Origin of the sequence: Streptomyces griseus subsp. griseus, from assembly GCF_003610995.1 — a bacterium.
Classification (GTDB): Bacteria; Actinomycetota; Actinomycetes; order Streptomycetales; family Streptomycetaceae; genus Streptomyces.
The window spans coordinates 345,190-459,834 of the sequence record NZ_CP032543.1 but is presented as its reverse complement, the minus strand read 5'-3'; the positions used below and the strand labels follow the sequence as shown (position 1 = coordinate 459,834).

Sequence of the window (114,645 nt, the reverse complement as noted above, 5' to 3'; positions counted from 1 at the left end):
GCACCACGCTCACCTCACCGCCGCACCCAGGTCCCTCACCTCAGCCGACGACGGCCGACCGGGCAGGGGCCGCCGCGACGGCCTCGGGGGTGATGGGGACGGACCCGAACGGGCCGTCCGTAGTCGACCCGTAGACCGCGAGCGGCGGCAGGGTCGAGGTCTCGCAGGTCGCCGGCAAGGTGAACCAGACGGCCTTTCCGGCCGCGCCGCTCGGCCGTACGCCCCAGCTCTCGCTGACCGCGGCGATCAGGGCCAGACCCCGGCCCGAGGTGGCGAAGGAGTCCGCCTCGTTCACCGTGGGGACACGGGGGTCGTGGTCGTGGACGGAGACCGTCAACCGGTCGAGCAGCAACTCGATGTCGACGGTGCATGACTTGTCCGGCTGCGCGTGCCGGTGCACATTGGTCAGGAGTTCGGTGACGCCCAGGGCTGCCTGGTCGATCAGAGGATCGAGATGCCAGTAGCGCAGTTGCGCCGAGATGATTCTGCGGACCTGACCGATCCGCGACGGCAGGGCTTGGAGCTCCACCGTGCAGTGCCTGCTTGGCTCGCTGATCACGGCTGCGACTCCCCGAAATAGGTCCGGAAGAAGAAGACGGACGAGCGGAGCCGGCGGACGACTGACTGCCGGATCCGCTCTGCTCTTGTCGTGTCTGCTCGTGTCGCACGATCCGGTCCCACGGTGTCCCGCAGGGGCGGATCGCTCTGTCACCGATGATGCACCTTCAGTGACGTGGGTCCAGCGTGGCCCAGCCCGTGCGGCTCCGCAACTCGCGCAGCCACGCGCGGTGCCCGGGGGAGCGGCCCCGGGCGCTCAGTCCCGACGGCCTCCCGCGCTCCGCAGCGCCTCCAGGAAGCGGCGCAGCGGAGCCGCCCCGTCGCGTCTGCGGTTGCGCTGCCCCATCGTCAACCGGTAGCGCACGCCGTTCACCCGGGCGATGGCCGAATCCGCCGCGAAGAACCACCGTTTGCCCGCGCTTACGGTGGTCACCGGGGCGCTGTCGATCTCCCGCCCGTTACTCATCAGCAGGGACAGCCGGCCGTCCTTGACGACCACCTGACCGGCCCTGGTCAGCGACCGGGTGAACCTCTCGATCCTGACCCCCGACGCACTGAACTCGGCGTCCGCCATCGCGGCTTCGCCCCCCTTCGTCACCACTTCTCCTGTTGCAGTGTGCCCGGCCGCGCCGCCGACCGCCAGAGGGCACGGGAGTCCGCCCCGCGCTGCTCGCACCGCGCGCCCCAACTGCCCCCGGCAGCCCTGCTCAAAGGCAGGGCTATGGACCATCAAAGTCAACGTTTGTGCAGGTCGGGGGCATATCGTGGAGGCAGGAGCACCGGGCGGACGAGCGCCGCGGAACAGCGGACGAACAAGGAGCACGCCGATGGACACCGAAGAGCTGGGACGTGACCGCGGGGCCACCGGGGCGGACATGGGGACGGTGGACGTCGACCGCAGCGACCCGGAGTACCGGGCCTGGCTGAAGGAGGCCGTCCGCAAGGTCCAGGCCGACGCCAACCGCTCGGCCGACACCCACCTGCTGCGCTTCCCGCTGCCCGAGGAGTGGGGCATCGACCTCTACCTCAAGGACGAGTCGACGCACCCCACCGGCAGCCTCAAGCACCGGCTCGCCCGCTCGCTCTTCCTCTACGGGCTCTGCAACGGCTGGATCCGGCCGGGCAAGCCGGTCATCGAGGCGTCCAGCGGGTCGACCGCCGTCTCGGAGGCGTACTTCGCCAAGCTGATCGGCGTGCCGTTCATCGCCGTGATGCCCCGCACCACCAGCCCGGAGAAGTGCCGGCTCATCGAATTCCACGGCGGGCAGTGCCACTTCGTCGACGACTCCCGCAAGATGTACGAGGAGTCCGCGTCCCTGGCCGCCGCGACCGGCGGCCACTACATGGACCAGTTCACCTACGCCGAGCGGGCCACCGACTGGCGCGGCAACAACAACATCGCCGAGTCGATCTACCAGCAGCTCAAGCTGGAGCGGTACCCCGAACCCACCTGGATCGTCGCCACCGCGGGCACCGGCGGCACCTCGGCCACCATCGCCCGCTATGTGCACTACCTCCAGCACGACACCCGGGTCTGTGTACCCGACCCGGAGAACTCCTGTTTCTTCGACGGCTGGACCCGGAACGACCCGCACGCGAGCAGCGACTGCGGCTCCCGGATCGAGGGCATCGGCCGCCCCCGTATGGAGCCCAGCTTCGTGCCCGGTGCCATCGACCGGATGATGAAGGTGCCCGACGCGGCGAGCGTCGCCGCCGTACGGGCGCTGGAGCGGGCCATCGGCCGCAAGGCGGGCGGCTCCACGGGCACCGGCCTGTGGAGCGCCCTCAAACTGATCGCCGAGATGGTGGAGCAGGGGGAGAGGGGCAGCGTCGTCACGCTGCTGTGCGACCCGGGCGACCGCTACCTGGACAAGTACTACTCCGACTCCTGGCTGGAGGAGCAGGGGCTGGACATCGCCCCGTACACCGCGGCGATCGAGAACTTCCTCGCCACCGGGACCCTGACCGGCTGAGACCCGGGGGCGCTCAGGTCGCCGGTGCGGTGAGCCGTCCGTCGAGCCGGCGCACCGCGTCCCGGAAGGACCGGCCCATCCCGAGGCGCGCCACCCCCAGCACCGAGCGGAACGGGCCCGTCCCGTCGGCGGCGAAGGTCCACTGCACCCGGGTCCCGGGCCCGTCCGCGGTGAGCCGCCACTCCTCCACCAGGGCCCGCAGCCCCGGCGCGTTGGTCTCGTCGACCCGGTAGGCGTACCGCTCGCCCGGCTCGGCGGCCACGATCGTCTCGCGGAACCGGACCCCGCCGCGCAGCCGCACCTCCCGGCCCGCGCCCCCGTCGGTGGGCGTGGCCCGGGTGACGGCGGTGAACCAGGAGGGCCAGGAGGCGACGTCCTCGGCGAGCGCCCGGTAGACCACGTCCGGGGGCGCGGACACCTCGGCGGCGAACACCAGACGTATCGGCGCCGAGTCGGTGAACTCCAGTCCTACGGTACGGAGTCGGCGTGCCATCCTGTGCACCTCCCGGCGGTCTGCGCTCATGGGGAGGCACACCATAGCGGCCGGCGGGTCAGTTGTCTGTACCATTGCCGGCCACCGGTTCCCGGCCCTCCTTCCGCGCCGTGGCGGCGGTCCTGGCGGCCTCGGCGATGTTGCGGGCCATCCCGCCGAACACCACCGCGTGGAAGGGCGACACGCCCCACCAGTACGCATGGCCGAGCAGCCCTTGGGGGTGGTACAGGGCGCGCTGGCGGTAGAGCGTGCGCCCCTGGTCGTCGGTGGTCACCGACAGTTCCAGCCAGGCCGCGCCCGGCAGCCGCATCTCCGCCCGCAGCCGCAGCAGCTCACCCGGCACGATCTCCTCCACCCGCCAGAAGTCCAGCGAGTCCCCGACCCGCAGCCGGTGCGCGTCCCGCCGCCCCCGCCGCAGCCCGACCCCGCCGACGATCCGGTCGATCCAGCCGCGCACCGCCCACGCGAGCGGGAAGGAGTACCAGCCGTTCTCGCCGCCGATGCCCTCGATCACCCGCCACAGGTCCGCCCGGTCCACCGGCACCGCCAGTTCCCGCTCGTCCCGGTAGAGGCTGCCGCCCGACCAGTCCGGGTCGGTGGGCAGCGGGTCGCTCGGCGCACCCGGCAGCGAGGCGGAGGACCAGCGGGTCACCACCTGGGCGTCCTTGATCCGCTGGAGGGCGAGCCCGAGGGCCCGGTCGAAGCCGATCGGCCCCTCCGGCGGATCGGGGACGTACCGCACGATGTCGTGCTCCCGGCAGACCACCTCGTGGCGCAGCGACTCCGCGAGCGGCCGGGCGATCGACCGGGGGACCGGGGTGACCAGCCCGATCCAGTGGCTGGAGAGCGTCGGGGTGAGGACCGGGACCGGCACGATCACCCGCCGCGGCAGCCCCGCCACCCGGGCGTAGCCCTGCATCATCTCCCGGTACGTCATGATGTCCGGGCCGCCGATGTCGAAGCTCCGGTTCACCTCGGACGGCAGGGTGGCGCTGCCCACCAGATACCGGATCACATCCCGAACGGCGATGGGCTGGATCCGGGTGGAGACCCAGCTCGGCGTCACCATCACCGGCAGCCGCTCGGTCAGATAGCGCAGCATCTCGAACGAGGCCGACCCCGAACCGATCACGATCGCCGCCCGCAGCACCGCCGCCGGCACCCCGGAGTCCAGCAGGATCCGCCCCACCTCGGCCCGCGACCGCAGATGCGGCGACAGCTCCTTCTCCGGCACCCCCTCGGGCGTCAGCCCGCCCAGGTAGACGATCCGCCGCACCCCGGCAGCGCGCGCCTTCTCGCCGAAGTTCCGGGCGGCCAGGCGGTCGGTCTCCTCGAATTCCTTGCCGGAGCCGAGCGCGTGCACGAGGTAGTACGCCACGTCGACGTCCCGCATCGCCTCCGTCAGCGAGTCGGCGTCGGTGACATCGCCGCGCACCACCTCCACCCGGTCCGCCCAGGGGTAGTCGCGCAGCTTCTGCGGCGTCCGGGCCAGCGCGCGGACCCGGTGGCCGGCGTCGAGGAGGGCGGGCACCAGTCTGCCGCCGATGTAGCCGGTGGCGCCGGTGACCAGGCAGCGCAGCCGGGTCTCGTCGGGGACTTCACGTACGCCGGGTTCTTCAGGATGATCCGTCACCTGTCCGAGTCTCGCACCCGATCGCGTACGAGGCCGGGACGAGGACTCCGTACGGCGGAGCGCGCGTTGCCGGCGGTCAGCGCACCGCCGCCAGCGTCCCGCCCCCGCGCAGCCCGGCCGTCAGCCGCACGGAGGCGTCGCGCGGCGCCCGTACCGCCAGCGTCGGGCCGCCCGCCGTGCTCTTCACCTGCCCGGCGGCCTCGATCCGGTTGACGGCCCGGCTGCCCGCCGCCAGGACGTACCACCGGCCGGAGGCGGCCTTCCAGTGCGTGCCCGCCAGGATGTGCTGGCCGAACCTGCTGCACAGGGCGGTGTCGTCCCGGTCGGCGACGACCGCGGCCGGGGCGGTGGGGGAGGCGGCGGGCTGGAGGAACTGCACCAGCACCCGGCCGGGCCCGCGCCAGGTGTCGGCGCGGGTGCAGAGCCACTCGGCCGACGCCTCGCCCTCGGGCAGCTGCTGCTCGGCGAACGCCCAGTTGTTGACCGCCCGCACCCCCGAGCCCGACAGGGCCCGCAGGGAACACGCCGTACGCGCCCAGGCGAGCAGCGCCTCCGGGCCCGTCGCCTCGCGCGGCTGCCGGGCGGGTGCGCCACCGCCCGGCTTCGGGGTGTACGTCAGATGGGCCGGGGCCAGGTCACCCAGGTCGGTCACCAGGAACGCGTGTTTCTCCACGATGCGCTCGGAGGACCGCAGCTGGAGCACCGGCCAGGCGTCACAGGCACCGCCCGCCGCCGGGCGTCCCACCGGGGCGGTGATCCCGTCCGGGCCCACCTCCAGCGGCCGTCCGGGCGTGTCCGGCGCGAGCAGGTCACGGGTGGTGGTCTCGGAGATCCAGGGGGCGAGCAGGAACCGCGCCCTCTCGCCCGTGCGGCTCACGACCACGGCCGCCGCCGTGGTCACATCCGCGTCGTCGGTCCGGGCGAAGTCCAGCGCCGCCCCGCCACCGCCCGCCAGTGGCTCGGCGTACCGCACGATCCGGACCCCGCCGTCCTGGAACAGCACCACGGCCGCCCCGTCCACCTCACCCGCGAACAGCAGCCGGGGCGGCTGCGCGGGCGGCACGTCGACCGTGCCGGGCGTGGTCGACACCTGCACGTTCTCCGACGGCTCGGACCAGGCCCGCAGCGCGCGCCCCAGCAGCTCGGCGTCGTCCCTCCGGTCACCGCGTACGGGCCAGGCGGTGAAGTCGATCCGTGAGGTGTCCGCCCACTGCTCCGCCGCCGTGCGCAGCAGGGCCGACGGATCGAGGACCGGGACCGTCACACCCGCCCCCGGGGCCTCGTCCCGTACCCCTTCTCGGCGGCGACCGCGAGCGTGCCCGCCACCACGCAGAGCGCCGCCGCGAGGGCCGCCGCCCGCATCCGGTTCCGGCGCCGCAGCAGGTCGCTCGGCCGGGTCTGCACGGTGCACGGGTCGAACTCCCCGGACCGCAGCAGCACTTGGGACCCCGCCCGGTCCGGCCTCCCCAGCCGGGCCGCCCGGCGCACCGCCCCCGCCGGATCGTCCGCCCCCGCCTCGGCCAGCAGCTCCCGCACCCCGGAGTCCGCCATCCCGTCCAGCAACTGGAGCGCGAACGCGGCCCGTACGGTGCCAGGCACCCCCGAAAGGGCCCGGTCCAGGGCCAGTTCGTCGACGCCGCCGGCCCGGGGGAAGAGCCGCAGCCCCCACACCACCGGCAGCACCGGCCGCAGCGCGGCCGGTGCCGGGAGCCGCCCGGGCCACCAGCGGGGCCTGCGCTCGTACGCCAGGGCCGTCCGCAGCACCCGCAGCCGCATCCACGCGTACGGAGCGTTCGCAGGAGCCCCCGCCGCCTCCGGGGAGCGGCGGGACTGGGCGGGTACGCGCATCCGGTCCGGGGCGGTCCCGGCCCCGGGCAGCGCCCGCTGCACGGCGCCGTGCGCGGCCAGGACCCGGCGGTGCCGGCCCAGCGCGGGCGGCAGCACGACATAGGCGAGCCGGACCAGGCGCGGGTAGTGCTCCACGAGCGCGGCCTCGGCCTGCTGTACGCCCAGGGTCTCGCCCGGTGCGGCGTCGGAGCGTTGCTGCGGTTGATGGATCGGCATGAGTTCGGTGCCTTCCGGGGCCGTGGCGAGCGAGTGTCATACCGACAAACGAGTCAATCGTGTGACGGTCACATCACCCGCTCCGGACCGGCCTCCCGGGCGCCGCCGACCTCCTGGCCCCAGCCGTCCTTCAGCCGTTCGCCCGGCCGCCCGGCGAGGCCAGCAAATGGTCCAGCACCCCGCCGAACAGCCGCCGCCCGGCGGAGGCCAGCAGGGGGTCGCCCCACCGGGGCACCAGCCGCACCCGCAGCTCCTCCACCCACACCACATGCGAACCGGAGTGCGTCGGCACCACGTCGATCGAGGCCCGGCCCAGCACCACGGCCCCGCGCTTCTCCAGCAGGCAGATCCCGGCCCGGCCACCGGCGGGCGGCGTCCAGCGGACCACTTCCATCGGGTCGTCGAAGGCCAGCGGCCCGACCCCGGTCCGCGCGGTGAACACCGTGCCGACCCGGGTGGGCGCCCCGCCCGCCACCGTGATGGCGGTCAACGGGACATGCCCGGCGTGCCGTTCCCAGTCGGTCACCCGCCGCCAGGCCTCGGCTGCGGGGAGAGGGGAGAAGCGCTCGATCCGGAAGACGGCCATTCCCCGATCCTAGGACGTCACGGCCGTACGGCGACTCGAACGGAATCCGGACAGCCGGACCCCGGAGAGCCACGGCCCGGTCAGCCCGGTGCGACGGTCTCCTCGGGCGGTCCGCCCGCCACCACCAGCCCCGGCAGATGCTCGCCGATCTCCTCGCGCGCCGCCGAGGTCAGCCCCGCGTCCGTCACGAAGGTGTCCACCTCGTCCAGCGTGGCGAAGGAACTCAGACCCACCGTCCCCCACTTGGTGTGGTCGGCCACCACCACGACCCGGCGTGCCGACCGGACGAAGCGCCGATTGGTCTCGGCCTCCGCGAGGTTGGGCGTGGAGAGCCCGGCCTCGGCGGAGATCCCGTGCACACCGAGGAAGAGCAGGTCGAAGTGGAGGGAGTCGATGGCCCGGTCCGCGACCGGCCCCACCAGCGAGTCCGAAGGGGTCCGCACCCCGCCCGTCAGCACCACCGTCGCCGTCCCCGGCCCCGCCCCCCGGCCCGGTGCGGGACGCTGCGCGTCGTGGAACACATCGGCCACCCGCACCGAGTTGGTCACCACCGTCAGATCCGGTACGTCCAGCAGATGCCGGGCCAGCGCATACGTCGTCGTACCGCCCGAGAGGGCGATCGCGCTGCCGGGCTGGGCCATCGCCGCCGCCGTCCGTGCGATGTCCTCCTTGGCGCTCAGCTCCAGCGCCGACTTCGCCTCGAAGCCCGGCTCATGGGTGGACGCCTCGACCACCGGGACGGCACCCCCGTGGACCTTCTCGATGACCCCCTGCCGGGCCAGCGCGTCCAGGTCCCGACGGATCGTCATGTCGGAGACGTTCAGCCTCCGGGTCAGCTCGTTGACCCGGACGCCACCGCGCCTGCGGACCTCGTCGAGGATCAGGGCACGTCGCTGCTCCGCGAGCAGATTCTGATTCTCGCTCAACGCGGTCGCCCGATCCTTCCCTCTGCCGTACGGGTCCGTCCGCAGCGGCCTGCGGGACACGTTCATCCTGCCACGCAGGCATGTCCGGCGTACCACCTGGGGAGATTCCGTGAGACCGCTCACGCACCCGCCCCGGGAATTCTGGGGCCGGGCCGCGGGCCGGAGCCCACGGCTCCCCTCATCCCTCCCGCCCGACCCCTGCCCTGTCTCCGTCGGCCCGTGCGGCCGGCGCGTCCGAGAGAGAGTTCCGCCTTGGCTCCTGCCGTCCCGCCCCCGCCGCCACCCCCGCAGAACACCGGGGCGGCGCTGGAACTGCTGGTCCACGGCGTGGGAGGCGCCACCCCGCAGGAGATGCTCGGCGACCCCCGTACCGTCCGGGTCACCGGGGATGCGACCGCCGCCGTGTACCGGCGCACCGAGGACGTCCACGGCGAGAAGCACCCCGAGCGCTACCGGGACGAGCCCGTCGCCGAGGCGTACTGCTGGTCCGGGCTCACCTCCGGCAACGGCTCCCGCGCCCTGTGGCTGCTGCTCCTGCCGTTCATGGTGGTCAACCTCGCCCACTGGATGCGCCCCACCGCCTCCGGCCGCACCCGTGCGGTCCGGCTGTACGGCGTGGTGGTGCGGCTGGTCGCGCTCAGCCTCACCGTGCTGCTCACCGCCGCCGCCTGCGAGGTCGCGCTGGACCTGGTGGCCTGGCAGTGCGCGGGCACCCCCGACTGCTCCGAGCGGCGTTCCTGGCTGGGCTTCCTGTCGAGTCATCAGGGCGGCTGGTGGTCCCAGCCCGGGCGGCGGCTCGCGCTCGCCGCCGTCCTGCCCGCCGCCCTGGTGGGGCTCCTGTGGTACCTCTCCAACCGGACCTGGAGCGCCTACGAGTCCCAGAGCCCCCTGGACGCCGCGGACGCCTGCGTCGGCGACCCGGACGGGGCGGAGGAGGCCCACGGGCCGGGTGCCCCGGACAACGCCGACGACCCGGAGTCCGCGCACCCGGTGCCGCCCGCTCTCAGCAGGCCCGGCTTCTGGTACGGCCGCCGGCTCGTCGCCCGGCTCCGGGCCGCGCACACCGCCGCGGGCTTCCTCACCGTCGCGGCCTTCGTCATGGGGGCCGCGAGCCGCCACGACCGGACCGTCGGCAGCGCGGTACCGCCGGTGTTCGGCCTCGTCATCGAAGGGGCGCTGGTCCTGTGCGCCCTCGTCGTCGTCTGGGTCATCTGCCGCCGGGGCCGCAGCGAGAGCGTCCGGGACAACCGGGTCGACGGCGCCCTCATCACGTATCTTCCCGGCTCCGCGCTCACCCTCCTCGGCCTCGCCGTCGTGCACGCCGCCTGGTCACGCCCGGAGTGGGTCTCCTCCGGCAGCCTGTCCGGTGAGACCACCTTCCGGCTCCTCGCGCTCGGCCAGAGCCTCCTCGTGGTGGTCATGGCGCTGGTCGCCCGCAGCCTCTACCGGCGCACCCCCGAACCCCGCACCACGCTGTACGGGCTCGGCGGCCCGTCCGTCGCCCTGCTCGCCTGCGCGCTGGGCGGGGTGATGACCGGCGGCGTGGCCCAGCGCGTCGCCGACTGGCTGGACGGCCCCGGCACCCCCGGCATGGGGCGCGGCTCCATCATCGAGGGCCCGCCCGTCCTGCTCAGCTGGCAGGCCTCCGTCATCCCGGTGCTCCTGCTCCTGCTGCTCGTCCCGCTCCTCCACCTGGTCGTCCGCACCGCCCGCCGGGCCCGCCGCATGGGACCGGACATCGAGGCCGAGTACGCCCCCGAGCCGCCCGACACCGCCCGCACCCGGCGCATCGCCCGCATCCGCGCCACCGCCGCCCTCACCGACTCCGCCCCCTGGATCGTCGGCGTGGTCTCCGCCGCCACCCTGTTCCTCGGCGCGGCGGCCATCGCGGGCTCCTGGGCCAGCGGCGAAGTGCCCGGCCTCGCCTCGGACGGGGCCGCCGCCCCGGTCGAATCGATCGCCCAGGCCGCCCAGTCGACCGGCTCCTGGCTGACCGGCTTCGGCTTCATACTGTTCGTCGCGAGCGGGCGCCGCGCCTACCGGGACGCCTCCGCCCGGCGCACCATCGGCATCCTCTGGGACGTGGGCACCTTCTGGCCGCGCGCCGCCCACCCCTTCGCGCCCCCCTGCTACGCCGAACGCGCCGTCCCCGACCTGGCGTCCCGGATGGGCTCCTGGACCGCCACCACCAAGGGCCGGCTCATCATCTCGGGCCACTCGCAGGGCAGCGTCCTCGCGGCCGCCGCCGTCTGGCAGCTCCCCGACACCGCCCGCCGCCGGGTCGGACTGCTCACCTACGGCTCCCCGATCGAGAGGCTCTACGGTCGCTGGTTCCCGGCCTACTTCGGGGCCGTACCCCTGCTCGGGCTGCACCGCTCGGTGCACTGCTGGCGCAACCTCTACCGGGCCACCGACCCGATCGGCGGGCCCGTCCGGCTCAGCGCCGCCCCCGACGCCGGCGTCGACCGGGGTCCGCTGAAGGACCCGCAGGCGTACGGACGCACCACCGCGCTCCCGCTGCCCGAACCGATCCTCGGCCACTCCGACTACCAGGCCGACCCGGTCTTCGCGAAGGAGCGCGGCGCCCTCCTCGAAGAGCTCGGCCCCCGGCTGCCCCGGCAGGCGGAAGGCGGCGGCATGGTCGAGAAGGGTCAGAAGAGTTCGGGGAGGTCCTCCGGGTAGAGCAGGGTCAGGTCGTCCGTACTCGTCTCGGCGAGCTGGGCGACCCGGCCCGCGTGCCGCTCCACCATCGACTCGAAGGTCTGCCGGGCGGTGCGGCCGTTGCCGAAGGCGGGCCCCTTGGGGAGCGCGGTGAAATACTTCAGCAGCGCCTCCCCGGTCCCCTCCGCCAGGCTGTACTCGTGCTCCTCGGCCTGCTGCTCCACGATCCGCAGCAGCTCCTCGGGCAGGTAGTCGCTGAAGGTGATGGTCCGCGAGAAGCGGGAGGCCACCCCGGGGTTGACGGTGAGGAACCGCTCCATCTCGTGGGTGTACCCGGCGACGATCACCACCACCGCGTCCCGGTGGTCCTCCATCAGCTTCACCAGCGTGTCGATGGCCTCCCGCCCGAAGTCCCGCCCGGAGTCCTCGGGGGAGAGCGCGTACGCCTCGTCCACGAAGAGCACCCCGCCGCGCGCCCGGTCGAACGCCTCCTGGGTGCGGATCGCCGTCGACCCGATGTGCTCCCCGACCAGATCCACCCGGGACACCTCCACCAGGTGGCCGCGCTCCAGCACCCCGAGCGAGGCCAGGATCTCCCCGTACAGCCGGGCGACCGTGGTCTTGCCGGTGCCGGGGGAGCCGGTGAAGACGAGGTGGCGGCGGACGGAGGCGGCCTTGAGCCCGGCCTCGGCGCGGCGGCGGCCCACCTCGATCATGTCGGTGAGCGCCCGCACCTCGCGCTTGACGCTCTCCAGCCCCACCAGCGCGTCCAGTTCACCGAGGACCGCCGCCGAGTCCCGGGCGGGCTCGGCCGCCGGGGCCACCGGCTCGGGCTCCACGGCCCGCTGCCCGGGCATGGCGGAGAGCAGGCCGGGCGTCGACTGGGTGGCCGTCAGCACGGCCGGGGCCGGGGCCGTACGCAGACCGCTCTCGTCGCTCGTGCAGTCCGTGACCGCCGGACCGGACGCCCCCGACCCGTCACCGCCCTCGGCGAACTCGTAACCACCGCGCGCGCACCGTTCGGTCCGGCAGCGGTTCAGCGTGGTGCGGCAGCCGTCCATCACATGGAAGCCGTACCCCTCGCTGCCCGTCACCCGGCAGCTGTCGAAGGTGCCACGCCCCTCGGCGGAGACGTAGAACCCGGCCTCGGCGGGGTTGGTGACCGTGCACCTCTCGATCACCGGGTCGGCGCCCTTGGTCACGATGACCCCGGTCTGGGCCGTGTCGATGGTGCAGTTGTTCAGCGTGCCGCCGCTGCCGTGGTCGCGGAACCAGGCGCCGGTGGAGGCCTCCCGGATCCGGCAGTCGTCCAGCTGGGCGGTGGCGCCGTCGCTCACGGAGACGGCGGTGTTGCGGATCTGGGAGAGGTCGCTGTCCACCACATCGGCGCGCGAGCCCCGGTCCAGGACGAAGAGGGCGTCCGGCACGTCGTGGACCCGGCAGGCGTCCAGTATCACCGTCGCCCCGTCGCTGACCCAGACCGCCGGGTAGTCGCCCGTACTGTCGTGGATCTCGCACTGGTTGGCGTCCACGCGGGTGCCCGGGTCCCAGACCGAGAGGCCGTTGCGGCCGAAGCGGCGGACCGTGGAACGCGTCAGCGTCAGTACCGAACGCGACCGCAGATCGATGGCGTTCTCCGGGATGTCGTGGATGTCGCAGTCGGCGAGCGTCAGCACCGCGTCGGTGTCCAGCGTGACCCCGTCGCCCGAGGTGCGGTGCACGGTGCAGTCGGTGAGGTGCGCGGTGGCGCGGGCGGTCACCTGGACACCGCTGCCCTTGATCTCGTACACCTCGCAGCCGATCGCCTCCAGACCGCTGCCCTCGCCGGTGACGCCGATGCCCGCGCCGGAGGCGTGGTGGATGCGGCAGCGGTCCAGGCGGGGGTGGCCGCCGTCGCGGACCGAGACGCCGGACTGCCCGGCCGAGACGATCTCGCACTCCTCGAACACCCCGCCCGCCCCGTCCAGGACGGCGATGCCGACCCCGGCCGGATTGTCGACGGTGCAGCGCCGCACGGTGGGCCGGGCCGCTCCTCGTACCTCGATGCCGGCGGCGGACCGCGTCACGATCCGCAGATCCGTGAACTCGGGGGTGCCGTCCTCGACCAGCACGGCCGGGGCGGCGGAGTCCTGGCCCTCGATGTGCAGATCCTGGACGATCGCGGAGGCGCGCACCGTCAGCGGGACGCCGTCGACCGGCGCGATCCGCACGGAGCCGACCGAGCCTTCGGGACCGCGCAGCGTCACCGTGCGGTGGAGGACGAGGTTCTCCCGGTAGGTCCCGGGCGCGACGGTGAGGACATCCCCGTCGGCCGCCGCTTCCAGGGCCGCGGAGAGGGAGGCGTACTCGCCCGTGCGGCGGCGCCATCGCGAAGTTCCGGTGTGCGTCACCTGGACCGTGCCCTGTGCCATGGAGTTGCTCTGCCCCCACCTCGTGCTGTGATGCCTCGGGTCGTGCTGCGAAGCCCCTGGGCCTGTGGTGCCCCGGGTCCGTCCGTCCGCCCGTCTGTCGAGGAGGCGGACGCGGTCGGACCACCGTAGCGCGCGGGAGGGGCGGGAGTTGACGACTCGGGCCGCCGGGGTGCTGTCGCGGCCCGTCGTAGGTCGTCGAGGTGGCCGCCCGCTGTCAGCTGCCCGTTCCGGCCCGGCCCCAGTCGGGGCCCGCCTCGGCCCACTCCTGGTCCCAGAGCGCGTACCGCCGTCGCACCATCCGCCCCACGAGCAGCCGCCTGCCCGCCTCGACACACCCGGCGGCGAGCAGGAACGCGCCCACCCCGCCGAGCACCGCGTGCGTACGGGCCGCGCCCGGGTCCATCGGCGCCGGCACGGGCACGCCCGCACCGTCCGTCCAGATCCGCACCCGCGCACCGGGCTCCCGGACCGCCCCCGGCGCCGTGGTGACCTCTCCGGTGCGCGGGGTGCCGTCCGGTGCCCGCCAGGTGGCCACCACCGGGCTCCGCCCCGACCCGGCGTCCGGGTCACCGGCCGGCCGCCGCGCCCCGGGCGTCCGGCCCACCACGACCGCCGTGACGGCCCGCCGCTCCTCGTGCTGGACCCGTATCTCCTGCCGGAGCGAGGCCTCGGCCAGCGAGCCGCCCGCCCAGCCGGCCGCCGGTGCCCCCACGGCCAGCAGCACCAGCGCGCCGAGCGTCACCCACGCCTCGCGGCGGTCGGTGGCGCGCCACAGCGGACTGCGCCGCCACCTGAGGACTCCCACTCCCATGCCTCCCCCCGGGTCCCGCGTTCTCAGTCGAGGATCTTGACGGGGTCCCCGACCCGGATCACCCCGGTCCCGTCCGGAACCAGATTCTGGCCGAAGAGCAGCTGATTGCCGACCCTGCGGTGGCGGGCCAGCGTCAGCAGCGGCTCCTTGCCGCGTTCGGCTGTCCGCTGGTCGGTGGTGGTGATCACGCACCGGCCGCAGGGCTTCACCACGGAGAAGGGCACATCGCCGACGGCGATCCGCCGCCAGCCGTCCTCGGCCCAGGCCTCGGTGGCGTCGACGACGACGTTCGGCCGGAAGCGGTCCATCGGCAGCGGCCCCTCGTGCGGCCGGTCGCCCGCCGCGACCAGGGAGTTGAGGGCGTCGAGGGAGGCGGTGGTGGTCAGCAGCAGCGGATAGCCGTCGGCGAAGGAGACCATGTCGCCGGGGCGCGCGTACGCGGGGTCGACGGGTCTGCGGTGCGCGGGATCGTCGAGATGCACGAGCCGGGCCTCCGTGCCGAGGGTCTCGCCGAACCACTCGTGCGCCTCGTCCGCGGCCTCGGCGACCGTGACGGTGTCCCGGTGCAGCGCCACATCGACCAGGCGCTCCGGCCCCGGCACCGCCACCCGCAGGGGCGGACGGCCCGGGGCGGAGAGGGCGATCCCGCCATCGGACAGCAGCACCGCGGAGATCCGCGCCAGAAACGGCTGCTGTCGCTGGGTGATCACCCGCGGCGCCTTGTCGACCAGCATCCAGCGGCGGTCGCCGCCGAGTCCCCATGGCTCGACGGCAGCCTCATCGGATGCCTGGGCGGCCAGCGATTTGACCGGATACACGTGGATGGACCGGAGCACAGGAAAGGCCATGCGGCCATCCTGCCAGTCACCTATCCGCGCGTACGCACGGTTTGTTCGCGGAGCCCGCGCGGCTGCGGACCGGTCAGTACCCCCGGCCCTGGTACGGCCGGTTGTACGGGTCCTCGTACGGCGACGGGGCCGACGCGGGGCGCGGCGAGGCCGGGCGCATCGACTCGTACCCGGTGCCGGGCGCGGGGCGCTGCGGCTGGGCCTGCTGCGGATAGCCGCGGACCGCCGAGGGCTGCTGCGGGATGTAGGGCGCCGGGGCGCTCTGCAGCCCGGCCGGGTACGCGGGCACCTGCTGCGCGGGAGCCTGCTGGTACTGCGGCATCGGCTGCTGCTGCGGGTAGCCGTAGGAGCCGACGGGCTGGGAGGGGGCCGCGGGAAGGGCCGGCAGCGCGGACGGCAGGGCCGGCAGATAGCTGCTGGACGTGTCGTACGCGGCGGGGACGCGGATCGGGGCGATCTGCGGGGTGCCCCGCTCCGCGACCAGGGAGTCGTAGATCGGAGTGTCGGGGAACGACGCGGCGTAGTAGCCGCCGCCGAAGGCGGAGCGAGGGGAGGTCATGGCACCCAAGTTAAGCCCACGATGCGCTGGTTGGGGAGCCCCCATCTTAGGGTCATCAGTTTTTACGCCGGTTCTGTCGGCCCGGACCGTCAGGACATCGCTAAGCCGTCCCCTATCAGGGGCATTCCTTGCCGGGCCCGTATTGTTAACGAGAAGTGGCGAGCGGGCTACAAACGGCCACCCCCGTGCGCCAGGCGCCAGGACGCGGAGCTGCGGCGGCGGGGGCCGGGCGCCGTGCCCGGAATCTGCTGCGGACGGCATTTCCCGCGGTAACGCGGGACTTGGACGGCGGGGGTCACACGGCGTCGTACCAGGGCTTGCGCGCCGCCCGATGGCGGGCCTGCCGGTGAAGAGGGGAGCCTCTCCCACGCGCTGCCGGGACGCCTTTGCCTTTGTCTCCGTCCCCGACTCCGTTGTCCTCCCAACCGGTTGAATGCCCGTGCGGTGAACCTGCCGCCGCGGTAATGCTGTTGGGGGGTGGCCCGGGAGCGCGCGATCATCACCGGATGAACACGTTTCCTCTCCATACCCGAACTGTCCGAAGTCCTGTCCGTGGCCGTCGTGGCCGATGTCATGCGTGCTTACACCGTGGCCTTTGCCCGGGGAGCGGAGGAGATTGTTCCCGCCGGTTCGCCGGACGAGGCCCTGGCGCTCAAGGCCCGCCACGCCCCGTTGGTCACCGGCGAGGACGGGCGCGCCGACGAAGACCTGGCGCGCGCCCGGACGACGTCGCCCTCTGTCGCGAACTCGACCGGTTCCCCTTCGCCGTGGTGGCGGCCGCGTAGGACCCCCTCGTGGTCCTGCGTCCCCACACGGGCGAGCGGTAGCCGTCGGACCCCTTCCGGTGACGGCTCGGTGGAGGGATTAGGTTGTGGGGCAAGGCCTGCGGGCAGCCGGAATCGTGATGGGGCGAGCATGACCATGCAAAAGGGAACCAACGTTCCGGTGCCTGCGGGCACCGTGCGCGTCGAGCTGGGCTGGCGGGCCGCCCCGGGCACCCCCGATGTCGACGGCTCCGCACTCCTGCTGGTGGCGGGCAAGGTCCGCAGCGACGCCGACTTCGTCTTCTACAACCAGCCGGCCCATGCCTCCGGCGCCGTCCGCCACGAGGGCAAGCGGCCCGTCGGCGACGGGGTCACGGACACCCTCCTCGTCGACCTCGGCCGGGTGGAGCCCGCGATCGACCGCATCGTGGTCGCGGCCTCGGCGGACGGTGGCAGCTTCGGCCGGGTCGGCGGCCTGTACGTGCGGGTCGTGGACGCGGCGGGCGGCGCCGAGCTGGCCCGCTTCGACTCCACGGACGCCACGGTCGAGACCGCGTTCATCCTCGGTGAGCTCTACCGGCGCCAGGGCGCCTGGAAGTTCCGCGCGGTCGGGCAGGGTTACAGCACCGGTCTCGAAGGTCTGGCGACGGACTTCGGCATCTCCGTCGACGAACCGCAGCAGGCAGCCCCCGCCCCCGCGCCGTCGTGGCCGGCCACCCCGGCGCCCGCGCCCGCACCGCAGGCCCCCACGCCTCCTCCGGCGCCCGCCCCGGTCGTCCACGCCGCCCCGCCCGCCCCGATGGCACCTCCCGTACCGCCCGCCCCGCATCCCCGCAGCCGGTACGGCTCTCCAAGGTCACGCTGACGAAGGAGGCCCCGTCCGTCTCCCTCGCCAAGCAGGGCGGCTCCTCCGGCGCGCTGCGCGTCAACCTCAACTGGGAGGTACGCAAGCAGTTCAAGGGCTGGGGAGCCAAGCTCGGCCGGGCCGTCGCGATGCACGGGACCTCGACCTCGACCTCTGCGCGCTGTACGAGCTCACCGACGGGCGCAAGGGGTCGTGCAGGCCCTCGGCAACGCCTTCGGCTCACTGGCCCAGCCGCCCTTCATCCACCTCGACGGCGACGACCGCACCGGTGCGCTCTCCACCGGCGAGAACATGACCGTCAACCTCGACCGCAAGGACCTGCTCCGCCGCGTACTGATCTTCGTCACCATCTACGAGGGCGCCCGCAGCTTCGCCGACCTGCACGCCACGGTCACCCTCCAGCCGCAGAACGGCGCGGCGATCGACTTCTCCCTCGACGAGTGCACCGTGCCCTCCACGGTCTGCGCGCTCGCACTGATCACCAACAACGGCGGCGACCTCACCGTGCAGCGCGAGGCCCGCTACCTCGTGCCCGAGCGCGGGGTCAGCCCGCAGCGCACCATCGACGCCGCCTACGGCTGGGGCATGAACTGGACCCCCGGCCGCAAGTGAACCGCGCGTGATCCGCCCGGCCGGACCCGGCGCCCCGTGGCGTCACCGGCCGGGCGCGGCGTCGGGCGTCCCGTCCCGATCGGGCCGCGCGTAGGTGCGGCCCTTCCAGGCGGCCCCCCGCCCCCGGTAGTGCTGCACCGCCGAGTCCACCGTCATCAGCAGGTACAGCACCGCCGTGACCGGCAGCAGCGGCCCGAGCCAGGGCGACTGCCGGTAGTACGCCAGCATCGGCAGGTACGTCGCCGTCATCACCGCCCACGCCGCGCCACCCGCCCAGGCCGCCGCCGCGTCACCCGTGAGCACCCCGGCCACGAGGGCCGCGGGCGGTGCCACGTACACGAGCAGCAGCCCCGGCACCGTCCCCGCCAGCAGCAGCGGACTGTGCCGCAGCTGCGCGTACGCGCTCCGCGCCACCATCCGCCACAGGTCCCTCAGCCGCGGATACGGCCGCACGCTGTCCACCCGCTCCGCGAGCCCCAGCCAGATCCGGCCGCCCACCCGCCGCACCTCCCGCGCCAGCGACACGTCGTCGATCACCGCCTGCCGGATCGACTCCGGGATCCGCGCCCGCTCGGCCGCCTCCGTCCGCAGCAGCACACAGCCGCCCGCCGCCGCGGCCGTACGTGAGCGGGCCCGGTTCACCCGGCGGAACGGGTAGAGCTGCCCGAAGAAGTAGACGAACGCGGGCACCACCAGACGCTCCCAGAAGCTCTCCACCCGCAGCCGCGCCATCTGGGACACCAGATCGAAGCCGTCCGGACCCTCGCTCCCGGCCGCCGCCACCAGGTCCCGCAGGCTGTCCGGCTCGTGGGCGATGTCGGCGTCGGTCAGCAGCAGGAAGTCCGGCTTCTGGAGCCGGGCCACCGCGATGCCGTGCCGCAGCGCCCAGAGCTTGCCCGTCCAGCCGGGCTCCGGCTCCCCGGGCTCCACCACGGTCAGCGGCAGGCCGCCGAAACGGGCGGCCAGCTCCCGGGCCAGCTGCCCGGTGCCGTCGCCGGAGCAGTCGTCCACCAGGACGATCCAGGCGTCCCCCGGATAGTCCTGGACCAGCAGCGAGGGCAGGCTCACCGGCAGCATCTCCGCCTCGTCGCGGGCCGGTACGACCACCGCCACCGACGGCCAGCGAGCGGGATCGGTGCGCCGGGGGAGCCGCTGGTCGGTCCGCCAGTAGAGGCCCTGCCCCAGCAGCAGCCACACCCAGGCGGTCAGCGAACCCACGGCGATCCAGGCAACGGCGCTCATTGGCCGCAGTCTGCCCCACAACGCCCGGTCCGCAAGGGGTGTCGGCTAGGGTGACCGGGTGAAGATCGCGCTCATGGACTCCGGAATCGGCCTGCTGGCGGCAGCGGCCGCCGTTCGCCGACTGCGGCCCGACGCCGAGCTGGTGGTCTCCTCCGACCCCGGCTCCGTGCCCTGGGGCCCGCGCACCCCCGAGGACGTCACCGCCCGGGCGCTGGCCGTGGCCCGCGCCGCCGCCGCCCACCGGCCGGACGCCCTGATCGTCGCCTGCAACACCGCTTCCGTCCACGCCCTGCCCGCGCTCCGCGCCGCGCTGGAGCCCGCGCTGCCGGTCATCGGCACGGTCCCCGCCATCAAGCCCGCGGCGGCGGGCGGCGGCCCGGTCGCCATCTGGGCCACCCCGGCCACCACCGGCAGCCCCTACCAGCGAGGGCTGATCGCCGAGTTCGCCGGCTCCACCGACGTCACCGAGGTCCCGTGCCCGGGCCTCGCCGACGCCGTCGAACACGGCGACGAGGCCGGGATCGACCGCGCCGTCGCCACTGCCGCCGCCCTCACTCCGCCGGGCGTACGGGCCGTGGTCCTCGGCTGCACCCACTACGAGCTGGTCGCCGACCGCATCCGCACCGCCGTCCAGCGGCCCGGCCACCCACCGCTCGTCCTGCACGGCTCCGCCGGGGCCGTCGCCGCCCAGGCGCTGCGCCGGATCGGCGCCGAGGCCGCTCCGACGGCCGAACCGTCCGGCACGCTCACCGTCCTGCTCGCCGGCCGCCCCGGCACCCTGCCGGAGCCCGCTCTGGCCTACGCGGAGGGCCGCGCCCTCCAGGCCGCAGCACCCGCCCGCTGAGCTGACGGCCCCGGGCCGGGCGGCCCGAACGTGGGTACGCTGCGCATATGACGGACCACCCCGAGTGCGCGCACCACGGCTCGTCGCAGGCCCCGTCCACCGTCTGGACCGGCCGCGCGACCAACCGCATCCAGTGGTTCCTGGCCCTGGCGGGCGCGGGGTGCATGGCTCTGGGCATCGAGCTGGCCGTCGACTCGCCCTGGTCCTCCGGGTTCACCCCGCTGCTGATGTCCGTCATCGGCTGCCTCGCCGCCGGGCTGCTCATCCTCTTCGGCACGCTCGCCTTCGTCCATGTGGCCGTCAAGGTCGACGGGGACTCCCTGGAGGTCCGCTGCGGCCACGCCGGGCTGCCGCGCCGCAGGATCCTGCTCACCCACGTGGTCGGCGCGGAGTACGTCGCCAAGGTCAATCCGCGCGACTGGGGCGGCTGGGGCTACCGCTGGCGCCCCGAACAGGGCACCGCCGTCGTCGTACGCAAGGGCGAGGGGATGGCCCTCCTGCTCGGCGACGGCCGCACCTTCACGGTCACGGTGGACGACGCGGAGTCCGCCGTACGGTTCATCCGCCGACGCATGCATCTGCCCGCCCGCGCGGAACGGGACCGGGGCCGGGACTGAACCTACGCAGGCAGGGGATGCCCACGACGGCCCTGGACCGTCGCCCCGGGACGGACGTCCGCCCGGCCGGCCCCGGCAGTACCGCCCGGACCGCGCAGGCCCGGCGCCGAGCTTCGGACCGTCGCCCCCGTCCCGGACAGCACCCCGCCCGGCACAGCGCACCCGGCGCGACCGCCCCGCCCCCGCAGGCCAGCGCCCCCCTGCACAGCCGCCCACCGTAGACTCCGCCAGGTGAGCGCCACTATGACCCCCGTCGACGACCCGCCGCCCGCGCCGACGCCCCCCGCCGCCGGACTCCTCCAGCGGCTCCTGCGTCCGGCCGCCGCCGCTCTCTCCGGGGTGCTGCTCTACGCGAGCTTCCCGCCCCGGCCGCTCTGGTGGCTCGTCCTGCCCGGGTTCGCCCTGCTCGGCTGGGTGCTGTACGGGCGCCGGCTGCGCGCCGCCTTCGGTCTCGGGCTGCTGTCCGGGCTCGGGTTCATGCTCCCGCTGCTGCACTGGACCGGCGAGGACGTCGGGCCGGTGCCGTGGCTCGCCCTCGCCACCGCCGAGGCGCTCTTCATCGCGGTGGGCTGCCTGGGGATCGCCGCCGTGACCCGGCTCGCGTACTGGCCGTTCTGGGCCGCCGCCGTCTGGACCCTGGACGAGGCGGTCCGCGCCCGGATCCCGTTCGGCGGCTTCCCCTGGGGCAAGATCGCCTTCGGCCAGGCGGAGAGCGCGTTCCTGCCGCTCGCCGCGCTCGGCGGCACCCCGTTGCTCTCCTTCGCCGTCGTGCTCTGCGGCTTCGGGCTCTACGAGGCCGTGCGCCGCTTCCGTGCGTACCGCTCCACCGGGAAGGTGCCCCGCGCCGCCGCCGCCTCAGCCGCCGCCTGCGTCCTCGTACCCGTCGTGGCCGCGCTCGCCGCCCTGCCGCTGGTCGACGACTCCGCCGAGGACGGCACCGCCACCGTCGCCGCGATCCAGGGCAACGTGCCCCGCCTCGGCCTCGACTTCAACGCCCAGCGCCGCGCCGTCCTCGACAACCACGCCAAGCGGACCACCCAGCTCGCCGACGAGGTCAGGGCCGGAAAGGCGAAGCAGCCCGACTTCGTCCTCTGGCCGGAGAACTCCTCCGACCTCGACCCCTACCTCAACGCCGATGCCCGCCAGGTCATCGACGACGCGGTGAAGGCGATCGGTGTCCCCACCGTCGTCGGCTCCGTGGTCGAGAAGGGCTCCGACAGCCTGCGCAACACCCTGATCGAGTGGGACCCGGACAAGGGCCCCGTCGACACCTACGACAAGCGGCACATCCAGCCGTTCGGCGAGTACATGCCGATGCGCAAGGTCGCCCGCTTCTTCAGCGAGGACGTCGACCGGGTGCAGCGCGAGTTCGTCCCCGGCACGAAGGTCGGTGTCTTCGACCTCGCCGGTACGAAGGTGGGCCTGGTGACCTGCTACGAGGCCGCCTTCGACGACGCCGTACGCGACACCGTGACCCACGGCGGCCAGATGATCGCCGTGCCGAGCAACAACGCGACCTTCGGCCGCAGCGAGATGACCTACCAGCAGCTCGCCATGTCCCAGGTCCGGGCCGTCGAACACGGGCGGGCCGTCGTCGTCCCCGTCACCAGCGGGGTCAGCGCGGTGATCCGGCCGGACGGCACCATCGTCGAGAAGAGCGGGATGTTCACCCCCGACGCGCTCGTCGACGAGGTCCCGCTGCGCTCCTCGCTCACCCCGGCCACCCGGATGGGCCCGCTGCCGGAGGGCATCATCGCCCTGCTGGCCCTGGCGGGCCTGGGCTGGGCGGGCGTGTCGGCGGTACGTGCCCGGCGGGAGCGGGGCACCGCGTAGCGGCCCGGGAGCGGCCACGTAGGCTCGGATCCATGGCGACTCCCGACTTCATCCGCACCATCCGCGCCACCGCCGGACACCAGCTCCTCCTGCTGCCCGGGGTGACCGCCATCGTCTTCGACGACGAGGGCCGGGTGCTGCTGGGGCGGCGCGCGGACACCGGTGGGTGGTCGGTGATCGGCGGCATCTCGGAGCCGGGGGAGGAGCCCGCGCTGACGGCGGAGCGCGAGGTGCTGGAGGAGACCGGGGTGCACTGCGTGGCCGAGCGGCTGGTCCTCACCCAGGCGCTCCAGCCCGTGCAGTACGCCAACGGCGACCGCTGCCAGTACCTCGACATCACCTTCCGCTGCCGGGCGACCGGCGGCGAGGCCCGGGTCAACGACGACGAGTCGCTTGAGGTGGGCTGGTTCCCGCTTGACGGGCTGCCGCAGCTCCCCGAGTTCGCCCTCTTCCGGATCAAGCAGGCGCTCACGGAGGGCCCGGCCTGGTTCCAGCCGACGTCGGCCGGGGCCTGACCCGACGCGCGGACCCCCGCCCGGGGAGTCAGGCCCTACTTGTCCGGCCCCCGCCACAGGTGGCGCACCCGCAGCCAGACGTCCCGCGCCTGCCTCCCCGCCGTCGTACGGCTCCGGGCCACCAGCTGCCGGGCCTGCTCGGGCGTCTCCACCATCGGACCCGAGCCGCGCAGCGGGCGCCCGGCCGTCTCGTGGAGGAAGAACGTGGCCACCAGGCCGATCACCCCGGCCACCATGAGGTAGTACGCGGGCACCATCTCGTTGCCGGTGGCCTCCACCAGCCCGGAGGCGAACAGGGGAGTGGTGCCGCCGAAGAGCGAGACGGAGATGTTGAAGGCGATCGACAGCGCCCCGTACCGCAGCCGGGTCGGGAACAGGGCGGGCAGCGTCGAGGCCGCCGTACCCGCGAAGCAGACCAGGAGCAGCCCCAGCATCGCGCAGCCGAGGGCGGGCAGCAGGATGCCGCCCTGCCGGATCAGCAGGAACGCGGGCGAGGCCAGCACGATCAGGGCCACGCTGCCCGCCATGAACACCGGTCTGCGGCCCCAGCGGTCCGAGGTGCGGCCGACCGTCGTGATCGTCAGCACCACCAGCAGCATCGTGCCGAGAACGAGCAGCTGGGACGTGGTCTCCGGTTCGCCGAGGGTCTCGGACATATAGGTCGGCAGATAGGACGTGACCATGTAGTTGGTGACGTTGTAGAGCAGCACCAGCCCCATGCAGATGAGGACGGCCTGCCAGTGGCGGGTGAAGATCTCCTTGAGCCGCCCCTTCCCGGACTGGCGCGCCTCCTCCACCGGATCGTTCTCCGTGCGCGCCTGCGCCTGGGCCTCCTCCTCGCGCTGGAACGCCGGGGTCTCCTCCAGCTTGAGCCGCATGTAGAGCCCGATGAGACCCATCGGGCCCGCGACGAAGAACGGGATGCGCCAGCCCCAGTCGATCATGCCGTCGGTGCCGAGGACGGCGGTGAGCACGGTGACCAGGCCGGAGCCGAGCGAGTAGCCGACGAACGTGCCGAAATCCAGCCAGCTGCCGAGGAAGCCGCGCCGCTTGTCGGGGGCGTACTCGGCGATGTACGTCGTGGCGCCCGCGTACTCCCCGCCGGTCGAGAAGCCCTGGACCAGGCGGCAGACCAGCAGCAGGAGCGGGGCGGCGAAGCCGACCGCGGCGTACGTGGGGAGGAAGCCGACGGCGAACGTGCTGGCCGCCATCATGATCATGGTGAGCGCCAGCACCTTCTGGCGTCCCACACGGTCGCCCAGCGGCCCGAAGACCAGTCCGCCGAGCGGGCGCACCAGGAAGGCCGCGGCGAAGGTCGCGAAGGTGGAGACGACCTGGGCGCCCGGCGAACTGGAGGGGAAGAACACCTTGCCGAGCGTTCCGGCGAGGTAGGCGTAGACGCCGAAGTCGAACCACTCCATGGTGTTGCCGAGGGCGGCGGCCGTGACGGCCCGGCGCACCTTCGGCGGGTCGGTGACGGTGACGTCCTGCTCGCGCAGGGACCTCTTCCGTCGGCGGATGACCGTACGGACCATCCGTTCCACTGCGGCGTTGTCGTTCCCTCGGCGCGGCACCTTCCGATTCTTGAGCCGCCGTCCCCGCGCGGCCTCCCGGACGGCCCGCACGGGTGACGCGGCACCCGTGTCACATCCAGGCGGGCCGGGCGGTCTCGGAGACAGGGCTGTCCGCCACGACGCGGGAGCTGGTGAAGATCCGGGCCGGTCAGATCAACGGCCGCGGGTTCCGCACCGACCTGCACACCGAGGAGGCCGAGGCCGCCGGTGAGACGTCCCTGCGCCTCGACCTGGTCGCGGTGTGGCGGGAGGCGACGGTCTTCACCGACGCCGGGCGCCCCGCCCCGGAGCTGACGGAGCAGGGCGCCCGCATCGCGGACGCGGCCGGAGGGGCCCCGGACGAGGTCCGGGCCCGGGCCGCCGAGCACTACGACGACGACCAGTGGGTCGCGCTGGTCTCCCTGATCGTCCTCATCAACGCCTTCGACCGGCTGCACGTGATCGTCCAGCAGCCGGCGGGCGACTACCAGGTGGGCCAGTTCGGCCGAGCGGTGTGTGACGCGGCCCCCGCCGGGGAGGTGTGCGGCATGCACTCCTGGAATCTGCACGACATGCCCGACCTCTCCGGCAGGACCGCCGTGGTCACCGGTGCCAACAGCGGCATCGGGGCCGTCACCGCGCTCGCCCTCGCCCGGTCCGGCGCCCGTACGGTCCTCGCCTGCCGCGACGCCGAGCGGGGCCGGCGCGCCCTGGAGGCCGTCCGCCGCGCCGCACCCCGCTCCGACACCCGCCTCGTCCGCCTCGACCTGGCGGACCTGGCCTCCGTCACCGAAGCGGCGGACACCATCGCGAAGGAGGCCGACGGCCGCCTCGACCTCCTGGTGAACAACGCCGGGGTGATGGCCCTGCCGCTCCTGCGCACGGCGGACGGCTTCGAGATGCAGTTCGGCACCAACCACCTCGGCCACTTCGCCCTGACCCTCCAGCTGCTGCCGCTGCTGGGCGTGGCGGGACCGGCCCGGGTGGTCACGCTCTCCTCGCTCGGCCACCGCATCGGCCGCGTCGACCTCGACGATCTGAACGCCGAGCGCGGCTACAGCAAATGGGGCGCCTACGCGCAGTCCAAGCTGGCCAACCTGCTCTTCACCGCGGAGCTCGACCGGCGCGCCCGCGCCTCCGGCCGCGACCTGCTCGCCCTGGCCGCGCACCCGGGCCTCGCCGCGACGGAGCTGGGGCAGGCGGGCCCGAAACTGTCCGGCCGGAACTGGGCGGCCAAGCTGGAGAGGGCATCACGCGTCTACACCCAGCCCGCCTCCGCCGGCGCCCTGCCCACGCTGTACGCGGCGACGCTTCCGGACGCGCCCGGCGCCTCGTACTACGGCCCCCGCCACCTGGGCGAGACCCGGGGCGCCCCGGGACCGGCCCGCAGGTCCGCCCGGGCACGGGACATGGAGATGGCACGGGCGCTGTGGGAGGAGTCGGCGCGTCTGACCCGGCTGGACGCCAACCTGGTATGAGCATGCGGAATATGCCGACGCGCCGCTGCGTGCGCGGAGAGGGCGAGGTACCGTCAGCTCAAGGCTCCCACCGGCGGTGATGCGGTCAACAGCCTTGCACGGACAGTGAGTAGAGGAGAGACATGAGCGCCGACGACGTTGAGTTCCGCCGCAGGATCCGCTCCGACGTGCCGCACTCGGCGAGGGTGTGGAACGCCTGGCTGGGTGGCAAGGACAACTACCCCGTGGACCGCGAACTGGCCGACGCGGTGAGCGCGGCCTACCCGCAGATGGTCGATATCGCGCGCGCCTCCCGCGCGTTCCAGGCCCGGGCGATCCGGCACCTCGCCTCGCTGGGTATCCGTCAGTTCCTGGACGTGGGCACCGGCCTGCCGGTGGCGAACAGCACCCACGAGGTGGCGCAGACCATCGCACCGGACGCCCGGATCGTCTACGTGGACAACGACCCCATCGTCCTGGCCCACGCCCACGCCCTGCTGACCAGCACCCCTGAGGGCCGGACGGACTACGTGGACGCCGACCTGTCCGACACGGACACGGTGGTGGACGAGGCGGCGAAGACCCTCGACCTCTCCCAGCCCGTCGCCGTCCTGCTGCTCTCGACGCTGGGGCACCTCACCCCGGCCGACGGCATCGACGTCGTCCAGCGGTACCTGGCCCGGATGCCGTCCGGCAGCTACCTGGTGCTCTGCGACACGGTGAAGACCCCGCAGACGCTGGCCGCGCAGGAGGCGTACGACTCCGGCGAGAACCCGCCGTACCTGGTGCGGGAGCCGGAGGAGATCACCGGCTGCGCCGAAGGTCTGGAGATCATCGAGCCGGGCTTCCTGTCGATCGCGCTCTGGCGTCCCGAGGAGGACGACCCGGTGCTGGTCGACCAGTGGGGGCTGGTGGCCCGCAAGCCGTAGGCGGTGAGGTGCAGAGCGCGCTGAGCGGCGGAGGGCTCCGGAGCCCTCCGCCGCTCAGTTGTTCCGCCGCCCGGCCGCGGTGTCCTCGCGCGGCTCGCCGGTGCGGCGGGTGAGCGAATCGATCCGGCCGGCCGACTGGCGCTGCCCCGAGGGCAGATGAGACCGGACCGCCGCGGGCGGGGCGACGAGAGGCGCGGCGCCGTCGGCGGCCGGGGCCCGGCGCAGGTGGTCCGGCGGGGAGTCGGCGGGGGAGGGGAGGCCGGTGACCTGGCCGACGCGGAGCTGCTGCGCCGCGTCCTGCTCCAGCTGCCGACGGGGTACGACCTCCTTTTCGGCCATCCGCAGCCACGGTGATCCGCCGAATACCCCCCAGGGGGTGTAGGACGGCACTTTCGGAGAAGAAGCCAGAGAGAACCCGACACCGCACGACGACGAGAAGGGCCTCCGCCGCCATGATTGCTGAGCCTCGGACCATCGCCGCCCCGAAGGCCATGACGTTCGACCGGCTGCTGGAGAAGATCAGATACGAGGGCGCCTACCCCACCCGGGTGCGGGCCGAGGAAGCCCTCCGTGCCGTCCTGGGCGGACTCGGTGCCCAGATCACCGGTGAGGAGCGGGTCGCCTTCGCCGCCGCGCTCCCCAGGGAGGCCGCCCTGGTGTTCACCTCCGAGGCCCCCGGCATCACCCCGTCCCCGGCCGCCTGCTTCGTGGACGACCTGGCCGCGCGGACCGGCGGCACCGCGGCGACCGCCCGCTGGGACGCGGGCACCGTCCTGGCCGCTGTCGGCGCGCTGATGGACCCGGCCCTCGTCACCCGCGTCATCGAGGCCCTGCCGACCGGCTACGCCCTCCTCTTCGGCCGCGCACAGCTCACCACGGCGGCGTGAGCGCCCCGGCCAGGTCCGCGGCTGTCGCGCCCTGAGCGGCGTCAGCCCCGCCGGCCGTCAGACGACCTCGTCGAGGCGGCCGGTGGCGACGTCGAAGACGCGGACCTGGCCGGTGTGCGGGATGAACGGACCGCCCGTCACCCGCCGCAGGGACTGCCGTACGTCGTCGGCGGCGTCCGGGATCGCCTCGGCGGACCACGGCGGCCGGATACCGGTCTCCTTCTCGATGTCCTGGCGGAAGGTGTCGTCGGAGAAGGTCACCATGCCGCAGTGGGTGTGGTGGATCAGCACGATCTCCCGGGTGCCCAGCAGCCGCTGACTGATCGCCAGGGACCGCGCCACATCCTCGGTCACCACGCCTGCCGCGTTCCTGATGACATGCGCGTCACCCTCGGCGAGGCCGCGGATGCCGTACAGGTTCAGCCGCGCGTCCATGCAGGGGACGACGGCGCTCCGGCGGGCGGAAGCGGGAGGGGACCGTCGAACGTCGACACGTACACCTCGTTGTGGGCGAGGAACTCTTCGGTCACGCTCATGGCCGCTCCAGGTGCCCGGCGCGGAGGGAGCCCCGAACCCACGCAGCCCCGCGACCGGGGCGGAGGCCTGTCGCCGGGCCCGCCACGCGACCGCAGTACGCCTGCGTCACTCTCTTTCGTACGCACGTTCCGGTCCTGCTCCTGGTGGGGTGCGTGCGGTCCACCAGGAGCAGGATCCCCGGCTACCGGCGGATCGTGACCGGGTCGGTCTCCGCGTCGTTGTGCCGGCGTGCCCAGTTCTCCAGTGCCACCCGGCAGGCGTGGTCGAGATGACGCAGGCCGCTGAGGTCCAGCTCTATGGGCTGATCCTGCGGCAACTTCTCCAACTGCTCCAGGATGCGCGGCAGTCGGAGGAAGGTCGCGTTGCCCGTGAGGGTCACCACGACCCGGCCGCCGGTGAGTTCGCGGGTGGAGAGCTGTACGTGGGAGGTCTCCCAGGCCGACTTGACCACGGCCAGCAGCAGACCCAGCACCACCCCCTCGAAGAGGTTGGTCACCACGATGGCCAGCGCGGTGACCGCCAACAGCACGGCCTCCCCGCGGTGTTCGCGCCAGAGTGGGCCGAACTCCTTGACCGGCACCAGCTTGCACCCGGCGTGCACCAGGATCCCGGCGAGCGAGGCGAGCGGGATGATGCCGATGGCGGCGGGCAGCAGGGCGGCGAAGAGCAGCAGCCACAGCCCGTGGGCGACCCGGGAGAGCGCGGTGGTGGCCCCGGCCTGGACGTTGGCCGCGCTGCGGACGATGACGGCGGTCATCGGGAGTGCGCCGAGCGCCCCGCAGATCGTGTTGCCCACGCCCTGCGCGACGAGTTCCTTGTCGTAGTCCGTACGGGGGCCGTCGTGCATCCGGTCGATGGCCGCCGCGCTGAACAGGCTCTCGGCCGAGGCGATGAGGGCGAAGGCGAGGACCGTGCCGATCACGGCCACGTTGGCCAGGTTGCCGAACTCCGCCGCGCCCGGGAGATCGATAGCGTGCAGCAGCCCGTTCACATCGGCCACCAGCGGCCGCAGCCCGGCCAGGGCGGCGACGGCGGTGGCCAGGCCGACCGCGGCGAGCGGCGCGGGCACGATCCGTACGGCGGCGGGCAGCTTCGGCCAGATCAGCAGGACGGCGACGGTCCCGGCGCCGAGGCCGAAGGCGGTCATGGCCTCGTTGTTGGTGACGATCTCGACGGCGAGGCCGGGAAGCCCGGCCAGTTTGGCGAGGGCGGTGCCCGGCTGTTCGGTGTCGGCCATGGCGTACAGCTGGCCGAGCACGATGACCAGGCCGATGCCCGCGAGCATGCCCTGCACCACGGAGACGGAGATGGCGCGGAACCAGCGGCCGAAGCGCGCCACGCCCAGCACCACCTGGAGCAGGCCGGCGGCCAGGACGATCGGCCGAGGGTGGCGAGGCCGAACTCCGTGACCGCCTCGTAGACCAGGACGGTGAGGCCGGCGGCGGGTCCGCTGACCTGGAGCTTGCTGCCCGGCAGCATGCCGACGACCAGGCCGCCGACGATGCCGGTGACCAGGCCGAGTTCGGCGGGTACGCCGGAGGCGACGGCGACGCCGACGCAGAGGGGGAGGGCGACCAGGAAGACGACGAGTGACGCCAGCAGGTCGCGCCGTACGACGTGGGGGTTCTTGAGTTCCTTCACGGAGATCACGGGTGACGATTCCCTTGAGGGTGAGGTCCGCGCCCCGGCGGGGCCGGGGCGCGGACGGGTGGGGCGGGAAGCCGTCAGAGGCGGCCGCACGACGGGCCGTTCTCCGGCCGGTGAACGCTGATGGAGCCGGGGTGCACTACGCCGGGGCTCACGCGGAAAGGTCTCGGGGGCCGGGCGTAGGTGGGGAGCCCGGTCTCCTTTGCGTTCGCGGTGTCGTGCCCGGTGAAAGTCCGGGTGGTTACGGCAAGGGACTTCATGGGTGGCCTGCCTCCTGCATCCGGCGGGGCCGGGGAGCGGTGTGGTCGGGTCAATTGACGAATGCGCTGTCTCTATCCGTATGAATGTTCGGAGGTGGGGGTGTGCTCCACCTCGTGTTCTTCCGAACATCCGGCCCGTCCGGACGCACGGTCGGCGTTCGGACGGATACGACTACAGCTCAGCATATAGAGCGGAACTTTGCTATCGCATTACCTTCTTGTGAAGGAACGCGAATGCGCCATTCTTGTCATTCATTCGGCTTGTTCTTTGTGATTGCGAAAGGATTTGGGGCAGGGGTGTCAGCTGCGACGGCCGTGCAGGAAGAGGTGCGGCTCGGGTGCGCCCGCCGGGTGATCCGGGGTGAACAGGACGCTGTGCCGCTCCTCCACCGCGAACCCCGCTCCGGCCACCACGGAGGCGAACTCGTCCTCGCCGAAACTCGACACCACCACCGGCTGCCCCATGAAGACGGCGCTCGCGTCCGCCACGTCCACCGGGACGGTGGCCACCACCAGCCGGCCGCCCGGCTTCACCGCCCGGGCCAGCCGGCCCAGCAGCTCCCGCTGCTCGCCGCGTGACAGCTGCAGCAGCGAGAAGTAGACACAGACGGCGTCGAACTCCCCGTCCGCCCACGCCGCCTCCCGGATGTCGGCGCACCGGAACTCGCCCTCCGGCACCTGCCGCGCCGCCAGGGCGGTCATCACCGGGGAGACGTCGACGCCCACCACCCGGTGTCCGGCCCCGGCCAGCCGCCGCGCGGTCGGAACGCCCGTACCGCTGCCCACGTCCAGGACCCGGCTGCCCGGCGCGAGGTGCTCCAGCAGCCGGTCCAGCGAGGCGCCGTAGGCGGCGGAACCCGCGAACGCCCGCTCGTACTCGGTGCCCAGCGCGTCGAACACCGTCGCGGCCGGGAGCCCGGAGGTCCCGCCCGGGCGTTCCGCGGGCTGTCCCTGGTGCTCGCTCATCGGCGTGGCCCTTCCGTGGTCCGGCGGCCGTCCCGCGGCCGTGGCCCCGCGGTCCGGGGCCGCGCCCCCAGCGTCCCCGTACGCGCGTCTGAGTATGCGCGGCCGCCACCGCTGAGTACCTGCCCCGATGTTCCGCCGTCCGGGCTCTGTTCGAATGAGGCCATGGACACCGCAGCGCAGCACCGCCCCCGCATCCAGCACGTCACCACCGCAGGCACCGCCCTGGCGGTCACGCTGCTGCCGCTGGTGGTCGGCGTGCTGCTCGCCAAGTCCATGGCGGCGGACCCGATGACCTCGGTGAACGCGCTCGTCACCAACGGCACCAACCGCCCCCGGGTCTCGCCGAAGCAATGGCGCAGCTGCGGCGGGGACGCCCTGCGGCGCCTGCGCACCACCGAGCGTCCCCGCCTCGTCCGCCGCTGACGGACGCCCGGCTCAGCCGACCGGCTGGGCCTCGTCCGCCGACGGCCGGTCGAACTGGGTGCGGTACAGCTCCTCGTAACGCCCCCCGGCCGCGAGCAGTTCGCTGTGGGTGCCGCGCTCCACGATCCGGCCCGCCTCGACGACCAGGATCTGGTCGGCCGCCCGTACGGTGGAGAGCCGGTGGGCGATCACCACGGCGGTCCGCCCCTCCAGTGCCTCGGCCAGGGCCTCCTGGACGGCGGCCTCGGAGGTGGAGTCGAGGTGCGCGGTCGCCTCGTCGAGGATGACGACCCGCTGACGGGCCAGCAGCAGCCGGGCGATGGTGAGCCGCTGGCGCTCACCGCCGGAGAGCCGGTAACCGCGCTCGCCGACCACCGTGTCCAGCCCCTCCGGCAGCGAGGCGATCAGCCCCTCCAGCCGGGAGCGGCGCAGCGCGTCGCGGATGTCGTCCTCGGAGGCGTCGGGCCGGGCGAGCAGCAGATTGGCGCGTACGGACTCGTGGAAGAGGTGCCCGTCCTGGGTGACCATCCCCAGCGTGTCGCGGATGGAGTCGGCGCTCAGATCCCGTACGTCGATCCCGTTGAGCCGTACGGCACCGGCGTCCGCGTCGTACAGCCTCGGCAGCAGCTGGGCGATGGTCGACTTGCCCGCGCCCGACGAGCCCACCAGGGCGATCATCTGCCCGGGTTCGGCCCGGAAGGAGACCTCGTGCAGGACCGGGGTGCCGCCCCGGTTGTCCAGCGTCGCGACCTCCTCCAGCGAGGCGAGGGAGACCTTCTCCGCGGACGGGTAGCCGAAGGAGACCTTCTCGAACTCGACCGAGACCTGACCCTCCGGCACCTGACGGGCGTCCGGCTTCTGGGCGATCAGCGGCTTGAGATCCAGCACCTCGAAGACCCGCTCGAAGCTGACGAGCGCGCTCATCACCTCGACCCGGGCCCCGGCCAGCGCGGTCAGCGGGGCGTACAGCCGGGTCAGCAGCAGGGCGAGGGAGACCACGGCGCCTGGCTCCAGTGTGCCGCGCAGCGCGTAGTGGCCGCCGAGCCCGTAGACCAGGGCGAGCGCGAGGGCGGAGACCAGGGTGAGCGCGGTGATGAACGCGGACTGGGCCATGGCGGAGCGGACCCCGATGTCCCGCACCCGGCGGGCCCGCTCGGCGAACTCCGCGGACTCCAGCGACGGGCGGCCGAAGAGCTTGACGAGAGTGGCGCCGGGGGCGGAGAACCGCTCGGTCATCTGGGTGCCCATCGAGGCGTTGTGGTTGGCCGCCTCCCGCTGGAGCCCGGCCATCCTGGCCCCCATCCGGCGGGCCGGTACGACGAACACCGGCAGCAGGACCAGAGAGAGCAGCGTGATCTGCCAGGAGATCGTGAGCATCACGGCGAGCGTCAGCAGCAGGGTGACGAGGTTGGAGACGACACCGGAGAGCGTGTTGCTGAATGCCCGCTGGGCGCCGATCACGTCGTTGTTGAGCCGGCTGACCAGGGCGCCGGTCCGGGTGCGGGTGAAGAAGGCGACCGGCATCCGCTGCACATGGTCGAAGACCGCCGTCCGCAGATCGAGGATCAGTCCCTCGCCGAGGTTGGCCGACAGCCACCGGGTGAGCAGGCCGAGCCCGGCCTCGGCGACCGCGATCAGGGCGATCAGCAGGGCGAGCCGGGTGACCGTCCCGGAGTCCGCGCCCCGCACGATGGCGTCCACGACGCGCCCGGCGAGGACGGGGGTGGCCACCGCGAGCAGCGCGGTGACGGTGCTGAGCAGGAGGAACCGGTTGATCCGGCTCCTGTGGGGCCGGGCGAAGACCAGGATGCGGCGCAGCGTCGCCTTGGAGAAGGGCCGCCGGTCCTGCTCGGCGTTCATCGCGCTGTGCAGCGATGTCCATGCGGTGACTTCCATGTCCATGGGGCGCTCCGAAATCTGCCGGCCTGGATGTGCGGACTGCTGAGCAAGCTAGAACCTGAACTTTGGTTGAGGTCAATGCGGCGCGCCGCACTCCGCCGGGCGCCGGCCGTGGACCGGTGCCAATCTGAGGGTGAGTACGGCGGTTCCGGGGCGCCTGCCCGACAGGCAGAGGGAAGCGACCGGAGCGAGCAAGGGGAGAAGCGGCGTGCGCATCGAACTGACGGGCAAGAACGCGGTGGTGACCGGATCCTCGCAGGGCATCGGCCTCGCCATCGCCACCGGGCTGGCCGCCGCGGGCGCCGAGGTCGTCCTGACCGGGCGCGGCCGGGAACGGCTGGACGCGGCGGCGCGCTCGCTGCGCGCCGAGGTGGCGGGCGGGCGTCACGACGGTGGCCTGCGACCTGACCACGGAGGAGGGTGCCGCCGAGCTGTACGAGGCCGTCCCGGAGACCGACATCCTCGTCAACAACCTCGGCATCTTCGGCTCCCGCCCGCCCCTGGAGATCACCGACGAGGAGTGGCGTACGTACTTCGACACCAATGTGCTCAGCGCGGTGCGCCTCATCCGCCACTACCTGCCGTCGATGACCGGTCAGGGGTGGGGGCGGGTGCTGAACATCGCCAGCGACTCCGCGATCGTCATCCCCGCCGAGATGATCCACTACGGCATGTCCAAGACCGCGCTCCTCGCCGTCTCCCGGGGCTTCGCCAAGGAGGCGGCCGGTACCGGCGTGACGGTGAACTCCGTGATCGCCGGCCCCACCCACACCGGCGGGGTCGAGGACTTCGTCCGCGAACTCGTCGACAAGGACCTCCCCTGGGAGGAGGCGCAGCGCGAGTTCATGCGGCTGCACCGGCCGCAGTCGCTGCTCCAGCGGCTCATCGAGCCCGAGGAGATCGCCGGCCTGGTCGTCTACCTCAGCTCCGCTCAGGCGTCGGCGACGACCGGGGCGGCGGTACGGGTCGACGGCGGATACATCGACTCGATCGTGCCCTGAGGCCGGATCACGCCCTGAGCGGGTCGCGGCCGGCGGCCCGGACGATCATGCGGGGCTGGCATGATCGAGGGATGAACGAGAGCATCATCGCCGCGTGTGACGGGGCGTCCAAGGGAAATCCCGGACCGGCCGCCTGGGCCTGGGTCGTCGCCGACGCGCAGGGCACCCCCGAGCGCTGGGAGGCGGGCCCGCTGGGCACCGCGACGAACAACGTCGCCGAGCTCACCGCCCTGGCCGAACTGCTGGAATCCACCGACCCGGCGGTCCGCGTCGAGGTGCGGATGGACTCGCAGTACGCGATGAACGCCGTGACCAAGTGGCTGCCGGGCTGGAAGCGCAACGGCTGGAAGACCTCGTCGGGCAAGCCGGTCGCCAACCGCGAACTGGTCACCCGTATCGACGCGCTGCTCACCGCCCGTACGGTGACGTTCCGCTATGTGCCCGCCCACCAGGTGGACGGCGACCCGCTCAACGCGCTCGCCGACCAGGCCGCCAGCGAGGCGGCGGTGGCGCAGCGACCGGCCGGTACGGCGCACGGGGCGACCGCCCTGCCCGTACCCGCCCAGGCGCGCTCCACGAAGGGGCGTACGGAGGCGGGCGGCGGCGCGGGTGAGGCGAAGGCGAAGAGCGCGGGGCGGTCCAACGGCACCATCAAGGCGCGGTTCGCAGGGCGGTGCCACTGCGGAAGGACGTACGCGGCGAAGGAGCCGATCGCGAAGAACCCGAACGGCTGGGGTCACCCGGAGTGCCGTACCGCCCCCGCCTGATCACCGGGGCCCGCCCACCCGGGCCTGATCGCCCGGGAGACCGTCCCCTCGTCGAACGGGGGAGTCCCGGCCCCTGGTCACGAGGGGAGCATCAGACGTCGGCCCAGACGAGCCGGCCGGCCAGCGCCGCTCGCGTACCCCACCGGGCCGCCAGGGCGTCCACCAGCAGGAGGCCCCTGCCGTCCTCGGTCAGGCAGTCGAGTGAATCGTCGCCGTCGGGTCCGTCGGCCGGTGGAGCCGCCGCGACGGGCAGCCCCACGGAGTCGGCCGGGGGCGCCGGGGCCGGGATACGGGCGCGGCCGCGGTTCCACACGCAGATCCGCACCCCCTCGGCCGAGCGGAGAAGTCGACAGCGGATCCGGCGGGTGCTGGTGTGCTGTACGGCGTTGGTGACCAGTTCGGTCACTATCAGAGCCGCCGCCTCGATGCGTTCCGCGGGTTCTCCCCACGCGTGCATCGCGTCCTGGACCCGGTGACGGGCTTCGGAAACGCCCCCGGGCAACCGGGGGACCCACCAGCTGTGTGCACCTCTGACTCCCCCACCTTCCGGAGCGCGTTCTGCGCAACTGACTATTTCCGACATGTATGTACTCTCGGCGCAAAGTGCATACTTTGCAAGCGACAGAGTGTCCACGGCTCCGCCCCGGGGCTCGACGAACGAGGTACGAGCATGCGACCCCGCTCCGGTCCCACGGTGCAGCACCGCGTCCTGGCGGCCCGGCTGCGAATTCTGCGGGAACAGGCGGGCGTCTCCCTCCGGGCCGCAGCCGACGCTCTGGGCGCGCACCCCGCGACCGTACGGCGGATCGAACGGGCCGAGACCGGCCTCGACGCCCGGCAGGTCGCCGAGCTGCTGCGCTGCTACGGGGCCCCGCCCCGGTCGCCGGGCCGATCCTGGCCGGGCTCGGGGCCGCGAACCTGCCCGGCTGGTGGCACCGGTGGCGGGACGCGATGGAGAGCTGGCAGCAGGAGGTCATCGGCGTGGAGTCCTCGGCCAGCCTGGTCCGCACCTGGCACCCCGCCCTCGTGCCCGAGCTGCTGCGGACCTCCGCCTATGCCGCCGGGCTCTACCGGATGCGCTACCCCGACGACAGCCCCGCCCTGCTGGAGGCCCGCCTGGAACTGCTGCGGGAGCGGCGGCGCCGGCTGAGCGAGCGCGGTACGGCCCTGTGGGCGCTGTTCCCGGCCGCCGCCCTGCACACCCGGGTGGGCGATGCGGAGACCATGGCCGGGCAGCGTCGCGCTCTGGCCGAGGCGATGCGGCAGCAGCACGTCACCGTCCAGGTGGTGCCGCTGGACCACCCACCGCACGCCATGACCGCCATGCCGCCCCTGCACCTGCTGCGGGTGCCCGCCCCGGAGATCGGCGACCAGGCCGTCCTGGAGACGCCGGGGGTCCGCGTCGACCTCGTGGACGACCCGGAGGCCGTGATGGCCCACCGCATCCGTCTCGACGCCGCGTGCGCCGCCGCCCCGTCCCCAGGCACCCCGCTGCCGCTCTGAGGACCGGCCGGAGCCCGCACGGCCGCCGCCGGGATGCGGTCCGCGCCCGGGCCGTACAGCGTGGGGGAGTGGTGCAGCTGCGCAGGGCCCAGTGGATCCCGGTGGGGGTCATCGTGCTGGCCGTCGTGATCGATCTGGCGACCCCGACGGACGTGACCTCCGCGCCTCTGCTGATGGCTGCCCCCGTGGCCGCCGCATCCCTGCTGAGCCTGCCCGGCATCATCGCGATCGGCGTCCTCTCGATGGCCGTCCACGCTGTCCTCGCCTGGGTCGACGGAACCTTCGGCTGGCACCGGGGCGTCGCCAACCAGCTCACCCTTCTGGCCGTGACCGTGCTCGCCGTCCTCATCCACCGGGCCCTGGAGGGCCAGAGCGCCCGGACCCGTCGGGCCCGCCAGGTCGCCGCCGTGGCCCAGGCCGCCGTACTGCCCCGGCCCCCGTCACGGCTGGGCGACCTCCGGATCGCCGCCCGCTACGTCCCCGCCGAGGACGAGGCCATGATCGGGGGCGACCTCTATGTCGTGCAGGACACCCCGCACGGGGTGCGCGTCATGGTCGGGGACGTCCGGGGCAAGGGGCTGGGCGCCGTCAGCGCGGTCTGCGCGGACCTGGGCGCCTTCCGGTATGCCGCTGACGAGGCGGAGGACCTGCTGGGCCTGGTGACCGCGCTGGAGAGGGCCCTGCTGCGCGAGGGCGGACGGCGCGGCGGCCAGGAGCAGGACGAGGGGTTCACCACCGCGCTGATCGCCGAGTTCACCGCCGGCCTCGACACCGTACGCATCGTCAACTGCGGCCACCCGCCCCCGCTGCTGCTGGCAGCCGACGGCACGGCCACCGTCCTCGAACCGTCCCAGGAGGCGCCTCCGCTCGGTATGGCCGCCCTGGGCACCTGGTCGTTCCCGGTCGACACGTTCCCCTTCCCGCCCGGCTCCACGCTCCTCTGTTACACGGACGGCGTCACCGAGGCCCGGGACGAGGCCGGGGTCTTCTACGACGCGGTCGTACGGCTGCCCCGCCTCCTGCGCCACCGCTCGCTCGTCGGCGACCCGCCGACCCCCGCGCAGATCCTCCAGCTGCTCATCGAGGACGTCGGGCGCCACACCGGCGGCCGGATTCAGGACGACCAGGCCCTCCTCGCCCTGCACCGACCCATCCCGGCGACAGATCCAGTTCCCCGGCGCCCACGTGTTTGAGGCGCCGATCGCCGGTCACCCGCACGGTACGGCCGTACGGCAGGGCGCCTACGGCACGCATCCGACACCGGGAGTGAGCAGCATGGAGAACTGGCGCACGCACGCGGCCTGCCGCGAGGAGGACCCGGACCTGTTCTTCCCCATCGGGACCTCCGGTCCCGCCGTCGTCCAGGCCACGGAGGCCAAGGCGGTCTGCCGGACCTGCCCGGTCCAGGCCCAATGCCTGGAATGGGCGCTGGAGAACGGCCAGGACTCCGGTGTCTGGGGAGGCCTCGCCGAGGACGAACGACGCGCGCTGAAGCGCCGCAGCCGTCGGCGTAGCAAGAACACCGCGGGCTGAGACACGCCAACCCCGCCGACCGGCTTCCGCGCGATGCCGGCCAACTTCCGTATCATCCCGTCATCGGCGGCCGAGTGGGTAGACGATGAGCCATGGACACCACCGTTTGGCTCGTTGTCGCCGCCGTCGCCGCGCTGATCATGCTGGCTTTCGCCGCCGTACTGCTGGTGCGCGTCTTCAAGGCCAGGAAGCTCCTGGTCGACGCCGGGATCCCGCTGCACAACAAGGCGCTCGTCTGGGCAGCCGTCGTCTACACGATCTCCCCGGTCGACCTGATGCCGGACCCCGTCTACCTCGACGACATCGGATTCCTGCTGCTGGCGCTGCGCTCCCTGCACGCCGCAGCCGCGTCGGCCGGACTGGGACGGGCCAAGGGGGCGGGTGCCCCGGTGGAGATCCCCGAGCTGGAGAAGACGGCCAAGCCCCGGCCGGACGCGGTGCGCTAGACGTCCGCGCGTGTGCCGAGTGTCCGCGCGGCGCGCTGGACGCTCCCGCGGTGCGCTGAAGGATCGCGCGTCGGCAAGTGGTTCATGAGGGCCCCAGTTGCTGACGCGTGCACTAGTGGTTGGCACGTCGGCCAGTGGTTCACGCGTGCGCCAGGAGTTGGTCTGTTGCTCCTGCGGGGGCGGCCACGCTCACGCGCTCCCGGCTGGCCGCCGGAGAGGCTGTGGATGGGCTGGTTCGCCCGTTGTTCCAGGCCGAGTTCATGGATGACCTCGGAAACGCCGGCCTCCCGCTCGTCCTTCGCCGTTTCCTGCGGGAAGCGGAGCTCGGCGGCCTACCCGAGGGCTTGTGCGTACGGTCAGCTGTGAGTGCGGGATGTCGTCCTGCGGGACGAGGGCGATGCGCCGGGAGACCAGGAAGGTCGTCGATGACGAGGTCGTTGCCCGCGTCGCGGTCGATGCGGACGGTCTTCGCGGGCAGCGGCCGTACGGTGGTGGGCTGCCGAGAGGTGCCGGTGGCGGCGGGGATGGAGACAGCGCTGGGACGGTCCGCCACGGCCGGGCGGGTGGGGGCCTCGCGGCCCACAAGCATGGCGCGGAGTCCGTCGCTCGGGTTACCGAAGTGGATGATGCTGGCGGCGCCGACACCCGACTCGTGGATGCGGTGGCCACCGGTGCACATGCCGTTGGTGCTGTCCTCGCCCTGGAGCGTTCAGTGCCCGGCCTCTGGGTGGAGGACCGCGTGGTGCCAGGAGACCCGGGCGTCGTCGATGACGATGTCGCTCTCGGGGGCACGCCCGGCATGGTGGTTACCGCTCGGACTCATCACCGTGGAGCCCGATATGGGTCTCCAGGAGGAGTCAGGGCGCCATCGGCGCTGCGGGCCGCTGTGTCATGTCCGAATTCTGTTGAGACGTGGAGATCGGCGCCCGTCATGGCCAGGTTGCTCACTCGGCGCGGGTTCCGGGGTGCCGTGCGGGCTCTGTCGCCCTTTGCTCGCCCTTCGTCAACGGAGCACGGTGGCGAGGATGACCTTCCCGCCGTCCGGCGACTCGCGGACCGTGACCTCCTGGGAGAGCCGCTGGACCATCGGCCAGCCGAAGCCGCCGGTGCGGCCTGTCATGTCGGGCGTCCGGTCCTGCGGGTGTGCCGGGCTCGGGTCGGTGACCTGGACGTGGACGCCCGTGCGATCGGCGGTCAGCCAGAGCGCGGTCACCGCTCCGGCGTGCCGGACAGCGTTGGTGACCAGTTCCGACACGAGGAGCAGCAGATTCTGCACCACGTGCGAGGCCGGCGCGGGGTGCAGCCGGGCGACGAAGCTGCTGACCGCGTCCCGTGCGTCGGCGGCCTTCTCCGGTCGGCAGACGTAATCGGTACGGGTCTCCCCGTCCGGTGAGAGTGTCATCAGCATGCGGTCGTTCATGGCGGTCACCCCGTCGCGTGAGCTTTCTGGCTGAACTCCGGATACCCCCGGAACGGCATTTCATGGGAAAACGCTGAGAGGAATGGGTGAACCCGCTGGTCACACCTCAGATATCGCCCCCGAGCCGGTCCCGCAGGATGCGGTGGGCCAGGGTGCGGCGCACCGAAAGGGACCCGGTGGTGGCGCCCGACCGCGCGGGAACGCCGAGCCCCCCGCTGATGGTGTCGTACGCCGCCCGATGACAGGCCGGAACCTCCTCGCGGTGCACCCTCAGGTCCTCCCCGACGAGGCGTCGCAGCGTGTCGACGTTCTCAGGTGCGAAGCGCTTCCTTCCCCGGCCGAGGGCGTCGGCGAAGGGGGTGCGGCGGGACTCGTGGCGGCGGGCCTCGGAGACCGCCTCGCCCAGGCCCCGCGGGCGTCCTTCGAGCCAGGGCGCGTCGTTCTGGTCGAGGGTGAGCTTCGCCGGGGGCGGTGGGCTGCCTGGCCCGTGCGTGGACACCTGCTTGGAGACGGCGGGCTGGCTCGTGCCGGTGAGCCGGACGATCCGTTCCTGGGGCCAGCCGGTCCCGGCGAACAGCGCGACCATGTCGTTGCCCGGAGGCCACCCGCGCGGCGCTCGCCGCCTCCGAGGGGCCGGTGCTGCTGCTCGTCGGCGAGTTCGGCCTGAACAGCCCGCCCATGGCGGCGGGGGAATGTGCGGAACTGTTCCCCCATGCCAGGCTGACCGAACAGCCCGAGGGGGGCCACTGCCCGTGGATCTTCGACCCCGACCGGTTCGTGGCGACGGCATCGGCCTTTCTGGGGCAGGGGCTTCCGTGAGGGGGCGGGGTGACTGCTCGGGCGTGCGAGGCCACGCCCGTACACCGATTTCTATCGTTGAAAATTCTGTGTGCACGACCGTTGTGCAGTGTTTGGTGTTGTGGCTCAATGTTCGACTATGTGCAGTGCCTCGGCGGTTCGAGGTACTCCCGGCTCTTCAACGAGGACGACGCCTTGACACGACAACACCCGCGCCCCCGTGCCCTGTTCAGGGCTCTCACCTGTGCCGCCGCGCTCCTGATACCGGTCGGCGCCACTCTTGTCCCGACGGCCGCCGCCGCGCCCGCCACCCCGGCACCGGCCACCGCCACCGCGTTCACGGCCGAAGACCCGGTCACCGATGTTCACGGGCTGAAGGGCGAGTACTTCAGCATGTCCGCCCCCGGCGCCCGTGACTTCGCCGAGCTCGGGGCCACCTCCCTGGACCCGGACATCAACTTCCCCGGTCTCACGGGGACGTTCGAGTCGGCGACCGGTAAGACCGAGCACACCACCGCCCGGTGGACGGGGCAGCTCGAAGCGCCCGAGACGGGCTCGTACACCTTCTCGGCCATCGGCGACAACGGCTTCCGGCTCTCCCTCGACGGCAACGTTGTCATCGACCACTGGGAACCCGACTGGGACAACGAGCAGCACAGCGCGCCGATCGCCCTGAAGGCGGGCGAGAAGCACGACTTCAAGCTGGAGATGTTCCAGGACACCGGCGGCGCCAGCATGTTCCTGCGCTGGCAGAGCGACACGCTCAAGAAGCAGATCGTGCCCGAGTCCGCCTTCACCCCGCCCGCCGGCTTCGAGGTCTACCCCGTCGCCCTGAGCGTCGCGAAGAGCGGCAAGCGCCTCCAGGCCACCTTCAAGGACCGCGTCACGAACTTCGGCAAGGTGAAGGACCACCTCAAGATCGAGGTCGACACCTCCCCGATGCCGGTCAAGTCGGTGAGCCGCGCCTCGGACAACCCCCGCGCACTGATCATCGACCTCGCCGCCCCCGTACTGAAGGACCAGCGGGTCAAGGTCGTCTACGACGGCAAGGGCGGGCTGACCTCGGGGAGCGAGACCGTCCCGGAGATCGGCCGGACGGCCAAGAACCTCTCCACGCACCGCCTCACCACCACCTGGGGCGACAAGCTGAACGTCAACAACCCGCTGCCCGAATACCCGCGCCCGCAGCAGGTCCGCGACAAGTGGAAGAACCTCAACGGCCCCTGGGAGTTCGCCGGGGCCACCGAGGGCCAGAAGCCGGTCTTCGGCAAGAAGCTCGGCGAGCGGATCATCGTGCCGTTCCCGGTGGAGTCCCAGCTCTCCGGCCTGGAGCGCGACGAGGACCACATGTTCTACCGCAAGCTCGTGACCGTGCCGAAGAACTGGTCGGTCGGCAAGGGCACGTCGGGCAAGAACCAGCGGCTGAAGCTCAACTTCGACGCCGTCGACTACCGGTCCACGGTCTGGGTCAACGGCACCAAGGTCGCCGAACACACCGGCGGGTACACCGGGTTCAGCGCCGACATCACCGACGCGCTCAAGGGCACCGGCCCTCAGGAGATCGTCGTCGCCGTCACCGACAAGACCGGCCCGAACCAGCCCAAGGGCAAGCAGTCCACCAACCCCGGCGGCATCGTCTACACCCCGACCTCCGGCATCTGGCAGACCGTCTGGATGGAGCCGGTCGCGCCCGCCGCCATCGACTCCCTGACCACCACGCCGGACATCGACACCGGCCGCCTCGCCGTCACCGTCAACTCCGCGAAGGCGTCGGCCGGTGCCCGTATCACCGCCGTCGCCCGCGACCACAAGGGCAAGGCCGTCGCCACGGTCACCGGCCCCGCCAACCGTGAGCTGAGCCTCCAGCTCAAGAACCCGCGCCTCTGGTCGCCGGACGACCCCTACCTGTACGACCTCGACGTGTCGCTCACCGACGGCCGGTCCAAGGACAGCGTCGAGAGCTACTTCGGCATGCGCCAGTTGAAGATCGCGGAGGTCGGCGGCTACCAGAAGCTCGTCCTCAACGGGAAGCCGTTCTTCTCCCTCGCCATGCTGGACCAGGGCTTCTGGCCCGACGGCCTGTACACCCAGCCCAGCGACGCGGCCCTCACCTTCGACCTCAAGGCACAGAAGGACCTCGGCTTCAACGCCGTACGCAAGCACATCAAGGTGGAGTCGCCGCGCTGGTACTACCACGCCGACCGGCTCGGCCTGCTGGTGTGGCAGGACTTCGTCAACGCCGACATCGACAACGACGCCGGCAAGAACGCCTTCCTCACGCAGGGCAAGGAGCTGATGAAGCAGTTCCACAACTACCCCTCGATCAGCGGCTGGATCGTCTTCAACGAGGGCTGGGGCGAGTGGGACCGGACGGCGACCGGTGAGATCGCCGAGGAGGTCAAGGCACTGGACCCGTCCCGTGTGGTCAACGCCCACAGTGGGGTCAACTGCTGTGCGTCCAAGGGCGATTCCGGCAAGGGTGAGATCATCGACCACCACGACTACGTGAACGACGACCCGGCCTTCCCGGACGACCGTCGCGCCGCGATGGACGGCGAGCACGGCGGCTTCACGCTCCGGACGCCGGGGCACATGTGGCCGGGTGCGCCCGCCAACATCTACAGCGGGGTTGCCGACAAGGCCGCCCTCACCGCGAAATACGTCGACAACACCCGTACCTACTACCTCGCGGCTGCCGGTGCCGAACTGTCCGGCTCCGTCTACACCCAGGTCAGCGACCTGGAGAACGAGCTCAACGGGCTCTGGACGTACGACCGTCGCGAGATCAAGGTCGACCCGAGGAAGGTCCGGGACATCAACCGCCAGGTCATCGCCGCCGGCGCCAAGGCCGGTCAGCGTGACGAGCTGAAGGGCGGTGGTTCCTGGTCGCTGGACGAGAACAAGGGCACCACCGCCCGCGACAGCGGCCCCAACAAGGCCCACCTCGCCCTGACCGGCGGCGCGTCCTGGACGCCGGGGGTGAAGGGCTCGGCACTGAAGTTCAGCGGTGAAGGCCAGTACGCGCAGAGCACCGGTCCCGTCGTGGACACCACCAAGGACTACACGGTCTCCGCGTGGGCCTCGCTGGACGCCCTGCCCGGCAACTACGCCACCGTCGTCAGCCAGGACGGCCGGCGCACCGAGAACCCCTTCTACCTCCAGTACGGGCAGGGTGCGTTCGCCTTCTCCACCCCGGGAGGCAAGCGGGCCCGCCTGGAGATCACACCGGAGACCGGGAAGTGGTACCACCTGGTCGGCGTCCGGCAGGGCGGTGAGGCCAAGCTGTACGTCGACGGAAAGCTCGCCGCCACCACCGAGGCCGGTCCCGCCGATGTGAGCACCGGCCCGCTCTCCGTCGGCCGGGCCCAGTACGCGGGGGCGAAGGGCGACTTCTGGAACGGCTCGGTCGATCAGGTCGGGGTGTACGACAAGGCCCTGACCGCCGACGAGGTGACCGCCCTGTACGGCAGCCTGAAGCCGTAGCGGGAGGCGGACCGGTCCGCTCCCGACGACGGGAGCGGACCGGTCCGCCATGATCGGCATCATCCGGTGCGGCGCCACCACCGCTGCCCGACGACGAGCGCGTCGAGTTCACTGAGCCGGTCCGCGGCCATCAGAGCGTCGGCATCAGGGCGTTCCGGTGCCGGTCCGGGCGGCGAGGCTCTCCACCTCAACCCGCCCTCGCCCCCCACGACAGCGGCCGGCCCGGCGGCGACGGAGAGAAGTCCCGTCGCCGCCGGGCCGGCCAGGTCGTCGCTCATCCGCTCCGCGGGATCACGGAGCCCAGGGAGCGTCCACCGCCCACGTCGTGTCCTCGGTGAAGAGGGCGGGGCTGTCGAAGGCCCGTCCGCCGCCCGGGGTGGCCAGCCATACCTCCGAGTCGATGTGGCGCAGATAGCTGCCCGGCAGGTTGGCGCTGGTGAACCGCACCCCGCCGTTCCCGGCGACCGCGCACCAGGTCGCGTCCGCCTTGAAGAGCGCGGAGTTGTCGTTGGCGTCGCGCCGGACCCGGAACTCGCGGTGGCGGAGGAACTCGCCGGGGTAGTTCCGGGACTCGAAGGAGTAGCAGTTGCTGTTGGCGAGGCCGGTGACGATCTTCCAGGTCGCGTCCGCCTTCAACACGGCCGGACTCCCGCTGTTCACCACCTCGGTGAAGGCCAGGGAGTCGTAGTGGCGCAGGTGCTTGGTGGTGTGTCCCGGCGTCGTGACCCGCAGGGACTTGTACTGGCCGGTGGGCAGCGTCACCGGGGGAGCGGGGTTGCGGGACGCCTGGATGAGAGCCTGGTTGGCGGCCTTCACCCGGGCGGTGTCGACCTTGACGACCTGGCGGTCGTAGGTCAGCAGTCCGTTCGCCTCGTTCTCGACGTCCGTGATCTCCGTGTAGACCGACGCAGAGAGCCCGGCGGGGAGCTGGCCGATCCGGATGGCGTCCAGCAGGCCGACGAACCGGTTGTTGAGGGCCGAGACGCTCGGCTGGTCCTCGTAGCTGAACCCGCCGCCCGGGTACCACTCGTGGCCCGGCACCTTGTAGCCGAGCCCGCCGAACTCGCCCAGCACGGCGGCCCGGGTCGCGGTCGGCGCGGTGTTGCCCGGGCCGACGTAGATGTGGTTGTCGACCACGTCACCGTTGCCGCCGTCCACCGAGCCGCAGCAGTTGACCCCGCTCATGTTGTTGACGAGGCGCGACGGGTCCTGCGCCTTGACCTCGTCGGCGATCCTGGCCTGGTCGTACTGGCCCCAGCCCTCGTTCTGGTTGACCCACATGACCACCGAGGGCGAGCTGCGGTGCTGGTCGATGATCGCCCGGTACTCCGCCTCCCACTGGGTGCGCGAGGGCCCGTCCGGGACCTTGCCGGTGTCCATCGACGGCATGTCCTGCCAGACCAGCAGCCCCAGCTGGTCCGCCCAGTAGAACCACCGCTGCGGCTCCACCTTGATGTGCTTGCGGACCATGTTGAACCCCAGGTCCTTGTGGGCCTGGAGGTCGTACCTCAGTGCCTCGTCACTCGGCGCGGTGTAGATGCCGTCCGGCCAGTAGCCCTGATCCAGCGTGCCGGTCTGGAAGACGAACTTCCCGTTGAGCACCGGCCGCAGGATGTTGTCCACCTTCGCCAGACCCACCGACCGCATACCCGTGTAGCTGCCGACCGTGTCGGTGACCGCCGAGCCGTCGAGGAGGTCGGCCCGCACGTCGTACAGGAACGGGTCCTCCGGGCTCCACAGCCGCGGATTCGGAACGGGTACGGAGATCTCCCCGCCCACCGCACCGGTCGCCGAGCCCACCACCGTACCGCCGCTGGAGACGGTGATCCGGGCGCTCCTCCCCGCCGCACCGGACGTCTGGGCCCGCACCCGCAGGGTGTTGTTGCCCAGGTTCGGCGTCATGTCGAGACGGGTGATGTGGGCGGAGGCGACCGGTTCCAGCCAGACCGTCTGCCAGATGCCGGAGGCCGCCGTGTAGAAGATCCCGCCACCCGGGTGCGGCTTCACATCGCTGATGCGCTGCTTGCCGACCGCCTGCCCGCCGGTCTGGCTCGGGTCGTAGACGGAGACCACGACCGTGTTCGTACCGCCGTTGAGCTGCGGTGTGATGTCGTACGCGAACGAGTCGAAGCCGCCCTTGTGCGCGCCGACCTGGGTGCCGTTGACCCAGACCGTGGTCTGCCAGTCGGATGCCCCGAAGTGCAGCTTCACCCGGCGGTTGTTCCAGTTGGCGGGGACGGTGAAGGTCCGCTTGTACCAGAGCTTGTCGTTCTGGGTGATCCGGCGCTGGATGCCGGAGAGCGCCGACTCGGCGACGAACGGGACGCGGATCTGCTCCGGGAACGTGGCGGGCTGCCCCGCGTCACGGCCGGTGACCGCGAAGTCCCAGATGCCGTTGAGGTTCGTCCAGTCGGGGCGGGTCAGCTGCGGGCGCGGATACTCCGGCAGCGGCTTGTCGACCGGGACCTGGTTCGTCCACGGCGTCGTCATGGGCGCCGGCTTCGGCGTCCAGGCGGCGGGCGCGGCAGCCGCCGGGGAGGTGCCGCTGCCGACGAGGGCGGTGGCCACCAGGGCGAGGAGGCCGGTGGTGGCCGTTAATCTCCGCCACCAGGTGCGGGGGCGGGGTGCGGGTGCTGGGCGCATGGTTTGAACATCCCTTTCATGGTTGTACCGGCGGAGGGTGAGTGGTGGTTTCAGAGGAGCCGCCACAGATGGTCGGCCGTTCCGTTGTCGTCGTACTGGACGACATGGGCGCTGTCGGCGGTGGACATCCCGTCCACGCCGAGCACCTTGTCCGAGTTCCGGTTGCGCACGCGGTACCAGCCGCCCCCGTCCGGAACGAGCTGCCAGAGGTGGTCGGCGGTGTCGTTGTCGTCGAACTGGACGACATGCGCGCTGTTCGCGGTGGACATCAGGTCGACGCCGAGCACCTTGCCGGAGTGCCGGTTGCGGATCCGGTACCAGCCGTCGCCGTTGGCCACCAGCCGCCAGAGGTGGTCGGCCGTCCCCGTGTCGCCGAACTGCACGACGTGGGCGCTGTCGGCGGTGGACATCCCGTCCACGCCGAGCACCTTCCCGGAGTGGCGGTTGGCGATCCGGTACCAGCGGTCCGCCAGCCATGGTTCCGCGTCCGGGGCGGCCGTCGGGAAGGACGTGATCCGCAGCCGCGCCGCGCCCATCGGGATGAGCGTGACCTCCTCGACCGGCTCGGTGGAGCGCGCCGGGCTCGGCTGGAGGGGCGCGACCACGTGTTCGTCGTCCGCCGTCCACTCCGGGACGCGACGGGCGCGGGCGGTCATCGTGAGCGGGGTCCCGGAGTGGGTGAACGGGTTGTCGCCGGGGGCTCGGCCCGTGGAGCGGTGGCTCAGGCCGGCGGTGGGTCGGGTGGGGTCCAGGACGAGGCCGTAGTTCCAGGGGCTCGTGGCGTGGACCGCGTACTCCGGGAACGTGGCGCTGCCGCCGATCCGGTCGTACCGCTCACCGATCCGGAGCGAGTACGTCAGCGGCCCGTGGTCCACGCTGACGGAACCGTGGTTCTCCGCCCAGGTCCGTACGGTGGTCCGCTGCGGCAGCCGCAGGGTGACCCGGTCGCCGTTCGCCCAGGTGCGGTCGATCCGGGTGAAGGCCGGGCCGGCCGGGGCGGAGACCCGCTGCCCGTTGACGCGGATCTCGGGGGCCGTGCACCAGGCGGGGACGCGCAGGACCAGCGGGAAGCGCAGCGGTTTCGGCGCGGTGAGGGCGAGCGTGACCGTGTCCGTGAAGGGGTAGCCGGTCTCCTCGGTGAACGTCACCTCCGTGCCGTCCGCGACCTTCGCCGTCACCTCGCTCGGCGCGTACATCGCCGCCGCGAGCCCGCCGTCCGGAGTGGCGAGCCACAGCTCCTCGGTGAAGTAGGGCCACCCCATACCGTAGTTGTGCGGGCAGCAGCGGTACTGGTCGACGCCCGGCAGATACGCCAGCATCGCGAACGGGTTCTGGAACTGGCGGTCGCGCTTGGGCTCGTCGTCCAGGTCCACGCTGTTGGCGCAGGTGATGTAGTGGACGGCCTTTCCCGATGGGTCCAGCGACGCCGGGAGCGAGTTGAACGCCAGCTCCTCGCACCGGTCCGCCCACAGCGGGTCCCCGGTGATCCGGGTGAGCAGCTGGTGGCTGGCCATGAACTCGACGATCCCGCACGTCTCGAACCCCTGGCGCGGGTCACCGTGACCGGGCCGGGCGTTCTCGTCCCCGGCGAACCCGCCACCGGGGAACTGCCCGTAGCCGTCCATCGCCTTCGCGTACGTGCCGTAGGTGTTGCGGGTGTCGGTGGCCGAGCCGCTGCGCAGCGCGAACTGGGCCGGTTCACGGAAGCCTTGGGCGATGTTGACGTTGTGCGGGTTGACCAGGTTGTCGCCCCAGTCCGCCCCGTAGCGGTGGATCTTGTCGACGAGGTCCAGGAGGAAGGCGTCGCCGGTCCGGTTGTAGAGCCACATCGCGCTGTCCAGGCCGTCGCCCCAACGCAGGGCGATCCAACTGGAGTCGAAGGCGCCGGGACCCTGGGCCCCCATATAGCGGAAGAAGCGGCTGAGGAAAGGGATGATCCGGGTGTCACCGCTGTACTCCTGCCAGGAGCGCAGCGCCTGGATCAGCGGCAGGAACGGCCAGAAGTCGGGGCCGCCGTTGAGGGAGGTCCGCAGTGCCTTCGGGCCGAAGAAGCCGTCGCTCTGCCCGGTGGCGAGGATCGCGTCCATCCAGCGGCGGGTGGTGGCCAGCGCGGCCGTGTCCCCGGTGACGATCGCGAGGTCGGCGTACCCCCTGAGCCAGTAGGGGACTTCCTCCCAGCCGCCACGGTCGGGGCGGACCCAGCCGGTCGCCGTGAAGTCCAGGAAGTGCGAGAACTCCTCGTACCGGCCGCACAACCCCTCCAGCTGGAGCCGGAGTTGACCGGCCAGCCAGCCGCGCGCCTTCACCTTGCCCGGCGGCAGCTTGAGGAACGCGGTCGGGTGCAGGGGCGCGGCGTTGGGGGAGTAGTGGCCGCCGGGGGCCGCTGCCACCCGGTGGCGCTCGGGTGTCGCGGCGGTGGCCCATCGGCTCGCCGTACCGGTGGCCACGGCGGTGGCCACGGCGGTGGTGATGAGCTGCCTGCGGTTCAGGGGCATCGGTACGGCTCCTGCTCTGAGCCGGGACCGCCTGAGCTGCGGCCGGCTCGGTGGGGGTGGTGGCCGCGCGCGGTGCGGGTGCGCGGGCTGGTGCAGGGCGAGACGTGCGGTGCGTGGTGCGCGGGGCGTGGTGCGCGGCCGCCCGGCCGGGGGAGCGGCGGGGCGGCCGGTCGGGCGCGAGGAGCGAACGTGCGGCGAGCACACGCCGAAGGTCGCCGTCGCGCGGGCGGTCCGGCGTACGGCATCCGTTCTTGCAACGTTGGAAATATGGCGTCCGGCGGTATGACAGCACGGTGCCGGGCGGCTGTCCAGGGGGTGCGCAGGACCCGTTGCCGTAGGGCGGGCCGATGGCCGTGGGTATCCCGCGCGGGCGCCCCGCCGGGTGGCCGACACATTTTGGAAACGCATCGGCCCCACTCTTGCCGCCCGTGCCGCACCGCATATATAACGTTGTAAACCGAGCCGCCGACAGCCCGAGCAGGCTCTCGCGGCCGCTGTTCCCGCACGTCGGAGCAGGGTCGTGAGGAGTGCAGTGGCAGCAGCCGCCGCGCGGCCCATGCCTCGTCCCGCATGCCCGACCGCACGCCGCCGCGCGTGCCGTCAACCCGCCAAGGAGCGTTCCGCGCATGATGATCCAGCGTCGACCCCGTACCCTCGCCGTGGCCTGCCTCCTCGCCGCCACCGCCACGCTGGCCGCCGCCGGCTGCGCCAAGTCGGAGACCTCGAACAACGCGGGCGGCGACAGCAGCCAGGGTGCCCAGGAAGCCAAGTCCCCCGACTCCACCTCCGGTTCGGGCTGCTCGCTGGAGACCTACGGCGCGCCGAAGCTGGACCTGAAGAACGCCGTGGTCGGCTTCTCCCAGTCGGAGAAGGAGGCCAACCCGTTCCGGATCGCCGAGACCCAGTCCATCAAGGACGAGGCGAAGAAGATCGGCGTGAAGAAGCTCCTCACCACCAACGCGCAGTCCCAGCTCTCCAAGCAGATCAGCGACATCCAGGACATGCTGTCGCAGGGTGCCCAGTTCCTCATCGTCGCGCCGCTCAACTCCGACGGTCTGGAGCCCGCCTTGAAGGCGGCGGCAGCCAAGAAGGTGCCGGTCCTCACCATCGACCGCAAGGTGAACTCCACCGCCTGCAAGGACTATGTGGCCTTCCTCGGCTCCGACTTCGTGGAGCAGGGCAAGCGCGCCGCCGATGCGATGATCAAGGTGACCGGCGGCAAGGGCAAGGTCGCGATCCTGCTCGGCGCCTCCGGCAACAACGTCACCACCGACCGCACCAAGGGCTTCGTCGACCAGGTGAAGGCCGAGGCGCCCGGCCTGGAGATCGTCGCCCAGCAGACCGGCGAGTTCGCCCGCGACAAGGGCCAGCAGGTCATGGAGCAGCTCATCCAGTCCAAGCCCGACATCACCGCCGTCTACGCCGAGAACGACGAGATGGGCCTCGGCGCCCTCACCGCGATCAAGGCGGCCGGCAAGAAGCCCGGCAAGGACGTCAAGATCGTCTCGGTCGACGGCACCCGCAACGCCGTCCAGGCCCTGGCCAACGGCGAGTACAACGCGGTCATCGAGTCCAACCCGCGCTTCGGCCCGCTCGCCTTCGCCACCGCGCAGAAGTTCTACGCCGGTGAGGAGATCCCCGAGAACGTCATCATCACCGACCGGGAGTACGACGAGGCCAACGCCAAGGACTCGCTCGGCGGAGCCTACTGACCCCGACCGGACGGCCGGCCGCCGCGACGCCCCCGGCGCTCACGGCGGCCCGGCCCCATTCCCGTAACACCGGAAGGCCAGGATCCATGGCACCCACCGAAGCGACACCCCGGCACGCGGAGACCGCCGTCGCGGAACCCGTGCTCGAAGCCCGCTCGGTCAGCAAGCGGTTCCCCGGCGTCGTCGCCCTGGACGGCGTCTCCTTCTCGCTGCGCGCCGGGGAGACCCACGCGCTCGTCGGCGAGAACGGGGCTGGCAAGTCCACCCTCATCAAGGTGCTGACCGGCGTCTACCAGAGCGACGACGGCGAGATACGGGTGGCGGGCGAGCCCGTCCGCTTCGCCCGGCCCTTCGAGGCGCAGCAGGCCGGGATCTCCACCATCTACCAGGAGGTCAACCTCGTCCCGCTGATGAGCGTGGCGCGCAACATCTTCCTGGGCCGCGAGCCGAAGAACCGTTTCGGCCTCATCGACTTCGCCCGGATGAACCGCGAGACCACCGAACTCCTCGACGGTTTCGGCGTCCGCGTCGACCCCAAACGCCCCCTGCACACCCTGGGGATCGGCACCCAGCAGATGGTGGCCCTCGCCCGCGCCGTCTCCGTACAGGCGCAGGTCGTCATCATGGACGAACCCACCTCCTCGCTGGAGCCCCGCGAGGTCGAGACCCTCTTCCGGGTCATCGAGAACCTGCGCGGCCAGGGCATCGCCGTCCTCTACGTCAGCCACCGCATGGACGAGCTCTACCGCATCTGCGACCGGGTCACCGTCCTGCGCGACGGCCGCCACATCCACACCGGCGACCTGGCCGACCTGGACCGGATGCGGCTCGTCTCGATGATGCTCGGCCGCGACCTCGCCGAGGTCCGCCGCGAGGGCCTCACCAGCTTCGACGCCGCCGGGCACGACGTGGCCCGCACCCCCGTCCTCACCGCCACCGGCCTCGACCGCCGCCACCAACTGCACGACATATCCCTCCAGCTGTACGGAGGTGAGGTGCTGGGACTCGGCGGGCTGCTGGGCTCCGGGCGCAGCGAGACCGCCAAGGCGCTGACCGGCGCGCTGTCCCTGGACGGCGGCGAGATCACCGTCGACGGCAAGCGCATCGGCCGCCCCACCCCGGCCGCCGCCATCCGCGCGGGCATCAGCATGCTCCCGGAGGACCGCAAGGCCGAAGGGATCATCCCCCAGCTCTCCGTGCGCGAGAACATCGTGCTCGCCGCGATGCCCCGGCTCTCCCGCGCCGGGATCGTCTCCCGCGAGAAGCAGGACCGCATCGTCGACATCTTCATGGAGCGGCTGAGGATCAAGGCCTCCAGCCCCGAGCAGAAGGTCGGCGAACTCTCCGGCGGCAACCAGCAGAAGGTACTCCTCGCCCGGTGGCTCTGTCTGGAACCCAAGGTGCTGCTCCTCGACGAGCCGACCCGGGGCATCGACGTCGGCGCCAAGGCCGAGGTGCAGAGCCTCATCGACGACCTCGCCCGCGAAGGCCTCGCCGTGCTGCTGATCTCCTCCGACATCGAGGAGCTCATCGAGGGCGCCGACCGCATCGTCGTGCTGCGCGGCGGCGCCGTCGCCGGTGAACTCGCCGGTGACGAGGTGGAGGAGAGCCGCCTCCTCGAAGTGCTCGCCGACCACACGCCCGCCGCCGAGCCCGCCGACCGCAGCCACGAGGCCGACGCCGACGGGAAAGCCCCGGCGAACGGCCAGGAGGACCCCCGATGACCACCCCCCAGGCCACCCTGCCACGCCCCGCGAAGCCACTGGCCCGGCTGCGCGACCCCGCCTGGTACCAGGAGTACGGCGTGTACGCGGCCGTCGCCGTCGTCCTGCTCTTCAACGCCCTGTTCACCGAGCACTTCATGACGGCCGACAACCTGCGCACCCAGCTCGTCCAGGTCGCCCCCATCGTCATCGTCGCGCTCGGCATGGCCCTGGTCATCGGCACCGAGGGCATCGATCTCTCCGTCGGCTCCACCATGGCGCTCGCCGCCGCCCTGCTGCCGCTCTACCTCGGCTACGGCCTGGTCCCCGCGCTCCTGATCGCGCTGCTCGCCGGTGCGGTGGTCGGCGCGATCAACGGGACGCTCGTCTCGCTCGTCGGGCTGCAACCCATCGTGGCGACCCTCGCCCTGTTCGTCGGCGGCCGGGGCCTGGCCCTGGTGATGGCGGACGGCCAGCTCAAGCAGATCGTCAACCCCGACATCCTGGCGCTCGGCACCGGCTCCTTCCTCGGCATCCCGCTCGTCGTCCTCATCGCGGGCGTGCTCGCGCTGGCCGTCGCGTTCCTGGTGCAGCGCACCACCTTCGGCCGCCAGATCGTCGCCATCGGCGGCAACCGGGCCGCCGCCGGACTGTCCGGACTGCCCGTCAAACGCGTTCTGATCGGCGTCTACGTCCTCTGCGGCACGATGGCCGCGCTCGCCGGCATCCTCGCCACCGCCCGGCTCACCGCCAGCGACCCGTCCTCGCTCGGCACCCTCATGGAGCTCTCCGCCATCACGGCCGTCGTCGTCGGCGGCACCCCGCTCAACGGGGGCTCCATCCGGGTGCTCGGCACCGTCGCGGGCGCCCTGCTGATGCAGCTGCTGCGCGCCACCCTCGTCAAGCACGACCTGCCCGACTCCACCGCACAGATCGCCCAGGCGGCCATCATCATCGCCGCCGTCTACGTCGCCCGGGAGCGTCGGTCCCGATGAAGAACACCACCCCCGCCGCCCTGGCCCCCCAGGTGCCGGCGCCCCTCAAGAACACGCCCTCCCGCCCCGAGCCCCGGCCCGAGCGCTCCACCGGCTCCCGTATCGGCGAACTCGTCCAGCGGCAAGGCGTCCTCGCGGTCCTGCTGACCGTGATCCTCATCGCCTCGTTCGTCTATCCGACCTTCGCCAGCGTCGACAATGCCCGGGGCGTCACCGTCCAGGCATCGTTCCTCGCGATCGTCGCCCTCGGCATGACGCTGGTCATCATCACCGGTGGCATCGACCTCTCCGTGGGCTCCGTCTTCGCCCTCGGGGGAGTCCTGGCGGCCTGGGCCTCGCAGTGGGGCTTCCTCGCCGCGCTGCTCGTCCCCCTCGTGGTCTGCTCCGCGATCGGGCTGGTCAACGGCCTCCTCATCGCCCGCGCGAACATGGCACCCTTCATCGTCACGCTCGCCTCCCTCCTCGCGGCGCGCGGCATCCTCCTCGCCTTCACCGACGAGGGCGCCACCACCTACCTCGTCCCCAAGGACTCCGCGTTCGCCGAACTCGGCCAGGGCAGCGTCTGGGGCTTCGGCCACCCGATCCTCGTCGCCCTCGTCCTCTTCGGCGTCGGCGGACTGCTGCTCCAGCGGACCTCGTTCGGGCAGACCCTGTTCGCCGTCGGCGGCAGCAGCGACGCGGCCACCCTGATGGGCCTGCCCGTCGCCCGTACGAAGATCCTCGTCTACACGCTCAGCGGACTGCTCGCCGGACTCGCCGGAGCGCTGAACGCCGCCCGCCTCTCCTCCGGCGTCACCATCGTCGGCGTCGGCATGGAGCTGGACGCGATCTCCGCCGTCGTCATCGGCGGCACGCTCCTCATCGGCGGCGCCGGATCGATCAGCGGGACCCTCTGGGGCGTCCTGCTGCTCGCCGTGATCCAGAACCTCATCAACCAGATCGGCTCGCTCAACTCCTCGTACCAATCGGTGGTCAGCGGCGGCTTCCTTATCGTTGTCGTGGTGGCGCAGCGTTACCTCGCGCGCAGCCGGAGAACCACCTGAACCGGACGGACCAGGCGGACCGGGCAGGGACGAGTCGAACCGAGTACAAGGAGTGCCGTGGGCGTCAGCCTCAAGGACGTAGCTCAACGGGCGGGCGTGTCCATCAAGACCGTGTCGAACGTGGTCAACAACTACCAGCACGTCACCCCCAAGATGCGGGCCAAGGTGCAGCAGGCCATCGACGAGCTCGGCTACCGGCCGAACCTCACCGCCCGCCATCTGCGCAAGGGCCGCACCGGCATCATCGCGCTGGCCGTACCCGAGTTCGGCAACCCGTACTTCGCGGAGCTGGCCGGTGAGGTCGTCGACGCCGCCGCCCGGCACGACTACACGGTCCTGGTCGACCACACCGGAGGTCTGCGCGAGAAGGAGCTGCTGGTCAGCCAGGGGTTCCGGTCCCATGTCATCGACGGACTCATCCTCAGCCCCATCCACCTGGAGACCGAGGACCTGATGGCCCGGACGGAGACGGCGCCGCTGGTGCTGCTGGGGGAGCGGGAGTACGAGGCCCCGTACGACCACATCGCCATCGACAACGTGGCCGCCGCCCGGGAGGCCGTCGCCCACCTCATCGCCCACGGCCACCGCCGGATCGCCTTCCTCGGCTCCCGTACCGGACAGGAACGCCAGCCCGCCCACCTCCGGTTGCGCGGCTGGCGCGAGGAGCTGGCCGCCTCCGGCATCACCCCCGACGAGTCCCTCGTCGTCGTCACCGACGGCTACGGCAGGGAGGACGGCGCCGCCGCCATGGCCTCGCTCCTCGACCGGGGCGAGCGGCCCGACGCCGTGTTCGCGTACAACGACATGATCGCCATCGGCGCCATGCGCACCATCACCGAGCGCGGCCTGACCATCCCGGGCGACATCGCCGTCGTCGGCTTCGACGACATCGAGGAGAGCCGGTACGGGTCCACCACCCTCACCACCATCGCGCCCGACAAGGCGGCCATCGCCCGGCTCGCCGTCGACAGCCTCGTCGAACGCCTCGCCGGCACCCCGGTCGCCGAACCCCGGCGGCCCCGCCCCGGCTACCGCCTCGTCCTCCGCGAATCCACCGGACCCCGCCACTCCCGCTAGACGTCGTCCGCACCCCCAAGGACTCCTCATGCCCACCGTGCACCGCAAACCGTTCGGCCGCGCCCACGGGAAGAGCGACACCGACCTCTGGACCCTGGACTCCGGCACCGGCGTACGGGCCGGGATCCTCACCTACGGCGGTGTCCTGCACAGCCTCACCGTGCCGGACACCGACGGCGCCCCCGGCCCGGTCGTCCGCTCGCTGCCCGCCCTCGACGACTACACCGACAAGAACCCCTACTTCGGGGCGATCGTCGGCCGGTACGCCAACCGCATCGCCCACGGCCGCTTCACCCTCGACGGCACCACGCACCACATCCCCGCCAACGACCGGGGCCACGCCCTGCACGGCGGCCCGGACGGCTTCCACACCAAGGTCTGGCAGGCCACCGCCGACCGAACGGACTCCGCCGCCGTCCTCCGCCTCACCCTGCACAGCCCCGACGGCGACATGGGCTTCCCCGGCGCACTCGACGTCACCGCCACCTACACCCTGGACACCACCGGCACGCTCGCCCTGGAGTACACGGCCGTCACCGACCGGCCCACCGTCGTCAACCTCACCAACCACGCCTACCTCAACCTCGGCGCCGACGACATCCTCGGCCACACCCTCCAGGTCGATGCCGACGACTACCTCCCCGTCGACGCGGGCTCCATCCCCGAAGGCCCGCCGGCCCCGGTCACCGGCACCCCCTTCGACCTCACCACCGCGCAGCCGATACGGAACGCCCTCTCCCGCCCCCACCCCCAACTCGCCCTGGCCGGCGGCTTCGACCACTGCTGGGTACTGCGCGAGGCGGCCCCCGGCACCCTCCGCCGCGCCGCCCGCCTCACCGCCCCCGGCGACCGGCGCACCCTGGAGCTGTGGACCACCGAACCGGGGCTCCAGGTCTACACCGCCAACCAACTCGACAGCGCGTTCACCGACGGCACCGGCCGCCGCCACGAACGCCACGGCTCGCTCTGCCTGGAGACCCAGCACCTGCCCGACTCACCCAACCACCCCGCCCACCCCAGCACCGTGCTGCGCCCCGGCGAAACCCTGCGCAGCCGCACCGAATGGCGCTTTCCGCATCTGCACGGGAAGGGAAACCGGTTGCGGCCCTCCACAACCGCCTGACCGACGGCGTGACGACCCCGCTGCCCGGGGCGACCCGCGCCGAGGGGGTCCTGGAGTCCGCGTCCGACGGCCACCGCCCGGTGACCGGCCCGACTCCGGACCGCCCGCGCACCGACCACGACCCGCCGGACCGCAGGGAGTACCTGCTGCGCACGGTGCGGCGGGTCGCCGGGTGAGGCGGCTACTTGAGGTACGGGCCCGCAGCGCCGATCTTCCCGGGCGCGGCGTTCTTCCCGCCGAGGTCCAGGACGTACACGCGCAGGTTCCCCTTCCCGGGGGCCGGGACCGCGAGCGTGCCTCCGCTCACCACCTTGGTGTCACCCGTCACGGCGTCCTGGTACGTGCCGTTGGGGATGCCGGTGTACGTGGCACTCCCGGAGACCGTCACCAGGGCGAAGCTGTCGGTGCCGCTCGCCGTGTCGGTGTAGCGCCGTTTGTACGCCATGGAGCCGCTGATGCCCTCCGTCGCGTACTGGCCCATCTGGAGCGCGGGGATCGCGCGCCGGATCTCGTTGAGCCGCTGAAGGTGCCGGGCCAGGGGCGCGGCCAGCGTGTCGGCGACCTTGCCGGTGGCCGAGGCCACCTTGCCGAAATCGGACGCCGTCACCTCACCGGCCAGCCGGTCCCCGAAGTACGCCCGTCCGGTCGAGGCCAGCGGACACGTGGGCCCGCAGTCGATCCGCTTCCCCTTCTGGAACTCGATCTCGGAGCCGTAGTAGAGCGTCGGGATGCCCCGGAAGGTCCACATCAGCGACATGTTCTCGGCCCACGCGTCCGTGCCGCCCGCGTACCGCTCGCTGCTCTTGTTGGGCCCGTAGTCGTGGCTGTCGACGTAGACCACGTTGTAGGTGGCGTCGTGGTAACTGTCGTCGGAGTCCTTGCCGTTGTGGAAGGCGTTGTCCGCGTCACCGAAGTTCATGTGCATCCGCATGTCGATGACGTTCATCCCGGAGAACCGGCTGCGGTCCGGTGCGTGGTAGGCGTTCCCCCTGAGGAAGGCGTTGTCGGATACGGGCTGGGCCGCCGTGCCCTGCTGCTGCTCGTAGCCGTACATCTCCAGGGCGGCCTTCTCGTCGTCCGCGCTGTACTCCTTGCGCTCCTTCCACGTGAAGAACTGCGCGGAGTGGTTGACCGATCCGCGGTTCCACTTGTCGTTGACGAAGGCGGCGACCTCGCCGAAGACGAAGAAGTTCCGCGCCGCCTCGGCGCCGAACCGCTGGGTTACCCGCTCCTGGATCGCGGGGAGGAAGCGGCGGTTCCAGGTGGTGCGGGGGATGTGCACCGCCGTGTCGAGCCGGAAGCCGTCGACGCCCATGTCGATGTACTTGTTGTACGCGCCGATCAGGTAGTTCTGCACCTGGGCGTTCTCGGTGTTGAGATCGGCGAGGTCGTCGTGCAGCCAGCAGGAGCGGGAGTCCTCGCCCTCCCAGTTCCCGATCCAGCAGTTGTGGTAGAGCGCCTTGGGGAACATCCCCGAAGTGGGGCTCGGCCACTGGCAGTTGTAGATCCGGTACCCCTCCGGTGAGGTCTGCCCGGTGGGTGTGCCCCAGCCTACGCAGGTGTTGCCGGACGGCTCGGCCGTGGACCACAGGTCGCCGTTGTAGTACGACTTCCCCGACTTGGGCTCGACGGTGAGGCCGTCGTACGCGAAGCCGTCGTTCCTCTCGTCGTAGTACCGGCTCCACTGGGAGTCGCGGACGCCGTACGCCGTCGGGGTGAACAGGCCCTTGGCGCCCCAGCGCGAGGAGTGGTTGTGGACGATGTCCTGGTAGATCTTCATGCCCTTGGCGTGGGCCGCGTTGATGAGATCCTGGTACGAGGCGCCGGCCGACTCCAGCCGTGGGTCGACCCTGTAGAAGTCGTAGCCGTGGTAGCCGTGGTAGTCGTAGTCCGAGCGGTTGAGGACGACCGGCGTGATCCAGATCGCGGAGAAGCCGAGCCCTTTGACGTAGTCGAGTTTCTGCACCAGTCCCTTGAAGTCCCCCCGGAACATGGGGTCGTCGCCGGCCGCGTTGCCCGACTTCTCGTGCTGGCTGCCGCCTCGGTTGTTCGTGGCGTCGCCGTCGTTGAAGCGGGCCGTGAGCACGAAGTAGATGGGGTCCTTGCGGGGATCGGTGCCCAGCGGTGTGCCCGTCGCCGGTGCGGTGGGCTTCTCACCGGTGGTGGCGGTGGCCGGGGCGGACTCGGCCGAGACGTTCCCGGCGGCGTCGACGGCCCGGACGGTGTAGCGGTAGGCGGTCCTGGCCTCGAGTCCGGTGTCGGCCAGGACGGTGGAGCCGGCATCGGTGACCAGGGTGCCCTTCGTGCCGCCGGTCCGTGTGACCTGATATTTCGTCACCCCCCGGTTGTCGGTGGCGGGTTCCCAGGTCACCAGGACGGACACCCCGTCCGCCGCGGCCCTCGCCCCGGTGGGCACGGAGGGTGCCTCGGTGTCCGGCTCCTCGGCGGCGCAGGGGTCCTTCGCCGTGGCGGTCACCTTGCGGTCCTGCACGATGGTGAGCCCGGCAGGGAGGGTGTAGTCACCGCCGTTGTTGTTGTCCCAGACCCCGTTGCCGTTGTTGAACGCGGCCTGGAGGCCGGTGGCGCCGCCCAGGTCGACGGTCCGCTTCACCCAGCCCGCGCAGGCCGCCTCCATGCCGACGCCCGGGACCGCCGTCCAGGCTCCGCCGTGCGGGCGGTAGTGCAGGTTGACGGTGGACCAGCCGACGGTGGACGTCGCGTAGTAGACGGAGGCGGTGTTCGGCCCGCCGGGGTCCGGCTCCTCGGGGCCCGTGCCCGCGCACGGGTCGCTGTGCGCCACGACCCCGTCCTTGACGGTGATGTTCCCGGTGCCCAGGTCGTAGTCGCGGCCCGCGTTGTTGTCCCAGGTGCCCGAGCCGTTGTTGAAGGCGGCTCTCAGCCCGCTCGCGCCGCCGAGGGGGACGGTGAACTTGACCCAGTCGGTGCAGGCGGACTGCATACGGCTGCCGGGCACGGTGGTCCAGGAGCCGCCGTCGAGGGCGTAATGCAGGTGGTACGCCGACCAGTTGCGGGTCTTCGTGGAGTAGAAGACGGTCGCTGTGGCCTCGGCGGCGGCCGTGGCCGCGACGGGGGTGCCGGCCGGGGCGGGAGCCGCCTGCGGAACGGAGGTGAGGAGTCCCAGCAGTCCGGCTGCCAGGGCCGCCGCGAGCGGGCGTCCGGACAGCCGGTGAGGGGTGCGTCTCATACGTGTCTCCAGGGGAGGGGAGAACCCTGACGCGCCTCGGGGTTCGGCGAGCGGACACGATCCGGCAGAAAGCTCTGCCGGAATGTTGCTGCAATCTCTTGCGGGGTGGAAGTTACCGGTGCATGACAGGCCCGTAAAGGGATCGGGCAGGACCGGTCCGCCGGAATGGGCCGCCGGGCGGAGGCGTTCGCACGGACATGACCTTCTCCGTTGACGTGACCGTGCGCGGCTACGAACTCGACACTCAGGGCCACCTCAACCAGGCCGTCTACCTCCAGTACGCCGAACACGCCCGCTGGGAGCTGCTGCGGGCCGCCGGGCTTCCCCAGGAGAAGCTGCTGGCCGACGGGATCGGCCCGGTGCAGCTGGAGGTCACCGTGAAGTACCTGCGCGAGCTGCGGGGCGGGGAGCGGGTACGCGTCACCTGCCGCTTCGAGTACGGCTCGGGGAAGACGTTCACCCTGGAGCAGCAGGTCGTCATGGAGGACGGCTCGGTGGCGGCGGAGATCACCGGGGTGGCCGGCGTCCTCGATCTGGCCGAACGCCGCCTCGTCCCGGACCCGCAGGGCCGCCTGGCCGCGCTGGCGGGCGACCCGGACCTGCTGACCGGCTGAGTGCGGACGGCGAGCGGTGGACGCCCCTCCCCTCGCGGGCGGGGCGTCCACCGTCCGGTCACGCGGGGGCGTCCGGTCAGACCGGGGTGCCGACGACCAGGTGGTCGCCGGGGATGCCGGCCTTTCCGGGGGCGTAGTAGTCCTTGATCCCGGCGACCCACGTCTCCACCCGGATCCGGTCGCCGTCGGCCGGCTCGAACGCGTCGAAGAGCGCGTCGATGTTGGCGGGCTCGAACCCGATCGCCGTCATCAGCGCCATGAACAGGGGACGCTCGATCAGCCCGTCGCCGTCCGGGTCGCCGAGCGCGGCCAGCGCCTCGGCGAAGACGGCGACCGTCGCGTCGAACCGCTCCGGCGACAGCACACAGGCGGTGAACTCCTCGAAGCTGATCTCGCCGTCCCCGTCGGCGTCGAGTTCGGTGAGCAGGGTCGTCCAGTACCGACGGAACGCCGCGCGCATCGCGTCCTTCGCCGCCTGGTCCGACGCATGCGCCTGCCGCACCACGCGCTCGGCCATGAGATCGAAGTCGTCGGCCTCCAGGACCCCGTTGGCGTTGGCATCGAACAGGGAGAAGACGAGCGCGACCCGCCGGGTGGCCTCAGTGGTCATGAATCCGTCACCTTTCACCGTACGGTCCCGCCGACCGGAGTCCGGTCGGCCCACCCAACTGTCCGGCCGAACAGCCCCGGGCACGGCGAAAGCGGTAGCCCTTTCACCTGAAGGACGTAACTGCCCTCATGCAAACGTCGAGTTGAAGCAGACGGCGGAACGCCACGCTCCCGCACGCCCCGGTGCGGGCGCCGGGAGCGCGACCGGTCCTCCCGTACGGAAGGACCCCGGCGCCGCCACCAGATGACGGGCAGCGTGCGCAGACCATGGACGACCGCGTCGTACTTGACGGGGACGAGGTCCCCTCCTCGGCGGCCCGCAGGGTGGGGTTCCGGCGGAAGGACGTGGGGAGGCTGTCCACCAGCTCCGCCGGGGAGCCGTGGTCCGGCATGCCGTCGGCCATCCGGTCCGCCACGGCCTCCATGCCGGGCTCCAGCGTCGCCGCCCACCTGGCGGTGAACCCCCTGCCCGCCATCCACCGCCGGCGCTCATGCCCCTCGTCGTCGAGGGCCTTGGCCATGGGGCTGCCGCGAATCCCCTCCGCCTCACCGTCCGACACCCGTGCGGCGTCCGCGAGGCCAGTCCCTCCCGGCTCAGCCCGGGGGCCGGACAGGGCGGCCCTGGCGTCCGCGTACCGCGTCAGCGGAGCCGCCTCGTCGCCGCTGGGGAACGGGGCGACCGGGCAGGTGCTGCTCCGGGGGAGGGTGAAGGGCCTCCGGAGCCGCGATGGAGCAGCTGATGACATCGGCTGGGACCCGCCGGAGCGACCTTCTAGGCTGGGCGGATGCGAGAGACACCCGCCGCGGCCGGCCCCCGGACGGCCGGGGGCCGCACCGTACGACCAGGAAGGCCTGAGCGCCCATGACCAGGGAGACCCGATCGCTGCCGGCGCATGCGCCCGGATCGGTCGACACCCCCTTCGTCATCCAGCCCTACGACGAGGTCGTCTCCCACGACACCCTCTGGGACGCCCACTCCCACCCCTTCCACGAACTGCTCTGGAACGAGCGGGGCGCCTCCTCGGCGGTGGTCGGCGAACGCATCTGGACGATCACCCCCGCCCTGGGCCTGTGGATGCCCGCCGGGACCCTGCACTCCGGATCGGCGACGGCGGGCACCTGGTTCCGCGCGAGCTTCTTCGGCTTCCGGACGACGTCGTCGATCTCCGACACCCCGGTCGCCGTCGAGATCACCCCCCTGCTGCGCCTCCTGCTGGAACGGCTCGGCGAACCCGGACTCGCCCCCTCCTCCCGGTCCGCGACCGAGGCGCTCGTCCTCGACGTCCTCGCGCCCTCACCCCGGGAACTGCTCGTGCAGATCCCCACCTCCGACCTCCTGCGCCCCGTCGCGGACGCGGTACGCGAGGATCCGGGCGACCAGCGGACGCTGGCGGAGTGGGCGGCCGAGCTGGAGGTGAGCACCCGGACGATCACGCGCGCGTTCAGCGCCGAGACGGGCACGAGCTTCGTCCGCTGGGTCGCGGCGGTCCGCGCCCAGCGCGCGATCGACCTGCTGACCCGTGGCTGGGACGTCGAGTCGGTGGCCGAACAGGTCGGCTACCGCTCGGCGAGCGCCTTCGGTGTGGCCTTCCGGCGGACGACCGGGCTGACGCCGGGCTCCTTCCGGGCGGGGTGAGACGCCGGGCGGTCGACCGGGCGCGAGCGGCACTTCCGGATGTCCCTATCGCTACAACGACTGTCTCAAACGGTTGATTGCGACGCAGGCGTCCACTCTCATAAAGTACGAAGGCAAGCCTTACCTAAGCCGCTCTGCCTCCGCAGTGCACCCTCCACGACGTCGGCCCATGCCCGGACGTGCGGGAAGCGGCACCCCGACCTCCGGAAAGCCGGGTACTCACCCATGTCCTCACACCGCCTCCGCCTGCTCGCCGTGGCAGCCGCCCTCGTCTCCGTCGCCGCCTGCGGCGGGAACGGCAACGGTGACGCCGGGAACAAGAAGGGCGAGGGGAGCGCCGCCGGCGGCTTCCCGCTGACGGTCGAACACGCCCTGGGCAAGACCACCATCCCCGCCAAGCCGAAGCGCGTCGCCACGGTCAACTGGGCCAACCACGAGGTGCCGCTGGCCCTCGGTGTCGTGCCCGTCGGCATGGCCGCCGCCAACTTCGGCGACGACGACGGCAACGGGGTGCTGCCCTGGGTCGAGGAGCGGCTGACCGAGCTCAAGGCCAAGACGCCGGTGCTGTTCGACGAGACCGACGGGATCGACTTCGAGGCCGTCGCCGACACCAAGCCCGACGTCATCCTCGCCGCCTACTCCGGGCTGACCAAGAAGGACTACGACACCCTCAGCGAGATCGCCCCCGTCGTCGCCTACCCGGACGCCGCCTGGGCGACCCCGTGGCGCGAGATCATCCGCACCAACAGCGAGGCGATCGGCCTCGCCGACGAGGGCGAGAAGCTGATCACGAAGCTGGACGGGGACATAGCGAAGACCGCCGCCAAGTACCCGCAGCTCAAGGGCAAGTCGGCGATGTTCATGACGCACGTCGACCCCAACGACGTCAGCGAGATCGGCTTCTACACCACCCACGACACCCGGACGCAGTTCTTCGAGGACCTGGGCATGACGACCCCGGGCAGCATCGCGAAGGCGTCCGAGGGGACGAAGAAGTTCGCCCTCACCAAGAGCGCCGAGCAGATCGACGCGTTCGACGACGTGGACATCATCACCGGCTACGGCGACGACACGGGCGACCTGCTCAAGGCGATCACCAAGGACCCGCTGCTCTCCAAGATCCCTGCCGTCAAGCGCAGTTCGACCTATCTGCTGCCCGGCAGCTCGCCGCTGGCCACCGCCGCCAACCCGACGCCGCTGTCGATCGGTTACGTGCTGGACGACTACGCCGCGGCGCTCGCCAAGGCCGCGGACAAGGTCAAGTGACCGCTGTCACCGACCGGCGCCCGCCGGACGCCTCCATGGCCCGGCGTCCGGCGGGCGTCCGCACGCTCTGGCTCCTCGCCGCCGTCCTCCTCCTGGCCGCCGTCATGGTGGCGTCCGTCGCGTTCGGCTCGCGCGACGTCCCCTGGGCCGACGTCCAGGCGGCGCTCGGCGGAGCCGACGAGACCCTGGGGCAGGCGGCGGCCACGAAGCGGATCCCCCGTACGGTCCTCGCGGTCGTCATCGGCGCCGCGCTGGGCCTCGCCGGCGGGGTGATGCAGGGCGTGACCCGTAACCCGCTGGCCGACCCGGGCATCCTCGGCGTCAACATGGGCGCCTCGCTCGCCGTCGTCACCGCCGTCGCGTTCTTCGGGCTCTCCTCGCCGACCGGCTACATCTGGGTGGCCATCGCGGGCGCCGCCCTCTCCGCCCTGTTCGTCTACACCGTCGGGACGCTCGGCAGAGGCGGGGCCACCCCGCTCAAGCTGGCACTCGCCGGGGCCGCGACCTCCGCCGCGTTCGCCTCGCTCGTCAGCGCCGTCATCCTGCCCCGTAACGACATCGCCGGAAGCTTCAAGCTCTGGCAGATCGGCGGCGTCGGCGGCGCCTCCTTCGAGCGCATCGGACAGGTGGCGCCGTTCCTCGCGGTCGGCTTCGCCATCTGCCTGCTCTCCGCGCGCGCCCTCAACTCCCTTGCTCTGGGAGACGAGTTGGCGGCCGGACTCGGTGAACGGGTCGCCGTCGCAAGGGCGGTCGCCGCGCTCGGTGCCGTACTGCTGTGCGGAGCGGCGACCGCCGTCGCCGGACCCATCGGCTTCGTCGGGCTCGTCGTCCCGCACACCTGCCGGCTGCTCGTCGGCGTCGACCACCGCTGGCTGCTGCCGCTCTCGGCACTGCTCGGCGCGGTCCTGCTCACCGCCGCCGATGTGGCCGGGCGGATCGTCGCGCGCCCCGCCGAGATCGACGTGGGCATCGTGACCGCGCTGATCGGCGCCCCCTTCTTCATCTACATCGTCCGCCGACAGAAGGTGCGTGCCCTGTGAGCGCCCCCGCCCTCACCCGGCCGGCCCCCAAGGAGGCGTACCCGGCCTCCGTCGCGGCCGCCACCCGCCGCCGTATCCGGGGCGCCTCCCGCAGGCGCCTGGTGATCCTGGTCCTGGCCGCCCTCGTCGTCACCGCGTTCGCCGTGACGCTGATGGCCGGCCGGACGTTCTACCCGCCCGGCGACGTGTTCCGGGTGATCCTCGGCGAGCAGGTGCCGGGCGCCACCTTCACCGTCGGGCGGCTCCGGCTGCCGCGCGCGGTCCTCGCCCTGGTGGCCGGATTCAGCTTCGGGCTGGCCGGTGTCACCTTCCAGACGATGCTCCGCAACCCGCTCGCCAGCCCCGACATCATCGGCATCAGCTCCGGGGCGAGCGCGGCCGCGGCCATCGCCATCGTCACCCTCTCCCTCGGCGAGGTGCAGGTCTCCGCCCTCGCCATCGCCGCGGGCCTCGGTGTCGCCCTGCTCGTCTACTCGCTCGCCTTCCGGGGCGGAGTCGTCGGGACCCGGCTCATCCTCATCGGCATCGGCATCTCCGCGATGCTGGACAGCGTCACCTCCTACGTCCTCTCCCAGGCCGCCGAATGGGACCTCCAGGAGGCGATGCGGTGGCTGACCGGCAGCCTCAACGGCGCCACCTGGGACCAGGTCGTCCCCGTCCTGGCCGCGGCCGCCGTCCTCACCCCGCTCCTCCTCGGCCAGGCCCGCAGCCTCTCCGCGATGCAGCTCGGCGACGACACCGCCTCCGCCCTCGGCGTACGGGTCGAACGCACCCGGATCACCGTGATCGTGGCCGCCGTCGGGCTCATCGCCTTCGCCACGGCCGCCGCCGGGCCCATCGCGTTCGTGGCGTTCCTCTCCGGCCCCATCGCGGCCCGGATCGTCGGCGCGGGCGGCTCCCTGCTGGTGCCCGCCGGGCTCGTCGGCTCCCTGCTGGTCCTCGTCGCCGACTTCACCGGCCAGTTCGCCTTCGGCGAGCGCTACCCGGTGGGTGTCGTCACCGGCGTCCTCGGCGCCCCCTACCTCGTCTACCTCATCATCCGCACCAACCGGGCGGGAGGCTCGCTATGACCACCGACCACCAACTGACCGCCGAACACCTCACCCTCGGCTACGGCGACCGTACGGTCGTCTCCTCCCTCGACCTCGTCGTACCGCCGGGCAGGATCACCGTCGTCGTCGGTGCCAACGCCTGCGGCAAGTCGACCCTGCTGCGCTCGATGTCCCGCCTGCTCGCACCCCGCGAGGGCCGGGTCGTGCTGGACGGCAAGGAGGTGCACCGCCTCCCCGCCAAGGAGTTGGCCCGTACGCTCGGCCTGCTGCCGCAGTCACCGGTGGCGCCCGAGGGCATCACCGTCTCCGACCTCGTGGGCCGGGGCCGCCACCCCCACCAGTCGATGTTCTCCCGCTGGAACGAGAAGGACGACGCCGCCGTGGCCTCGGCCCTGGAGGCGACGGCCACCGAACCGCTCGCCGACCGCGCCGTGGACGAGCTCTCCGGCGGCCAGCGCCAGCGCGTCTGGATCGCCATGGCCCTGGCCCAGCAGACCGACCTGCTCCTGCTGGACGAGCCCACCACGTTCCTGGACGCCAGCCACCAGATCGAGGTCCTGGACCTGCTCACCGACCTGAACCGGTCGCGCGGCACCACGATCGTGATGGTGCTCCACGACCTCAACCTCGCCGCCCGGTACGCCGACCACCTCATCGCCCTCGCCGACGGCACCCTGCACGCCGTCGGCGCCCCGGCCGAGGTGCTGACCGAGGAGACCGTCCGTGCCGTCTTCGGCCTGGACAGCCGCGTCATCGAGGACCCCGTGTCCGGCCGGCCCCTGATGCTGCCGATCGGCCGCCACCACGTCCTGGCGGGGTGACAGGGGGGAGCGTGCGCCCCCTCTGATCGGCTGACTGCGGAACACCGGTGACATGTTTCGCGGTACCACGGGGGACACAGGGGAGGTCTGTTCCGGGCCCTGAGCCGGGACGCCCTGAAACCCCCGAACCGGTCGTTGGGAGAAACCTCGGTGCAGAACGCCTCGGTGCACGACGCCTCGACGCACGACCCCTCGGTCCACGACAAGGAAACCGTACGGAGCTGTCCGTTCGACTTCGCACAGCAGCTGGAGTTCGACCCCCAGCTCAAGGAACTGCTCACCGAGGAGCCCGTCTCCCGCATCCGTATGGCGTACGGAGAGGGCGAGGCCTGGCTCGTCACCCGGTACGAGGACGTCCGGACGGTCACCACCGACCGGCGCTTCAGCCGCAGCGCCGTACTCGGCCGGGACTTCCCCCGGATGACCCCCGAGCCGATCGTCCAGGCCGAGTCCATCAATCTCATGGACCCGCCCGCCAGCAGCCGGCTGCGCAGCCTGGTCGCCAAGAGCTTCACCCCGCGCCGCGTCGAGCAGATGCGGGAGGGCACCCAGCGCGTCGTGGACCGGCTGCTGGACGGGATGGAGGACGAGGGCTCACCAGCCGACTTCGTCGCCCGGGTCTCCTCTCCGCTGCCGCTGATCACCATCTGCGAGGCCCTCGACATCCCCGAGGCCGACCGCCCGTGGCTGCGCGCCCACGCCATGACGATGATGAACGTCGGCGCGGCGGGCAAGGAGGACGCCGTACGGGCCAAGGCCGAACTGCGCGGCTACTTCACCGAGCTGACCGCCGAGCGCCGCCGCTCCCCGGGCCAGGACCTCATCAGCACCCTGGCCACCGCCCGCGACGGCGACGAACTCCTCGACGACAGGGAACTGGCCGTCATGGCGATGGTCCTGCTGATCACCGGCCAGGACACCACGACCTACCAGCTCGGCAACATCGCCTACACCCTGCTCACCCGGCCCCAGCTGCTGAAGACGCTCCAGGCCGAACCCGAGCGGCTGCCCCGCACGCTGGAGGAGCTGCTGCGGTATATCCCCTTCCGCAAGGGCGTCGGCATCCCCCGGATCGCCCTGGAGGACGTGGAACTGGGCGGGGTCGCCATCAAGGCGGGCGACGTGGTCCATGTGTCGTACCTGACGGCCAACCGGGACGCCGCCAAGTTCGACCGCCCCGACGAGCTGGACCCCGCCAGGCCCTCGATCCCGCACATGACGTTCGGCTGGGGCGCCCACCACTGCCTGGGTGCGCCGCTCGCCACCATGGAACTGGAAGTGGCCTTCTCCACCCTGCTGGCCCGCTTCCCGGCCCTGCGTCTCGACGCCGAGCCCGAGGACATCCGGTGGAACACGACGTCCATCTGGCGTTACCCGCTCGCCCTGCCCGTCACGTGGTGACGAGAGCCTCCGCTCCCAGATACGAGGAGAACCCATGGCGACCCTGTGCCGACCCGCCATCGCTGTGCCCGAACACGTCATCACGATGCAGCAGACCCTGGAGCTGGCCCGGGAGACCCACCACGGGCACCCCCAGCGCGACCTCGTCCTGAGGCTCATCCGGAACACCGGGGTCCAGACCCGCCACCTGGTGCAGCCGATCGAGGAGACCCTCAGGCACCCCGGCTTCGAGCTGCGCAACCAGGTGTACGAGGCCGAGGCCAAAACCCGGGTCCCCGAAGTCGTACGGCAGGCCCTCGCCAACGCCGGGACCGACCCGGACGACATCGACCTGATCGTCTACGTCTCCTGCACCGGCTTCATGATGCCCTCGCTGACCGCCTGGCTCATCAACACCATGGGGTTCAGACCCGGGACCAGACAACTGCCCATCGCCCAGCTCGGCTGCGCGGCCGGGGGCGCGGCGATCAACCGGGCCCACGACTTCTGCCGGGCCTACCCCGACTCCAACGTCCTCATCGTCTCCTGCGAGTTCTGCTCGCTCTGCTACCAGCCCACCGACATCGGCGTCGGATCGCTGCTCTCCAACGGCCTGTTCGGGGACGCCATCTCCGCCGCCGTCGTCCGGGGGCAGGGCGGCACCGGCATGAAGCTGGAGCGCAACGGCTCCCACCTCGTGCCCGACACCGAGGACTGGATCTCCTACGCCGTCCGCGACACCGGATTCCACTTCCTGCTGGACAAGCGCGTGCCCGGCACCATGGAGATGCTCGCGCCGGTCCTCCAGGACCTGGTCGACCTGCACGGCTGGTCGGTGCCCGACATGGACTTCTTCATCGTCCACGCCGGCGGCCCGCGCATCCTCGACGACCTCTGCCACTTCCTGAACCTGCCGATGGAGATGTTCCGCTACAGCCGGGCCACCCTCACCGAACGCGGCAACATCGCCAGCTCCGTCGTCTTCGACGCGCTCGCCCGCCTCTTCGACGACGGTGGCGCGGCCGAGTCCGCGCAGGGCCTGATCGCCGGATTCGGGCCCGGCATCACCGCCGAAGTGGCGGTCGGCAGCTGGGCGAACCACGACCCCGGGACCGACCCCGACCGGGAACTGGCCGAGCTGGAGCGCGCGGCGGGCGTTGCGCTGTCCGGCTGAACGGCCCAGGCGCCGCACGGGCGGGGGCCGCGGAACGGGTATTCGCTCTTCGCGGATGCGTATCCGCTCCGCGAACGCCCCCACCCGAGGAGACCTGCATGCGCCTGCGTGCCCGATGGGCCCCGGCCGCCCTGCTGCTGATCGCACCGCTGATCGGCACCACCACCCCGGCCACCGCCGACACCGGACCGGAAGGGGTCCCGGTGGAGCGTTCCGCCCGGGCCGTCCCCGGGCAGTACATCGTCACCCTGGAGCCCGAACTCTCTCCGGACACCGTGCTGGAGGAGTTCGGGCTCCGCCCGTTGTTCACGTACGGGAATGTCCTGCACGGGTTCGCCGTCACGCTCACCGCTACCGAACTGGAGGCCGTCCGGGCCGTCCCCGGGGTGCTCGCCGTCGAGGAGAACGCCGAAGTGGCCGTGGAGGCGCCCCGGACGGGCGGCCTCTTCCGGGCCCCCGCGGCCACCTGGGGCACCGACCGGATCGACCAGCGCGCCCTGCCGCTGGACGACACCTTCACCACCACCGCCACGGGCGAGGGCGTGAAGGTGTACGTCGTCGACACCGGGATCGACGCCGCGCACGCCGAGTTCGGCAGCCGGGTCGTCAAGGGGTACGACGCGGTCGGCGACGGCCGCGACGGGCAGGACTGCAACGGCCACGGCACCCATGTCGCCGGGACCGTCGCGGGCTCCACCTCCGGAGTGGCGAAGGACGCCTCCCTGGTCGGCGTACGGGTCCTGAACTGCCAGGGCCGGGGCACCTGGGCCGGCATCATCGCCGGGTTCGACTGGGTGGCCAAGGACGCGGCGGCCGGCTCCACCCCCGCCGTCCTGAATGCCTCGCTCGGCGGGGCCCGCTCCCGGGCCGTCGACGCGGCGGTCGAAGCCGTCGCCGACGCGGGTGTCCTGCCGGTGGTGGCGGCGGGCAACGAGGACCAGGACGCCTGTGACGTCTCCCCGGCCGCGGCCGACGGCGTCGTCACGGTGGGCGCGAGCGACCGCCAGGACCGGGAGACCTCGTTCAGCAACTGGGGCTCCTGCCTCTCGCTCTACGCCCCCGGCGCCGACATCGTCTCCGCGAAGCTCGGCGGCGGCACCGTCTCCCTGAACGGCACCTCGATGGCCAGCCCGCACGTCGCCGGGGTCGCCGCCCTCTACAAGGAGGAGAACCCCTCGGCCACACCCGCCGCCGTCACGCGGTGGCTGACCGACACGGCCACCCCGAAGGTGCTCTCCGGCCTCGGCCAGGGCTCGCCCGATCTGCTCCTCTACACCGGCGGTCTCTGACACACCGCCAGGTGGGGCCGGTGAGCGGTGATCGCGGTAGCTGATCCGCTCACCGGCCCGCACCATCCGGCTGTTGCCGGAACAGTGGACGGTCTCTCATTTCTCTGCAACTCTCTGACCGCACAACGCAAAACCAAGCCGTAGTGCGTGCAGAATCGCGTGTTTCCTGACTACGGATCCAGAGCCGCGCCTTCGACGCGTCCCGCGCCGAGGCCGAAGATCGGGGAGCTATGAGAGCCCAACGCTGGAGATGGCGGGCGATATCCGCCTTGGTCACGACCAGTCTTCTGATGATCGGCTGGCCGTCGCTCACCGCTTCGGCGGCCGACGGACCCAACCTCGCCGCGGGCCGGGCCGCGACGGCGAGCAGCGCCCATGCCGAGTACCCCGCACCCAACATCACCGACGGCAACGCGTCGACGTACTGGGAGAGCGCGGGCGGCAACCTGCCCCAGTGGGTGCAGACCGACCTCGGCTCGTCCGCCCGCGTCGACGAGGTGACGCTGAAGCTCCCGCCGTCCTGGGAGAGCCGCACCCAGACCCTCTCCCTCCAGGGCAGCGCGGACGGCACCAGCTTCGCGACCCTGAAGGGTTCGGCGGCGTACTCCTTCAGCCCCGGCTCCGCCAACACGGTCAAGGTGGAATTCCCGGCCACGCTGACCCGCTTCGTCCGGGTGAACATCACCGCCAACACCGGCTGGCAGGCCGCTCAGCTCTCCGAGCTGGAGGTCCGGGCGGCCGCCGAGTCGTCGGGCAACCTCGCGGCCGGGAAGACCCTCAAGGCCAGCAGCGGCAACGGGAGCTACGTCGCCGCCAACGCCAACGACGGCAACCGGGCCAGCTACTGGGCGAGCCGGGAGAACGCGTTCCCGCAGTGGATCGAGGCCGACCTCGGCTCGTCGGTCCGCGTGGACCGGGTCGTCCTGCGGCTCCCCGACGGCTGGGCGGCGCGCAGCCAGACGCTGAAGCTCCAAGCCTCCACCAACGGGGCCGAGTTCACCGATCTCACCGCCTCGAAGGAGTACCGCTTCGACGCGGCGGGCGGACAGTCGGCGACGATCTCCTTCGATCCCACCACCACCCGGTACGTCCGCGTCCTGGTCACCGCCAACTCCGGCAGCCCCTCGGCCCAGCTGGCCGAGCTGGAGGTCTACGGACCCGCGACCGGCGACACCCAGGCCCCGACCGCACCGGCCGATCTGGCGTTCACCGAGCCCGCCACCGGCCAGATCCGGCTGACCTGGAAGGCGGCCACGGACAACACCGGCGTCACCGGCTACGACATCTACGCGAACAACACCCTGCTGGCCACCGTCGCGGGCAACGTCACCACGTACACCGACACCCGCCCGGCCGGGCAGACCGTCTCGTACTACGTGCGCGCCAAGGACGCGGCCGGGAACGTCTCGTCCAACAGCAACACCGTCACCCGCACCGGTGACACGGGTGACACCCAGGCGCCCACCGCCCCCACCGCGCTTGCGTTCACCGAGCCGGCCGCCGGCCAGATCCGGCTCACCTGGCAGGCATCCACCGACAACAAGGGCGTCACCGGCTACGACGTCTACGCCAACAACGTGCTGCGCGGCTCGGTCGCGGGCAACGTCCTGACGTACACCGACACCCAGCCGGCCACCGCCACGGTCAGCTACTTCGTCCGGGCCAAGGACGCGGCGGGCAACGTGTCGACCGACAGCAACACCGTGACGCGCAACGGCTCCACGGGGGCCGCCTCCAACCTCGCGGTCAACAAGCCGATCACGGCCTCCTCGGTGGTGCACACCTTCGTCGCCGCCAACGCCAACGACAACAGCACCGCCACCTACTGGGAGGGCGCGGGAGGCAGTTACCCCAACACGCTCACGGTCCAGCTCGGCTCCAACGCCGACACCCAGAGCGTCGTCGTCAAGCTCAACCCGGACAGCAGCTGGGGCCCGCGCACCCAGCGGATCGAGGTCCTGGGCCGCGAGCAGAGCTCCTCGTCCTTCAACTCCCTGGTAGCCGCGAAGGATTACGCCTTCAGCCCGGCGAGCGGCAACACGGTGACCATCCCGGTCTCCGCCCGTATCGCCGACGTCCAGCTGAAGTTCACCGCCAACAGCGGCTCCGGCGCCGGCCAGGTCGCGGAGTTCCAGGTGCTGGGCGCCCCGGCGGCCAACCCCGACCTCCAGGTCACCGGCATCACCGCATCCCCGGCCACCCCGGTGGAGTCCGACACCATCACCCTGACCGCCACCGTCCGCAACGCGGGTGCGCTCGCCGCACCGGCCAGCAAGGTCGAGTTCAGGCTCGGCGGCTCCAAGGTCGCCACCGGCAGCGTCGGCGCCCTGGCCGCCGGTGCCTCCACCCAGGTCAGCGCGGCCATCGGAGCCCGGGGCGCGGGCAGTTACGTCCTGAGCGCGGTCGCGGACCCGGAGAACGAGGTCATCGAGCAGAACGAGACCAACAACACCTACACGGCGGCCTCCCCGCTGGTCGTGCAGCCGGTCTCCAGCTCCGACCTGGTCGCGACATCCGTCACCACCTCGCCCTCCGCCCCGTCGGCGGGCAACACCGTCACCTTCTCCGTCGCCATCAAGAACCAGGGCACCATCGCCTCCGCGAGCGGCAGCCACGGCATCACGCTCACGCTGCTCAACTCCCAGGGCGCCACGGTGAAGACCTTCACCGGCGCGCACACCGGGACCATCGCGGCGGGCGCCACCACCGCACCCGTCTCCCTCGGCACCTGGACCGCCGTCAACGGCTCGTACACCCTGCGCACGGTGCTGGCGGCCGACGCCAACGAACTGCCGGTCAAGCGCGAGAACAACACCTCCACCGAGTCCCTCTTCGTCGGCCGCGGCGCCAACATGCCGTACGCCATGTACGAGGCGGAGGACGGCACCACCGGCGGCGGCGCCCAGGTCGTCGGCCCCAACCGGACCGTCGGCGACATCGCGGGCGAGGCCTCCGGACGTAAGGCCGTCACCCTCAACAACAGCGGCAACTACGTCGAGTTCACCACCCGGGCGGCCACCAACACGCTCGTCACCCGGTTCTCCATCCCGGACTCCGCGGGCGGCGGCGGGATCAACTCCACGCTGAACCTCTACGTGGACGGCACCTTCCTCAAAGCCATCGACCTCACCTCCAAGTACGCCTGGCTGTACGGGAACGAGGCCGCACCCGGCAACTCCCCGGGCTCCGGAGCTCCCCGCCACATCTATGACGAGGCCAACGTCATGCTGGGGAAGACCGTCCCGGCCGGGGCCAAGATCCGGCTCCAGAAGGACGCCGCCAACTCCACGACGTACGCGATCGACTTCATCAGCCTGGAGCAGGTCGCACCGGTCGCCAACCCGAACCCCGCCGCGTACACCATGCCGACCGGGTTCACCCACCAGGACGTGCAGAACGCCCTGGACCGGGTCCGCATGGACACCACCGGAAACCTGGTCGGCGTCTACCTGCCGCCCGGGGAGTACAGCACCGCCAGCAAGTTCCAGGTGTACGGGAAAGCGGTCAAGGTGGTCGGCGCCGGGCCCTGGTACACCCGGTTCAACGCCCCCAGCACACAGGACAACACCGACATCGGCTTCCGGGCCGAGGCCAGTGCCAAGGGGTCCTCGTTCGCCAACTTCGCCTACTTCGGCAACTACACCTCCCGCATCGACGGGCCGGGCAAGGTGTTCGACTTCGCCAACGTGTCGGACATCGTGATCGACAACATCTGGAACGAGCACATGGTGTGCCTCTACTGGGGCGCCAACACCGACAGCATCACCATCAAGAACTCCCGGATCCGCAACATGTTCGCCGACGGCATCAACATGACCAACGGGTCCACCGACAACCTCGTCACCAACATCGAGGCGCGAGCCACCGGTGACGACAGCTTCGCGCTCTTCTCGGCGATCGACGCCGGGGGAGCGGACATGAAGAACAACCTCTACGAGAACCTGACCTCGATCCTCACCTGGCGGGCGGCGGGTGTGGCCGTCTACGGCGGGTACGACAACACCTTCCGCAACATCCACATCGCCGACACCCTGGTGTACTCCGGGATCACGGTCAGCTCGCTGGACTTCGGCTATCCGATGAACGGCTTCGGGACCCAGCCGACGAAGATCGAGAACGTCTCGATCGTCCGGTCCGGCGGCCACTTCTGGGGGTCGCAGACCTTCCCCGGAATCTGGCTCTTCTCCGCCTCCAAGGTGTTCCAGGGGATCCGGATCTCCAACGTGGACATCGTCGATCCGACGTACAGCGGCATCATGTTCCAGACGAACTACGTCGGCGGACAGCCGCAGTTCCCGATCAAGGACACCGTGCTCACCGATGTGTCGATCTCGGGTGCGCGCAAGAGCGGTGACGCCTTCGACGCCAAGTCCGGCTTCGGCCTCTGGGCCAACGAGATGCCGGAGGCGGGGCAGGGTCCCGCGGTCGGCGAGGTCACCTTCAACCGGCTGAGGCTCAGCAACAACGCCCAGGACATCCGGAACACGACCTCCACCTTCAAGATCAACATCAACCCGTAGCGAGGAGGCGGGCAGAACGGAGGAAGGGGTGTCTCCCGTTGGCCGGGAGGCGCCCTTTCCGCGTATATTCCTTGCATCGGTAAGTCGGAAGTTTGCATTGCTTACGTTAGTCTTGCGGTCATGACGCGACGACTTGCTCAGGTTGCCAAGAAGGTTGGGGTCAGCGAGGCCACGGTGAGCCGGGTGCTCAACGGCAAGCCCGGGGTCTCCCGGACCACCCGGCAGTCCGTGCTCACGGCGCTGGACGTCCTCGGCTACGAGCGCCCCACCCAGCTGCGCGGCGAGCGGGCCCGGCTGGTCGGCCTCGTCCTCCCCGAGCTCCAGAACCCGATCTTCCCGGCCTTCGCCGAGGTGATCGGCGGCGCACTCGCCCAGCAGGGGCTCACGCCGGTCCTGTGCACCCAGACCAAGGGCGGCGTCTCGGAGGCCGACTACGTGGACCTCCTGCTCCAGCAGCAGGTCTCCGGGGTGGTCTTCGCCGGCGGCCTCTTCGCCCAGGCCGACGAGGCCCATGAGCACTACCACCGGCTGGCCGAGCGGCGCATCCCCGTCGTGCTGATCAACGCCCCCATAGAAGGACTCGACTTCCCCTGCGTCTCCTGCGACGACGCGGTCGCCATCGAACGCGCCTGGCGCCACCTGGCCTCCCTCGGCCACGAGCGCATCGGCGTGGTGATCGGTCCCTCCGACCACGTGCCCTCCCGCCGCAAGCTGGCGGCGGCCCGCTCCGTCGCATCCGCCACCGGAGGGCAGCTGCCCGAGGAGAACATCGAGAGGTCGATGTTCTCCCTGGAGGGTGGTCAGGCCGCCGCCTCCCGGCTGCTGGAGCGAGGGATCACCGGCATCATCTGCGCCAGCGACCCGCTGGCGCTCGGCGCTGTCCGGGCGGCCCGCAGGCGTGGCCTCGGCGTGCCCTCGGACGTCTCGGTCGTCGGCTTCGACGACTCGGCCTTCATGAGCTGCACCGAACCCCCGCTGACCACGATCCGCCAGCCCATCGAGGCGATGGGCCGGGCCGCCGTCGAACTGCTCTGCGCGGGCATCCAGGGAGGTGCGGTGCCGCCCGGCGAGCTGCTGTTCGAGCCGGAGCTGGTGGTGCGCGGTTCGACCGCGAAAGCGCCCCGCTGAGCAGCCCCACATCTGGGTCGCCGCCTTGTGCGTGCAGCTGTCGGCTACTTGCGTAACATGAGGGAAATCCTGCGTTCATCCAGCTGGCCCGCTCCAGGCGTCGCGATCCGCCCCGCCGTCCCGCGGCCGGCACGATCGCGGGGCGGCAGGCGCTGCGGCAGAGTAGGCACCATGGACGACCTCAACGCACTCGCCGAGGAGCACCTGGCCGCCGCCCGCACCTCCGCGCACGGCCGCAGTGCGCACCTCCTCATCCAGGAACCGCCCCTGCGCCAGACGGTGATCGCGCTCACCTCCGGCTCGGCCCTCGACGAACACAACGCCCCGCCCGCCGCCTCCCTCCTGGTCCTGCGCGGCACGGTCCGCCTCACCGCCGGCTCCGGCGACGCCGACCTCCCGGCCGGCACCCTCCACCCGATCCCGCAGGAGCGGCACGGGCTCCTTGCCCTCCAGGACGCGGTGGTCCTCCTCACGGCCGTCAACGACTGACCGCCCGCCGGGACGGCCCACGGAACATCAGGGAAGGCCATACGGCCCGGGCAGGTGTGCCCGGGCCGGTACGTGGCAGGAGAGGATCGAGGGAAGTCGGGGCGTCCGTCGGACGAGCGCCCCGCCCCGCCCCGCCGCGTCCGAACACGTCCCCGGAGAACCAGCTTGCCCACCCAGACCGCCGCAGCCGCGGAACGCACCGCCACCGGGCGCCCCCGCGCGCCGCGCCACTGGCTGACCGCCCTGCGCCGCACCCCCGTATCGCTGTGGAACGACGACATCACCGACTGGGCCGCCGCGCTCACCTACTACGCCATCCTCGCGCTGCTCCCGGCCCTCCTCGTCACCGTCTCCGTGATCGGCCTCGCCAACCCCGGCGCGACCACCGCCCTGATCGCCGACATCACGGCCTTCGCACCCGCCGAGTCGGGGGAGGCGCTGCGCCGCCCGCTGGAGGCGGCCACCGAGAAGCGCTCCGCCGTCTGGCTGCTCGTCGCCACCGGGTCGGTCAGCGCCGTGTGGTCCGCGTGCAGCTACCTCGCGGTCTTCCGCCGCGCGATGCACGCCATGCACGGCGTCCGGGACAACCGCCCGCCACTGCGCCAGGCGCACATCATCGTCCTCTCGGCGATCGGCCTGCTCGTCCTCCTGATGACCAGCGCCTTCGCCCTCGTCATGACCGGCCCCCTGGCCCGCTGGCTCGGCGGCCGCGTCGGCCTGCCCCACGAGGGGCAGACCCTGTGGGTCGTCCTGAAGTGGCCGGTGCTGCTCTGCCTCGTCGCCTGCCTGATCCTGGTCCTCTTCAGCACCGGCCCCCGCTCCGCGCGCGGCGTCCGCCGCGGCCTGCCCGGCGGCGTGCTGGCGGCCTTCCTCTGGCTCACCGCGTCGGCGCTCTTCGCGTTGTACGCGACCCAGGTCGGCAGCTACAGCAGGCTCTACGGCTCCCTCGCCGGGCTGGTGGTCTTCCTGATCTGGGTCTGGTTCGCCAACCTCTCCCTGCTCGCCGGCGCCCAGTTCAACGTGGAGCTGGACCGGCGGGAGCCGGCGAAGGTGCCGAAGCCGAAGCCGGAGCCTAAGCCGGAACCGGAACCGGAACCGAAGCCGGAACCGAAGGAGGATCCCGCTACGGCCGCAGGATGAGGCGGACCGGGTCGCCCTCCTTGGTCTCCATCCGCCGCACCGCCGTCGCCGCCTCCTCCAGCGGCAGTACGCCGGTGATCGACCGGGAGAAGTCCAGCCGCCCGCCCTCGGCGAGCCGGACGAGCTGTGCCACATGGTGCTCCTCGGAGCCGTAGTGCCCCAGGATCCGGTGCTGGAGGTAGCTGAACCGGGTGGAGTGGGCGACCGTCAGCGGCTGGTCGTTCAGCCCCACCAGCACCAGGCGCCCCTTCGGTGCCAGCACGCCCAAGGCCTGCTCCCGGACGGCGGGTACGCCCGCGAAGTCGAAGGCCGCCTCCAGCCCCGCGCCGCCCGTCGCTCCGAGCACCTGCTCCCGCAGCAGCGGGTCTCCGGAGTCCAGCGCCAGATCGGCCCCGAAGTGCAGGGCCCGGTCCCGGGCGGCGGGGGCCGGGTCCACCGCGATGACCGGGCACGCGCCCACGGCCCGCAGCAGTTGCACGGCGTGTGCCCCGAGCCCGCCCGCGCCCCAGACCGCGACGGCCTGCGCGGGGCGTACCTCACCGGTGACGGTCACCGCCGCCCAGGGGGTCGAGACCGCGTCCGGGATGATCGCCGCCTGGTCGAGGGGGAGCGTGGGGGGCAGGGCGACGAGGGTGGCGGCCGAGGCGAGGGCGTACTCGGCCCAGCCGCCGTCGTAGTCGACCCCTCTCGTGTGCGTCCGGCCTCCGCGTCGCTCGCCCGCCTGGAGGACCACTCTCTGCCCGGCCGTCCAGCCCTCGACACCGGGCCCGAGCGCGTCGACGGTCCCGGCCACCTCATGGCCCAGGGTGACGGAGTCGCCCGCCGGATACACCGGCGTCAGCGTGCCGTCCACGAGATGCACATCGGAGAGACAGACCCCGGCAGCCGCCACCTTCACCAGCACCTCGCCGGGCCCCGGCACCGGCTTCGCCACCTCCTCGACGGAGAGCGTGCGGGTGGGCAGGTGCAGGCGCACGGCGCGCATGCGGTCCATGAGGGGGTCCTTGTCGTGGCGGCGTGACGGTACGGCCCGGTCACGGGCCACGGGGCCCGGCCGGGTCAGGTCTTCGAACGGTATCCGGCCACGATCGGCATCGTCTCGCGCAGCACCCGCACACTGTCGTTCGATTCGTCGCCGAGCCGGTGGCCCCGCCAGCTCCCCTTCGCACTGGAGAACCGGCTGATGCGCTTGCAGTGGGTGCCGCACGAGGCGCGGTACGCCATGAGGGTGTAGTGCTGCCCGTCCTCGGTGATCCAGCCGGTGTTGTACGGGCGGGTGCGGCTCACGTTCATCGACCCGCCGGTGTCCGACGCCAGCGTCGTGCGGTCGTGGGCCAGGCCCAGGTTGTGCCCGATCTCGTGGCTCGCCGAGTCCAGTTCGATCCCGTCGACCTCGACGACGGAGTACGCGTACTCATGGGTGGAGCTGTCGAGGGCGGACGTGTAGTCCGCGGTGCCGCCGCCCCGCTCGGCCCGCTCCACGACGAGCGTCACCAGATCGGCGCCGTACCGCTCGCGTTGCTCGTGCACCTGGCGCCCGAGCCCCGAGGTGTGGTCCTTCAGTACGGCGTACGCGGCGCGGAACTCCTCCGAACCGTCGTACTCCTTCGCCGTGTAGGGGTGGACGATCCGGATGGTCCCGCAGAGCCCGTCGGCCGCCAGCGAGCGGTTCATCCGGGTCGCGATCCGCTGGGCCGACGCCGGGACCCGGTGCTGGCCGCCGAGCCGTTCGGCGGCCTTGGGGGTGTGGACCACCAGCACGTCCACGACCGGGCAGCGCACCGCTCCGGAAGCCGGAGCCGGAGCGGCCGGGGCGCTCGCCGACGTATCGGTGAGGAACGGGGCGGCGCAGAGGGACGCGGCGAGGCCGGCGGCCAGAGTCACTTTCAAGAGGGGTGCGCGCATGGGGAGTTGTCTCCATCGGAGAGGGCGGGCGGAGGCGGCCGCCAAGATCGCTGAACGTGTCTCCTTTCTAACACCGGGTGAACTCGACCGCCCGTCGCGCCGCATACGGGGTGGTACGAAGGTCGGTGCCGGGTCGAGGGGTGTGGCGGTGAGCAGGTGGGCAGGTACACCTGTACGAACTCGCACAAGCGGTACGGCAGTCGGTGGCAGAGGGGCGTGTGTGGCGTGACGGAACAGAGCGAATGGCGTTTCTCCGACGACCGGGGTCAGCTGTCGACGGCGCCCCGGCGGCCCGAGCGGGTGCTCGCCTATGTCCAGGCCGGGGCGACGCTGTGGGGCCTCGGCATCCGGCCGCAGGGGATCTTCGGCTCCGACCACGACGGTCCCGAGCCCGACCGTGAGAAGACCGGCACGCTTCCGCTGGACGAGGTCGCGTACGTCGGCGCGGGGAGCGGGCTGGACGTGGAGCGGCTGCTGAGCGGCGGGACCGATCTGGTGGTCGCGGTGAGCTACGGCAACGGCCATGTGTACGGGCTGGCGCCGGAGACCGCCAAGCAGCTGGAGGAGCGGGTCCCGGTCGTCGTCCTCGATGTGAGCCAGGCCCGGACGTTCGAGGAGATCGGCGACCGGTTCGCCGAGCTGGCCCGCTCGCTCGGCGCCGGGGGCCGCGCCGACGCGGACGCCGACCTCGACGCCGCCCGGGAGCGGCTGCGGGCCGTCGCCGCCGCCGGTGCGGCCGACCCGCCCCGCGTCCTCGCCCTCTCCCCGGCCGGACCCGATCAGGCCCATGTCGCCCGCCCCGGGATGTGGCCCGAGCTGCGCGTCCTGACCGAGCTCGGCGTCCACCTGGTGGAGCCGGCCCCGGGCCCCGGGGCCAACTGGTCCACCCTCGACCGGGCCGGGACCTTCGCGCTGCGCCCCGATGTGATCCTCGCCGACATCCGCGCCCACGCCGCCCCCCCGACGAGCTGGGCCGGGACGGCGGGGAGCCGGTCGTGCCGTGGAACCCGGAGCCCCTGTACGGCCCCCGCGACCACGCCCGCTTCCTCGGCCTGGTCGCGGACGCGCTGGAGGGATAGCCGGGAGAGGGCTACTCCGTCGGGACCAGTCCGTCGGCCACCAGCCCGGCGAGGACCGCCTCGCCGAGCGCGTGCACGGCGGACTGGGGCCGGACCATCACGGTGAATTCCTTGATCCGCCCGTCCTCGGCGAGGTGGACCAGGTCGATGCCGTGGATCTCCTTGCCGTTCACGGTCGCTCGGAAGAGGAGGACCGCGGCCGGGGCCTCGGCGCCGTCCACGCTGGTCTGTGCCGTGCCCCCGAACTCTCCGACGTAGCGGAAGTCCTCGAAGGTGCGCAGCAGGACCCCGAAGAGCCCCAGCACCATGGGCCGGCCCTCGAACGGGGTGAACTTCACCGGGCTGTAGAACCGGACGTCCTCGGTGAACAGATCGTCCAGGGCGCTGAGGTCGCGGGTGTCGACGGCCGTGCGGAAGCGGTCCACTGCGGTGGTCATGGCGTCTCCTCGAAGGCTGGTGCTCATGAAAGTGACTACTCATAAATATGAGTAGTCACTTTCATGACTATCATGGACCGCGCGCTCCTGGACAGGGGTGCGCGGACACCGAGAGGGAGGCGGTCCGATGGCCCTGCGCCACGCCGTGCTGGCGGCGCTGCTGGACGAGGAGCTGAGCGGATACGAGCTGGCCAAGGCCTTCGACATGGGCGTCGCCAACTTCTGGCACGCGCTGCCCCAGCAGCTGTACGCCGAGCTGGCCAAGCTGGAGAAGGAGGGCCTGGTCGCCGGGCGTGAGGTCGTGCAGGACACCCGGCCCAACAAGCGCCTGTTCCGGGTCACCGACGGCGGTCTCGCCGAGCTGGAGCGGTTCGCGGCGGTCGCCGCCAAGCCCTCGTTCATCCGGGACGACCTGCTCGTCAAGGTCCAGGCGGCCGACCATCTCGACCCCGGTGAGCTGATCGCCCGGCTGGCCGAGCGGGCGGAGTTCGCCGGGGCCAAGGCCGCGCAGTTCGAGGCGCTGCTCAAGGGGATGCGCGGCGAGCGGGCGGAGGAGGAGTTCCTGCGGTACGGAGAGCGGATCGGCCCCTATCTGACCTGCCGCCGCGGGCTGGACTTCGAGCGCGCCAACCGCGACTGGTGCAGGGAGGTCATCGAGGTCCTTCGAGCGCGGTCCGCCGGCTGAGGGGAGAGGGTCTGGTCCAACTCTCCAAAAAATATTCTGCAAAAATACTTTGGGAAAGTGGGCGATCCGTCCTACGCTCCTGCCATGGACAGCGAACCCACCCGCCGCGTACTCGATCCCGGCCGCGACGGAGCCGCGCTCAAGGCCCTCACCCACCCCCTGCGGATCGAACTGCTCGGGCTGCTGCGCCGGCACGGCCCGGCCACCGCCAGCGAGCTGGCCGCGCGGACGGGCGAGTCGTCCGCCTCCACCAGCTACCACCTGCGGGTACTCGCCAAGTACGCGTTCGTCGCCGAGGCCGACCATCGCGACAGCCGCGAACGCCGCTGGAAGGCCGTGCACACCCTCACCTCGTGGAGCAACGAGGCCATGCACCGGGCCCCCGGAGGCCGGGCCGCGCTCAGCACGCTCCGCCGCCGCCAGCTCGAACACCTGGAGCGCTCGCTGGCCCGCCACGAGGACGACCTGGAGAACGGCCGGCTGGACACCGCCTGGCAGGAGCCGTCGGGCCTGAGCGACTCCCTGCCCCGGCTGACCCCGGAGTCGCTGACCGAGCTGTGGGAGACGGTCGCCACGAAGATGGCCGAACTGACCGCCCGCGACGCGGACGACCCCCGTGCCGAACAGGTCGTGGTCGTCACGGCCGGACTTCCGCTGGCACCGGAACCCGCCCCCGACGCGGAGGGGCCCGCCTCGTGAGCGCCGGAACCGACACCCCCCGGTCCGGCGACGAGGCGTCGATACCGAGACCGCCCGCTCCCACCGGGCGCGGCCTCGACCCGCTGACCGCGCGCCGCCGGTTCACCACGGTCTCCTTCCTCTTCTGGCTCCCCGTCGGCATGTCCGTCGCGACCGGCGTGCTCCTCTTCACCGACCGGAGCATGGGCCTCGCCGCCATCGCCGGGTTCTTCGCCGTGCACTCCCTCACGGCCGCCGCGATGGAGCTGCCCACCGGCGGACTCTCCGACGTCATCGGGCGCCGTGCCGTCCTGGCCACCGCCGGGCTGCTCAACTGCACCGCCTTCACCCTCTTCGGTCTCGCCGGAGCGGCCTGGGCCATCACTCTCGGCATGGCCCTGATGGGCTGCGCCCGCGCCCTGTCCAGCGGACCCGCCGAAGCCTGGTACGTCGACACCGTCCACGCCCACGCGGGCCCCGACGCCGACCTCCGTACGGGCCTGGCGCGCGGCAGCTCCGCCATGTCGGCGGCCCTCGCGCTCGGAACCCTGCTCGGCGGCGGGCTGCCCTGGCTGCTCGGCCCCGGCATCGGCGTGGGGGAGTGGCTGACCGGCACGACCGGCGGGCTCGTCATCCCGCTCTCCGTACCCGCCCTCCTCGGCGCGCTCGTCGAGATCGTCTTCGTCCTCTACGTGCTGAGCGCCCTGCCCGAACCGCCCCGGCCCCCGGCCACCCTGCGCGGGGTCGTCGGCGGTGTGCCCGCCGCCATCGGCGCCGGGCTCCGGCTCGGCGCCCGGGACGCCCTCATCCGGCGCATCCTGCTGACCGCGAGCGCCGCCGGGGCCGCGCTGGCCGCCGTCGAACTGCTCACCCCGGGCCGGGCCGCCGCCCTGATGGGAACGGCCGAATCCGGGGCGCTGCTCTTCGCCGGACTCGCCTGCGCCGGATTCCTGTGCTCCGCCCTCGGCAGCCAACTCGCCCCGCTCGCCGCCAGGCTGACTCGCAGCAGTGAGCGCGCGGTGCTGTCCGGCGGTGGGGTGGTCGCGCTCGGACTGATCTTGCTGGGTGTCACCACCGGCGCCACCAGCCCCCTCGCCACGACGGCCGCCGTCACCGGCTACGGGCTGGTGTACCTGGGGCTCGGGGTCGTGGGCCCCAACACCAACGACCTGCTGCACCGCCGGGTCGACGCCTCGGGCCGCGCCACCGCCCTCTCGGTCCAGTCGCTCGCCCTCCAGCTGGTGGCCGCCGGCGCCGGACTGGCCGCCGGGGCCCTGCCGCTCGGCCCGCTGCCCTGGCTGCTGGCCGCCGCGGTCGTGCTGGCCGTGGCCCTGCTCTGGGCCCGCCGGGTCGCCGTGAGCCCGCAGGTGTCCGTGCCCTCCGCGCAGCCCGTTCCGGCCGTATCGGCGCCTGAACGGTGACCGGACGGTGCCCGATGCGCCGGGTGGCTTCCGCCCGGCGGGCAGCATCGGGCTGAATGGGTGCGGAGGACCCGAGGACACCCACGTCACGGCAGTTGAGGAGATCCACCCCCATGCTCGACCACAGCGAACTGCTGGTCGTCGGCGAATGCGTCGCCGACATCGTCCGGCAGCCGGACCAGGACGACCGGGCCCACCCCGGCGGCAGCCCCGCCAACGTCGCCTACGGCCTGGCCCGCCTCGGCCACCGCGCCACCCTCCTCACCCAGCTCGGCGCCGACCCGAACGGGCAGCTGATCCGGGACCACCTGGCCTCCGCCGGAGTCACCGTCCGTACCGACGGCTCCACGACCGCCACCCCGTCGGCCGTCGTCACCCTGGACGGGGCCGGGCAGGCCTCGTACGCCTTCGACATCGCCTGGACCCTCGCCCCGGTCGCCGTCGGCCCCGCTCCGGGCCATGTGCACACCGGGTCGATCGGTGCGGTGGTGGAGCCGGGGGCGGCCACGGTCCTGGACATCGTGCGCGCCGCCCGGACCACCGCGACCGTCAGCTACGACCCCAACGTGCGGCCCGCCCTCATGGGCGACCACGCGGCGGCCGTGGCCCGGGTCGAGGCGTGCGTCGCCCTGAGCGACCTGGTCAAGGCGAGCGACGAGGACCTGGCGTGGCTGTATCCGGGGGAGGAGCCGGAGAGAGTCGCCGTGCGCTGGCTGGAGCAGGGGCCGGCCGCCGTCCTCGTCACCCGGGGCGGCGACGGCGCCCTGGCGGTGCTGCCCGGCGGCCGGATCACGGTGGGGGCCGCGACGGTCGAGGTCGTGGACACCGTCGGCGCGGGCGACGCGTTCATGTCGGGGACCCTCCACGCGCTGGCGGCGCACGGCCTCCTCGGCGCCGGGGCGCGGGAGCGGCTGCACGCCGTGGACCGGGACACCCTCACCGACGTACTGCGCCACGCGGTGGCCGCGGCCGCCGTCACCGTCTCCCGGGCCGGTGCCAACCCGCCCGACGCGGCAGAGCTCCGGGAGGCGCTCGGTCGTGAAGGGGCGCAGGGAGGCGCTCGGCCATAACTGACAAACCGTCATGACCCGTTCGGCCCAGTCGAACGCACCCTCGCCAGGCGTCCCGCCGTTCGTCAACCGTTCGCAGTATGACAACGGGATCGGGGCAGCGGGTGGCGAGCAGACGGGCAGTGGGCAGCGGTGCGGGGCCGCAGGCGCGGGAGCGCGCCTTAGCGGACGGCGGCGGGCGCACGGCGGTGCTGGAGAGCGTGGCGGGCTGGGTGCCGGGCGAGCCGGTCCCCAACGATCAGCTCCCCGCCGACTGGGGCGTCGACGACGCCTGGGTCCGCCGCCGCACCGGCATCGGCGGCCGGCACCGCGCCGGGCCCGGGGTCGCCACCGGTGACCTCGCCTACGAGGCGGCCTCACGGCTGCTCGCGGGTTCCCCGGCGGCCGGACCGGTGGAGGCGGTGGTCCTCGCCACCGCCACCCCCGACCACCTCTGCCCCGGCACCGCCCCCGCCCTCGCGGCCCGGCTCGGCCTCGGCACCGTACCGGCGCTGGACATCGCGGCCGTGTGCAGCGGCTTCGTCTACGGGCTCGCCCTGAGCCACGGGCTGATCGCCTCCGGGCTCTACGGGCGCATCCTGCTGGTCGGCGCCGACGTCTACTCGACCTGGCTCGACCCCGACGACCGCTCCGCCGGTGTCGTCTTCGGCGACGGAGCGGGCGCGGCCCTGGTGGCGGCCGGGCGGACCGGTGACCCCGGTGAACTGCTCGCCTTCGACCTGGGCAGCGACGGCACCGGCGACGGCCTGATCACCGTCCCCGGCGGCGGCGCCCGGGCCCGGGCGGACGGGAAGCCGCCGGCGCTGTCGGACGCGTACTTCCGGATGCAGGGCCAGACCGTCTACCAGCACGCCGTGGAGCGGATGACCGGCTCGTGCCGGGTGCTGTTGGAGCGGGTGGGCTGGGACCCGGCCGAGGTCGACCACTTCGTGCCGCACCAGGCCAACGCGCGGATCCTGCGCGCCGTCGCGGACCGGGTCGGCATCGCGCCGCAGCGCTGTGTCACCCATCTGGAGCGGGTCGGCAACACCGGCGCCGCCTCCATCCCCCTGGCGCTGGCCGACGCGGCGGGCCGGGGGCTGCTCCAGGGCGGGGACCGGGTGCTGCTCACCGCGTTCGGGGGCGGATTGACCTGGGGTTCGGCGGCACTTCGGTGGCCGGGGACCCCGCAGACCATCTCGACGGATTCTACGGAAGGAACACAGCATGTCGCAGTCCGCTGATCAGGGCACCGGAGCCGCCACCGGCACCGCCATCGCGGTGACGGGGGTCGGCCTGGTGACACCCGCAGGGGCTGATGAGCACAGCTTCTGGGAGGGGCTGTGCTCCGGGCACTCCACCGCCCGCCGACGGCCGGAACTGGCCGGTCTCCCGGTCGACTTCGCCTGCGCGGTCGACTCCATCGACCTGGACGAGGCGGTGGGCGGCCGCTCGGTGTGGCGGATGGCCCGGTTCGTGAAACTGGCCGTCGTCGCGGCCCGGCAGGCCGTCGCCGACGCCGGTCTCGACCCGGCGGTGTGGGACGGCGGCCGGGTCGGCGTGGTGCTCGGCGTCGGTGTCGGGGGCGTCTCCGTCCTGGTCGACAACGCCGCCAGGCTGGCCGCGTCGGGGCCGGAGGCGGTCTCGCCGCTGCTCGTCCCGATGATGATCCCCAACGCGGCGGCGGGCGAGGTCGCCATCGCCCTGAAGGCGGGCGGCCCGTCCCTGGCGCCCGCGACCGCCTGCGCCTCCGGGGCCACCGCGATCGCCGTCGCCCGCGATCTGCTGCTCGGCGGCGGCTGCGACGTGGTGGTGGCCGGGGGCGCGGAGTCGGTGCTCACCCCGCTGGTGGTGACCGCGTTCGCGCGGATGGGCGCGCTCTCCACCCGTACCGCCGATCCGGCCGGTGCCTCGCGGCCGTTCGCCGACGACCGGGACGGGTTCGTGATCGGCGAGGGGGCCGCCATGCTCGTCCTGGAGCGCGAGGAGGCGGCCCGCGCCCGGGGCGGCCGGGCCCGCGCCCTGCTCACCGGGGCCGGTTCCAGCACGGACGCCCACCACCCCACCGCCCCGGCCCCCGACGGGCGGGGCGCCCAGCGCGCGGTGCAGGCGGCTCTCGACCAGGCGGGGTGGGCGCCGGGCGAGGTCGACCACATCAACGCGCACGGCACCTCCACCCCCCTCAACGACGCCATGGAGACCACCCTCATCTCCCGGCTCTTCCCGCACCGCCCACCGGTCACCGCACCCAAGGGCGTCCTCGGCCACACCCTCGCGGCGGCGGGCGCGATCGAGGCGGTCGCCACCGTCCTGACGCTGGAACGTTCCCTCATCCCGCCGATCGCCAACCTGGACTCCCTCCCCGACGCCTTCCCCCTCGACTGCGTGGTGAAGGAGCCCCGCCACCAGCGGGTGGAGCGCGCGGTGAGCCACTCCTTCGGCTTCGGCGGGCACAACGTGGCGCTCGCCTTCCAACGCACCTGACCCCGCAGGGCCGTTCGGGAACGGCGAGGGGTGTCCTCGCCGTTCCTTGATCGTTACCCTGTCGTGACCGTATCCACGCATGAACCACCCAGGCCCTCCACAATCGATCTGCTCACCCGAGTGCTCTACGGCGACAACTTCCGCCAGGAGCACGGGTTCTGGCGACGACTGCTCACAACAGAACCGTTTCGCCGATCCGGTGGGGGCACCCCCGACGAACGGCTCGCCCTCTCCTACCACCGGCTCCGCATCCTCAACAACGCGCTGGACAGCGGCGCGAGGCTGGCCGCCGACCCGCGCGCCCTGGCCGCTCTGCACGAATGGCTCGGCCCGGTCGACCCGGCGCTGACCACCGTCGCGGGCATCCACTACAACCTCTTCCTCGGCTCCCTCCTCGACCACGACCCGGGCACGCTGCGGGACCTGTCGGACTTCCTGGAGCTGCGGAACATCGGCACCTTCCTCTGTACGGAGGTGGCGCACGGCAACGACGCGGCGGCCGTCGAGACGACCGCGACGTACGACCGCGAACGCGACGGCTTCGTCCTGCACACGCCAAACTCCGGCGCCCAGAAGTTCATGCCCAACACCAGCCCCGCGGGCGGTCCCAAGACCGGTGTGGTGGCCGCCCGGCTCCTCGCCGACGGCACCGACCACGGGGTCTTCCTCTTCCTCGCCCCGCTCACCGACGCCACCAGCGCCCTGCCCGGCGTACGGGTGCGGCGGCTGCCCGCCCGGATGGGCTCCCCGGTCGACCACTGCCTCACCTCCTTCGACCGCTACTTCGTGCCGCGCGAGGCCCTGCTCGCCGGGGAACAGGGGCGGATCGGCGCGGACGGGCGGTTCACCAGCGAACTGGCCAACCGCAGAAGGCGGTTCCTCCTCTCCATCGGCCGAGTCACCCCCGGCAAGCTCTCCATGAGCGCCTGCGCGGTCGGCTCCGCCCGGGTCACCCTCGCCCTCGCGATCCGGTACGCCGGTCACCGGCTGGTCTCCGGCTCGCGCGGCTCGCGCCGGGTGCCGGTCTACGCGCACCGCAGCCACCACGGCCCGCTCGCCGGGGCGATGGCGACCGTCTTCGCGATGAGCCTGCTGCACCGCCGGGCGCTGGACCGCTGGGAGTCCGCCCCGGCCGCCGACCGGGCCGAGGCCGAGCGGCTGGTCGCCGTCGCCAAGGGGTGGATCACCTGGCAGGCGCGCGGCGTCATCGTCGAGTGCCGGGAGCGGTGCGGGGCCCAGGGGCTGCTGGAGAACAACGGCATGACCGAACTGTTCACCGGCATCGAGGGCGCCATCACCGCGGAGGGCGACAACCTCGCCGTCCACGCCAAGGCCGCCGCCGAGATGCTGTTCAGCGTCACCGTCCGGGACGAGGAGGAGTCCGGGCGGCCCGGAGAGCTGGACGACCCCCGCTTCCTGGGGCGACTGCTGGCGGCGGTGGAGGACATCTGGTTCGACCGCGCCCGGGAGCGGATCAGCGCCGCCCCGGCCGGCGATCCGCTCGGCCGGTGGAACGCCGCCTCGGGCCCCGCGCTGCGCGGGGTGGAGGCGTACGGCTACCGGCAGGCGGGCGAGGCGTACGAACAGGCCGCCGCCGTACTGCCCGAAGGCCCGGCCCGCGAGCGGCTGACCGAGCTGCACCGGCTCTTCGCCCTCCAGTGGATCGCCCGCAACAGCGGCGACCTGCTGGCCGCCGGACGGCTGACCGCCGAACAGGTGTCCTTGCTGCCCGACGCCGTGGAGCGGCTCATCGCGACCGTGGCCCTCCACGCCCCCGAGCTGGTGAAGTCGTTCGCACTGCCCGAGCGGCTGATGTCGGACTGGCCGATCGCCGGACCCGGTTACGCCGACGCCTACGACGACCCGGAGGGGGCCTGGCACCGGGACCGCAGGCCGGGGGGAGCGGTGGGGCGCAAGCCGGGCGGAGCCGGACGACGTACGGCGGACTTCCGGCGGCCCGCCTGCGGCAGCAAGCGGCGGCGTCCGCTGCGCGAGAAGGTGGCGGCGCTCGGGACGCGCGGGGTGCTGCTGGCGTACTGGGGAACCACCTCGGTGCTCTCCCGATGGTTCGAGAAGCCGCAGGTGAGCGTAGACGAATCGGTTCGCCCCAAGGCGTAACCGGAGGTTCTCATTCCAGTTATTTCGACGGTGGGCCGTGCGTCGTGCCCCCGCTGTCCAGGACGCCGCAGATGAGAGGAAACACCGTGAAGAGCCAGACCATCCACCCGAAGATCACCGAGGTGCTGACCGAGACGTTCAAGGTGCCCGCAGCCGAAATCCTGCCGGAGTCCACGATGGACAGCCTGGAGATGGACTCCCTGGCGGTCGCCGAGTTCGCCGTCATCATCAAGGAGACCCTGGGGGTCGCCGCCGACTCCGAGAAGCTCTACAAGGACGCCACGCTGGCCGACATCTCCGCGTTCATCGACGCGGCCGTCGGCGGCGAGGAGGCAGGCAGTGCGGTGCCGGTGAGCAACACCCGATGAACCGACCCGCCATCGCCGTCACCGGCCTGGGGATGATCACCCCGGCCGGCCACACCACCGACACCACCTGGGACGGGGTCTGCCGCGGGGAGTCCTTCGCGCGCACCGTCCCCGAACTGCACGGCTGCGCCGTCGACTTCGCCTGTACGGTCTCCGGCATCGATCTGGACGAGGCGGTCGGCGGCCGGACCGCCTTCCGGATGGGCCGGTACGTCAAGTTCGCCGTCCTCGCCGCACGGGAGGCGGTGGCCGACGCCGGGCTCGACCCCGCCCACTGGGACGGCGCCCGCGTCGCCGTCGTCGTCGGCACCAGCAGCGGCGGCTCCGCCGGACTGACCGAACAGGCCGTCGCCCTGGAGCGGCGCGGCCCCGAGGCCACCTCGCCCTCGGGCATCCTGCTCACCATCCCGAGCATGCCCGCGGCCGAGATCGCCATCCAGATGAAGGCCACGGGCCCCAGCCTCGCCCCCTGCACGGCCTGCTCCTCCGGGGTGACCGCCCTCTCCGTGGCCCGCGACATGCTGGCGCTCGGACAGTGTGACATCGCGATCGCCGGAGCCACCGAGTCGATCGTCTTCCCGGTCGCCATGACCGGCTTCGCCCGCTCGGGCGCGGCGGCCCCGCGGGACGGGGACCCCGCCCGCCTCTGCCGCCCCTTCGCCGCCGACCGGGCCGGACTCGTCATGGGCGAGGGCGCCGCGATCATGGTCCTGGAGCGGGCGGCGGACGCCCGCGCCAGGGGAGCGGCCCCCCGGGCGCTGCTGGCCGGTACGGGCGCCACGACCGACGCCCACCACCCGACCTCCCCGCACCCCTCCGGGGCGGTCGCGCAGGCGGCCGTCGACGCGGCGCTGGCCGACGCGGGGTGGCGGGCCGAGGACGTCGACCACGTCAACGCGCACGGGACCTCGACCCCCCTGAACGACGCCACGGAAGCCGCCCTCATCGGCCGGGCCTACCCGCACCGGCCGCCCGTCACCGCCCCCAAGGGCGTACTGGGCCACTGCATGGGGGCGGCCGGTGCCATCGAGGCGGGGCTGACCGTCCTGACGCTCCAGCACGGCATCGTCCCGCCGATCGCCAACCTGGACGCCCCCGACCCCGGGTTCGCCATCGACTGCGTCACCAAGACCCCGCGTGAGCTGCCCGTACGACGGGCCGTCAGCCACTCCTTCGGGTTCGGCGGACAGAACGCGGTGATCGCGCTCCAGGCTCCGTAAGGCGCTGCCGGGCCGGTGCGGCGGGACGATCCCGCGCCGCACCGGCCCACCCGGGGGAGCGGCCCCTGCACCGGCTCTGAGCTGCGCGAAGACCCGTGATAGCTTGCCGGGGCCAGTCGAACCCCAGCGACGGGGTCAGGGAATCCGGTGCGAGACCGGAACTGACGCGCAGCGGTGAGGGGGACGGGCGGGGCCACGGCCACTGGAGCGCACACGCGTTCCGGGAAGGCGTCCCGCCCGGACGAACCCGAGTCCGAAGACCTGCTGGCACCCGTGCCCCGCACCGGGACACGGGAAGCGTACGACGGGCTCCGCGGCTGGGCCCAGAGACACCGAGGTCCTCCGTGCTGTCCAAGGCCACCCCTGCCCCGATACGCACCGCCGCCCTGTTCGCGGCCGGCGTCGTCCTGCTCACCGCCTGCGGCGGCGGGTCCACCACCTCGTCCGCCGAGGGCGGCGAACGGGCCGACGGCTTCCCGCTCACCCTCAGGAACTGCGGCCGCACCGTCACCGTGAAGGCGCCGCCCCAGCGGGCCGTCTCGGTCGACCAGGGATCGACCGAGATCCTGCTCTCGCTCGGCCTCGCCGACCGGCTCGCGGGCTCCGCCACCTGGAGCGACCCGGTGATGAAGGGCCTGGAGAAGGCCAACGAGGGCGTGGAGCGCATATCGGAGAACCGGCCCTCCTCGGAGAAGGTCCTCGACAAGGAGCCCGACTTCCTCTCCGCCTCCTTCACCTCCACCCTCGCCAAGGGCGGCGTCGCACCCCGCGAACAGTTCGAGAAGCTGGGCGTCCCCACCTACATCTCGCCCGCCGACTGCATCGGCAAGGACAACAGCGGCGGTGGTGACGGAGCCCGTACCGCACCCCTCACCATGGACAGCGTCTACACCGAAGTCCGGGAACTCTCCCAGGTGTTCGGCGTCCCCGAGCGCGGCGACGCCCTGGTGAAGAAGCTCCGGGCCCGGGTGGCGAAGGCCACGGACGGCATCGACGGATCGAAGGCCTCCCTCCTCTACTGGTTCTCCGACTCCAAGGCCCCCTACCTCGCGGGCTGCTGCGGCGCCCCCGGTGTCATCACCCGGGAGCTGGGCGCGAAGAACGCCTTCGACGACACCCACGACGAATGGCCACAGATCAGCTGGGAGACGGTCGCCGACCGCAACCCCGACGTCCTGGTCATCGGCGACCTGAGCCGCACGATGCAGACCGCCGAGAGCGCCGAGAAGAAGATCGAGTTCCTGGAGTCCAATCCGGTCACCAGGACCATGGACGCCGTCAGGAACCGCCGGTACGTGCTGCTCAGCGGGCAGGCGATGAACCCCACCATCCGGACCGTCGAGGGAGTGGAGCGGGTCGCCGCGGGGCTGCGCGACTTCGGGCTCGCGGGGTGAGCGGGGGGAACCCGGAGGTGAGGGAGACCGCGGCGCTGAAGGAGCCCCGGGCCGGGAAGGAGACCGCGGACCGGGAGGCATCGGCTGCGCCGGGCCCGGTCCGGGGCAGCGGCCCGCTCGTGGCCCTGCTCTGGGCCGGCGGGCTCGCGCTCCTGCTGCTCTCCGTCGCCGTCGCCGTCACGATCGGGCCCGCCCGGATCTCCGTCCCCGACGTCTGGTCCGCCGTCGCCTCCCACCTGGGCTTCGGCGCCTCGGAGCTGAGCCCGATCCGGGACGGCATCATCTGGAACCTGCGCATGCCCCGAACCCTGCTCGCCGCCGTGTGCGGCGCCGGGCTCGCGGTGTGCGGCACGGTGATGCAGTCCCTGCTGCGGAACCCGCTCGCCGACCCCTTCGTCCTCGGCGTCTCCTCCGGAGCCTCCACCGGGGCGGTCGTGGTGGTCGTCCTCGGCGTCGGCGGGGGAGCGGTGTCGCTGTCGGCCGGGGCGTTCGTCGGGGCCATCTGCTCGTTCGCCCTGGTGCTGCTGCTGAGCCACACCCTCGGCTCCACCACCGACCGGGTGGTGCTCTCCGGGGTCGCCGCGATGCAGCTCTTCTCCGCGCTGACCTCGTTCGTCGTGATGACCTCCGCCGACGCCGAGCAGACCCGCGGAGTGCTCTTCTGGCTGCTCGGCTCGCTCAGCGGGGTCGGCTGGAGCGAGGTCGCCCTCTGCACCGCCGTCCTCGGACTCTGCCTGGTGATCTGCCTGGCCCACGCCCGTACCCTCGACGCCTTCGCCTTCGGGCAGGACGCGGCGGCCGCGCTCGGCGTGAACGTCGCCCGCACCCGGATCGTGCTGCTGTGCACCACCGCCCTGCTGACCGCCGCCCTCGTCAGCTCGGCCGGAGCGATCGGCTTCGTCGGCCTGGTCCTCCCGCACGCCGCCCGTGCCCTCACCGGCTCCGGGCACCGGCGCCTGCTGCCGGTCACCGCGCTGGCCGGGGCGATCTTCCTCGTCTGGGTCGACACGCTCGCCCGCACGGTCCTGGACCCGCAGGAGGTGCCCGTCGGCGTCGTCACCGCGCTGATCGGCGTGCCCGCGTTCGTCGCCGTCCTCTACCGCACCCGGAGCACGCCATGAGCCTCGTCGACAGCGGCGGCCTGCGCGCCGAGCGGGTCTGCCGGACGGCCGGCGGCCGCCTCATCCTCGACGGGGTGGACATCACCCCGCCGCCCGGCGACACCGTCGGGCTGCTCGGCCCCAACGGCTCCGGCAAGTCCACCCTGCTGCGGATCCTCGCCGGCCTCCTCGCCCCGGACACCGGCACCGTCACCCTCGACGGCGCCCCCCTCACCGCCCTCGGCCGCCGCACCGTCGCCCGCCGGATCGCCGTGGTCGACCAGCACGCCGTCACCCAGGTCGACCTCAGCGTCCTGGACGTCGTACGCCTCGGCCGCATCCCGCACCGCCGCCCCTGGTCCGCCCCCGACCGTCACGACGAGGAAGCGGTCACCGACGCCCTGCGGCGCACCGGCCTCACCGGCCGGGCCGCACAGTCCTGGCACACCCTCTCCGGCGGCGAACGCCAGCGCGTCCAGATCGCCCGGGCGCTGGCCCAGCGGCCCCGCGAACTCCTCCTCGACGAGCCGACGAACCACCTGGACATCCAGCACCAGCTGGAACTGCTGGCCCTGGTCGCCGCACTGCCCCTCACCAGTGTCATCGCCCTGCACGACCTCAACCTCGCCGCGATGTTCTGCGACCGGATCACCGTGATGAAGGCGGGCCGGGTCGTCGCGGGCGGCACCCCGGCCGAGGTCATCACCGAGGAGCTGATCGAGGACGTCTACGGGGTCCGGGCGGTCGTCACGCCGGACGGGCCGGACGGACGTCCCTCGGTACGGTTCCTGCCGCGCCGCTGACCGTCGGCCCACCGCGCTTCCCCGGACAGCCCTCCGGGCGGACCCGTTGGCACGGGCCCGCCCGGAGGCCGAGGACATGGGAGCGGCCTTCCGGCCGCCGGAGGGGGTGCGCCGTCAGCGGCGGCGTCCCCGGCCGAACTCGCCACCGGTGTCCTTGCCGGTGTCCATGTCCTTGCCGTCGCCGTAGTCGATCTTCTCCTTGCGGATCTCGGCGGAGACTTCCTTCTGCTCGGTGACCCGTTCGGTCTCCAGGCGGACCCGCTCCACCGGGACGGCCTCCTTGCGGACCGTGGCGCGCTCCGCGTGCAGCGTGACCTCCACGTCCTGTTCGCCGAGGTCCGTCGTCCCGGTCACCTTCTCACCGGGCCGCAGCGGCTCGCGGACCACCCGCACCTCCTCGTGGGAGACGGGCACGGACCGGGTGACCTCCTCGGTCACCACGTACTTGTGCAGCCTCGCCCGGCCGCTCTCGTACTCCTCCGTACCGACGTGCAGCTGCTCCTCGGAGCGGATCATCTCCTCCGTGCCGCTCATGTCGGCCGCCCGGGTCCCCGCGCCCGCCAGGGGGCGGGACGTGGCAGAGGCGTCCGTGTCGCGGTGCTTGCCGGTGCCGGCCATACCGGCCGCTCCGGTCGTGCCCGCGGCTCCGGCGCCGGTGGTGGTCCTGTCGGCGGCCTGGGCGTTCGGCTGCATGTCCTTGCCCCGGGCCGCACCCGCCGCACCCGCTCCGGCCGCGCCCATGGCGCCGGTTCCGGCGACCGTCCGGGCGTCGCCGCCCGTGCCGGTGCCCTTGCCGGTGTCACCGAGGTTGCCGGACTTCCTGGTCAGGCCGTAGTGCCGGTAGAGCTCCTCCTCCTCGGCGACGGACAGATGGGCGTCCGCGTCCACGCGAGGCGCGTCCTTGACCGTGTCCTTGGAGTGCGAGACATGCAGGTCGGAGCCCACCCGACGGGCTCCGGCGAGCGGTACGAAGCTCTCCTTCATGCCGAACATGCCGGTCTTGACCGTCACCCAGTCGGGCTTGCCGGTGTCGTCGTCGACGTACACCCGGCCCACGCTGCCGACCTTCTCGCCCTCGTTGTCGTACACGGTCAGACCGTCGAGCTCTCCGGAATCCGTGAAACCGTCAGCGGCTCCCATAACCGAACCCTCCTCGCTGGGCGCGCCCTGTGGGTGGCTCCACCAGATGTAGGCACGTCCGGCTTCCATCGCGCCCCACCCGGTCGGACGCTGCAACCGCCCGGTCACCCGGTGGAAGGGGCCCCGGAGGCCCCGCGCTCCCTGCTGGCCCCGTACGAGCGCCCTCGGTGGCCCCCGCATCGATTAGGCCGATCGGGTGAGCGGGAGCCGGGGCGGCATATGATCGGCGGAGCACGGCAGCCCCGGGAGGACGGGCCACCGCCGGTCCCGCCGAGCCACCAGGGGTGCGCCATCCGTCCCGTACGCGTCCACCTGCCCGCCCAGCGCGGCGAACTCCGCGACCGGCACGAGGACGGCCACCACCTCCACCACCTCCTCTGGCGGCTGGGACCCGGCGTGCGGGTGTGCAGCAGCGCGGTCCTCGGCGGCGGCATCGGCCCCCGCGCCTGGATCCTCAACGCCCAGGTCCCCGGCGGTTACCCGCGCCTCGACCCGGACCGCCACCTCGCCGAGATCGCCGCCGCCGAGGGGCTCACCGGTCCGGGCGCCGGGCTGATGACCGCCGCCGACGTCAGCGCGTACACGACCGGCCACGACGGCGGCGTCACCGCGACCGTCACCACGGGCCTCGGCGTACGGGGCTGGGCGGCGGCCCCCGAGGGCGCCGCCCGCACCCCGCACCGGCCGGGCACGGTCAACATCGTCGTCACGCTCCCCGCCGCACTCTCCGACGCCGCCCTGGTCAACGCCGTCGCCACCGCCACCGAGGCCAAGGTGCAGGCCCTCCTGGACGCCGGACTCGACTGCTCCGGCACCCCCACGGACGCCGTGTGCGTCGCCGCCCCCGAACCGGGGCCCGACGGCGGCGAACCCTTCGCCGGACCCCGCTCCCCCTGGGGCGGGCGGATCGCCCGCGCGGTGCACACCGCCGTACGGGCCGGAGCGCGCCTCAGCTGACCGTTACCGGGTGCCGGACCACCGCGTCGAAGAGATACCCCTGCGTGTTGTACGCCGTCGCCTTCGGCTGGGTACGCCCCGACCGGTCGGTGGCCCGGGCCAGCAGCTCCGTCGCGCCCTTGACCGTCGGCACCCAGTCCACCGACCACCGCACCCAGCTCCCGCCCCGGGGCACGTCGTGCAGCCGGGCCCACCGCCAGCGGTGCCCGCCGTCGGTGCTGACCTCCACCGACCTCACCGGCGCCCCGCCCGACCAGGAACGGCCGGTCAGCACCGTACGGCGGTGGGCGGGGAACGAGGCGCCCGGCACCAGCTCGAAGGCGCTCTTCAGGGTCTGCCGGGTCAGCGGGGCGCTGCCCTCCGGCGGGTGCCCCGGGCCGAACAGCCGGTAGAGGCCGGTGTTCCACGGGGTGAGCAGCGGCTCGGCGCTCACCTCGATGTCCCCGACCCACTTGATGTTGGCGATGCCCACCCACGAGGGCGCGATCACCCGGACCGGATACCCGTGGTCCGGCGGCAGCGGCCCGCCGTTCATCCCGTATGCGAGCAGCACGTCGTCCAGCGCCTTCGCCACCGGCAGCGGCCGGCGCACCCGTCCCAGGTTCACTCCGTCCGAGACGACCTCGGCGTCCAGCCCGCGCGGCAGTACGTCCACCGCATGGCGCCCGATCCCGGCCCGGCGCAGCACATCGCCCAGCCGCACCCCGTGCCAGCGGGCCGTGCCGATCGCCCCGAGCGTCCACGCGGTGCCGCTGACCGTCTGCCCCTGTTGCGAGGCGAAGAAGCTGCGCCCGTTGCCCGCGCACTCCACGAACCCGGTGCGGCTCACCGAGGGCAGCCTCAGGAGATCCGCGTAACTCAGCTCCACCGGACCGCCCTTGAGGCCGTCACCCCAGATCGTGAGCTTCCAGGCGTCCCGGTCGATGTGCGGGGTGGCGGTGTGGTTGCGGACGAAGAACCGGTCGGCGGGGGTGAGCAGCCCGGTGCCCCTGAACGCGGCGAAGTTCGTCTCCGCGTTGGTGCCGCGCGGTGTGAACAGCTCCGGGGGCAGCGGCTTGACCACACCGGGCAGTCCGTCGGCCGCCCGCGCGGGGCGGCGGCCGAGGCCAGCGGTACGGCCACCGAGGCGGCCGCGGCGAGTTTCAGCAGATCGCGGCGGTCGATCCCGGCCGAGCGCGCCGCCCCGGCGGACCACTGACGCAGCCGTATCCGGTCGTAGACGTCCTCGGGCGGTGGGGGGAGCGGGCTCATGGAAGCTCCTTGCTGAGGGCGGGGGAGGGGAGGGCGGCGGGTGACGGCGGGAGCAACTCCCGCACGAAGGAACCCACCTGGCCGGTCTCGATGAGGAAACCGTCGTGTCCGTAGGGTGAGGTGACGATCCGCAGGGCGTCCGCCCCCGGTAGCAGCGCCGCCAGCTCCGCCTGCTGGGAGGGCGGGTAGAGCCGGTCCGAGTCGACGCCCACGACCAGCGCGGGCATCTCCGCCCGGCGCAGCGCCCGTTCGGCCCCGCCCCGGCCCCGGCCGACGTCATGCCCGTTCATCGCCTCGGTGAGCGCCACATAGCAGCCCGCGTCGAAGCGGTGCACCAACTTCGCCGCGTGGTGGTCGAGATAGGACTCCACCTGGTAGCGCCCGCCACGCCCCGGCTCCTCGCCCGGCTGCGGCGCGCCGCCGAACCGGGAGCCGAGCTCGGGCTCGCTGCGGTACGTGATGTGAGCGATGCGGCGCGCCTGGCCCAGGCCCCGGTGCGGACCTCCGCCGGGCGGCGCGCCGTGGTAGTCGCCGCCCCGCCACCCCGGGTCGGAGCGGATGGCGCCGATCTGGACCGAGCCCCAGGCGATCTGCTCGGCGGAGGCGGCGGCCGGGGCGGCGAGCACCAGCAGCGAACCCGTGCGCTCCGGCCTGCCCACCGCCCACTCCAGGGCCCGCATCCCGCCCATGGACCCGCCGATCACGGCCGCCCACCGGCCGATGCCCAGGGCGTCCGCCAGCGCTGCCTCGGCCGCCACCTGGTCCCGTACCGTCAGATACGGGAACCGGGACCCCCAGGGCGTGCCGCCGGGCCCCGGGGAAGAGGGGCCCGTACTGCCCTGGCAGCCGCCCAGCACGTTCGGGGCGACGACGAACCACCGGTCGGTGTCCAGCGCCCGGCCCGGCCCGACCAGCGCGTCCCACCAGCCGGGGGTGGGGTGGCCGGGACCCGCCGGGCCCGCCACATGGCTGTCGCCCGTCAGCGCGTGCAGGACCAGCACCGCGTTGGAGGAGTCCGCCGCCCGCTGCCCCCAGGTCTGGTACGCCAGGCGGACCCCCGACAGCCGGACGCCGGACTCCAGGGGCAGCGGGTCCTCGACCGTCACCCAGCGGCGACGACCGGGCGGGTCCCCCTCCCGCCGGCCACCGGAGGCCGGCGGAAGGGGGAGTGCGGAGGGCGCGGCGCCACGGTTCAGGACGCCGCCTTCGCGGCCCGGAACCCTGCCTCCAGGTCGGCCTTGAGGTCGTCCACGTTCTCCAGGCCGACCGAGAGCCGCACCAGGCCCGGCGTGGCACCGGTGGCGACGAGCTGTTCCCCGGTCAGCTGGCTGTGCGTGGTGGAGGCCGGGTGGATGATCAGGCTCCGTACGTCACCGATGTTGGCGAGATGGCTGAACAGCTCCACCGCGTCCACGAACTGCTTGCCCGCCTCGGCCCCGCCCTTCAGCTCGAAGGCCAGCACCGCTCCCGCGCCCCGGGGCAGATAGCGCTGCGCCGCCGCGTACCAGCGGCTGGACGGCAGACCCGCGTAGTGCACGGTCTCCACCTCGTCCCGCTGCTCCAGCCAGCGGGCCAGCTCCAGCGCGTTGGAGGTGTGCCGCTCCAGCCGCAGGCTCAGCGTCTCCACGCCCTGGAGCAGCAGGAACGCCGAGTGCGGCGAGAGCGCCGGGCCCAGGTCGCGCAGCAGCTGGACGCGGAGCTTGACGGCGAAGGCGCTCGGGCCCAGGTCCGGCCAGTAGCGCAGCCCGTGGTAGCTCGGGTCGGGCTCGTGGAAGTCGGGGAAGCGCTCGGCGTGCGCGCCGAAGTCGAAGGTGCCGCCGTCCACGACGACCCCGCCGATGGTGGTGCCGTGGCCGCCGAGGAACTTGGTCGCGGAGTGGATGACGATGTCCGCGCCGTGCTCGATGGGCCGCAGCAGGAAGGGCGTCGGCACGGTGTTGTCCACGATCAGCGGGACCCCGGCGGCGTGCGCGGTGTCGGCGACCGCCCGGATGTCCAGCACGTCGCCGCGCGGGTTGCCGAGCGTCTCGGCGAAGAACGCCTTCGTGTCGGGCCGGACGGCCGCCTGCCAGGCCGCCGGGTCCGTGGGGTCCTCGACGAACGTCACCTCGATGCCGAACCGGGGCAGCGTGTGGCGGAAGAGGTTGTAGGTGCCTCCGTAGAGCGAGGGCGAGGAGACGATGTGGTCGCCCGAACCGGCCAGCGTCAGCAGCGCGAGGGTCTCGGCCGCCTGCCCGGAGGCGAGCGCCACGGCGGCGATCCCGCCCTCCAGCGCGGCGATGCGCTGTTCCAGGACGTCCTGCGTGGGGTTGTGGATACGGGTGTAGATGTTGCCGGGCTCGGCGAGCGAGAACACGTCGGCGGCGTGCTGGGTGTCGCGGAAGACGAACGACGACGTCTGGTAGATCGGCACCGCGCGGGCACCCGTCGTCGGGTCCGGGGCCGCCCCGGAGTGGATCTGCTTGGTCTCGAACGACCAGGCCGCGCCGGGTTCCCGGCGGGCCGCGTCCTCGGGGGTCTGGCCTGCGGTGACGGAGTCGAGGGGCTGGCTCATATGGTTCCTCGCACGTGGTTCGGTCGCCGTACGGCGTACGTCCGCCGGTCGGCGGAAGCCCGGGGTGGCGACGGGCTGATTACGGACCGTAGGACGTGCCGGACCGGCCCGGAAGCGTGTCGCCCCCATGGCCACGAACCTGCAACACGGCGGCAACGCACAGGCCGGCCCGGGGCTCCGGACCGGCCTTCGTGTCGCCTACGTCTCGTGGGTCGTGGAGGTTCAGCGGGGCGCGGGAACCTCCACGATGGCCCGCCCCGCCCAGGCAGGCGCCTCTTCCGCCAGCTCGTCCAGCCGCTGCCGTACCGCGTCCGGGAACGGCGTCGTACGGCCCGCCCGCTGGTCCACGTGCAGGGCCAACAGCTCGCTGGTCGCGATCGGCTCGGCCGCCGGATCCGGTACGTCGTCGGCCGCGCCGACCACGTACATCTCGTGGGCGAAGCGCAGCTTCTTCGCGTCCGCGCCCAACAGCCGGGTACGGACGACGAGAGGGGCGCCGACGGCCACGTCGCGGAGGTAGCGGAGGTGGGACTCGACGGTGTAGAGCGAGCAGCCGGTGGATTCGCGGTAGCCGGCGTGCAGACCGGTCTCGATCATCATCGAGTCGGTGGCGTACCCGAAGACCAGGACGTAGAACGCCTCGCTCATATGGCCGTTGTAGTCGATCCACTCGGGCCGTACGGTCCTGCGGAAGAGGGGGAGGCCGGTGTCGTCCGAGGCGTTGGTGTTCTCGCTCATCGGGTGGCCTCCCCGGCAGCACCCGGCAGCCGGCCGGTCGCCCGCAGCACCTCGATGACGCCCCGGTCGCGCTCGGCGACCAGATCCGCGATGGTCCGGCCCTCCGCCGCCTCGTCGCAGCCCGCCACCACGGCCTCGTACAGCGCGCGGTCCAGTTCGGGTGCTTCCAGCCGGGTCCAGGGCGACTTCAGGGACGGGCCGAAGTGGTCCAGCATGTGCGCCATGCCGCCCTCGCCGCCCGCCAGCGCGAACGTCAGCATCGGTCCCATCACCGCCCAGCGCAGCCCCGGCCCCTCGGTGATCGACGCGTCTATCTCCCGTACGGTCGCCTCACCGTTGGCCACCATGTGCAGGGCCTCGCGCCACAGGGCCTCCTGGAGCCGGTTGGCGATGAACCCGGGAACCTCGCGGTCCATGGTGATGACGGACTTGCCCGCCACCTCGTAGAAGCGCGACGCCCACTCGACCGCCGCGGGCGCGGTGAGTTCGCCGCCGACGACCTCCACCAGGGGGATCAGATAGGGCGGGTTGAAGGGGTGGCCGACCACGAGCCGTGCCGAACCGCCGGTCGCCGGCTGCATGTCGGTCATCGGATAGCCGGAGGTCGAGGAGGCGATCACCGTACCGGCGGGCGTGGCCGCGTCCAGGCGGGCCAGCAGGTCCCGCTTCAGCTCCAGCTTCTCCGGTGCGCTCTCCTGGACGAACTCGGCCCCGGCCACCGCCTCTTCGAGGCTCCCGGCCACGGTCAGCCGGTCCTGCGAGGCGCCTTCGGCGAGCCCGAGCAGTTCCAGCGCGGGCCAGGCCGCCGCGACCAGCCGGCGCAGCCGGACCTCGGCGTCGGGGGCCGGGTCCCAGGCCGTGACGTCATAGCCGCGGGCGAGGAAGTGGGCGGCCCACCCGCCGCCGATCACTCCGGCCCCGACGCACGTGACACGGCGTACGTCCTCCGGGGCGCGGGGGGCGGGGGGAAGAACAGGGGGAGAGGGCATGGGAGGGGCTCCTGGAGCGTCGGAAAGGGGGAGTCGGGCGGTCATGTGCGCGGGCGGATGCCGAGCTGCTGCCGCGCCTCGTCGGGGGAGGCGACCCGGGAGCCCAGGGCCTCGGTGATCTGCACGGCGCGCTCCACCAGCTGGCCGTTGGTGGCCTTGACGCCCTTGCCCAGATAGAGGTTGTCCTCCAGACCCACCCGGACGTGCCCGCCGAGCAGGATCGACTGCGCGACCCAGGGCATCTGCATCCGGCCGAGCGCGAAACTCGCCCAACGGGCGCCCTCGGGCAGCATGTTGACCATCGACTGAAGAACCCCCGGGTCGGCGGGCGCGCCCCACGGGATGCCCATGCAGAGCTGGAACACCGTGGGGTCGTCCAGCAGCCCTTCGGCGAGGAGCTGCTTGGCGAACCACAGCTGTCCGGTGTCGAAGATCTCAAGCTCGGGCCGGACCCCCAGCTCCTGGATGCGCTTGGCGCCGGTGCGCAGCATGTCGGGGGTGGAGACGTAGAGGTTGCTGCCGTCGCCGAAGTTCAGCGAACCGCAGTCCAGGGTGCAGATGTCGGGCAGCAGGTCCTCCACGTGCGGCAGCCGCTCCAGACCGCCGACCAGATCGGTGCCCGGCAGCTGCTTGAGCGGGGCCGCCGGGTCGATGACCAGGTCCCCGCCCATCCCGGCGGTCAGATTGATGACGACATCGGTACCCGTCTCCCGGATCCGCTCCACGACCTCGCGGTAGAGGCGGGGGTCGCGGGAGGGGGCGCCGGTCTCCGGGTCGCGGACGTGGATGTGCACCACGGCCGCCCCGGCCCCGGCGGCCTCCACGGCGGACGCGGCGATCTGCTCGGGTGTCACGGGCACATGGGGGCTTCTGCCGACGGTGTCACCGGCTCCGGTGAGGGCGCAGGTGATGATGACGTCCTGGTTCACGGGCATGCGGGGGTGTCTCCTCGGGGTGGGGGAGTGGGGGTACGTGGCGGGTACGGTGCGGCGCTGACGTACGGCGGGCACGGCCTCCGCGCCGGTCGGCCGCCGCGCCGGTCCGCCGCCGCTCGGCGTACGGTCAGGCGGTCGGTGCGGTCAGGCAGGTGTCGACATGGGCGATCAGGGCGTCGTGCATGGCCTGGGCGCCCGTGCCCGTGCCGGGTCTCTCCGGTGCGGTGGCCAGGACCTGGGAGGCCAGTCCGTCGATCAGCGCGGTGAGGGTGAGGGCCGCGCCCTCCGGGTCGACGGGGCGGAAGACGCCCTGGCCGACGCCGCGCCGGATCACCTCGGACACGGTCGTCCGCCACTGGCGGTAGTAGTCGCGGTGGAGCCGCCCGACGGTGGTGGAGCGGGCCGCCTCGGCCCAGAGGTCCAGCCAGACGCACCACTGGCGGCGCTGCTGCTCGGTGCGGGGCGTCTGGAGTTCGAGCAGGAGGCGCAGTTCGTCACCCGCGTGCTCGGTTCCGGCGGTGGCCGCCGCCCGGCGACGGGTGTCCTCGTCCATGCACCAGCGCACCGCCGCTTCGAGCAGCTCGTCGCGGCCGGGGAAGTGGTAGTGGATCGCGGCGGTGCTGGTGCGGCAGGCCGTGGCGATGTCCGCGACCCGGACGGCGTGGAACCCGTGCTCGGCGATGAGCCGGACGGTCTCCCGCACGATCTGGAGGGGTCGGCCGCCTTCGGGCGCCGGTGCGGGAGGGGGCGGGGGTGCGGTCGCCGAGCCCAGCAGCCAGTTGGCGTCCACGCCGCCGATGTCGGCGATCCGGGCCAGCTCGGCGGCGGTGAAACGACGGGAGCCGTTCAGGGAACGCGACAGCTTCGACGGATCGATGACGATCCGCCGGGCGAACTCGCGTGCGCTGACTCCCGCCGCGTCGATCACCTGACGGACCCGTGCGGCCACCTCGTACTGCTGCATGGTCGGCAACCGTAACGATGTGTTGAGAAAATCTCAACACAGGTCAGAGAATGGGCCTTGCAGTAGGGTGATTGAGGTGCTGACTGACGAGAAAGCCAGGCCGCCTCACTCCTGGGTGAGCATCCCGCTGCGCAGCTTGCCCAGCATCCGGTTCAGCAGCCGCGAGACATGCATCTGGGAGATCCCCAGCTCGGCACCGATCTGCGCCTGCGTCAGCTCCTGGCCGAAGCGCATGTCGATGATCCGGCGCTCCCGCTCGTCCAGTTCGCCCAGCAGCGGTGCGAGGGTGTGCAGGTTCTCCACGGTCTCGATGGCGGGGTCCGGCCCGCCCAGGACATCGGCGAAGGTCCGCCCGACGCTGTTCTGGGGGCCGGACTCCGAGGAGTCGGTGGGCATGTCCAGCGAGCCCGCCGTGTAGCCGTTGGAGGCGACGATCCCCTCGGTGATCTCGGCCTCGTCCATGCCCAGGTGCTCGGCCAGCTCCTGCACCGTGGGGTCCCGGTCGAGGTCGCCCGCGAGGGTCTCCTTCGCCTTGGCGAGGTCGACCCGCAGCTCCTGGAGGCGCCGGGGCACATGTACGGCCCAGCTGGTGTCCCGGAAGAACCGCTTGATCTCACCGACGATGTAGGGGACGGCGAACGAGGTGAACTCGACCTCGCGGGACAGGTCGAAGCGGTCGATCGCCTTGATCAGCCCGATCGTGCCGACCTGGACGATGTCCTCCATGTCGCCGCTGCCCCGGTTGCGGAACCGGTTGGCGGCGAACCGGACCAGCGACAGGTTCATCTCGATGAGCGTGTTGCGCGCGTACTGGTACTCGTGCGTGCCCTCCTCCAGGACCTGGAGGCGGTCGAAGAAGAGCCGCGACAGCCGCCGCGCGTCCATCGGGGCGACCTTGCCGGCGTCCTCGATCCAGGGAAGGTCCTCCGTGGTGCCCGTCACCTGCTCCGTACCGCCGGTCCGCGCGGTGTGCGCCGTCATCTCGTCACGCTCCCCTGGTCGTCAGTCATCAGGTCTACTCGCCTGCCCGGCCGTCCGGTCCTCATGCGTACGGGAGGAGTGCGATCCGGCCGACCGTCGTGGGGTGGCGGGAAACAGCTGGAAAAGCCGGAGTTCGGCCCTGAAACCCCGTCATGGGGCGGGCCGGCCCAGAGGGGGCGCACAGAACCGCCCCACCGGTACGGGGGAGCCCGGTGGGGCGGTCGCCACCAGAGTGCCACAGCTGACAGGCAGTTGGGACCGGACCGGCGCGTATTGGCCGACGGATGAGTCGAATTCGCCGCTCCCCAGGGCGGGCGCACGCCGGTCCGCCGCGTGCTCCGGAACCTCTCCGTCCGGGCGGTGGAGCCGGTCGGCGCCCCGGTTGATTGCGGCATCGTGAACAGTTCCCCGGCACGGAATACGCCCTGCGCGCATCGGCTTTTCGCGGGTGGCGGGCGCGCGGCGCCAGGGCGCCGGGGTGCCCGCCGGGAGCAACCGCGCGATGGACCGGAACGAGGGAGAACATGCGCAAGCCGTACGCGTACGAGGAGTGCCCCGGAAGGGCGGCACGGGGTGCGGCCGAACGGCCCGATCCGATCGCCGGGGTGCGCCCATGAGCACCCTGGGACCCACGACCCGGCAGCCGGCCGTGGCCTCCGCACGCCCCGCCGACGGCCCCGTCGCACCGCACCCGCTGGACAACCCGGCACTCTCCTCGCTCACGGGCCCGCACGCCCACTTCGCCGAGCGCCGCGGCCGGATCCTGCGCTACCCCGTCGACGTCACCCCCTGGACCGCCCACCCCGAGGTGCCGGACGCGCGGGACTGGGCCGATCTCGCGGCGCTCGCCGGTCCGGGCGGCACCATCAGCCTGAACACGCTGCGGGAGGGGCCGCCGGAGGGCTGGGAGATCCTCCACCGCGTCGCCGGCGTCCAGCTCGTCGACGTGTCGGTGCTTCCCGAGCCCGACCCGGAAGCCGTACGGCTGGGCCCGGCCGATGTGCCGGAGATGCTGGACCTGGTGGCGCGCACCCGCCCGGGCCCCTTCCTGCCGCGCACGGTGGAACTCGGCACCTATCTGGGCATCCGCCGGGGCGGCACGCTGGTGGCGATGGCGGGGGAGCGGCTGCACCCGCCGGGCTGGACCGAGATCAGCGGGGTCTGCACCGACGAGTCCGTGCGGGGGCAGGGGCTGGCGAGCCGCCTGGTCCGGGCGGTCGCGTACGGGATCAGGGAGCGCGGCGAGACCCCGTTCCTGCACACCTCCGCCGCCAACACGGTGGCGATCCGGCTCTACGAGTCGCTGGGCTTCCAGCTCCGCGCCCACCCGGAGTTCCTCGCCGCTTGCCCCGGCGGCGCTCGTGCCGGCCGACGGAACCCGCCGGTCCGCACGGCCGTGACCCGTCCGGGGCACCGGTCCGCACGGCGGTGATCCGGCCGGGGCGGGACCTCCGGCCCCCGCGGCAGGGGGCGGAGGTCCCGGGCCGAACGTCCCGCCCGGGACCTTCGGCACCGCCTCCGGGCCCTATGCCCCCCTGCGCCAGGGCCCGGATGCCGGTCAACTGGAAGGGACGGCCCGAACCACGGGCGGAACCGAGGAGTGAGCGGGAGGAGAGCGTGTGTCCCTGGGGATAGGGCGCAGGGAGCGGCACCGGACGGCGGTCCCGCCCGGTACGGACGCGGGCGCGGCTGCCACCGGCCGGATCGGCAACTGGCCGCTGGCCGGGCTGGTGCTGCTGCTGAGCGGGCTGGTCGTCCTCCTCGACACGGTCACGGGCGAGAACCTCCACGTCATCCCCCTCCTCGTGGTCGGTCCGGCCCTGGCCTCCGTCTTCTGCACCCTCCGGCAGACCGTCTGGGTGGCGGTCTGGATCACGATGGTCGTCGTCGGATCCGGGCTCGGCGGGGAGGGCACCTTCTGGGACTTCGCGTTCGGCATCGGCTTCACCGTGCTGGCCTGCGCCCTCGGTGTCGCCGCCTGTGCGGCCCGGATACGCCACGCCACCGAGATGGACCGGCTCCGCTCCGCCGCCGTCGCCCTCCAGCGGCAGATCCTGCGCCCGCTGCCCGTCGTCACCGGCCAGGTCTTCACGTACGGCCTCTACGAGCCGATCGAGGAGGACCGCTTCGTCGGCGGTGACATCTACGAGGTCGTGGAATCGCCGTACGGGACCCGCGTGATCATCGGGGACGTCCAGGGCAAAGGGCTCGCCGCCATAGGGGCCGGGTTCGCCGCGATCGCCGCGTTCCGCGAGGCGGCGGTCCGGGAGCCGACGCTGACGGGGGTGGTGGAGGCGTTGGAGTCCGCCGTCGTCCGGCACAACGCGTTCTCCGCCCAGACGGGCGAGGCCGAACGCTTCGTGACCGCGCTGGTCCTCGGATTCGACGACGAGGGCGGCGTACAGGTGGTGAACTGCGGCCATCTGCCGCCCCGGCTGCTCCATGAGGGCCACGCCTCGGCCGTACCGCTGGAGCGCACCTATGTGCCCCTGGGCCTGGCCGGCCTCAGCAGGGAGACCCGGGCGGAGGAGTCCTTCGCCCTCCCGCCCGGCGCCACTCTCCTGGTCGTCACCGACGGGGTGACCGAGGCCCGCGACGCGGGCTGTGCCTTCTACCCGCTGGACGAGCGGCTGGACGGCTGGGCCGGGCACGATCCGCGCGAGCTCCTGGACGCGCTCCACCTCGACCTGGAGAAGTTCACCGGCGGCGTCCGGCGCGACGACGTGGCCGCGCTCGCCCTGTGCCGGGCGCCGGGCGACGGGAAACCGCAGCCGACGGCGGCCGCCGAGGACGTCCGTCCGGTCGCGGGAGCGGTGAGCGATTGAACGGACCGTACTCACCTACAGCGAATGTCCCCACGAGACGAATGTCGCGTGGGGACATTTTCAGGTGTACGGTGCAAGTATGAGCCCGGAAGAGAAGATCCCGGAGCGTGGGACACCGGAGCGGAGGACGCCGCAGAGGCGTAGCCGCAAGGCCCGCCGCACCCGCGACACCCTGGCGCGGGCCGCGTTCGAGCTGGTGCTGGACCGGGGGCTGCGGAGTGTCACGGTCGAGGAGATCGCCGAGGCCGCCGACGTCGACCGCCGCACCTTCAGCCGGTACTTCGCGAGCAAGGAAGCCGCCGCCCTGGACTCCCTGCGCGGCGACGGCGACCGGATCAACGGGGCCCTGCGGTCCCGCCCGGCCGGGGAGCCCCCGCTCCTCGCCTACCGGCGCGCCGTCCTCGCCTGGCTCGCCGACCCCGAGGCGGAGCCCTGGCACCGCCGCCCCCGGATCTTCGACCTCCTGGTCGTCGCCGAGGAGGAGCCGACCCTCTACGCGGCCTTCCACCACATCCGGGTGGACGCCCAGGAGGACTCGATCGCCATCCTCGCGGACCGGCTCGGCGTCGACCCGCGCCAAGACATCCGCCCGGCCGTGACCGTGGCGGCGGGAGCGGGCGCCCTGCTCGCGGCCCAGGCCGCCTGGGTGCGCGGGGGCCGCCCGGACGCCCTGCCCGCGCTGGTCACCGAGGCGTTCGACGCCCTGGCGGCGGACCTGCTCACGGCACCGGGGCGGGACAGCACCACAGAACACACAGCGGAAACAGAAGAGGCAACCTCATGAGCACCACCCCCACCACCCCCTCGGCCGAGTTCGACGGCCGTACCGCCCTCGTCACCGGCGGCGCCTCCGGCATCGGCCTCGCCGTGGCCCGGCTGCTCGCCACCGCCGGCGCGGCCGTCGTCGTCGCCGACCACGACGAGGAGAGCGCCCGCAAGGCCGCTGCCCAGCTGGAGAGCACCGGCGCGCGGGCGGCCGCCGTACGTATGGACGTCACCGACCCGGCCTCCGTCGAAGCCGGGGTGCGGTTCACCGTGGAGACCTTCGGCGGCCTCCACCTGGCCGTGAACAACGCCGGTATCGCCGGTCCGGCCGCCCCCACCGGCGACTACCCCGTCGAGGACTGGGACCGCGTCGTCGCCACCAACCTCAGCGGCGTCTTCTACTCGATGCGCCACGAGCTGCCCGCCATCGTCGCGTCGGGCGGCGGAGCCGTCGTCAACATGTCCTCGATCCTCGGCACCAACGGCTTCGCGGGCTCGCCCGCCTATGTCGCCGCCAAGCACGGCGTCGTCGGCCTGACCAAGACGGCGGCCCTCGAATACGCCGCACAGAACGTCCGGATCAACGCCGTCGGCCCCGGCTTCATCGACACACCACTCCTGCGGAACGCCGACCCGCAGGCCCGCGAGCACCTGATCTCCCTGCACCCGGCCGGACGCCTCGGCACCGCGGAGGAGGTCGCCGAACTCACCGTCTTCCTCCTCTCCGACAAGGCCTCCTTCATCCACGGCAGCTACCACCTGGTGGACGGCGGCTACTCCGCCCCGTGACGGCTCCCGGGTGGCGGACGGGGGAGCCGCGGGCGACAAAGGACATTGCGGGGACCACGGGGGCCCGACAAGAAGAGCACCAGGCAGCGAAGAAGCGAGGAGACCCATGAAAGCCGTCCAGTACCGGGCCGTCGGCGAAGCTCCCGAGGTCGTCACCGTGCCCGACCCCGAGCCCGGCCCCGGCCAGGTCCTGCTGAAGGTCACCGCCGCCGGTGTCTGCCACTCCGACATCGCCGTGATGAGCTGGCCCGCCGACCAGGTCCCCTTCCCGCTGCCCCTCACCCTCGGCCACGAGGGCGTCGGCACGGTCGCCGCCCTCGGTGACGGCGTGGACGGCCTCACCGTCGGCGACTCCGTCGCGGTGTACGGGCCCTGGGGCTGCGGCATCTGCGTGAACTGCGCCGAGGGCAAGGAGAACTACTGCCTGCGCGCCAAGGAACTCGGCATCATGCCGCCCGGACTCGGCGCCCCCGGCGCCATGGCCGAGTACATGATCGTCGACGACCCCCGCCACCTCGTGCCGATCGGCGGACTCGACCCCGTGAAGACGGTGTCGCTCACGGACGCCGGACTCACCCCGTACCACGCGGTCAAGCGCTCACTGCCCAAGCTCGTGCCCGGCGCGACCGCCGTCGTCATCGGCACCGGGGGCCTCGGCCATGTGGCGATCCAGCTGCTGCGCGCCATGACGGCCGCGCGCGTCATCGCCCTGGACGTCACCGAGGAGAAGCTGGATCTGGCCAGGGCCGTCGGCGCCCACGAGGCCGTCCTCTCCGACGAGAAGGCGGCGGCCCGCGTCATGGAGCTGACCGGCGGACTCGGCGCCCATGTCGTACTGGACTTCGTCGGCGCCCCGCCCACCGTGGAGACCGCCGGAGCCGTCGCCCGGGTCGACGGTGACGTGACCATCGTCGGCATCGGCGGCGGCGCGCTCCCCGTGGGCTTCGGGACGCTCCCGTACGGCACCAGCGTCAGCGCCCCCTACTGGGGCTCGCGCAAGGAGCTTGCCGAGGTGCTCGACCTGGCGCACGCGGGGGCGGTCGACGTCCATGTGGAGACGTACTCCATCGACGATGCCCCGCTCGCCTACGAGCGGCTGCACGAGGGCCGGATCAACGGCCGCGCGGTCATCCTGCCCAACGGCTGAGCGCCCCTCTCCGGTGGGCCGGGAACGGGGCCGGGTGAAAAACGCCCGGCCCCGTTCCCGGCCCACCGTTACACTCGATGCCATGCGTTCGTACTACTACTTCCGCTGATTCCCGGCCCGGACAGCCGCCGCGTGACGCCCGACGTCACCGGCTGAGGCCCACCGGCCGACCGCCGAGCACCGCCCGTGACCGCACCGGGCGGGGCCCGGCCGTATCCGCGCCCGGTGTGCCGCTGTCCCTCCACCGTCCGGTATCCACGCCCCGCCCCTGCGCGTCCTCGCACGCGCCACCGCGGGCCGTCACCCAGGAATCAGGGAAATGGCACCCACGCACCCCCGGCGCGACCGCGCCCAGCTGACCATGAAGGACGTCTCCAAGGCGTACGGCGACCGCTCCGTACTCGACCAGGTGACGCTCACCGTCCGCCCTGGCGAGAAGGCCGCAGTCATCGGCGAGAACGGCTCCGGCAAGTCCACCCTCCTGCGGCTGCTGGCCGGGGCCGAGCGCCCGGACAGCGGTGAGATCACCGTCCGCTTCCCCGGCTCCACCGGCTATCTGCCGCAGACCCTCGCCCTCGACCCGGCCGACACCGTGCAGGACGCCGTCGACGCGGCCCTGGCCGAACTCCACACCCTGGAGCTGGCCATCAGGGCGGCGGAGGAAGCCCTCTCGGCGGGGGAGCCCACGGAGGCGGAACTCGCCGCGTACGGAGACCTCCTCACCGCTTACGAGGAGCGCGACGGCTACCGCGCCGATGCCCGTACCGAGGCCGCCCTCCACGGCCTGGGCCTCGCCCACCTCGCCCGCGACCGCACGCTCGCCACCCTCTCCGGCGGCGAACAGTCCCGGCTCGCCCTGGCCTGCGTGCTGGCGGCCGCCCCCGAACTGCTGCTCCTGGACGAGCCGACCAACCACCTCGACGTACGGGCGGTGAACTGGCTGGAGGAGCACCTGCGCGCCCACCGGGGCACCGTCGTCGCCATCACCCACGACCGGGCGTTCCTGGAGCGGGTCACGTCGGTGATCCTGGAGGTCGACCGCGATCTGCGCACGGTCACCCGGTACGGGGACGGCTGGGACGGCTACCGCACCGCCAAGGCCGCCGCCCGCCGCCGCTGGGCCCAGGAGCACCAGGAGTACCTGGGCGACCTGGCCCGTACGGCGGAGCTGGTGGAGGCGGCCGGGCAGCGGCTCGCGGCGACGGGGAAGGACCCGAAGCAGGGGTTCGGCAAGCACCGCCGCTCCCACGAGACCAAGCTCTCCGGCCAGGTCAGGGCGGCCCGCACCCGGCTGGAGGCGCTGCACCGCTCTCCCGTACCCGCCCCGCCCGAGCCGCTGGCCTTCACCGGCCGCCCGGCGCTCGCGGGCGAGTCCGGCTCCGGCCCCCTCGTGGAGCTGGAGGGCGTCTCCGTGGGCGACCGGCTCCACCTCCCCGCCCTGAGGGTGGAGCCCGGAGCCCGTCTCCTGGTCACCGGGGACAACGGGGCCGGGAAGACCACCCTGTTGCGGGTCCTCGCCGGGGAGCTGGCGCCCGACACCGGGACGGTACGCCGCCGCGCCCGGGTCGGCCACCTCCCGCAGGAGCTGCCCGCCCGGCCGACCCGGCGCACCCTGCTCGCCACCTTCGCGGCGGGGCGGCCCGGCTTTCCCGACGAGTACGCGGACGAACTGCTGGAGCTGGGCCTGTTCCGCCCCGAGGACCTCGGCGTACCCGTCGCGTCCCTCTCGATCGGCCAGCAGCGCAGGCTCGCCCTGGCACGGCTGGTGACGCGGCCGGCCGATCTGCTGGTGCTGGACGAGCCGACGAACCACATCGCGCTGAGCCTGGTCGAGGAGGTGGAGGCGGCGCTCGCGCGGTACCCGGGAGCGGTGGTCGTCGTCTCGCACGACCGCAGCTTCCGGGCCCGCTTCACCGGTGACGTACTGGAGTTGCGGGCCGGCCGTCCCGTCCCGGGGCCGGAACCGGCCTACGCCTCCGGGGAAGCGGCGGCCTCTCCGCGTACCTGAGCGCGCAGCCGCTCCACGAAGACCCGCTGGCCGACGATCAGCCGCTCGGCGGCCTCCTCCGGCGTGCACCAGGCGAACCGGTCCATCTCCGGGAACTCCCGCTGCACGCCGGAGCCGCGCGGCCACTCCACCGTGAACACCCCCGGCACCACGGAGGCCACATCCAGCTCGGCCTCCACCGCCCACACGGTCACCGTCTTCCCGCTGCGCTGACGCGACTTGCCGAGCGGCAGCCACTCCCCGTCCGGCACCGGCAGCCCCAGCTCCTCCTCGAACTCCCGCCGCGCGGCCGCCGCCGGTTCCTCGTCGGGACCGTACTCACCCTTCGGCACCGACCAGGCCGCCGCCTCCCGCCCGGCCCAGAACGGCCCGCCCATGTGCCCGATCAGCACCTCGACATCCCGCTCGCCCCCTGTGCCCGTGGTCCGGAAGAGAAGAAGACCCGCACTGCGCTTGCCTGCCGACATGTCGCCAAGTCTGCAATCACGGCGGTCGGCACGCCAACCGACGGGCGCCGCACAGGCGGAAGGGGACGGAGCCGCATCGCGGACACCGTCCCCACCCGTCGTACGACTACGTCTTGCGGTACCCGTACGCCTCCGAGGCCGCCGCCTCCACCGCGCCGATGTCCCCACCGGACGACGCGGTCACCACGGCGGCGACCGCGCCCTCCACGAACGGGGCGTCGACCAGCCGGGTGTTCCCGGGGAGTTCGTCGCCCTCGGCGAGCATCGCCTTCACCGTGAGGACCGCGCTCCCCAGGTCGACGAGGACCGCGACGCCGACGCCCCGGTCCACCGAGGCGGCGGCCCGGCCGATCAGCTCGGCGCTGGTGCCGAGCCCGCCGTTCGGCAGCCCGCCCGCCGCCGCGACCGGGGCCGTCACGCCCCCGGCGGCGAGGTCACGGGCCAGTTCGGCGACCGACTCCGCGACCGGACCGCTGTGCGAGACCAGCACGATGCCCACCTGAGGCTCCTGGCTCATGCCTCCGCACCCCCGTCCACCGCGGTGCAGGCCAGGGCCTCGACCAGCAGGGCCGCCGAGGTCGCGCCCGGGTCCTGGTGGCCGATGCTGCGCTCGCCGAGATAGCTGGCCCGCCCCTTGCGTGCCTGCAACGGGACCGTGGCCTCGGCGCCCGCGCGGGCCGCGTCCACCGCACCCCGGAACGACGAGGCCAGCGCCTCCGCCGCAGGCAGCAGCGCGTCCAGCATCGTCTTGTCCCCGGCCTGCGCCCCGCCGAGCTGCCCCACCGCCGCGACACCCGCGGCGAACGCCTGGGCGAGCTGGTCCCGCGTCACCTCGGCCTCCTCGCCCAGCGCCTTGCCCGTACGGCGCAGCAGCGTCCCGTACAGCGGCCCGGACGCCCCGCCGACGGTGGAGATC

At 72.5% G+C, this 114,645-nt stretch carries 93 protein-coding genes, 10 pseudogenes and 1 riboswitch (1 of these 104 only partly in view); of the genes and pseudogenes, 61 read left to right on the top strand and 42 right to left on the bottom strand.

The genetic code is table 11. The annotated features are described in order from the left end of the window. Window positions 1-40: 40 nt before the first annotated feature. Both D6270_RS02015 and D6270_RS02010 read right to left on the bottom strand, forming a co-directional pair. Window positions 41-559 (bottom strand): ATP-binding protein, encoded by a 519-nt coding sequence (locus tag D6270_RS02015; protein ID WP_204117171.1) that lies wholly within the window; start codon window positions 557-559, stop codon window positions 41-43. A 255-nt stretch (window positions 560-814) separates the two neighbouring features. Continuing rightward, window positions 815-1,132, bottom strand: coding sequence for a hypothetical protein (locus D6270_RS02010; protein ID WP_109167618.1), 318 nt, complete (start codon window positions 1,130-1,132; stop codon window positions 815-817). A 253-nt stretch (window positions 1,133-1,385) separates the two neighbouring features. Here D6270_RS02010 and D6270_RS02005 point away from each other — a divergent pair, with 253 nt between their 5' ends. Then, window positions 1,386-2,531, top strand: coding sequence for a PLP-dependent cysteine synthase family protein (locus D6270_RS02005; protein ID WP_204117172.1), 1,146 nt, complete (start codon window positions 1,386-1,388; stop codon window positions 2,529-2,531). Between the two features lie 13 nt (window positions 2,532-2,544). On the opposite strand, the gene D6270_RS02000 is transcribed toward D6270_RS02005, so the two are convergent. From D6270_RS02000 to D6270_RS01980, 5 genes and pseudogenes are all read right to left on the bottom strand, one after another. Continuing rightward, window positions 2,545-3,024 (bottom strand): SRPBCC family protein, encoded by a 480-nt coding sequence (locus tag D6270_RS02000; RefSeq protein ID WP_109167057.1) that lies wholly within the window; start codon window positions 3,022-3,024, stop codon window positions 2,545-2,547. Window positions 3,025-3,082: 58 nt separating this feature from the next. Continuing rightward, window positions 3,083-4,657: an SDR family oxidoreductase gene (locus D6270_RS01995; protein ID WP_109167058.1), complete on the bottom strand. Its 1,575-nt coding sequence runs from the start codon at window positions 4,655-4,657 to the stop codon at window positions 3,083-3,085. A 76-nt stretch (window positions 4,658-4,733) separates the two neighbouring features. After that, window positions 4,734-6,721 (bottom strand): annotated as a pseudogene (locus D6270_RS01990) (hypothetical protein). Between the two features lie 130 nt (window positions 6,722-6,851). Next, window positions 6,852-7,307, bottom strand: a complete 456-nt coding sequence (locus tag D6270_RS01985; RefSeq protein ID WP_109167060.1) for an SRPBCC family protein — start codon at window positions 7,305-7,307, stop codon at window positions 6,852-6,854. 80 nt (window positions 7,308-7,387) lie between these two features. After that, a complete protein-coding gene (locus D6270_RS01980) occupies window positions 7,388-8,233 on the bottom strand; it encodes a DeoR/GlpR family DNA-binding transcription regulator (protein ID WP_109167620.1) in 846 nt (281 codons plus the stop codon). A 252-nt stretch (window positions 8,234-8,485) separates the two neighbouring features. Between D6270_RS01980 and D6270_RS01975 the strand changes: the two genes are divergently transcribed. Beyond that, complete coding sequence (locus D6270_RS01975; protein WP_109167061.1) at window positions 8,486-10,915, top strand: hypothetical protein; 2,430 nt, start codon at window positions 8,486-8,488, stop codon at window positions 10,913-10,915. Here the strand turns inward: D6270_RS01975 and D6270_RS01970 are convergent. The 4 genes from D6270_RS01970 to D6270_RS01955 form a co-directional block, all read right to left on the bottom strand. Further along, window positions 10,885-13,305: a right-handed parallel beta-helix repeat-containing protein gene (locus D6270_RS01970; protein ID WP_109167062.1), complete on the bottom strand. Its 2,421-nt coding sequence runs from the start codon at window positions 13,303-13,305 to the stop codon at window positions 10,885-10,887. The genes D6270_RS01975 and D6270_RS01970 overlap by 31 nt on opposite strands. 214 nt (window positions 13,306-13,519) lie before the next feature. Next, a complete protein-coding gene (locus tag D6270_RS01965) occupies window positions 13,520-14,116 on the bottom strand; it encodes an Rv1733c family protein (protein ID WP_109167063.1) in 597 nt (198 codons plus the stop codon). 23 nt (window positions 14,117-14,139) lie between these two features. Beyond that, the gene (locus D6270_RS01960) at window positions 14,140-14,964 is read right to left on the bottom strand and encodes an MOSC domain-containing protein (RefSeq protein WP_109167064.1); all 825 of its coding nucleotides are present in this window, start codon (window positions 14,962-14,964) and stop codon (window positions 14,140-14,142) included. Window positions 14,965-15,037: 73 nt separating this feature from the next. Beyond that, the gene (locus D6270_RS01955; RefSeq protein ID WP_109167065.1) at window positions 15,038-15,523 is read right to left on the bottom strand and encodes a DUF6643 family protein; all 486 of its coding nucleotides are present in this window, start codon (window positions 15,521-15,523) and stop codon (window positions 15,038-15,040) included. Between the two features lie 573 nt (window positions 15,524-16,096). Here D6270_RS01955 and D6270_RS33890 point away from each other — a divergent pair. Beyond that, a pseudogene (locus tag D6270_RS33890) lies at window positions 16,097-16,156 on the top strand (hypothetical protein); the annotation flags it as partial. A gap of 288 nt (window positions 16,157-16,444) precedes the next feature. Beyond that, window positions 16,445-17,764, top strand: a pseudogene (locus tag D6270_RS01945) (TerD family protein). Window positions 17,765-17,806: 42 nt separating this feature from the next. Here the strand turns inward: D6270_RS01945 and D6270_RS01940 are convergent. Further along, entirely contained in the window at window positions 17,807-19,006 is a 1,200-nt protein-coding gene (locus tag D6270_RS01940; RefSeq protein ID WP_109167067.1) for a glycosyltransferase, read from the bottom strand. Window positions 19,007-19,064: 58 nt separating this feature from the next. Between D6270_RS01940 and D6270_RS01935 the strand changes: the two genes are divergently transcribed. The 4 genes from D6270_RS01935 to D6270_RS01920 all read left to right on the top strand — a co-directional run bounded on the left by D6270_RS01935 (window position 19,065) and on the right by D6270_RS01920 (window position 22,815). Continuing rightward, the gene (locus tag D6270_RS01935; protein ID WP_109167068.1) at window positions 19,065-19,850 is read left to right on the top strand and encodes a glutamate racemase; all 786 of its coding nucleotides are present in this window, start codon (window positions 19,065-19,067) and stop codon (window positions 19,848-19,850) included. A 47-nt stretch (window positions 19,851-19,897) separates the two neighbouring features. Further along, complete coding sequence (locus D6270_RS01930) at window positions 19,898-20,467, top strand: hypothetical protein (protein WP_109167069.1); 570 nt, start codon at window positions 19,898-19,900, stop codon at window positions 20,465-20,467. A 243-nt stretch (window positions 20,468-20,710) separates the two neighbouring features. Continuing rightward, a complete protein-coding gene (lnt, locus tag D6270_RS01925) occupies window positions 20,711-22,300 on the top strand; it encodes an apolipoprotein N-acyltransferase (protein WP_109167070.1) in 1,590 nt (529 codons plus the stop codon). Window positions 22,301-22,332: 32 nt separating this feature from the next. After that, entirely contained in the window at window positions 22,333-22,815 is a 483-nt protein-coding gene (locus D6270_RS01920; RefSeq protein WP_109167071.1) for an NUDIX hydrolase, read from the top strand. Between the two features lie 35 nt (window positions 22,816-22,850). On the opposite strand, the gene proP is transcribed toward D6270_RS01920, so the two are convergent. Then, window positions 22,851-24,350 carry a glycine betaine/L-proline transporter ProP gene (proP, locus tag D6270_RS01915; protein ID WP_109167621.1) on the bottom strand — a complete coding sequence of 500 codons (1,500 nt, stop codon included), beginning with the start codon at window positions 24,348-24,350 and terminating at the stop codon, window positions 22,851-22,853. A 92-nt stretch (window positions 24,351-24,442) separates the two neighbouring features. Here proP and D6270_RS32685 point away from each other — a divergent pair. The 3 genes and pseudogenes from D6270_RS32685 to D6270_RS01905 all read left to right on the top strand — a co-directional run. Continuing rightward, window positions 24,443-24,649, top strand: a pseudogene (locus tag D6270_RS32685) (carboxymuconolactone decarboxylase family protein); the annotation flags it as partial. Window positions 24,650-24,916: 267 nt separating this feature from the next. Next, entirely contained in the window at window positions 24,917-25,846 is a 930-nt protein-coding gene (locus D6270_RS01910) for an oxidoreductase (RefSeq protein WP_109167622.1), read from the top strand. 122 nt (window positions 25,847-25,968) lie between these two features. Beyond that, window positions 25,969-26,754, top strand: a complete 786-nt coding sequence (locus tag D6270_RS01905) for an SAM-dependent methyltransferase (RefSeq protein WP_109167072.1) — start codon at window positions 25,969-25,971, stop codon at window positions 26,752-26,754. A 54-nt stretch (window positions 26,755-26,808) separates the two neighbouring features. Here D6270_RS01905 and D6270_RS01900 read toward each other — a convergent pair whose 3' ends face one another. After that, window positions 26,809-27,093, bottom strand: coding sequence for a hypothetical protein (locus D6270_RS01900; protein WP_225976751.1), 285 nt, complete (start codon window positions 27,091-27,093; stop codon window positions 26,809-26,811). Window positions 27,094-27,206: 113 nt separating this feature from the next. Here D6270_RS01900 and D6270_RS01890 point away from each other — a divergent pair, with 113 nt between their 5' ends. After that, window positions 27,207-27,641, top strand: a complete 435-nt coding sequence (locus D6270_RS01890) for a DUF2267 domain-containing protein (RefSeq protein ID WP_109167073.1) — start codon at window positions 27,207-27,209, stop codon at window positions 27,639-27,641. Window positions 27,642-27,698: 57 nt separating this feature from the next. Here the strand turns inward: D6270_RS01890 and D6270_RS01885 are convergent, their stop codons facing one another. From D6270_RS01885 to D6270_RS01875, 3 genes and pseudogenes are all read right to left on the bottom strand, one after another. Next, on the bottom strand, window positions 27,699-28,076 hold the full coding sequence (locus D6270_RS01885) for a beta-class carbonic anhydrase (RefSeq protein ID WP_391040952.1): 378 nt from the start codon (window positions 28,074-28,076) through the stop codon (window positions 27,699-27,701). 283 nt (window positions 28,077-28,359) lie between these two features. Then, window positions 28,360-29,828, bottom strand: a pseudogene (locus D6270_RS01880) (SulP family inorganic anion transporter). A 557-nt stretch (window positions 29,829-30,385) separates the two neighbouring features. Then, on the bottom strand, window positions 30,386-31,051 hold the full coding sequence (locus tag D6270_RS01875; RefSeq protein WP_109167075.1) for a class I SAM-dependent methyltransferase: 666 nt from the start codon (window positions 31,049-31,051) through the stop codon (window positions 30,386-30,388). 162 nt (window positions 31,052-31,213) lie between these two features. Here D6270_RS01875 and D6270_RS01870 point away from each other — a divergent pair, with 162 nt between their 5' ends. Next, window positions 31,214-31,474 (top strand): hypothetical protein, encoded by a 261-nt coding sequence (locus D6270_RS01870; RefSeq protein WP_109167076.1) that lies wholly within the window; start codon window positions 31,214-31,216, stop codon window positions 31,472-31,474. 12 nt (window positions 31,475-31,486) lie between these two features. Here D6270_RS01870 and D6270_RS01865 read toward each other — a convergent pair whose 3' ends face one another. Then, on the bottom strand, window positions 31,487-33,376 hold the full coding sequence (locus tag D6270_RS01865; protein WP_109167077.1) for an ABC transporter ATP-binding protein: 1,890 nt from the start codon (window positions 33,374-33,376) through the stop codon (window positions 31,487-31,489). A 205-nt stretch (window positions 33,377-33,581) separates the two neighbouring features. Between D6270_RS01865 and D6270_RS01860 the strand changes: the two are divergent. After that, window positions 33,582-34,374 (top strand): annotated as a pseudogene (locus D6270_RS01860) (SDR family NAD(P)-dependent oxidoreductase). 71 nt (window positions 34,375-34,445) lie between these two features. Further along, window positions 34,446-35,141 (top strand): ribonuclease H family protein, encoded by a 696-nt coding sequence (locus D6270_RS01855; protein WP_109167078.1) that lies wholly within the window; start codon window positions 34,446-34,448, stop codon window positions 35,139-35,141. A gap of 91 nt (window positions 35,142-35,232) precedes the next feature. On the opposite strand, the gene D6270_RS01850 is transcribed toward D6270_RS01855, so the two are convergent. Beyond that, window positions 35,233-35,643 carry an ATP-binding protein gene (locus D6270_RS01850; protein ID WP_109167079.1) on the bottom strand — a complete coding sequence of 137 codons (411 nt, stop codon included), beginning with the start codon at window positions 35,641-35,643 and terminating at the stop codon, window positions 35,233-35,235. Window positions 35,644-35,811: 168 nt separating this feature from the next. Between D6270_RS01850 and D6270_RS01845 the strand changes: the two are divergent. The 4 genes and pseudogenes from D6270_RS01845 to D6270_RS01830 all read left to right on the top strand — a co-directional run bounded on the left by D6270_RS01845 (window position 35,812) and on the right by D6270_RS01830 (window position 38,623). Then, window positions 35,812-36,644: pseudogene (locus tag D6270_RS01845) on the top strand (Scr1 family TA system antitoxin-like transcriptional regulator). Window positions 36,645-36,712: 68 nt separating this feature from the next. After that, window positions 36,713-37,837: a PP2C family protein-serine/threonine phosphatase gene (locus tag D6270_RS01840; protein WP_109167081.1), complete on the top strand. Its 1,125-nt coding sequence runs from the start codon at window positions 36,713-36,715 to the stop codon at window positions 37,835-37,837. Between the two features lie 82 nt (window positions 37,838-37,919). Beyond that, the gene (locus tag D6270_RS01835; RefSeq protein ID WP_109167082.1) at window positions 37,920-38,177 is read left to right on the top strand and encodes a WhiB family transcriptional regulator; all 258 of its coding nucleotides are present in this window, start codon (window positions 37,920-37,922) and stop codon (window positions 38,175-38,177) included. A gap of 92 nt (window positions 38,178-38,269) precedes the next feature. Beyond that, the gene (locus D6270_RS01830; RefSeq protein ID WP_109167083.1) at window positions 38,270-38,623 is read left to right on the top strand and encodes a YkvA family protein; all 354 of its coding nucleotides are present in this window, start codon (window positions 38,270-38,272) and stop codon (window positions 38,621-38,623) included. 181 nt (window positions 38,624-38,804) lie between these two features. Here D6270_RS01830 and D6270_RS01825 read toward each other — a convergent pair. From D6270_RS01825 to D6270_RS01815, 3 genes and pseudogenes are all read right to left on the bottom strand, one after another. Continuing rightward, window positions 38,805-39,474: pseudogene (locus D6270_RS01825) on the bottom strand (FHA domain-containing protein); the annotation flags it as partial. Window positions 39,475-39,626: 152 nt separating this feature from the next. Then, the gene (locus D6270_RS01820; protein ID WP_204117173.1) at window positions 39,627-40,043 is read right to left on the bottom strand and encodes an ATP-binding protein; all 417 of its coding nucleotides are present in this window, start codon (window positions 40,041-40,043) and stop codon (window positions 39,627-39,629) included. Between the two features lie 106 nt (window positions 40,044-40,149). Continuing rightward, the gene (locus D6270_RS01815; protein ID WP_109167085.1) at window positions 40,150-40,629 is read right to left on the bottom strand and encodes a hypothetical protein; all 480 of its coding nucleotides are present in this window, start codon (window positions 40,627-40,629) and stop codon (window positions 40,150-40,152) included. 50 nt (window positions 40,630-40,679) lie between these two features. On the opposite strand from D6270_RS01815, the gene D6270_RS01810 reads away from it, so the two are divergent. Beyond that, window positions 40,680-40,862 carry an alpha/beta fold hydrolase gene (locus tag D6270_RS01810; protein ID WP_225976750.1) on the top strand — a complete coding sequence of 61 codons (183 nt, stop codon included), beginning with the start codon at window positions 40,680-40,682 and terminating at the stop codon, window positions 40,860-40,862. A 108-nt stretch (window positions 40,863-40,970) separates the two neighbouring features. Then, window positions 40,971-44,324: a LamG-like jellyroll fold domain-containing protein gene (locus D6270_RS01805; RefSeq protein ID WP_204117174.1), complete on the top strand. Its 3,354-nt coding sequence runs from the start codon at window positions 40,971-40,973 to the stop codon at window positions 44,322-44,324. Between the two features lie 59 nt (window positions 44,325-44,383). Here the strand turns inward: D6270_RS01805 and D6270_RS01800 are convergent, their stop codons facing one another. Genes D6270_RS01800 through D6270_RS01790 form a run of 3 tightly spaced genes read right to left on the bottom strand, consistent with a single transcriptional unit; the run spans window position 44,384 to window position 49,462 of the window. Beyond that, window positions 44,384-44,602 carry a hypothetical protein gene (locus tag D6270_RS01800; RefSeq protein WP_109167086.1) on the bottom strand — a complete coding sequence of 73 codons (219 nt, stop codon included), beginning with the start codon at window positions 44,600-44,602 and terminating at the stop codon, window positions 44,384-44,386. Window positions 44,603-44,615: 13 nt separating this feature from the next. Then, a complete protein-coding gene (locus D6270_RS01795; RefSeq protein WP_109167087.1) occupies window positions 44,616-46,967 on the bottom strand; it encodes an AbfB domain-containing protein in 2,352 nt (783 codons plus the stop codon). Window positions 46,968-47,017: 50 nt separating this feature from the next. Further along, window positions 47,018-49,462, bottom strand: coding sequence for an RICIN domain-containing protein (locus D6270_RS01790; protein ID WP_109167088.1), 2,445 nt, complete (start codon window positions 49,460-49,462; stop codon window positions 47,018-47,020). 626 nt (window positions 49,463-50,088) lie between these two features. On the opposite strand from D6270_RS01790, the gene D6270_RS01785 reads away from it, so the two are divergent. The 7 genes from D6270_RS01785 to D6270_RS32420 all read left to right on the top strand — a co-directional run bounded on the left by D6270_RS01785 (window position 50,089) and on the right by D6270_RS32420 (window position 57,291). Next, window positions 50,089-51,174 (top strand): ABC transporter substrate-binding protein, encoded by a 1,086-nt coding sequence (locus D6270_RS01785; protein ID WP_109167089.1) that lies wholly within the window; start codon window positions 50,089-50,091, stop codon window positions 51,172-51,174. A gap of 86 nt (window positions 51,175-51,260) precedes the next feature. Beyond that, entirely contained in the window at window positions 51,261-52,898 is a 1,638-nt protein-coding gene (locus D6270_RS01780; RefSeq protein WP_109167090.1) for a sugar ABC transporter ATP-binding protein, read from the top strand. Further along, window positions 52,895-53,872, top strand: coding sequence for an ABC transporter permease (locus D6270_RS01775; RefSeq protein WP_109167091.1), 978 nt, complete (start codon window positions 52,895-52,897; stop codon window positions 53,870-53,872). Before D6270_RS01780 ends, D6270_RS01775 begins: the two co-directional genes overlap by 4 nt. Then, window positions 53,869-54,915 carry an ABC transporter permease gene (locus D6270_RS01770; RefSeq protein WP_109167092.1) on the top strand — a complete coding sequence of 349 codons (1,047 nt, stop codon included), beginning with the start codon at window positions 53,869-53,871 and terminating at the stop codon, window positions 54,913-54,915. Before D6270_RS01775 ends, D6270_RS01770 begins: the two co-directional genes overlap by 4 nt. 57 nt (window positions 54,916-54,972) lie before the next feature. Next, window positions 54,973-55,992 carry a LacI family DNA-binding transcriptional regulator gene (locus D6270_RS01765; RefSeq protein ID WP_109167093.1) on the top strand — a complete coding sequence of 340 codons (1,020 nt, stop codon included), beginning with the start codon at window positions 54,973-54,975 and terminating at the stop codon, window positions 55,990-55,992. A 28-nt stretch (window positions 55,993-56,020) separates the two neighbouring features. Beyond that, window positions 56,021-57,115: an aldose epimerase family protein gene (locus tag D6270_RS01760; RefSeq protein ID WP_109167094.1), complete on the top strand. Its 1,095-nt coding sequence runs from the start codon at window positions 56,021-56,023 to the stop codon at window positions 57,113-57,115. A gap of 8 nt (window positions 57,116-57,123) precedes the next feature. After that, window positions 57,124-57,291 carry a hypothetical protein gene (locus D6270_RS32420; protein ID WP_158650470.1) on the top strand — a complete coding sequence of 56 codons (168 nt, stop codon included), beginning with the start codon at window positions 57,124-57,126 and terminating at the stop codon, window positions 57,289-57,291. Between the two features lie 5 nt (window positions 57,292-57,296). Here D6270_RS32420 and D6270_RS01755 read toward each other — a convergent pair whose 3' ends face one another. Further along, window positions 57,297-60,320: a carbohydrate binding domain-containing protein gene (locus D6270_RS01755; protein ID WP_109167095.1), complete on the bottom strand. Its 3,024-nt coding sequence runs from the start codon at window positions 60,318-60,320 to the stop codon at window positions 57,297-57,299. Between the two features lie 197 nt (window positions 60,321-60,517). Between D6270_RS01755 and D6270_RS01750 the strand changes: the two genes are divergently transcribed. Then, window positions 60,518-60,934 (top strand): acyl-CoA thioesterase, encoded by a 417-nt coding sequence (locus tag D6270_RS01750; RefSeq protein WP_109167096.1) that lies wholly within the window; start codon window positions 60,518-60,520, stop codon window positions 60,932-60,934. A 76-nt stretch (window positions 60,935-61,010) separates the two neighbouring features. On the opposite strand, the gene D6270_RS01745 is transcribed toward D6270_RS01750, so the two are convergent. Next, window positions 61,011-61,544, bottom strand: a complete 534-nt coding sequence (locus D6270_RS01745) for an EF-hand domain-containing protein (protein WP_109167097.1) — start codon at window positions 61,542-61,544, stop codon at window positions 61,011-61,013. A gap of 861 nt (window positions 61,545-62,405) precedes the next feature. Between D6270_RS01745 and D6270_RS01735 the strand changes: the two genes are divergently transcribed. The 12 genes from D6270_RS01735 to D6270_RS01680 all read left to right on the top strand — a co-directional run bounded on the left by D6270_RS01735 (window position 62,406) and on the right by D6270_RS01680 (window position 78,478). After that, a complete protein-coding gene (locus D6270_RS01735; protein ID WP_109167099.1) occupies window positions 62,406-63,179 on the top strand; it encodes a helix-turn-helix domain-containing protein in 774 nt (257 codons plus the stop codon). Between the two features lie 225 nt (window positions 63,180-63,404). Next, window positions 63,405-64,445: an iron-siderophore ABC transporter substrate-binding protein gene (locus D6270_RS01730; RefSeq protein WP_109167100.1), complete on the top strand. Its 1,041-nt coding sequence runs from the start codon at window positions 63,405-63,407 to the stop codon at window positions 64,443-64,445. Between the two features lie 35 nt (window positions 64,446-64,480). Next, window positions 64,481-65,485, top strand: a complete 1,005-nt coding sequence (locus tag D6270_RS01725; RefSeq protein WP_376205512.1) for a FecCD family ABC transporter permease — start codon at window positions 64,481-64,483, stop codon at window positions 65,483-65,485. After that, window positions 65,482-66,555, top strand: a complete 1,074-nt coding sequence (locus D6270_RS01720) for a FecCD family ABC transporter permease (protein WP_109167102.1) — start codon at window positions 65,482-65,484, stop codon at window positions 66,553-66,555. Before D6270_RS01725 ends, D6270_RS01720 begins: the two co-directional genes overlap by 4 nt. After that, entirely contained in the window at window positions 66,552-67,358 is an 807-nt protein-coding gene (locus D6270_RS01715; RefSeq protein WP_109167103.1) for an ABC transporter ATP-binding protein, read from the top strand. The genes D6270_RS01720 and D6270_RS01715 overlap by 4 nt, the downstream gene beginning before the upstream one ends. Before the next feature lie 165 nt (window positions 67,359-67,523). Then, on the top strand, window positions 67,524-68,759 hold the full coding sequence (locus D6270_RS01710) for a cytochrome P450 (protein WP_109167624.1): 1,236 nt from the start codon (window positions 67,524-67,526) through the stop codon (window positions 68,757-68,759). Between the two features lie 34 nt (window positions 68,760-68,793). After that, on the top strand, window positions 68,794-69,912 hold the full coding sequence (locus tag D6270_RS01705; RefSeq protein WP_109167104.1) for a type III polyketide synthase: 1,119 nt from the start codon (window positions 68,794-68,796) through the stop codon (window positions 69,910-69,912). A gap of 98 nt (window positions 69,913-70,010) precedes the next feature. Next, on the top strand, window positions 70,011-71,201 hold the full coding sequence (locus D6270_RS01700; protein WP_109167105.1) for a S8 family peptidase: 1,191 nt from the start codon (window positions 70,011-70,013) through the stop codon (window positions 71,199-71,201). A 230-nt stretch (window positions 71,202-71,431) separates the two neighbouring features. Beyond that, on the top strand, window positions 71,432-75,721 hold the full coding sequence (locus tag D6270_RS01695; RefSeq protein WP_151414648.1) for a discoidin domain-containing protein: 4,290 nt from the start codon (window positions 71,432-71,434) through the stop codon (window positions 75,719-75,721). A gap of 120 nt (window positions 75,722-75,841) precedes the next feature. Next, window positions 75,842-76,849 carry a LacI family DNA-binding transcriptional regulator gene (locus tag D6270_RS01690; protein ID WP_109167106.1) on the top strand — a complete coding sequence of 336 codons (1,008 nt, stop codon included), beginning with the start codon at window positions 75,842-75,844 and terminating at the stop codon, window positions 76,847-76,849. Window positions 76,850-77,020: 171 nt separating this feature from the next. Further along, on the top strand, window positions 77,021-77,338 hold the full coding sequence (locus D6270_RS01685) for a cupin domain-containing protein (RefSeq protein WP_109167107.1): 318 nt from the start codon (window positions 77,021-77,023) through the stop codon (window positions 77,336-77,338). 165 nt (window positions 77,339-77,503) lie between these two features. Continuing rightward, window positions 77,504-78,478, top strand: a complete 975-nt coding sequence (locus D6270_RS01680; RefSeq protein WP_109167108.1) for a YihY/virulence factor BrkB family protein — start codon at window positions 77,504-77,506, stop codon at window positions 78,476-78,478. On the opposite strand, the gene D6270_RS01675 is transcribed toward D6270_RS01680, so the two are convergent. Next, window positions 78,462-79,472 (bottom strand): zinc-binding dehydrogenase, encoded by a 1,011-nt coding sequence (locus tag D6270_RS01675; protein ID WP_109167625.1) that lies wholly within the window; start codon window positions 79,470-79,472, stop codon window positions 78,462-78,464. The two genes, D6270_RS01680 and D6270_RS01675, sit on opposite strands and share 17 nt — an antisense overlap. A gap of 65 nt (window positions 79,473-79,537) precedes the next feature. Next, window positions 79,538-80,383 (bottom strand): M12 family metallo-peptidase, encoded by an 846-nt coding sequence (locus D6270_RS01670; RefSeq protein WP_109167109.1) that lies wholly within the window; start codon window positions 80,381-80,383, stop codon window positions 79,538-79,540. Between the two features lie 225 nt (window positions 80,384-80,608). On the opposite strand from D6270_RS01670, the pseudogene D6270_RS01665 reads away from it, so the two are divergent. Then, window positions 80,609-81,462, top strand: a pseudogene (locus D6270_RS01665) (ABC transporter substrate-binding protein). Window positions 81,463-81,473: 11 nt separating this feature from the next. Here the strand turns inward: D6270_RS01665 and D6270_RS01660 are convergent. Continuing rightward, the gene (locus D6270_RS01660; protein ID WP_109167111.1) at window positions 81,474-81,899 is read right to left on the bottom strand and encodes a nuclear transport factor 2 family protein; all 426 of its coding nucleotides are present in this window, start codon (window positions 81,897-81,899) and stop codon (window positions 81,474-81,476) included. 127 nt (window positions 81,900-82,026) lie between these two features. On the opposite strand from D6270_RS01660, the gene D6270_RS01655 reads away from it, so the two are divergent. From D6270_RS01655 to D6270_RS01600, 12 genes are all read left to right on the top strand, one after another. Further along, window positions 82,027-82,584 carry a PadR family transcriptional regulator gene (locus tag D6270_RS01655; protein ID WP_109167112.1) on the top strand — a complete coding sequence of 186 codons (558 nt, stop codon included), beginning with the start codon at window positions 82,027-82,029 and terminating at the stop codon, window positions 82,582-82,584. Window positions 82,585-82,668: 84 nt separating this feature from the next. Beyond that, window positions 82,669-83,283: a winged helix-turn-helix domain-containing protein gene (locus D6270_RS01650; RefSeq protein ID WP_109167113.1), complete on the top strand. Its 615-nt coding sequence runs from the start codon at window positions 82,669-82,671 to the stop codon at window positions 83,281-83,283. Next, complete coding sequence (locus tag D6270_RS01645; RefSeq protein WP_382774899.1) at window positions 83,280-84,683, top strand: MFS transporter; 1,404 nt, start codon at window positions 83,280-83,282, stop codon at window positions 84,681-84,683. Before D6270_RS01650 ends, D6270_RS01645 begins: the two co-directional genes overlap by 4 nt. A gap of 113 nt (window positions 84,684-84,796) precedes the next feature. Continuing rightward, complete coding sequence (locus D6270_RS01640; protein ID WP_109167114.1) at window positions 84,797-85,753, top strand: carbohydrate kinase family protein; 957 nt, start codon at window positions 84,797-84,799, stop codon at window positions 85,751-85,753. A gap of 188 nt (window positions 85,754-85,941) precedes the next feature. Continuing rightward, a complete protein-coding gene (locus tag D6270_RS01635; RefSeq protein WP_109167115.1) occupies window positions 85,942-86,976 on the top strand; it encodes a beta-ketoacyl-ACP synthase 3 in 1,035 nt (344 codons plus the stop codon). Beyond that, window positions 86,960-88,216, top strand: a complete 1,257-nt coding sequence (locus tag D6270_RS01630) for a beta-ketoacyl-[acyl-carrier-protein] synthase family protein (protein ID WP_109167116.1) — start codon at window positions 86,960-86,962, stop codon at window positions 88,214-88,216. The genes D6270_RS01635 and D6270_RS01630 overlap by 17 nt, the downstream gene beginning before the upstream one ends. 63 nt (window positions 88,217-88,279) lie before the next feature. Further along, a complete protein-coding gene (locus D6270_RS01625) occupies window positions 88,280-90,334 on the top strand; it encodes an acyl-CoA dehydrogenase family protein (RefSeq protein ID WP_109167117.1) in 2,055 nt (684 codons plus the stop codon). 86 nt (window positions 90,335-90,420) lie between these two features. Further along, window positions 90,421-90,702 carry an acyl carrier protein gene (locus D6270_RS01620; RefSeq protein ID WP_225976749.1) on the top strand — a complete coding sequence of 94 codons (282 nt, stop codon included), beginning with the start codon at window positions 90,421-90,423 and terminating at the stop codon, window positions 90,700-90,702. Further along, on the top strand, window positions 90,699-91,922 hold the full coding sequence (locus tag D6270_RS01615) for a beta-ketoacyl-[acyl-carrier-protein] synthase family protein (RefSeq protein ID WP_109167119.1): 1,224 nt from the start codon (window positions 90,699-90,701) through the stop codon (window positions 91,920-91,922). The genes D6270_RS01620 and D6270_RS01615 overlap by 4 nt, the downstream gene beginning before the upstream one ends. 96 nt (window positions 91,923-92,018) lie before the next feature. After that, a riboswitch (cobalamin riboswitch) is annotated at window positions 92,019-92,206 on the top strand. A 60-nt stretch (window positions 92,207-92,266) separates the two neighbouring features. Beyond that, the gene (locus D6270_RS01610) at window positions 92,267-93,316 is read left to right on the top strand and encodes an ABC transporter substrate-binding protein (protein WP_109167120.1); all 1,050 of its coding nucleotides are present in this window, start codon (window positions 92,267-92,269) and stop codon (window positions 93,314-93,316) included. 119 nt (window positions 93,317-93,435) lie between these two features. Then, window positions 93,436-94,437 (top strand): FecCD family ABC transporter permease, encoded by a 1,002-nt coding sequence (locus tag D6270_RS01605; RefSeq protein ID WP_225977022.1) that lies wholly within the window; start codon window positions 93,436-93,438, stop codon window positions 94,435-94,437. Continuing rightward, window positions 94,434-95,219, top strand: coding sequence for an ABC transporter ATP-binding protein (locus D6270_RS01600; protein WP_109167122.1), 786 nt, complete (start codon window positions 94,434-94,436; stop codon window positions 95,217-95,219). The genes D6270_RS01605 and D6270_RS01600 overlap by 4 nt, the downstream gene beginning before the upstream one ends. A 114-nt stretch (window positions 95,220-95,333) precedes the next feature. On the opposite strand, the gene D6270_RS01595 is transcribed toward D6270_RS01600, so the two are convergent. Beyond that, window positions 95,334-96,359, bottom strand: coding sequence for a PRC and DUF2382 domain-containing protein (locus D6270_RS01595; RefSeq protein ID WP_109167123.1), 1,026 nt, complete (start codon window positions 96,357-96,359; stop codon window positions 95,334-95,336). 219 nt (window positions 96,360-96,578) lie between these two features. Here D6270_RS01595 and D6270_RS01590 point away from each other — a divergent pair, with 219 nt between their 5' ends. Further along, the gene (locus tag D6270_RS01590) at window positions 96,579-97,316 is read left to right on the top strand and encodes an adenosylcobinamide amidohydrolase (RefSeq protein WP_109167124.1); all 738 of its coding nucleotides are present in this window, start codon (window positions 96,579-96,581) and stop codon (window positions 97,314-97,316) included. Here the strand turns inward: D6270_RS01590 and D6270_RS01585 are convergent. The 8 genes and pseudogenes from D6270_RS01585 to D6270_RS01550 form a co-directional block, all read right to left on the bottom strand. Next, window positions 97,309-98,567, bottom strand: a pseudogene (locus D6270_RS01585) (sulfite oxidase). The gene D6270_RS01590 and the pseudogene D6270_RS01585 overlap by 8 nt on opposite strands. Continuing rightward, window positions 98,564-99,763 carry a homoserine O-acetyltransferase MetX gene (gene metX / locus D6270_RS01580; protein ID WP_109167126.1) on the bottom strand — a complete coding sequence of 400 codons (1,200 nt, stop codon included), beginning with the start codon at window positions 99,761-99,763 and terminating at the stop codon, window positions 98,564-98,566. The pseudogene D6270_RS01585 and the gene metX overlap by 4 nt, the downstream one beginning before the upstream one ends. Beyond that, window positions 99,760-101,121 carry a bifunctional o-acetylhomoserine/o-acetylserine sulfhydrylase gene (locus tag D6270_RS01575; protein ID WP_109167127.1) on the bottom strand — a complete coding sequence of 454 codons (1,362 nt, stop codon included), beginning with the start codon at window positions 101,119-101,121 and terminating at the stop codon, window positions 99,760-99,762. The genes metX and D6270_RS01575 overlap by 4 nt, the downstream gene beginning before the upstream one ends. 222 nt (window positions 101,122-101,343) lie before the next feature. Then, window positions 101,344-101,859 carry a thioesterase family protein gene (locus tag D6270_RS01570; protein WP_109167128.1) on the bottom strand — a complete coding sequence of 172 codons (516 nt, stop codon included), beginning with the start codon at window positions 101,857-101,859 and terminating at the stop codon, window positions 101,344-101,346. Continuing rightward, window positions 101,856-102,848: a 3-hydroxyacyl-CoA dehydrogenase NAD-binding domain-containing protein gene (locus D6270_RS01565; protein WP_109167129.1), complete on the bottom strand. Its 993-nt coding sequence runs from the start codon at window positions 102,846-102,848 to the stop codon at window positions 101,856-101,858. Before D6270_RS01565 ends, D6270_RS01570 begins: the two co-directional genes overlap by 4 nt. A gap of 41 nt (window positions 102,849-102,889) precedes the next feature. Continuing rightward, complete coding sequence (locus D6270_RS01560) at window positions 102,890-103,783, bottom strand: beta-keto acid cleavage family enzyme (RefSeq protein ID WP_204117175.1); 894 nt, start codon at window positions 103,781-103,783, stop codon at window positions 102,890-102,892. A gap of 127 nt (window positions 103,784-103,910) precedes the next feature. After that, window positions 103,911-104,747: a TetR/AcrR family transcriptional regulator gene (locus tag D6270_RS01555; RefSeq protein ID WP_109167130.1), complete on the bottom strand. Its 837-nt coding sequence runs from the start codon at window positions 104,745-104,747 to the stop codon at window positions 103,911-103,913. Between the two features lie 105 nt (window positions 104,748-104,852). Next, window positions 104,853-105,728, bottom strand: coding sequence for an RNA polymerase sigma factor SigF (locus tag D6270_RS01550; RefSeq protein WP_109167131.1), 876 nt, complete (start codon window positions 105,726-105,728; stop codon window positions 104,853-104,855). Between the two features lie 613 nt (window positions 105,729-106,341). On the opposite strand from D6270_RS01550, the gene D6270_RS01545 reads away from it, so the two are divergent. From D6270_RS01545 to abc-f, 6 genes are all read left to right on the top strand, one after another. Further along, window positions 106,342-107,160, top strand: a complete 819-nt coding sequence (locus tag D6270_RS01545; protein ID WP_109167132.1) for a GNAT family N-acetyltransferase — start codon at window positions 106,342-106,344, stop codon at window positions 107,158-107,160. A 187-nt stretch (window positions 107,161-107,347) separates the two neighbouring features. Then, window positions 107,348-108,553 (top strand): PP2C family protein-serine/threonine phosphatase, encoded by a 1,206-nt coding sequence (locus D6270_RS01540; protein WP_109167133.1) that lies wholly within the window; start codon window positions 107,348-107,350, stop codon window positions 108,551-108,553. A gap of 79 nt (window positions 108,554-108,632) precedes the next feature. Continuing rightward, on the top strand, window positions 108,633-109,337 hold the full coding sequence (locus D6270_RS01535; protein ID WP_109167134.1) for a TetR family transcriptional regulator: 705 nt from the start codon (window positions 108,633-108,635) through the stop codon (window positions 109,335-109,337). Next, window positions 109,334-110,107 carry an SDR family NAD(P)-dependent oxidoreductase gene (locus tag D6270_RS01530; RefSeq protein ID WP_109167135.1) on the top strand — a complete coding sequence of 258 codons (774 nt, stop codon included), beginning with the start codon at window positions 109,334-109,336 and terminating at the stop codon, window positions 110,105-110,107. The genes D6270_RS01535 and D6270_RS01530 overlap by 4 nt, the downstream gene beginning before the upstream one ends. 106 nt (window positions 110,108-110,213) lie before the next feature. Further along, complete coding sequence (locus D6270_RS01525; RefSeq protein ID WP_109167136.1) at window positions 110,214-111,254, top strand: NAD(P)-dependent alcohol dehydrogenase; 1,041 nt, start codon at window positions 110,214-110,216, stop codon at window positions 111,252-111,254. Window positions 111,255-111,573: 319 nt separating this feature from the next. Continuing rightward, window positions 111,574-113,262, top strand: coding sequence for a ribosomal protection-like ABC-F family protein (abc-f, locus tag D6270_RS01520; protein ID WP_109167137.1), 1,689 nt, complete (start codon window positions 111,574-111,576; stop codon window positions 113,260-113,262). Here the strand turns inward: abc-f and D6270_RS01515 are convergent. The 3 genes from D6270_RS01515 to dhaL all read right to left on the bottom strand — a co-directional run. Continuing rightward, on the bottom strand, window positions 113,223-113,729 hold the full coding sequence (locus tag D6270_RS01515; RefSeq protein WP_109167138.1) for an NUDIX hydrolase: 507 nt from the start codon (window positions 113,727-113,729) through the stop codon (window positions 113,223-113,225). The two genes, abc-f and D6270_RS01515, sit on opposite strands and share 40 nt — an antisense overlap. 106 nt (window positions 113,730-113,835) lie before the next feature. Continuing rightward, complete coding sequence (locus tag D6270_RS01510; RefSeq protein WP_109167139.1) at window positions 113,836-114,246, bottom strand: PTS-dependent dihydroxyacetone kinase phosphotransferase subunit DhaM; 411 nt, start codon at window positions 114,244-114,246, stop codon at window positions 113,836-113,838. Next, a protein-coding gene (gene dhaL / locus D6270_RS01505) for a dihydroxyacetone kinase subunit DhaL (RefSeq protein WP_109167140.1) crosses the window boundary here: on the bottom strand, window positions 114,243-114,645 show its 3' portion. It continues 212 nt past the right edge of the window; the window shows 403 of its 615 coding nt (coding positions 213-615); its start codon lies beyond the right edge, outside the window; the stop codon is at window positions 114,243-114,245. Before dhaL ends, D6270_RS01510 begins: the two co-directional genes overlap by 4 nt.

Excerpts from the sequence above, each read along its gene's own strand:
- D6270_RS02010 (WP_109167618.1), bottom strand. The coding sequence starts at position 1,132 with ATGGCGGACGCCGAGTTCAGTGCGTCGGGGGTCAGGATCGAGAGGTTC.
- D6270_RS02005 (WP_204117172.1), top strand. The coding sequence starts at position 1,386 with ATGGACACCGAAGAGCTGGGACGTGACCGCGGGGCCACCGGGGCGGAC.
- D6270_RS02000 (WP_109167057.1), bottom strand. The coding sequence starts at position 3,024 with ATGGCACGCCGACTCCGTACCGTAGGACTGGAGTTCACCGACTCGGCG.
- D6270_RS01985 (WP_109167060.1), bottom strand. The coding sequence starts at position 7,307 with ATGGCCGTCTTCCGGATCGAGCGCTTCTCCCCTCTCCCCGCAGCCGAG.
- D6270_RS01970 (WP_109167062.1), bottom strand. The coding sequence starts at position 13,305 with ATGGCACAGGGCACGGTCCAGGTGACGCACACCGGAACTTCGCGATGG.
- D6270_RS01965 (WP_109167063.1), bottom strand. The coding sequence starts at position 14,116 with ATGGGAGTGGGAGTCCTCAGGTGGCGGCGCAGTCCGCTGTGGCGCGCC.
- D6270_RS01960 (WP_109167064.1), bottom strand. The coding sequence starts at position 14,964 with ATGGCCTTTCCTGTGCTCCGGTCCATCCACGTGTATCCGGTCAAATCG.
- D6270_RS01955 (WP_109167065.1), bottom strand. The coding sequence starts at position 15,523 with ATGACCTCCCCTCGCTCCGCCTTCGGCGGCGGCTACTACGCCGCGTCG.
- D6270_RS01940 (WP_109167067.1), bottom strand. The coding sequence starts at position 19,006 with ATGAGCGCCGTTGCCTGGATCGCCGTGGGTTCGCTGACCGCCTGGGTG.
- D6270_RS01930 (WP_109167069.1), top strand. The coding sequence starts at position 19,898 with ATGACGGACCACCCCGAGTGCGCGCACCACGGCTCGTCGCAGGCCCCG.
- lnt (WP_109167070.1), top strand. The coding sequence starts at position 20,711 with ATGACCCCCGTCGACGACCCGCCGCCCGCGCCGACGCCCCCCGCCGCC.
- D6270_RS01920 (WP_109167071.1), top strand. The coding sequence starts at position 22,333 with ATGGCGACTCCCGACTTCATCCGCACCATCCGCGCCACCGCCGGACAC.
- proP (WP_109167621.1), bottom strand. The coding sequence starts at position 24,350 with ATGGTCCGTACGGTCATCCGCCGACGGAAGAGGTCCCTGCGCGAGCAG.
- D6270_RS01910 (WP_109167622.1), top strand. The coding sequence starts at position 24,917 with ATGCACTCCTGGAATCTGCACGACATGCCCGACCTCTCCGGCAGGACC.
- D6270_RS01905 (WP_109167072.1), top strand. The coding sequence starts at position 25,969 with ATGAGCGCCGACGACGTTGAGTTCCGCCGCAGGATCCGCTCCGACGTG.
- D6270_RS01900 (WP_225976751.1), bottom strand. The coding sequence starts at position 27,093 with ATGGCCGAAAAGGAGGTCGTACCCCGTCGGCAGCTGGAGCAGGACGCG.
- D6270_RS01890 (WP_109167073.1), top strand. The coding sequence starts at position 27,207 with ATGATTGCTGAGCCTCGGACCATCGCCGCCCCGAAGGCCATGACGTTC.
- D6270_RS01885 (WP_391040952.1), bottom strand. The coding sequence starts at position 28,076 with ATGGACGCGCGGCTGAACCTGTACGGCATCCGCGGCCTCGCCGAGGGT.
- D6270_RS01875 (WP_109167075.1), bottom strand. The coding sequence starts at position 31,051 with ATGAGCGAGCACCAGGGACAGCCCGCGGAACGCCCGGGCGGGACCTCC.
- D6270_RS01870 (WP_109167076.1), top strand. The coding sequence starts at position 31,214 with ATGGACACCGCAGCGCAGCACCGCCCCCGCATCCAGCACGTCACCACC.
- D6270_RS01865 (WP_109167077.1), bottom strand. The coding sequence starts at position 33,376 with ATGGACATGGAAGTCACCGCATGGACATCGCTGCACAGCGCGATGAAC.
- D6270_RS01855 (WP_109167078.1), top strand. The coding sequence starts at position 34,446 with ATGAACGAGAGCATCATCGCCGCGTGTGACGGGGCGTCCAAGGGAAAT.
- D6270_RS01835 (WP_109167082.1), top strand. The coding sequence starts at position 37,920 with ATGGAGAACTGGCGCACGCACGCGGCCTGCCGCGAGGAGGACCCGGAC.
- D6270_RS01830 (WP_109167083.1), top strand. The coding sequence starts at position 38,270 with ATGGACACCACCGTTTGGCTCGTTGTCGCCGCCGTCGCCGCGCTGATC.
- D6270_RS01820 (WP_204117173.1), bottom strand. The coding sequence starts at position 40,043 with ATGAACGACCGCATGCTGATGACACTCTCACCGGACGGGGAGACCCGT.
- D6270_RS01815 (WP_109167085.1), bottom strand. The coding sequence starts at position 40,629 with ATGGTCGCGCTGTTCGCCGGGACCGGCTGGCCCCAGGAACGGATCGTC.
- D6270_RS01805 (WP_204117174.1), top strand. The coding sequence starts at position 40,971 with ATGTTCGACTATGTGCAGTGCCTCGGCGGTTCGAGGTACTCCCGGCTC.
- D6270_RS01800 (WP_109167086.1), bottom strand. The coding sequence starts at position 44,602 with ATGAGCGACGACCTGGCCGGCCCGGCGGCGACGGGACTTCTCTCCGTC.
- D6270_RS01795 (WP_109167087.1), bottom strand. The coding sequence starts at position 46,967 with ATGCGCCCAGCACCCGCACCCCGCCCCCGCACCTGGTGGCGGAGATTA.
- D6270_RS01790 (WP_109167088.1), bottom strand. The coding sequence starts at position 49,462 with ATGCCCCTGAACCGCAGGCAGCTCATCACCACCGCCGTGGCCACCGCC.
- D6270_RS01785 (WP_109167089.1), top strand. The coding sequence starts at position 50,089 with ATGATGATCCAGCGTCGACCCCGTACCCTCGCCGTGGCCTGCCTCCTC.
- D6270_RS01780 (WP_109167090.1), top strand. The coding sequence starts at position 51,261 with ATGGCACCCACCGAAGCGACACCCCGGCACGCGGAGACCGCCGTCGCG.
- D6270_RS01775 (WP_109167091.1), top strand. The coding sequence starts at position 52,895 with ATGACCACCCCCCAGGCCACCCTGCCACGCCCCGCGAAGCCACTGGCC.
- D6270_RS01770 (WP_109167092.1), top strand. The coding sequence starts at position 53,869 with ATGAAGAACACCACCCCCGCCGCCCTGGCCCCCCAGGTGCCGGCGCCC.
- D6270_RS01760 (WP_109167094.1), top strand. The coding sequence starts at position 56,021 with ATGCCCACCGTGCACCGCAAACCGTTCGGCCGCGCCCACGGGAAGAGC.
- D6270_RS01755 (WP_109167095.1), bottom strand. The coding sequence starts at position 60,320 with ATGAGACGCACCCCTCACCGGCTGTCCGGACGCCCGCTCGCGGCGGCC.
- D6270_RS01750 (WP_109167096.1), top strand. The coding sequence starts at position 60,518 with ATGACCTTCTCCGTTGACGTGACCGTGCGCGGCTACGAACTCGACACT.
- D6270_RS01745 (WP_109167097.1), bottom strand. The coding sequence starts at position 61,544 with ATGACCACTGAGGCCACCCGGCGGGTCGCGCTCGTCTTCTCCCTGTTC.
- D6270_RS01735 (WP_109167099.1), top strand. The coding sequence starts at position 62,406 with ATGACCAGGGAGACCCGATCGCTGCCGGCGCATGCGCCCGGATCGGTC.
- D6270_RS01730 (WP_109167100.1), top strand. The coding sequence starts at position 63,405 with ATGTCCTCACACCGCCTCCGCCTGCTCGCCGTGGCAGCCGCCCTCGTC.
- D6270_RS01725 (WP_376205512.1), top strand. The coding sequence starts at position 64,481 with ATGGCCCGGCGTCCGGCGGGCGTCCGCACGCTCTGGCTCCTCGCCGCC.
- D6270_RS01715 (WP_109167103.1), top strand. The coding sequence starts at position 66,552 with ATGACCACCGACCACCAACTGACCGCCGAACACCTCACCCTCGGCTAC.
- D6270_RS01705 (WP_109167104.1), top strand. The coding sequence starts at position 68,794 with ATGGCGACCCTGTGCCGACCCGCCATCGCTGTGCCCGAACACGTCATC.
- D6270_RS01700 (WP_109167105.1), top strand. The coding sequence starts at position 70,011 with ATGCGCCTGCGTGCCCGATGGGCCCCGGCCGCCCTGCTGCTGATCGCA.
- D6270_RS01695 (WP_151414648.1), top strand. The coding sequence starts at position 71,432 with ATGAGAGCCCAACGCTGGAGATGGCGGGCGATATCCGCCTTGGTCACG.
- D6270_RS01690 (WP_109167106.1), top strand. The coding sequence starts at position 75,842 with ATGACGCGACGACTTGCTCAGGTTGCCAAGAAGGTTGGGGTCAGCGAG.
- D6270_RS01685 (WP_109167107.1), top strand. The coding sequence starts at position 77,021 with ATGGACGACCTCAACGCACTCGCCGAGGAGCACCTGGCCGCCGCCCGC.
- D6270_RS01675 (WP_109167625.1), bottom strand. The coding sequence starts at position 79,472 with ATGGACCGCATGCGCGCCGTGCGCCTGCACCTGCCCACCCGCACGCTC.
- D6270_RS01670 (WP_109167109.1), bottom strand. The coding sequence starts at position 80,383 with ATGCGCGCACCCCTCTTGAAAGTGACTCTGGCCGCCGGCCTCGCCGCG.
- D6270_RS01660 (WP_109167111.1), bottom strand. The coding sequence starts at position 81,899 with ATGACCACCGCAGTGGACCGCTTCCGCACGGCCGTCGACACCCGCGAC.
- D6270_RS01655 (WP_109167112.1), top strand. The coding sequence starts at position 82,027 with ATGGCCCTGCGCCACGCCGTGCTGGCGGCGCTGCTGGACGAGGAGCTG.
- D6270_RS01650 (WP_109167113.1), top strand. The coding sequence starts at position 82,669 with ATGGACAGCGAACCCACCCGCCGCGTACTCGATCCCGGCCGCGACGGA.
- D6270_RS01640 (WP_109167114.1), top strand. The coding sequence starts at position 84,797 with ATGCTCGACCACAGCGAACTGCTGGTCGTCGGCGAATGCGTCGCCGAC.
- D6270_RS01630 (WP_109167116.1), top strand. The coding sequence starts at position 86,960 with ATGTCGCAGTCCGCTGATCAGGGCACCGGAGCCGCCACCGGCACCGCC.
- D6270_RS01615 (WP_109167119.1), top strand. The coding sequence starts at position 90,699 with ATGAACCGACCCGCCATCGCCGTCACCGGCCTGGGGATGATCACCCCG.
- D6270_RS01600 (WP_109167122.1), top strand. The coding sequence starts at position 94,434 with ATGAGCCTCGTCGACAGCGGCGGCCTGCGCGCCGAGCGGGTCTGCCGG.
- D6270_RS01595 (WP_109167123.1), bottom strand. The coding sequence starts at position 96,359 with ATGGGAGCCGCTGACGGTTTCACGGATTCCGGAGAGCTCGACGGTCTG.
- D6270_RS01590 (WP_109167124.1), top strand. The coding sequence starts at position 96,579 with ATGATCGGCGGAGCACGGCAGCCCCGGGAGGACGGGCCACCGCCGGTC.
- D6270_RS01575 (WP_109167127.1), bottom strand. The coding sequence starts at position 101,121 with ATGAGCCAGCCCCTCGACTCCGTCACCGCAGGCCAGACCCCCGAGGAC.
- D6270_RS01570 (WP_109167128.1), bottom strand. The coding sequence starts at position 101,859 with ATGAGCGAGAACACCAACGCCTCGGACGACACCGGCCTCCCCCTCTTC.
- D6270_RS01565 (WP_109167129.1), bottom strand. The coding sequence starts at position 102,848 with ATGCCCTCTCCCCCTGTTCTTCCCCCCGCCCCCCGCGCCCCGGAGGAC.
- D6270_RS01560 (WP_204117175.1), bottom strand. The coding sequence starts at position 103,783 with ATGCCCGTGAACCAGGACGTCATCATCACCTGCGCCCTCACCGGAGCC.
- D6270_RS01555 (WP_109167130.1), bottom strand. The coding sequence starts at position 104,747 with ATGCAGCAGTACGAGGTGGCCGCACGGGTCCGTCAGGTGATCGACGCG.
- D6270_RS01550 (WP_109167131.1), bottom strand. The coding sequence starts at position 105,728 with ATGACGGCGCACACCGCGCGGACCGGCGGTACGGAGCAGGTGACGGGC.
- D6270_RS01545 (WP_109167132.1), top strand. The coding sequence starts at position 106,342 with ATGAGCACCCTGGGACCCACGACCCGGCAGCCGGCCGTGGCCTCCGCA.
- D6270_RS01535 (WP_109167134.1), top strand. The coding sequence starts at position 108,633 with ATGAGCCCGGAAGAGAAGATCCCGGAGCGTGGGACACCGGAGCGGAGG.
- D6270_RS01530 (WP_109167135.1), top strand. The coding sequence starts at position 109,334 with ATGAGCACCACCCCCACCACCCCCTCGGCCGAGTTCGACGGCCGTACC.
- D6270_RS01525 (WP_109167136.1), top strand. The coding sequence starts at position 110,214 with ATGAAAGCCGTCCAGTACCGGGCCGTCGGCGAAGCTCCCGAGGTCGTC.
- abc-f (WP_109167137.1), top strand. The coding sequence starts at position 111,574 with ATGGCACCCACGCACCCCCGGCGCGACCGCGCCCAGCTGACCATGAAG.
- D6270_RS01515 (WP_109167138.1), bottom strand. The coding sequence starts at position 113,729 with ATGTCGGCAGGCAAGCGCAGTGCGGGTCTTCTTCTCTTCCGGACCACG.
- D6270_RS01510 (WP_109167139.1), bottom strand. The coding sequence starts at position 114,246 with ATGAGCCAGGAGCCTCAGGTGGGCATCGTGCTGGTCTCGCACAGCGGT.